This is a genomic window from Oceanisphaera sp. (assembly GCF_048268965.1).
Taxonomy (GTDB): domain Bacteria; phylum Pseudomonadota; class Gammaproteobacteria; order Enterobacterales; family Aeromonadaceae; genus Oceanimonas.
On the sequence record NZ_JBLWUK010000005.1, the window covers coordinates 1 to 115,343 of the forward strand.

Genomic DNA, 115,343 nt, shown 5'->3' on the forward strand with positions numbered 1-115,343 from the left:
GCGGCATTCATGAACTTTCGGTGGGAGACGAAACACCGCTGATCGTTAATCTTCAACCGCCGCAACAGACCATTCTTGCAGCACTCGGTGAGCGCTATCAGGCCATTTATTCCTGAATTAGGTGCGGAATGTCGGATCCAGCGAGCCGGGTTTTTCATCTTTAAACATCAACTCTGAAAATGCCCCATAGTCCACTGACAATACGCCGGTGCAGCCATGGTTTCTGGAATAATCCTGCAACCAGGACGGTGATGCCTTTACAGAAGTGCCTGCAGGGGGAAGGTAAATCCCCAGCTGATATTTGGTATCTTTACCTACCTGATAAAGCGCCGTCGGCCCTGCTGTCACGCCGGATGATGGCACATAATTCACCATCACATTTTTTTGCGCTGTGACCGGCCTGTTGTGCTTTCCCTGCGTCAGTCTCATCGCTGGCGTGTTGAGTGATACCACCATGTTCAGTTTATCCAGCAACATCAGACGAACGCTGGTTTCAAAAGCGTAGGCACACTCGCTCTCACTGCTCTTGTGGTGGCTGAAATGATGTGTCTTTTGTTCACCCTTTCGCGCTATCAAAATCCCTTTACAACTGGGGCAATGACACTGGCAACGAAGGCCACTTTCAACCTCCTCCACAGAGACAACTTTTTGATCTGCATCCCTGATGGCGAAGGGGATTAACATTTTCCCTGACATGTTTTTCTCTTATCCATAAGCCAAAAGCTCGTATCTGGACCAGTCTGGCACCAGCCAGAACGAATGGCGAACAGAAAACAACCAATTGTTTGATCTCAGGCTCATCCAGACCATAAAATGCATAGGCTATCCCCTAGATGAGTTCCAATAAACTGAGCGCTACGCTCAAATCTTGCCTACTCGTCGTATCAATACCCGGTCATTTCCAGATATCCCTGGCCGCGCGGTGCGCCGCTTGCGGCGTCGCTTACGCTGACTGCTCCTTCCCAGTAGCGCACCGAGGTGTTCATCCAGCGGTTGGCGTGGCGAGCCTCTACATCCAGCTCAAGGTTCTGCTCCGGCAACGTCAGGCGCCAGCGCACCGGCATCTGATACCCGCCGGCCTTGGCAAACGCCTGCGGCACCAGGGTGAGCGTTGAGGCATGGAGCGGCGTGACCTCGCCATTTGGGGTGATCCAGCTGCCGGAAATATAGTCGTCGTGGTTTTCGCCCCCGCCACGCAGACGAAAAGCCATCAGCCGGGCGCCACTGTCGAGGTGCAGCGAAAACCAGTCCCAACCGGTTTGGCTGGCACTCAGCAGCTGGCTGCTCCATTCCCGATCCAACCAGGCCCGACCACTGACCGCCACCTGCTCGCCGTTAAGCCACACCTCGCCACTGACGCGATAAAAGGGCTGGCTGTAATACATGGAGCCCTGGCCATCGGCCGACTTCTGGCTGAATCCGCTAATGCCATGGCGCACCAGAGGCCCTTCGGCCTGGAGTTCCAATTGATAGCCAAAAGTTCCGTTTTCGTCCTCGGCCTCTGCAGTCAAGCGCAGGTGGTCCAGCGCATCGCCCTCGGGATCTGTGGCCAGGCTTTCAAGTCGCCAGTTATCCAGCCAGGCGCGAAAGGGTTGAACCGTGACGCCGGCCTGCTGTTCGCTGCCTGGGAGTAGCACGCGGGTTCCCCGCGCGAAACGTTCGGCCACGCGATGATGCTCGCCGCGTGACAGCGCCATGTGCGCCATCCACAGTTGATCCGTAGCCCAGGGTTCGGCGCTGGAATCCGGTGCATCGGGTGCCTTGGGCTGCTGAGCCTGGCGGAACAGCGTCCACTGCATGCCCAGCGGCTCGCCACCCTCATCCTCCAGGTTGGCAGTGAGATACCACCACTCGATGCGAAAGTCCGGGTGCGGCCCGTGATCTTCGGGGAAGCTGAGAGAGGTCTCAGGGCTGGCATGGGCGTAGCCCTGGTTTGATGCGCCCAGTCCGGCAAAGCCGGATCTGCCGCCACTAGCATCCTTATCCGCACTATGGCCAGACTCAGATCCGGATTCAGAAACCGGGCCGCAGGCACCGAGCACCAGCAAACACAGCACGAATAAACCACGATTCAGCAGAGTCAGGTGCCACCATCTACTCATGAGCTTTCCTCCTCGGCCAGCAGCGTCCGGGGTGGCGTGCGCCACAGCTTGAACATGGGTAACCCCGCTGCCAGCAGTGCAACCAGCACGGCGGTGAGCAGGGTCAGGCTTATCTCGACGGGAAAAATATGCAGCGGCAGCCGCCAGCCAAAGGCGGCTACGTTGATGCCCCACACCAGGCAGGCGGTAATGGCGATGCCCAGGGGAATGGCCAGCAGACCCGTCACCAAGGCGGCACCGGTCAGCTGAGCTAACTGGATGCCCAGCAGCCGGCGCAGTGGCACGCCCATCGCCCAGAGCGCTGCCATCCGTCGACGCCGCTCCCGGGCTTGGGCCAGCAGGGTCGCCAACAGCGCCAACGCCGCCACGGCGAGGGTCAGGGTATTCAAGGCCCGAGTGATGGCAAAGGTGCGCTCGAAAATGGCGATAGCCGTGGCCTTGACCTCGTGCTGGTCTCGCAAACTATGCGGCGTCAGTTTAAAGCGCTCGATCAGCTGCTGGCGTAGCAAACCGGCATCCTCACCAGGCTGCATTACTATGCCAATCGAGGCCGCAGGCACCTCGAACAGCCGCCGCACCTGGTGCGTGGCCAGCACCGCCTCGCCCCGCGGGTTGCCGTAATCGGGGTAGATACCCACCACAGTGACAGCTTCAACCCCGCCGGGCGTGGCCAGGCTTAGTCGATCGCCCAACGTGATACCCTCCCCCCGGGCCAGCTGCTCGTTGATAAAGGCCTCACCGTGCTGGAGCGCCTGCCAGGCGGCATCTCGATCGCCAAGAGTGGCGAGCAGCGGCCAGTCCGCCATCAGCGTTTGCCCCGGCGTGATACCAAACACCGATAGCGGCAGGCCCGGACGGCGAGGGTCGCCGTTGTCTGTAGAGATCACAAGCAGTTTCGATTCGGCATCGGCGGTAATCAGCCGCTCCTTGACCGCCTCGTGCTGGGCAAGCCAGGTATTAATGTCTTCAAATTGCGCCGCCGGCGGCTTGAGGTACAGTTCCGCCATCAGCCGCTGATCGAGCCAGTCGAGGAAGGTCAGACGAAAACCACCGACCATGCTGCTGACGCCCAGGTTGGCAGCAAGTGCAATCAGCAGTGCCATCATGGCCAGCGACAACCGTGGCAGCTGCAGTTGTAAATCGGCCAGCGCCCACTGGGTGAGTGGCCAGCTGCGCGCCAGGCGTGTGAGCCCGCGGAGCGACAAGGACAGCATCAGGGCCAGCAGCGGGGCTAGCCAGAGGGCAGCGGCTAACATGATGGCCGCAACCAGCCCGAAGCCTGCGCCCAAGCCTTCGCCACTGGGCCGGGTGAACAGCCATAGCCCGAGCACTAACGCCGACAGCGCGGCTACCCCACCCAGCCGGGTTTGCACTCGCAGCTGACGCTGAAAACCGGCTCGCCACGCCTGCGCCTGACCGAGCCCCAGTAGACTGATGCGGCTTGCCCGCCACAGCACGCCGCTGCCGGCAATGAAGAGGCCACCCAGCGTCACTCCCATACCGCCCAGCCAGTAATGCCAGGGCAAGCTGAGCGTACCGCTAACCTTGGCGCCGTAAAGGCTCTGCAGAGTGGCGGCCACGTCAGGTAGCAGGGTTTTGGCCAGCCACACTCCGCTGACCAGCCCTGCCAGTCCGCCACACAGCCCGAGCAGCACAAGCTCCAGCGCCAGCAAGGCAACCAGAGTACCGCCCGACACGCCAAGGGCACGTAACGTGCGCAACAACCCCAGACGCTGCTCCAACGCCAGCCCCAGGGCCGCCTGCACGATAAAGAGTCCGACAATCAGCGCCAGCATCGCCATGGCCGTCAGGTTGAGATGAAAACTCTGGGTCAGCTCACCGGGGCTGGTCCGGGTATCGGCACGCACCAGCGTGAATCCGCCAGGAGCCGCGGACAACGCATCCGCGGCGCTGACCAGCGCGGTGATCGAGTCGCCGGCACTCAGCAGCTGTGCGGCGATGGCGATATCCATCACCAGCGTATTGGGCGGCAGTTCGGGCACATCAACCAGTGGGGGAAAAGGCGTGCCATTGTTCAGTGTTGGCTGGGGGCCCAGCTGGGAGCGAGTATCCGGCGCCAGGCGGGTCTGCCAGGGTGGCGTAAGAAAGTCCTGCAACTGACCGGGCATTCGGGTGCGGGCCAGCGTGCTGTCACTGGGCAAGGTGAGTGGGTCTATACCTATCAGGGTGAGTTTCTTGCCGCTGTCGGTAATCAGCTCACCCTCGAGCAGGGGCGAGACCAGTACGCCTGCCCCGCGCAGCCGGATAAAGTCGTCTCGGGTCAGTGGCTGGCCGTTATCACGTTCGAGGCGATCGAAGCCACTGCCCAGTAGCGCCTCGGCCCGTGCATAGTTGTCACGCGCCGAGGCGTTAATGGCCTGCACACCGCTCCATAGCGCCCCCGCCACCCAAAGCCCCACCAACAGCATGGCCAGCTGACCGGGGTGGCGCCGATAATGGGACAGCAGCGTCGCCAAGGCCACCACCATCAAACGCATGGCAAGCGGCTCTCGGCGGATTCGGCCAGCAGTTGGCCATGGCGCAGGATCAGGCGACGATCCAGTGGAGCCGCTACTTTGGGGCTGTGTGTCACCATCAATAGGCTGGTGCCGCTTTCGGTAACCAGCTCCAACAGCAGCTCGAGCACTATCTCGGCGGTGGTTTCGTCAAGATTGCCGGTGGGTTCATCGGCCAACAACAAGGCCGGGCGAGACGCCAGCGCACGCCCAATGGCTAACCGCTGCTGCTGACCGCCAGACAGCTGCTCGGGATAGTGGAGCTCGCGCCCGGCCAAGTCCAGTCGCTCCAGCAGTCGGGCCGACCAGGCTGGATTTTCACGCCCCGCCAGCCGGGCCTGTAGACGCAAGTTGTCGGCCACGTTGAGGCTGGCAACCAGATGAAACTGCTGGAACACCAGGCCGAGGGTGTTGCGTCTGATCCGAGCCCGACCGGCTTCATCCAGGCTGGCCAGCGACTGTCCGCCTATATACACCTCGCCCCGGTCAGGCAGGTCGAGCCCCGCAGCCAGATGCAACAGCGTCGACTTGCCGCTGCCCGACTCCCCCATCAGCGCCAGACTTTCGCCGGCTTCAAGGTGCAGCTCCACGCCTGACAACACGCTTAACGGCCCTTGAGGGGTCGTGTAGGCCTTGTAGACATGGCGAAACTCGAGCATGGAGAACTCCCTGTAACTTAAAGCCAGATAAGTAATGTGGCATCACTCATATCACCTGGCTTTGCTTTTATCATCACCTTCGCTTTCCCTTTTCGTCACCCTCGCTTTCCCTTGTTCGTCACCCTCGCTGTCCCTTTTCGTCACCCTCGCGAAGGCGGGGGTCCAGTGTCTTTGCAGACGGCTCACTGTCTGACCGTTCAGAGCCACAAATCCTGGATTCCCGCCTTCGCGGGAATGACGGGAATGACAAGAAACAAGCGGAAATGACACGCTAAACCGTCACCTCGCTTTTCCTTTACCGTCACCCTCGCTTTCCCTTTTCGTCACCCTCGCTGTCCCTTTTCGTCACCCTCGCTGTCCCTTTTCGTCACCCTCGCTGTCCCTTTTCGTCACCCGAGCTTTCCCTTTTCGTCACCCTCGCGAAGGCGGGGGTCCAGTGTCTTTGCAGGCGGCTCACTGTTTGACCATTCTACACCACAAACCCTGGATTCCCGTCCCCGCCTGCGCGAGGATGACGTTCCTGCCCGGTAAAGGTCAGTTAGCCGCCAAACATGGAGACATCGAGCTCAGCGCTGTCTCCCAACCAGTAGGCATATTTTGTATGGTCTTCCAAATCATTGCCGGTGACGGCATGTATCAGAACGGTGAGCCCTTCCCGGTGTGACTCAAGCCAGGGGACAAACTCATCGAAATGCTCGGCGCCAAAGGTAATTTGGCAACTCCACTTGGGGTGAGGCCCCACCGGCTTTTGATGAATTCGACCCACCTTGAGGCCGAATTTTTCACCGGCCTGCTCACACAATGAAGTCGCAAAAGACAGCGTCTCCTGCTCGAAATAAACATGCGCATGGTAATCTGTATGTGAATTAACGGGCCGTTTTGTTTCTTTCATTGAATCTTCCATTTATCAGTGTTTTATATAACAGGCGTGATAATACAGCGCAATGTTATTAAAATCATCCGGCCTGCAGGGATGAGCCTACCTCGCCGTGTGCCGTGACGGATCATTTCAGCCCACTGCTATTTTTATCTTACGGTTTACCGGTTTTTTGTCAGCCTGTCAGGCAGAATTATTCATGTTACTTTATGTTAGGTATTTTATTGTTTAGCTATTCAGCCATTAACTGACCAATATGTGCCCCTAAAAGCATATCATCAATCACACCGAAATAATTCAACCTTACTTGCCCTTTGCGATCTATCAAGATGATGGAGGGAGTGCCACGCAAGCCATATGCTTGCATTGTTAACGGTATATCACTCCCCGCTGCTGCCTGGTCAATTCCAACCGGAAAGTGAATGTTATATTCATGCAAAAATACTTGCAATGCCTCTTTCCCCATCACCGAATGGTGTTCAAATACCGTATGCAAACCCAGGACGACAACATCCGCTTCCGAAAAACTATTTCTCACCTTTATAGCTTGTGGCAAGCCATGTAATACACAGCCAGGGCATAACATTTGAAACGTATGAAGCACAACGACACGGCCTATTAATTCATTCAATTTAATTGGCCTGTCAGAATTTAACCAGGTTGAAGTGTTAAGCTCTATGGCCGGCGTGTTGATATTCTGCGTCTTCATGATGTCACCTCATTATGCCCCGGGGGTCAGCGACGTACGTTAATCCGCCGCAGCGCCTCAACCTTGTCAACCAGTGCCGAGCAGGCTTGAGCATCTGAGTCAGTGTAGCTCATGCTCTCGACCTCTGAGAGCTCACACCCTGCTCTTGCTAACCCCTCATCACTGCTCGAGCAACACGACAAAAAGCCGCTAGTACTCAAAATATATCGTCAAGATTCTCAAGCGCATCAATGACCAAGCCGGTGCCGATGTTGATCAAAAGCAAATCTGTACCCACCCGCACAAGTTTTTGCCCTTCTGGTGTACGACCAAGCTCATAGAGAAGTGCGCTGGGCAAATCGTAGTAAACAACATCACTGGGAAGTGGCCGCCCTTTACGCCACTTTTTCGCTTGGCCAGGGGGCTGACAACCGTTGTTTTTCTTGGCTAATCCCGGAGGGCAATGACCCGAGCTTAGTGTTTGTGAGTAGTAACGCCTAATTGTTCTTTGGCGTGCTTCGCTGAAGTAGCTTTGATATGACGCGCTTTCGCGATCACTCCGCGAGCTGTGCTCATGGTAATGCTCAGGCTTGTGCTTTCCGCTATTGCCTGGTGAGTCCAAATTTTTTGCGAAAGTGGGCCCTGCACAAAACGCCATCACCCCGGTAACAATAACGAGTTGTCTGAAAAAGCTATTCATTAGAACGCTCCTTGATTGATGCTGATATACCCGCCTGTGACCAGCGAGCAGGCCATTGAGTGCAGGCCGACGAGCCTGTTAACTGTAGCCGAACATGCGCCCCCCGCGAAGAAAAACAGCCTCATGACAGAAGCCGGTTCAGGCGGATTCAGCAGCAATGTCCTGCATTGTCTGCACCAGGGCAGCGGGCTCCTGAGCGCCGGAGATCAGGTACTTGCCGTTGATAATGAACGCCGGTACCGACGTAATCCCCGCCTGCTGATATCTGGCTTCTTCTTTCCGCACCAGATCAGCGTACCGATCCGATTCAAGTACGGCTCTGGCGTTGTCTGAATCCAGCCCCAGCGCTTCAACGCAGCTGAGGAGCACATGGTGATCGGTGACGTCCTCCGCCCTGCCAAAATAGGCTTCGAACAGCACTTGTTTCATGTCGGTTTGCCGGCCCTGCTCGCCGGCCCACTTGACCAGCCGGTGGGCATCGAAGGTATTGCAGGTCAGTCGTTCCTGTATTTTCTCGAAATTGAGGCCGAGACCTTGCGCGATGGTCATCATCCGGCTCTGGGTAGCACGCATCTCTTCCTCGCTTCGGCCGTACTTTTTGGCCAGCGCCGGCAATATCGGCTCACCCTTGCCGCTGTGATCCGGGTTCAGTTCAAACGAGCGCCATTGCACGGTGAACTCATACTCTGGCGCCAGCTGTTCCATGGCCTGCTTCAGCCGGGCATAGCCAATAGCGCACCAGGGGCAGGCGATGTCGGAAACAATGTCTATCTGCATCTTGTTCATAGAGGATCCTATCTGTTTTCTGAGCACTGAGTTGCCCGTAGACAATGCCAACAGGCTACTCCTGGCATCAGGAAGAATAAAGAGCTCTGCTGCGCGCCCTTAAATCAGCTCCGAATGACTACCTTAAGGCACTAGAACCAGCTCGTTGATATGACGCTTGAACAGGGCGACAAGTCGCTCAGCCCCCAGATTGAGAGGCACTCCTCTGAGCTTGAGTATGCCAAGCGCATGGGATGGAAATCGGGGCAGTGAGTCAAAGCAGCTCAGCCCGCAACCGGAGAGCGGATCTTCAAAAAAGACCCGTGGGCCAAAGCCCACCAGATCGGTTCGACGGATCAGCTCTATCATCAGCAAGGGCGAGTCGCAGCGGACAATACGCAGTGACAACCCCGCCTGAGTGTCGAGCCAGCTCACCAGTTGCTGAGCCGAACTACCTGTGGTCAGGTTTAGTACCCAGCGGGCATCCAGCATCTGGGACCAGTCGGTAGCAGCCAGTAACGGATGCCCCTCCCGCGCCACCGGTTCGGAGAAAATACGGGTCAGAGGTTCGAACGCGATTTCGTAGGGCAGCTGTTCAGGCTCGGCCACGGCAATGGCAAAGTCGAAATGCCCCTCCAGCAACCCGGGCAGGACCGTGGTCAGCATGCCCTCGACAAACCGCAGGCTGACATCCGGCAACTCACGTTCAAACTCATTCAGCACCATTGGCAGCGCGGTCGAGGCAATAGCAGTGGTCACGGCCGCCGTAACCTGGATCCCGGCGCCCCCCTGCAGCCAGCGTATCTCATCGCGCGCCTTGTCCAGGGTGGACAGTGCCAGACGCGCCCGAGTCAGCAGCCTCTTGCCCGCGGGCGTGAATTCAACCCCGCGATAACTGCGGACCAACAGCTGTGCTCCCAGATCGGTCTCCAGTTCGCGCAAGGCCTTGGTCAAGGCACTCTGACTCAGGTGTAGCGCCCTGGCCGCACCGCGAATCGAACCTTCTTCGGCTACTTTTAGCAAGGCCCTGAGCTGATGATCTTTCATATCAAGTGATTACCTCAGGTTGTCACCAGGCAACATTCGTTGCCTTTACACTCTCATTTACGGCTGACACCATTGCGCACCACAAATAAAAAAACATGTCAGCCGGTGATTATTATGACAGTGAACGCAGACATTAAGCCAGGTCTTGAACAGATGAAGGGCTGGCGACGCCAGATCCATCAGCACCCAGAACTGGGCTTTGAAGAGTTCGCAACCAGTCAACTGGTTGCGGAACGACTCCGGGAATGGGGATACGAGGTCCACACGGGCATCGCGATCACCGGCGTTGTAGGGGTATTACGCTGGGGGGATGAACCGGGCCCGCGCCTAGGGCTACGTGCAGATATGGATGCCCTCCCCATTCAGGAAGCAACCGGGCTACCATGGGCCAGCCAGGTGGCGGGCAAGATGCATGCCTGTGGCCACGATGGCCACACGGCCATTCTGCTGGGCGTCGCCGAAGTCATGGCGCGCCTGCTCCGTGAACAGGGTCTGCCCGGTAGCGGCACCTTGAACCTGATTTTCCAGCCCGCCGAAGAGCTGGGCGGTGGCGGCGGCGCTCAACGCATGCTTGAAGAAGGGCTATTCGAACGCTTTCCCTGCGATGCGCTCTATGCCCTCCATAATTTCCCCGGCATTCCCATGGGCCAGCTCTGCTTTCGCCCCGGAGCCTTCATGGCATCTTCGGATGCAGCCAAACTGACCTTTATTGGCAAGGGAGGTCATGGTGCCCTGCCCCAACTAGCCCAAGACCCCACCCTGCCAGCCGCCGCCACTGTACTGGCACTGCAGAGCATAGTGGGACGCAATGTAGACCCCAATCTCGTCTCGGTGATCAGCGTCGGCCGCATGCAGGCAGGCACGTCCGCCAACGTGATCCCCAACACCGCCGAGCTGGAGCTCACCATTCGCACCCTGGACCCCGAGGTGCGCAACACCCTGGAGCGCCGCATTCGTACCCTGGCCCGGTCACAGGCAGAGGCATTCGATTGCCGTTGCGACATCGACTACCAACGCGGCTATCCGGTGCTGATGAACGACCCGGAAGCCACCCAACTGGCGGTCGACACGGCCCGAGAGCTATTCGGTGACGACCGTGTCGAGGCGCCCACCGCGCCCCTGACCGGCAGTGAAGACTGTGCCTACTTTCTGGAGCAGGTGCCCGGATGCTACTTCCTGGTCGGCAACGGCGACAACGGCCATGAAGCCGGCGCCAAGCTGGGACCTTGCAGCCTGCACAACCCTCATTACGACTTCAACGACGACTGCATGGAGGCGGCCGCCACTTTTCTGGTGAGCCTGATATCGCGTTATTTCTCCCGGCACGCCCCGCTTGAAGAATGACGCCCTCTTTCATTACTGTTTGTAAACATATCAGGAAAACAATATGAGCCAACAACAGCCTCATTCCCGCGCCGGATCCAATGTCACCAGACGAGGATGGTTTAGCGAGTTCCCCGACCCCATGGTGCTTATCTTCATGGTACTGGCCGCTGTCTATCTGCTGACCTTCATTATTCCGGCCGGCGAGTTCGCACGAGAAGTCGTGGATGGTAGAAGCCGAGTCATTTCCGGCTCCTTCCAGCTGATTACGGAGGCCCCGCTGCACTTCTTCGAGCTGTTCCTAGCCATTCCCCAGGGCATGGTCAATGCCTCCCAGTTTCTGTTTATCGTGTTTATAGCCGGCGGCCTCTTTCATGTACTTCAGAGCACGGGCGCACTGGAAAACATGGTCGGCGTTGCCGCCAACAAGGTCGGTGCCGGCAACAGCACCAAAAGCCGTAACCTGATCATCGTGTTGGGTACCTTTATCTACGGCTTTTTCGGTGTGGCCGTAGGCGGTGAAAACAACATTGCACTGGTGCCCGTGGGCGTGCTGGTGGCCTCCGCCATCGGCTGCTCGCGGCTGGTCGGTGTGACCATGGCCGTTGGCGGCATCGGCATCGGTTTTGCCCTGTCACCGATCAGTCCTTATACCGTGGGTGTGGCTCAGAGCATTGGCGAGCTGCCGTTGTTCTCAGGCTGGGAGCTACGTACCCTGATGGTGCTGGCTTCGCTGGCCATGCTGTCGGCCTATATCTGTTTGCGGGTGGTCAAGATGGAATTCCATGACGATCAACCGGTCGAGATGAGCAAGCCACTGCATGAATACCAGCTGTCACGCCAGGATCTGATCATTCTCGGCATCTTTCTGACCGGATTGGCCACTCTGCTGACCGGCGTGTTCACCCGCGGCTGGTACATCAAGGAAATTACCGCCATCTTCCTGATAATGGCGATAGTGATCGGCTTTGCGGCGGGCATGAGTGCCAACCAGCTAGTCAAGCGGATGATGGAAGGCGCGGCCTCGGTCACCTCGGGTGCGCTGGTGATTGGCCTGGCGGCCTCGATCCCGGTCATTTTGCAGGACGCCCAGGTCATTGACACCATCGTCAAATCGCTGAGTTCCATTATGGAAGGCATGCCCGTGGCCCTGGCCGCCGTGGTGACCAGCATTATTCAGGGGGTGATCAACCTGTTCATTCCCAGTGGCTCGGCACAGGCACTGATCACCATGCCGATACTCATCCCGCTGGCAGATCTCATCGGCATGAGCCGGCAGTTGATGGTTTCCGCGTTTCAAGTCGGCGATGGCCTGACCAACCTCTTCATTCCCACCGCGGGCGGCATCCTGGCCATGCTGGCGCTGGGCCGGGTGTCCTACGCCCAGTGGTTGCCGGTCATTCTGCCCATCATGGTGCTCATCTACGCGTTCTGCTGGGTAATGATGGTGGCCGCAGCCTACTTGGGCTACTGAACCCTTATACCCACTTAAATAAATGTAATCTGCAGAAACCAATGCGAGAAAGCGGATACGCTTTCTCGCATTGGCGTATTAGCGCATTTTCAAGAAGATCATTCCCAAACTGACATTACTCGCTTTCTCGAGGCCTGCCTGGATTTAAACCCCCTTTTCCCCTTCGTTGCCAACAACGACAACCTGTCCAGCTCCACTGGTCGGCAACTGAATAGCGCCGCCGATAACGAATTCACCCGACTCGAAGTGGCCGGTTTTGTGCCGCCCCTTATCCATCTGTCTGTTACTGGGTCAGCCCCTTGATAGTTCGGATCGCACGAGAGACAAATTCTTTTATATGTAGAAAACAGCGCTCATTTATATGAGCAGTTTGTCCTGTTGCTCTAACCTTCATTGTGTCCGAATTCGGCATCTAAGCTATCCTGATTATCGGAGTCAACATTCCAGAAAACTCAATATTGAAGCGAAACAGGCATTGATGGTTCGCCAAAGGTGAGTGATATGAGTGACGAGAAAGCCAAAGAAGCCGCAGACGAGCAAGAAACGCGTGCCAAGGTCCAAAATCGCGAGTCCCGTGAACGGACACCAACGTCGATCGAAAAGTCACTGACTCGAAAAGAGCGTGATACCGTAGCCGAACACGGCCATTTATCGGCACTAACTGTGTACTCCATCATTCTGCGAGAGGGCGAGGATGAGCTGCAACGCCCGAAAATATCGCTTTGGTGGTCCGGTGTGGCAGCAGGACTCGGAATATCAACCTCGGTGCTCGCCGAGGGAATTATTCGCGCCAGCTTGGGTTCAGAACACCCCTACCTTACCTTGATTGAAAGCCTGGGCTACACGTTCGGGTTTGTGCTGGTCATTCTGTGCCGGCTGCAACTGTTTACCGAAAACACCATCACTGTGGTGCTGCCGGTTTTGGCCGAGCCAACCCGCAACCGGTTCTATTGCACCGCGCGCCTTTGGGGAGTCGTGCTGGCGGCCAATTTTTTTGGTACGTTTTTAACCGCCGCCATCGGCATCCACGGCGGCATCTTTCCCGCAGACACGCTAGCCGCTATTCTGGAGATATCGCATCACTTGGCGCAGTTGACCCCAGCCGAGACATTTTTACGCGGTATTCCATCTGGTTTTATCATTGCGGCCATGGTGTGGATGCTGCCTTCGGCGAAGGGATCCGAAGTGTTGGTCATCGTCATGTTTACCTGGCTGATCGCGGCGGGGGATTTTACCCATGTCATTGCCGGGTCAAACGAAATTTTCACGCTGGTGCTTAATGGAGACATGAATATCTTTACCGGCTTGATCTACCATATTTCCCCGGTACTCATCGGTAATATTATCGGCGGTACCGGCTTGTTCGCGATGCTGGCCTATGGCCAGGTGCATGAGGAGATGTAATGCCCGGGGAGCCGTATACCTAAAAAAACGCCCTGTGTAATACAGGGCGTCAGCTGATATTAATGACAGATCAACATTCCGAAATATTCACGGCAATCGCCAGTCCGCCTTCCGACGTTTCTTTAAACCGATCATTCATGCTTACTGCAGTTTCCCACATGGTTTGAATGACTTCGTCCAACGTGACTCTGGCATTTGCCGGATCGCTTTCAATGGCAATATTTGCTGCGGTAATGGCTTTAATCGCCCCCATTGAGTTGCGTTCAATGCAAGGGATTTGCACCAAACCACCGACCGGATCGCAAGTCAGACCCAAGTGATGCTCCATGGCTATTTCGGCTGCCATCAGGATTTGTCCTGGCGAACCCCCCATGATTTCCGTCAAGCCTGCTGCGGCCATCGCTGACGACACACCGGTTTCTGCCTGGCATCCTCCCATGGCTGCAGAAATCGTGGCGTTCTTCTTGAACAAGGTGCCAATTTCTCCTGCCACCAACAAAAACCGAATGATCTTGTCGTCGCCGGTGAACTCGGTAAATGCCTGTGAATACATCAAGACGGCAGGAATAATTCCGCTTGCGCCATTGGTGGGCGCCGTGATGATTCGCCCGAAACTGGCGTTTTCTTCATTAACTGCCAGGGCAAAGCAAGAAACCCATTTGTTGATGTTTACGAAGTTTTCCTCGGCATCAACCACCATCTGAAACCATTCATCCCGTTTTCTATAGGGCTTGTTTTCTAACAGCTTGCGGTTCATCGCTCCGGCTCTACGAACCACTCTTAATCCACCGGGTAAAATACCTTCTTGATTTACCCCTCTGTAAATACAGTCCTTTATATTTTCCCAAATATCCAAAGCCTGAGCATTGGTTTCTTCTCTCGTACGCCAGGCTTCTTCGTTCACATAAATCAAATCCGAAAAAGAAAGGCCTAACTTATCACAGTAATAAAGAACATCTTTACCATGGTGACAAGGGTACGGAGTGGTCGTTAATACTTCATCGGCTGAGGTTTCTTCTTGAGTAGCAACAAACCCACCACCAATAGAATAATAATCCTGCTCCAACTCGGTTCCATCATTAAAAACCGCTTTGAATATCATCCCGTTAGGATGAAAATCCAGATTCTTCTTCATATTTAAAATGAGGTGATGACCATATATAAATGGAAGCTCGACTTCACCACCCAGCTTTAGAGATTGACTCGACTTTATGGCGTCAATTTTTTCTGTTATTTTAGTCGTGTCAATCGTCTTGAAGTTTTCACCTGACAGCCCCAGCATACCGGCAATATCGGTTCCGTGTCCGATGCCCGTCTTGGCCAGCGAGCCAAAAAACTCAACAAATACTTCTTTAACGTCCGAGAGTTCATGGTTTTTACGAATGAGTTCCAAAAACAACTCAGCAGCATTCCAAGGCCCCATGGTATGTGAACTCGACGGGCCAATACCTACCTTTATAATCTCAAAAACACTGATTGATTTCATTTCATTACTTCCCATAAAACTTAAAGCAAAACATACATTTGTTAGGAGTTTACTCTGCACCTACACCTGAAAACATAGCTTATCTTTCCTTCGGAAAACATTAACCCACTTAATCTATGGTGGTTAGCGGGCTAGTTATTAATTATGCAAATAATGGTTATTTGTTTTACTAATGTTTTCAGCCAGCGGACGATTAGCATGGATAATAAAGGGGCTGAGTGCGTCGCTTGTCATATCTACTTTATACATCAAAAGCCTTCTGCATGCTATCGATCCTCACATAACAACAAACAAAAAACAAACAATAAATAAACAAACAGGCAGGTTGGTTAACATCGCTATCCTGTGGGTTTTCCCCTGAGCCATCTCTTCATATGAGTCGCGCTACGCCCGGGGCCCGGGGTTTGAGGGCAAAGTCGCAAAAAATCCCCCAACTCTCGCTGCTACCGTGCAAGTTAGACATATGGCCTCACCCTAGGTTCAATGCGGTCCTCGGCGGATTTTGGGGTTTAGGCTATGCAGCTAACATGGCGCGTTCTGCCATTGAAATGAGGGGACTTATAAGGGTTTTACCGCTACCTGACCTGTGCCTGTTTCCCCCGAAAGCAGACAGCCGAATGCCGCCGCCGATAACGAATTCATCCTGTTCGAGGTGGCCGATTGTCTGAACGCCAGATGAAAAAAAGCCCCGGATAAGACGGTCCGGGGCTTTTTCAGGAAAGTGGAAGTCAACGAGCAGACATTTTTAGCCCCTTTTTAACGACAACCGAAGGCGAAAGCGACCATAATTATGGTAATGAGACACACATAAGGGGACACCACTATGTTGGAAGCACACGGCTTGTCCGTTGAAATGAGTAAGCAGGAGAACCATACCCTTTGGCTCACCATCAAGATTTATGGCGATATCGCCTATGACGACTTCCGAGAGATGGAGCAACAACTTGAACAGGCGCTGGCCAGTATGGACAGCCCCAGGATCAAGGCCCTGGTAGACATGATTGACTTCAATGGCTGGGAGGCAAAAGCCCTGTGGGAAGACATTCAGTTTACCCGCAAGCATGGCGATGAATTCAGCAAGCTGGCGATAGTGGGGATCGATCTCAAGGAAAAGCTGATGGCCATGGTAGTGGACTGGTTCCTGCTCAGCAGCCAGGTGCAGTATTTCGAACACCTGCAGGATGCCAAAGCCTGGCTGGAGCAAGACGAACCCTGAGCGACCCCGTTCGTCGCGGCGTCAGGAGTTCAGGTGTGATACATGAAAAGCCGGCTACTGGCGCGGCTGGTTAGCAAGTACCTTATCAATGCGTTGCTCTATCTCCCCAAAGTTCTTTTAGTCGGGCATCTCGGCCACAGTTCCAGCGGTAAACTTTATAGCGAACAGGACTTTTTTTATAAAAATCTTGATGATAAATTTCATCGCCTTTAATTGGGTAGAAGACTGATGCATCCAAGATGGGGGTAATGACTGTTTGATTGGGAAATGCCTTTGCTACTTCTTCTTTTGTCTGTTCAGCAATTTTCCTTTCTTCTTCATTTGCCACAAAAATGGCACTTAAATAGCTGGTGCCTTTATCACAAAACTGCCCTTCCCCATCAAAGGGATCAATGTTAACCCAGTAGTAATCCAGCAACTTTTTGTAACTTACCTTATTAGGATCATAGGTGATTTCAACGGCTTCATAATGACCTTCATGGTTACCATTGTATGTGGGATCTTTTAAAATCCCGCCTGTAAATCCTGAAATAACATCGGTTACGCCATCAAGCTTTTCGAAGTCTGCCTCCATACACCAGAAACATCCTCCCGCCAAAACCGCTTTATCGGCAACGGTATTGGGAGAAAATGACAATAAGCTTGCTGCCAAGATCGTCAATGCGAGTGTCTCTTTCATGTTGCCCCTCCCACTGTTCAAGACCATAACTCACTACCTTAAACGTTAGACCATAACGCAAGGCGAGGAGTGACGAGCCAGGGTGCAGGTTCAAAGGATTAGATCTCAACCCGCAAAGACGACATGGCTCGGGCGGTGCCGCCGGCCATAAGGCGAGTGATTTTGCCATCGGCAAGGTCGAGCACGACTTTTATGACACTGGGTGACGGAGGCTGCATCAGCCAGCCCTGTTCAATGAGTATCTCCCGACGCCCTACTCCGAGATGATCGTGGAGAAAGCACGCAAGTGGGCCCGCCGCCATTCCCGTTCCCGCTTCCTCTGGTATGCCGAACCGTGGAGCAAACATACGTGCTCCCGCATCACGGCCCTGTACCTTAGTCTTTGTCGAGAATACGTAGTATCCAATCAAATCCAGCTCATCGCTGATTGATTCGACCAGGCGAAGATCTGGTCTTAGTTCTGCCACCGTTCGTTCATCAGGCAGCGGGATGAGAAGGAAAGCGTTCCCGGTATTGACCACAAACGGATCGACCCCGTTCAGTAACTGCGATGGCTTCAGGCCAAGAGAGGCAACAACCCGGCCTCCCAGTTCAGAGGTCACTGCGACCTGGGTGTACTCAGGAGCGCGCTGCTCCATGAAGACCATGTCACCGTCCACCAGGATGTCCCTGTTGCCATCAATCGTCTCTTTGGAAAGCTGGCCTTCACCGACGACGCCAAGTTGCCGCAACAGCGAAAAGGTGGCAATGGTGGCGTGCCCGCAGTGGGCAATCTGTCGTGTTGGCGTGAAGAACTCGAGCTTGATGGTGGCAGTGTCTGATGCCGAAACGAAGGCGGTCTCGGGCTGTCCGACCTGCTGGGCCACCTTCAGCTTCTGTGCCGCGGTTAGCGCATTCGCATCCACCACCACACCGGCGGGATTGCCGCCGGTGGCGCCGTCAATGAACGCATTGACAATCTGAACGTCGATATACATAAGCTCTCCAAATGGTTAAAGCACCAGCGAGGCTTGCAATACAACCGATGAATGAGTTATCTGAGAGGGTGGCCACGACTCAATCAACAAGCTTCAGTCGCTGCCGCTTGGAAATACCACGACTTCATCACCTTCCTGCCAGGGTTGGAATTTGATCATGACATGCTGGAACACCGGGGTTTCCAGCCAAGCTCTCAGCCATTGCTGTAGATGCGGATAGGGTAGATTATAAAACACCTCCCGATCTACATGGGCGAACTGGCGTACAAAAGGCATGATGCCAATATCCGCGATGCTGATCTTGTCTCCCAGCAGGTACCTGTTCTTGGCGAGTAAATTTTCTAACGCCTGCAAAAAAACCTCGCCCCGTTGCCGGTACTCTAACTGGGTGAGTTCTGGATGACGGTCGGCGTATTTATAGCGATCCAGCCAGTGTTTAAATTCGTTATCGTTGCGGTCGATCAGGGCATTGGCGCTGACTAAATCGACGCTTAACAAACCTTGCGGATCATTCTGCTGCAGCGCCCACTCCAGTATTTCCCTGCTTTCTTCGATAACGAGTCTCTTGGAGCTAGCACCTTCAACCAGCTCCAGAACAGGCACTGTACCTTTAGGACTGATTGCCAGCATCTGTGCCGGCTTGTGTTTCAGTACTATCTCCCGTAGCTCCACCTTCAGCTCGGCAAACACAATACCGAGCCGGGCACGCATAGCGTATGGGCAACGACGGAAGGAGTATAAACGAGGTAGATGCATTACCCCTCCCTACTGGTGTGCCAGCGCGTAGTCGATCGCCGCACACACAGCGGCAACCTGCGCGGCATTGCACTGTTCGGCGGTGGCACGGGGGCTGTCGGGATAGACCTCGGTGGTGGTCTTGTAGGGTGCGCTGGTGATACTGGCGCACAAGCCGAGCTGTTTAAGCGGGTATTGGATAACACCCCGAGCGACCACCGATGAGCCGATGATTTCGCCGTTGTCATCGGCCGGAGCGATATGAGTGACCTGCTCCACCGCCTCGATCACCGCCTGCTGAAATTCCGGCTGCGGGTTCTCGCTGTCGTCAACCAGATAGAAACCGTCGGGAATGCCACCCGGCTCGAACGGCTTGCCATCGCGGGCCGCCAACGCAGGGCGATACTCGGTTTCGTCGGTATCTGTGGTCTCGTGCAGGTCGATATGCAACAGTGCGCGATCGCGGATGGGTGCCACCAACCGCATGAGTGCCGCCGACTCCTCAGCCGGACTGCCATGATGGAACGAACGGTTCGGGTCGAGTGCGCTCGGGTTCCAGCGGTGGATGCGCTCATAAGCCCAAGGGCTGACACAGGGAGCGACCAGCAAGTTGACCCGGCCCGCGTAATCCGCCGCATGCTGATCGACGAACTGCAGCGCGCCGTGCACACCACTGGTTTCATAGCCGTGTACCCCGCCCGTTATCAGCACAACAGGCAGATCGTCACGCCAGTCGCGACTCCGGATCGCCATCAGCGGATAACTATTGGGGCCATAATCCAGACAGCCATACTGCTCCACGTCGAAACGCGGGCGCAGGCGCTCGATCAAACTCAACACCTCGGTCTCATAGCTGCGTTGACGAGACTGTCGTGACAACCACTCGGCGCGCTCTTTCTCGCCCCAGGGAGCGCCGGGCGTACCGATTGGATAGGGTGTAGGTGCCGTGCTCATATCGCTTTCTCCAGTGATGGTTATTGCTGACAGGCATTCTATCATCCGCACCCAAGCTCGCAATCAGGACTGATATCAGCTTATACAGAAATATGACCTATTCACGACACGCCATCGGCCGCGTCCTGGCGCGACTGGTTAGCAATCATCGTTAACTCTTCGGAGCAAATTGTTCAAAGACCTCTTGGCCTGTCATTTTCCTGGTTGTCAGGCCTGGTTTATCCTCCGCCAGCGATTCCTGTATTTGGCGGATTAAGTTGCCGGTTAACTAGCTGGCAGGCTACCGCCGATTACTACTCGTTATCCTGCCGCACCTCTCAGCCACTGGGTGATGATTTAAGCCTAGCAGCCCACCTGCAAAACAGATTAAAAAGCAACCACATTGGTGGCGACCCGCAGGCTGAGTGTGTGGAAATAACGACAGAACCACCTGTTATGCGGGATAACTTATCAAGCATATACATGCTCAAGCTGGGGATTATTAAGTACTAATGCGCCCATAACTCCCTCCTCTGCTTCACAAAATGTTACCTTCTTCAGCAGTAAAAAACTCGACGAGTAAAGGCGACCTGATGGGCAGTTATCTTTCTTTAACAACCCGACTCAGTTTGACGTTCAGCATTGCCATGCTGGCCGTATGGGGGTTGGTGAGTGTTGTATTAATGCAATCGCTGGAGCACCACTTTGCTCGACAGGACGAGACTGACCTGCAAAGCAAGATTGTCATCACCAAAAACTTTATCTCCACCCAGTTACAGCACCATGACCCGAGCTGGTCGGAACTGGAAACAGGTTTGAACAAGATGCTCTCTGGCCATGGTGGCTATTATCTGCTGATTAAAGACAGCCAGGGCCGAGTGCTGGCAAGCACCAACGCCACTAATGGTCAGCAACCGGGCATGAGTCGAGCTGCTCCCGACGAGACATCATTGCCATTACACGAGAGCTGGACCGAAGACGGTATTCGGTATCGCAGTATTACGGAGCCCGTTTTCCTGGCCCCTGCTCTGGCCAAGCCCGATGCAGCCAACCCGGTGTGGATACGTGTAGCCTTAGATACCAGCTATCATCAGCACTTTATCGATGAAATAAAAACGGGGCTTGCCTGGCTGACGGGCGGTATTGCCTTGATTTCCGTGCTGTTAGGCTGGTTTGCATCCCACTCCGGGCTAAAACCATTACGCAGCCTGGCCAGCCTCTCGTCACGCGTAACGGCGAATAAACTGGACCACCGGCTCTCGTTGGCCGATGCACCGTCGGAACTACACGCCCCCATTCAAACCTTTAATGACATGCTGGATCGTCTGGAAAACTCCTTTCAACGGCTAACGGCCTTTTCTTCGGATATTGCTCATGAGCTACGTACCCCGGTCAACAGCCTGATGATGCAAACCCAGGTCGCGCTGGCTCATCCGCGAGAAAGCGAAGACTACCGGGAAGCACTCTATGCGAATTTGGAAACCGCCGAGCGGTTGGCCAGGATGATCAGTGAAATGCTGTTTCTGGCCAAGTCGGAACAAGGACAATTAGCCATGCAGCTGGAGCCACTGATGCTGGCCGATGAACTGGATGAGTTGATAGAGTTTTTCGAGCCTTTGGCCTGTGAACAAGCGGTGCGGTTGCAACGTCAGGGCAACGCCCGTCTGCTGGCCGACAAGTCCATGCTGCAACGAGCATTCAGTAATCTGCTGACCAATGCCATTCGCTATACGCCAAAACAAGGCGAAGTGCATATTGCTATCGCTAGCAATCATACCGGCACCACGGTGGAGATAACCAATCCGGGACTGAACATTCCGCCAGAGGAATGGCCGAGGCTGTTCGACCGTTTTTACCGTGCAGACAGCGCCCGACAGCCGGTTACCGAGGGCACGGGACTGGGCCTGGCCATTACCAAGGCCATTATCACCGCCCACGACGGCACCATATCCGTGCACTCAAATGAACAGGAAACCTGTTTTAGCGTTTGGTTTCCGCATACCGACAGTCGTTAACTGAAATATAAACAGGGAGCCCAGGCTCCCTGTTTATATCGAACAGACGCATGTCAAGACAGAGATAATCCGCTTGCCCTGCGCAGTGTGCTGGTGATTACTTTATACCATTCGCACGCTGCTGCTCGCGAATATAGGCAATAATGTCACCCACTTCTTCGCGAGTCACGCCAGCGACCGGCGGCATATCGCCAAAGCGCCAGTGATGGGCGCGCACCCCGTTGGCGACGGCACGATAAAACGCTTCGTCACCATGATGAGAAGGCTCATACACCTTGTGAATAAAGGGGGGCCCTTGCCGAGTCCCTTTCAAGTCTGCGCCATGGCAGCTGGCACAATTATCCTCGTAAGCCAGCTTGCCCTGCTGTGCTTGCTCCAACTTGGCGGATACATCGCCCTGCAAAAGCTGGCTGCCAACCATGGCGAGCAGTCCCAGCCCTCCCACTGCGATGGCCCATGGCCACCAACGAGTGTTTTTAGTAGATGTTTTTTTGTTCACGTCCTTGCTTACCCTCTTTACATAACGTGCACGCTGCCTTTCATGCCTGCTTCCATATGACCGGGGATCAAACAGGCAAAGTCAACGGTTCCGGCCTGATCAAACTTCCAGATCAATCCGCCCTTTTGCCCCGCTTTCAGGCTGATCATGTTGGGCTCGGCGTGCTTCATGTCTGGCATCTGGCGCATCATTTCGGCATGTGCCTGTAGCGACTCCAGGTTGCCAATCACCAGCTCATGGGCCATTTTACCCGCGTTTTTGATGAACAAACGCACGGTTTCACCGGCGTTAACCTGAATTTTATCGGGTGAAAAACGCATGTTGTCGTCCATGGTCACCTCAATGGTGCGATTGACCTCCGCCGACTTGCCGGGCAGGCCGATACCGTGCATATCCTGCTGCATGCTCGCCATATTATGACCCTGATGGGCGCCGTGTTCACCGGCAGCCATCGCCAGGCCAGGTAACAAAGATAACATTAAAACGGACAGTATTTTTTTCATCTGTACTTTCCTATTGTGAGTTTTATCGCGCAATCATGAGTTAAAACCAAAACCTGACACCGGCTACCCAACGCGTTTCTTGCGTGGCGTCGCCTTCTTCTCGTACCAGATCGGCACTGTTACCCAGTGCCGCCGCCCATTCCCAGCCCACATAGGGTGCAAACTGGCGGCTGAATTCATAACGCAGCCGAGCACCGGCCACCAGCTCGGACAAGCCACGGCCCTGGCCGCGTTCGGCGTCATCCTTGCCGTAGGCTGTCAGTTCCGCCCTGGGTTGCAATACCAGTCGCTGGGTCAGCAAGAGTTCATATTCCCCTTCTACTGTCAGTGCGGTTTGTCCGTCGTCTCCCAAATAGGCGGTGGCATCGAGTTCGAGCCAGTAAGGCGCCAACCCCGCTACGCCCAAGGCTAACCAGGCCTGATCCGGTCCGTGACCGGTGTCGTAGCGCACCCCCAGTTCACTGTTCCAGAACGTGGTTAGCGCATGGCTCCACAGCAATTCGGTGCTGGCTTCTTGCAGCCGACCTTGCTCTATATCGCCCTCCGCCTTCAGTACGGCTCTGTTGTAGTCGTAGCCAAACCAGGAGCGGGTATCATAGGTCAGTACATGGCCGTCTCCGTTGTCGACCCGCTCCAATCGGTCGACCAGCACACCGTAAAAGGCATGTTCATCGGCCAAGCGCAGCTGTCTCGGCCCCGGCAACGCATACGGGCCTTCTTCCAGGGTAAAGCCCCCGGAATAGGCATGGGGATCCCGAGCATCGGCGGGTGCCGAGCCACCCTGCATCTGCATACTGCCGTGGTCCATGCCCTGCATTTGACTATGATCCATGTCCTGCATCTGACTGTGGTCCATGTCCTGCATCTGACCGTGGTTCATGCCCTGCTTTTTGGAAGGGGCTTCTTGTCCACTCTTGGCCGGCTCTGCACCGTATGCGGCGTGATCACTCTGAGCCCAGGCGACGCCAGCAGGCAGCATCGACAGGGCTAACAGTAGGCTGTTCAATCCTGATTTCATCGTCGTGTTACCTTGGTTAATTTGGCTCATGACACCATCACCTCGCGGAACATGCCTGCGTCCATATGGAACATAAGGTGGCAATGCCAGGCCCAGCGACCCAGGGCATCTGCGGTAACCAGAAAGCTGATCCGCTGAGCCGGCTGCACCGGTATGGTGTGGCGCCGTACCAGAAAGTCCCCATCCGGGCTTTCCAGCTCGCTCCACATGCCGTGCAAATGCATGGGGTGGGTCATCATGGTGTCGTTATGCAGAATAATGCGCACCCGCTCGCCGAAATTCAGATGCACCGGGGTGGAGCTGCCAAACTCAACGCCGTCGAACGACCAGGTATAACGCTCCATGTTTCCGGTCAGATGCAGCTCTATTTCCCGCTCCGGCGGCCGGGGGTCCATGGGTCCGCCCGGGGTGCGTAAATCGGCTAGCGTGAGTACCCGGCGACCATTATTGCGCAGCCCCACACCGGGGTCGTCCAGGTTGGTGCGTGGCGTATCTACCCGCATATCCACACTGGGGCCATATTCGCTACGGGCATGGCGCACTTCGCTGCTGGCCTTGGCCAATCCGCCGGCCATGGCGCCGTGATCCATCCCTGCCATGCTGCCGTGGTCCATGCCGCTCATGGCACCCATATCCATACCGCTATGGTCCATGCCACTCATGGCACCCATATCCATACCACCGTGATCCATACCCCCCATATCGCCCATCATGTCGGCCATTGCCAGCCACTGCGGCGGGTCCAGCTCGGGGACGGCGGCACTCAGCCCCTCTCGCGTACTCAAGGTGCCACGGGCATAACCCGTTCTGTCCATCGCCTGGGCAAACAGGGTATAGGCCTCGGCCTTTGGCTCAACCAGCACATCGTAGGTCTCGCCGGGGCCAAAGCGGAATTCATCCACCGTCACCGGCTCTACATTCAGGCCATCGGCTTGTACCACCGTCATTTTCAGCCCGGGGATACGAACATCATAAAAGCTGTTGCTGGCACCATTGATAAAGCGCAACCGAACTCGTTCGCCCTGTTTGAACAAGGCCGTCCAGTTGCCGTTGGGGGTCGTGCCGTTCATCAGGTAGGTCAACGTCTCGGACGACAGATCCGCCAGATCGGTCGGGCTCATGCGCATGTCGTTCCACATTTTCCGCTTGTTCATGGCCGCCATCAAACCATCACTGGATACATCGCGGAAAAAGTCGAATACGGTAGGCTGGTTAAAGTTATAGATATCACCCTGATTCTTGAGCTTGCCGAATACCCGCATCGGGTTTTCGTCGGTCCAGTCGGAGAGCAACACCAAGTGTTCACGATCGGCCTGAATGGTCTCGGTCTCGGCCGGATCGATAATCAGGCCACCGTACATGCCGGTCATCTCCTGCATGCCCGAATGGGAGTGATACCAGTAGGTGCCGCTCTGCTCCAGCTTGTACTTGTAGGTAAAGGTTTCGCCGGGGGCAATGCCTGGGAAGCTGATGCCCGGCACGCCGTCCATCTGGAAAGGCAAAATGATGCCGTGCCAGTGAATGGAGGTCGCCTCTTTCAGGCGGTTGGTCACGCGAATGGTCACCTCGTCCCCTTCCTGCATGCGTAGTGTAGGGCCAGGAATAGAGCCGTTAATGGTGGTGGCCATGCGGTTTTTACCGGTAAAGTTAACCGGGGTTTCATCAATCACCAAATCGAATTCGGTACCGCTCAGCACGGGAGCGTCGCCGGTCAGCGTGCCCACACTGGCAGCCTGGGCCGGTCTCAACATCGGAACCATGCCCAGTACTACCCCCCCGGCGGCTAGCCCCTGCACAAACCTACGCCGTGGCAAATTGGGGCTGTTCTTGGTTACCTTCATCGTAGCTTCTCTCCTTACTGGCATTCTGCTCATTAGGAATGTTTGTTATAAAGAGAGGATAGAAAAGGAACCCTGTCAGTAACATGACCGACACATTACAAAATTGTCATCTTGCGGTAATGTTGCTGGCAGCTGCCATGGGTCATCATCCAGCAATCAGCTTGTAACGGCCCGGTATAGAGCGCCATGATGACCATCCAAGAGCATACGAAAAGAGACAGCATGAAACTTCTGATCATTGAAGATGAACAAAAAACCGGGGATTACCTGCAAAAAGGGCTGAATGAGGCGGGGTTTGTGGTTGATCTCGCGCGCAACGGCCTGGATGGCTTTCATCTGGCAGTCAGTGAGCCTTACGATTTGATTATTCTCGATGTGATGCTGCCGGACCTTGACGGCTGGCATATTGTAGAAGCGCTGCGCAATAAAGGCCGGCAAATGCCGCTATTGTTTTTGACCGCCAGAGACAGCGTGGAAGACAGGGTACGCGGGCTGGAACTGGGGGCCGACGATTATCTGGTCAAGCCGTTTGCCTTCTCCGAACTGCTGGCCCGAGTGCGTACCCTGTTGCGCCGAGGCACGCCGCCGGCACAAAGCAATTTGCTGGAAGTGGCCGATCTCACTCTCAATCTGCCTCGCCGCCGGGCTACTCGCGCCGGTGAAGATATTCACCTTACCAACAAGGAATTTGCCCTACTGGAATTGCTGGTACGCCGCCAGGGTGAAGTATTATCGCGCTCGTTAATTGCTTCCATGGTGTGGGACATGAACTTCGACAGCGATACTAACGTCATCGACGTGGCTATTCGGCGTCTGCGCGCCAAAATAGACGATGGTTTCGAGGTCAAGCTCATTCAAACCATTCGAGGTATGGGCTATACCCTGGATGTGCCTCAGTAACGCGGTTTTAGCTCTTACACTCTGTTGTTACTCCAGCTGGCTTCTTGATCAGTGTGGCATCGGCGTTTCACGTTATATTTTGTCTTAGATAGCGTTAATGTTTCGGGCCTGCTGCCATCACTTAATTCAAACATTCTAATATTAAACAGCTTTTTATAGCTGGAAGCGTTCTCTCTAAAACAATGATATATATCACTGCGATAATTAACACTGTTGTCATGGCTATGAGCAGGATCTTTCGCCAACAGCTTTTGCATATCGACTAAAAAAGGATTGTTATTGATAAGGGATTGGTTGGCTTGCCCTGCCTTTGCGTCTCGATCAGCAGCCAACCCCGGATAAACGCTAACACCATATAGCGTAGGGATAAAAATCACCGTGCCTTGAGCAAACACCTGCTCCGCATCAGCTAGCGGATTTTTAGTAAGCAGCTGTGTGTTTTTTTGTAAATAAACAGGGTCTAACTGCTGCCGCCAATATTCGTGCTGCTTGTTTATCTTGCCGTCTTCATTAGTAACCACAGAGTAAGTTGCGGCTAACGGTGCCAAAGGTACTGACAACAGCACAGCAGACGCCGTAGATAACCCACTTAAGTCTTTATTTGATGTACAAGCGCCAATAAGAGCCAGACTGATAACGACAATAAATATTCTGCACATTTTATGGTCTCACCTACTGAGTATGTTAAGCAGACACAGTTAGTCTAGAAATAACCAGTAATACCTTCTGGATGATCCTGAATAGCTCATCAGTTGTGTATCCACCACGTTCAGTTAGCTTTTTTAACCTGCTTTTGCTTTTTATAAGTCATGAACATATGCAATATTCCCATACCACCGTGACCAATCACATAGGCGATGATCAGCCCGGTTAATGATTTATGCAGGTCCCTGGCATCGCTTGCCAGCGACGAATTCATTGACCACAACAACAGCCAGCTTGCGCCAGCCAATGCCACCAAGAATAGCGCACCTAACCCCAAGCCCTGTATGATTGCGGCGAGCCCTTTAGGGGTGGCCTCTGGTAATTCCAACCTTGCCAGGTTCTTGATATCAGATTTCAACTGAGCAATATCACCCACCAAATACGGGTAAAAATAGAGAACCCCATGCTTTGTTAATTCAATAACTATGAAGACGATGGCCAGTATCAAAAGCAACAAGCCGATGCCAATATGCATCCAGGTAGCTGTGTACTCAACTGCCTTTTGACTTATTACCCCGCCATCAATGTTCATAAAGTTACTGATGACAATCTGGATTAACACAAAAGCCAAAATCAAATAATGAAGGTAACGCACGACAGGTGTGAGCTGCTCGACAAAGTAATTGCTTATAAACTTCAACATCCTGCCCCCCTCCGCAAGCCGTAGCAGCGCCCGGTGCACATGGCTACACGCACAAAAGTATACACTCAATGTTTAAATTTAAATGAGTCTGGGGCTAAAGAGTCTGGAGGTGTTGGAGTTTGTTTTACAAATGCAGAATCGTCGGCAATACTGAAGTGAACTGTCATTTTCAAGCTGAAAAGCTGGGTAGATAAAATTAATTTGGGGAGGTAATCGGGAAAAAACTTGAAGAAATTGGAGGTGACCGCCGCCAGCCACATCCCGGCACTCGAAGATTCCTGCTCTGGCTGCTCCCTTCCGGGCCTGACCTGGTAAACAAGATTCCGATGCGAGAGGACCAACGGGGTCACCATCGAAGAAAGGCCAGTTTAGCAAAGATGCACGTGAATGCAATAAGCCATTGACTGTTTGCGGTTTTATTAAGCAACCAAGACGAAAACAAACTGATTTTCGCCCCTCTGTTCATTTCCCCTTCACACCGAGCTGCTAAAACGGACACCCCCCAGGCACCGGGTTGTACGCCAGCAGGCGATCGGCCTGGGTACCAAACAGCTGCAAACCCGGAAAGCACTGCAGCGCCTGCACCTTTTCCACTTCGCCGGTAAACACCGGCACATCGCCCTGCTCCAGTATTTCACCCGGTGCGACCGAGGCTGAGCAATCAACGCCAATGGGTGCTAATACCCAATATGCTGTCATATATAACCATTCGCTCTTTAGCAGGACTATCATTGCGCACATATGTCAAATAGACTTGATATATAGATCATCTATAACATTTGGTTATTAGCATAATCCATCATTGAGAGCGGGATCACTAATGAACTTGACGCACCTACAACGGCTAGAAGCCGAAAGTATTCACATAATGCGGGAAGTAGTGGCAGAGGCCGACAACCCTGTCATGCTTTACTCCATTGGCAAAGACAGTGCCGTTATGCTGCATTTGGCCATGAAAGCCTTTTACCCTTCCCTGCCCCCGTTCCCGCTGCTGCATGTGGACACTCGCTGGAAGTTTCGCGAGATGTACACCTTTCGCGATCAGATGGTGGAAAAGCTCGGCCTGGAGCTGATTACTCACACCAACCCGGAAGCCATTGAGAAGGACATTAACCCCTTCACTCATGGCTCTGCCATTCATACCGATATCACTAAAACCGAAGGTCTGAAGCAGGCGCTGGATCAATACGGGTTTGATGCCGCCTTTGGTGGCGCTCGTCGCGATGAAGAGAAGTCCCGTGCCAAGGAGCGTATTTTCTCGTTTCGTACCGAGCAGCATCGCTGGGATCCTAAAAACCAGCGCCCCGAATTATGGAAGCTGTATAACACCCGCAAACACAAGGGCGAATCGATTCGGGTATTTCCGTTGTCGAACTGGACCGAGCTGGATATCTGGCAGTACATCCACCTTGAAAACATTCCCATTGTGCCCTTGTACTATGCGGCAAAACGCCCGGTGGTGGAGCGCGACGGCACCCTGATCATGGTGGATGACGAGCGCATGCCGTTAAAAGATGGCGAAGTGCCGATGATGAAAAACGTGCGCTTCAGAACCCTGGGCTGTTATCCGCTCACCGGTGCGGTTGAGTCAGAAGCCACTACCCTGCCGGATATTATTCAGGAAATGCTGCTCACTAAAACCTCCGAGCGCCAGGGCCGGATGATCGATCACGACTCCGCCGCGTCCATGGAAAAAAAGAAACAAGAGGGTTATTTCTAACCTCCTTGATCGCAGGTTAGAAAAGCGCCGAACGCATAGCCTGCGTAGCTGGATAGTTTTTAAACATACATCCTGCTAACGCAGGACCGGCAGCTAAAGCGCCGGGCTACAAGGTACGGTGTTTTCTGTTACTGCCACAACCGGCGGCAGGCTCTGCGAAGCAGATATCGGGTTTTAGTTTTGTATAACTTACGGCGTACAGCTCGAAGGAAAAAACATGAATTTATCATCTCTGATTGAAACGAATATCGACGAGTATTTGAAGGCTCACGAGCAGAAGAGTTTGCTGCGGTTTATTACTTGTGGCAGCGTGGATGACGGCAAGAGTACCCTGATTGGGCGTTTGCTGTTTGAATCGAAAATGCTGTTTGAAGATCAGCTGGCCGCCATGGAGGCCGACTCCAAAAAATGGGGTACCCAGGGCGAAGACATCGACTTTGCATTGCTGGTGGATGGTCTGGCCGCCGAACGCGAGCAAGGCATTACCATAGACGTGGCTTACCGCTTCTTTTCGACCGACAAGCGCAAGTTTATTGTCGCCGACACCCCGGGTCACGAGCAATACACCCGTAACATGGTGACCGGCGCTTCTACCGCCGATGCCGCCATTTTAATGGTCGATGCCCGTAAAGGCATTCTCACCCAAACTCGCCGCCACAGTTATTTGATGTCGCTGCTGGGTATTCGCCACATTGTGGTGGCTATCAACAAGATGGATCTGGTGGACTATTCCGAGTCTCGTTTTAACGAGATTGTGGAAGAGTACGGCCAGTTCGCCGAGCAGCTGGGTCTGACCAATATCACCTACATACCGCTGTCGGCGTTCAAGGGCGACAACATCGTCGACCCCAGCCCCAAGATGCCCTGGTACTCAGCGCCCAAGTACAAGGCCACCACCCTGATGGGCTTTTTAGAAACCGTCGAAATAGACGACACCCGCATGCAGCAGGCGCCGTTTCGCTTGCCGGTGCAGTGGGTCAACCGCCCCAACCTGGATTTTCGGGGTTTCTCCGGCACCGTGACCAGCGGTGTCATCAAGCCGGGGGATCGCATTCGCGTGCAGCCCTCGGGCAAAGAAAGCGAAGTAGCCCGCATCGTGACCTACAGCGGCGACTTGGATCAGGCGGTGGCTGGTCAGTCGGTGACTCTGACGCTAAAAGACGAAATTGATATCTCGCGTGGCGATGTGATCTCCATTGCCGAGGCGCCGGCAGAAACCGCGGATCAGTTTGAAAGCACCCTGGTGTGGATGAGTGAAGATGCCCTGCTGCCCGGGCGCCCTTATCTGCTTAAAATCGGCACCCAAACCGTGACGGCCAGCGTGACCGATATTAAATATCAGGTCAACGTGAACACCCTGGAACATACGGCGGCTAAACAGCTGGAGCTGAACGGCATTGGTATTTGCAACCTGAGCCTGGATCGCGCCATTGCCTTTGATGATTACCAAACCAACAAAGACACCGGCGGCTTTGTTTTAATCGACCGCCTGAACAACACCACGGTGGCCGCCGGCATGCTGCACTTTGCGCTGCGTCGTAGCCAGAACATTCACTATCAGCATGTAGATGTGAATAAAGACGCGCGCGCGACCGCCAAGGGCCAAACGCCTGCCGTGTTGTGGTTTACCGGTTTGTCCGGTGCGGGCAAGTCAACCATCGCCAATCTGGTAGAGAAGAAGTTGCACGCCCTGGGCGGTCATACTTACCTGCTGGACGGCGATAACGTGCGCCACGGCCTGAACAAGGATCTGGGCTTTACCGATGCCGACCGGGTAGAAAACATCCGCCGTATTGGTGAAGTATCCAGGCTGATGGTGGATGCGGGCCTGATTGTGCTTACCGCCTTTATCTCACCCTTTAAAGCCGAGCGGCGCATGGCCCGCGAGCAACTGGCCGACGGCGAGTTTATCGAGGTGTTCGTCGATACCCCGCTAGAAGTTGCCGAAGAACGCGACGTGAAGGGGCTGTATAAAAAGGCACGCAGCGGCGAGTTGAAAAACTTCACCGGTATCGACTCGGCTTACGAGCGGCCCGAAGCGCCCGAAATCCACCTGGATGCGGCGCGCCTCACCGCCGATGAAGCAGCCGATGTGGTGATTGCCGAACTGCGCAAACGTGGGGTACTCAAGGGCTAACATAGGCCCCTGTCACCCAGCAAAAAAGGAGCCGCGAGGCTCCTTTTTTATTGGGTATTTTTCAACTGAAGTACCGTCAGGGTGTCGGCCACAACACTTGGCATCCCTTACCCTGTAGCCCGGCGCTTTAGCTGCCGGTTCTGCGTGAGCAGAATGGTTGTAACATCCAGCTACGCTGGCCTGCCGACTAAAGTGGCAGCTACAAAACCCACGCTTTATTGCGCGGTGGCGGCCTGCTCGACTTTATTGATCAGCTCGGCCCAGAACGACAGCACCAGTTTTTGATCCTGCTCGTTGAGCTCGCCACTTAAAATGGCCTGGTTCAGGCTGTGATTTACCCGTGTCTTAACGTCGCGTACATGGTTACGGCCGTCGATTTCGCATTGCGCCACCGACAGTGTAATGTGACCGCGCAAGTAACCACCGGCAAACAGCTGATCGTCGGTTGCGGTGGCGATATTGCTGTCAATTTCGGATAACAGCTGCTGTTCGAACTCAAAAATATTCATGATTACGCCTCATTTTCCGGGTTTGCCACCCGCACCAGAACTTCATCTTGATAGCCAGTGATCACCCGCATCAAACCGCTCAGCTGGCGGTCGAGCTCGGGGTCATTGGTGTCTACTCGTAACGGGCGACCTTGCAGCGAATTCAGCTTGGTCTTGGTCGCCAGTAACCAGATATTGTGTTGCCCCACCGCCTTAATCACCGCGGGACTGAGTTGTTGATTGCCCCGGCCAAAAATATGGCCCTGGCCGCCAATCAGGGTGATCACCAGCTTGCTGGGTTTATCCGCAATGTGCTGATACAAGCTGTTGGCATCCAGATCCGATGCTACCAGCCGCTGCTGATGCACCAAATCGACGCCCAGCAAGGTATTTTCCAGCCCCAGTTGCTCCATGACCGCCGCTACCGTGCCACCCGAGCCCATAATGTAATAACTGTCGGGATCTTCTTCCATGCGCTCTATAATGTCGTCGGCAATATCGGCCAGTACCAGCTCGTCAGACTCGACGCCCGACATCTTGACCGCCTGTACATAGCTTAAATCGGCCGGGATCAACATTTCACCGTAGCGCTTGGCATGAACACGCCCTTCGCGAAATGCCGCTTCGTCTATGTCCATCACATCGGCAGCCATCAGGCTCACCGGCTCGCCACGTACCAGCATGGCCAGTAAACGTCCGGTGCCGGCCGGCGTCACGCCATATACACCGGAGTGTATTTTTACCCCGGCCGGAATACCCAGCACACACAGGCCTTCGGGGGCGGCAGCACATACATCGCGCGCCGTGCCATCGCCACCGGCAAACAGCAACAAGTCTATGCCTTGCTCTACCAGTGCGGCCACCGCCATTCTGGTGTCGTCTGCCGTGGTACTCATGTTACTCGCCGGCTGATAACACACCTTGGCGGGCAGGTTCAGCGCCTGACACACGGTTTCACCCATGTCGCCCGCCACTGTGTAAAGACTAAAGCGATCGCTCAGTTCCATTAATTCTGCCAGCGCCAGCTGAGTGCGCTGCAACGCCCGCGGTTCAGCCCCCAGAGCGCGAGCCTGCTCGGCCATGCCATCGCTGCCTTTCAGGGCGACGGTTCCGCCAAGCCCGGCCAGCGGATTAACAATCAAACCAATCTTGAACATTAGGACCCTCGCTGATAAACATTTCTTGCCACGGAAACCACGGACGAAGAGTGACAATGGAGTAACGGCTAGGCATGAGTGGTCACGCCTCGCCCTCACCTACTTTGCATAACTTACAGATCAAAGTTGGCCGCCGTCAGCTCTGGCTGACCGTAGTGGCGTCGTAGCGCCTGCATAAAGATCTGTGCCCGAGGCGGAAAACCCTGCTCAAGGTAGCCTAGCGCCTGCTCACGAACCCGAGTTTTAAAGGCGTGGCGGTCTGGCTCGACACTGCCGTTTAAATTGTCGCAGCTGACGTTGAAGTGAAAGCCGCAACATAACGACAGCGCCCACTCTATGGCCTGGGGCTTGATTTCTACCGCTTCAAACTGGCGCTGCTGCTCACCATCCCGGCCATCCGGGCAATACCAGTAGCCATAATCCACTTGCAGGCGTCGTGCTTCACCGGCCAACAGCCAGTGGGCCACTTCGTGCAGGGCACTGGCAAAAAAGCCATGGGCAAACACAATACGGTGATGATCGATGTGGGCATCGGCCGGTAAATAAATCGGCTCGTCATCGCCCAACTCCAGGCGCGTATTGTAGCTGGCAGCAAAACATTGGTTAAACAGGGAGATGAGATCCCGATAACAAAACGACATAATAAAAACGGCCCTCAATTCAGGGCCGTCATTCTACCTTGCTACCCGGAGCAAGCAAAGGTCATACCTGCAACCGTTACACCAATTTGGGCGTATCGGTATGCACCCCGGCATTCTGGCCGCGGTTAAGCAGCAGGTGATCCAGCAGCACTATGGCCAGCATGGCTTCGGCAATAGGCACCGCTCGAATACCCACACAAGGGTCGTGGCGGCCACGGGTGACCAGCTCGGCCGCATCGCCTGTGGTATTGATGGTATTACCCGGCACCATAATGCTGGACGTGGGTTTCAGCGCTATGCTGGCCACTATGTCCTGGCCGCTGGAAATACCGCCCAAAATGCCACCGGCATGGTTGCTGGCAAAGCCGTCGGGCTGCAGCTCGTCGCGATGCTCGGAGCCTTTTTGCTCGACCACGGCAAAACCATCGCCAATTTCCACGCCTTTTACCGCGTTAATGCTCATCAGCGCATGGGCAATGTCGGCATCCAGACGGTCGAATACCGGCTCGCCCAATCCGACGGGAACCCCCTGTGCCACCACCTGGATTTTGGCACCAATGGAGTTGCCTTCTTTTTTCAGATCGCGCATATATTGATCGAGATCTTCCAGCTTGCTGGCATCGGCAAAGAAGAACGGATTGGTTTCAATCAGGCTTTTGTCAAACGCCTCGGCCTTGATGGGGCCAAGCTGGGTCAGGTGACCAAAAATAGACACCCCGTATTGGGCCAGTGCTTTTTTGGCAATGGCGCCGGCCGCCACTCGCATCGCGGTTTCGCGCGCCGACGAACGGCCGCCGCCGCGGTAGTCACGAATACCGTATTTCTGGTGATAGGTGTAATCTGCATGCCCCGGGCGAAACAGGTCTTTAATATCGGAATAATCTTTAGAACGCTGATCGGTATTTTCAATCAACAACCCAATAGAGGTACCGGTGGTCTTGCCTTCAAACACGCCACTTAAAATTTTAACCTGATCCGCTTCGCGTCTTTGGGTCGTAAAGCGCGAAGTGCCGGGCTTGCGGCGGTCGAGATCCTGCTGCAAATCGGCCTCACACAGCTCGATTCCCGGTGGTACGCCGTCCACTACGGCGCCTAGGGCGATGCCGTGGCTTTCGCCAAAGGTTGAAACACGAAAAAGAGTGCCAATACTGTTCCCTGCCATCACTGATTTCCTTTATTAAAAATTAAAACTGATCCCGAAACGGAGCCAGGTCGCGCTGGCTGATCACAAACACGCCATGGCCGCCGTGTTCAAATTCAATCCAGGTGAGCGGCAGCTCGGGGTAGGCTTCTTCCATGTGCACCTGACTGTTGCCCACTTCCACCACCAGAATGCCGTCTTCAGACAAAAAGTCGCAGGCCTGGCTCAGCAAACGGCGGGTAAAGTCGAGGCCATCGTCGCCGGATGCCAGCGCCAGCTCCGGCTCGTGCCGAAACTCTTCGGGCAGGTCGCTCATGTCCTCGGCATCCACATAGGGAGGGTTGACCACGATGAGATCGTACTTATCGCCAGCCGGCAGTGCCGAGAACAAGTCAGACTCAATAGGCGTCACCTGCTGCTCAAGACCGTGGTTCTGAATATTGATTTCGGCGACGTCGAGCGCCTCCCGTGAAATATCCAGCGCGTCGACTTCCGCACCCGGAAAGCTGTGCGCCAGTGCAATGGCAATACACGCAGAGCCGGTGCACATATCCATGATGCGGCGTGGCTCCAGCGCCAGCCAGGGCGCAAAGCGGCCGTCAATCAGCTCGGCAATGGGCGAGCGTGGGATCAGGACCCGCTCGTCCACATAAAACTCATAGCCGGCAAACCAGGCGGTATGGGTAATATAAGGCGTAGGGATACGCTGCTCGACCCGCATTTTTAACGCATCCAGCAGCAATTGGCGCTCACTGGTGAGTAATCGGGCATCTTGTATTTGTGGCGGGCACCCCTGGGGCAGGTGCAGCAAGGGCAGTACCAGCTGCACTGCTTCGTCCCAGGCGTTGTCGGTGCCGTGGCCATAAAACAGGCCAGCCTGTTGAAAGTGGCTGACGGAAAACCGTAACCAATCACCTATTGTATGCAGCTCTATGAGTGCTTCTTCGTTAAAAAGCGTGTCCAAAACCCCTCCGCCTCGTTAAGATGGCTATTTTTGAATAATCGGATATTACGGAATATACACTCATGACCCCCACCTCTTTCCCAGAAGATGATGATAAGGCGCTTTTTAAAGCAGCGGTGCAGGGTGTCCGCAAAATAAAGCAGGATACCATAAGTCCGCACCGGGCGCCGGTCAAGGTGAAAGCCCAGCGGCAAATGGTACGCAAAGACAGGGCCGAAGCGCACCCTTTTTCTGATGTTTATGAACCTTACCTGGATCAGGAAGGGCCCACTCGCTATTGCGACCCCGACACCTCGGCCTATGAATTGAAAAAACTGCGCCGTGGCGATTATGTGCCGGAGTTCTTTCTGGACTTGCACGGCCTGACTCAAGAGCAGGCCAAAGAGGAATTATCGGCGCTGTTGCTGGCCGCCAAGCGCCAGCACGTACAATGCGTGTCCATCATGCACGGTCACGGCAAGCATGTTTTAAAGAAGAAGTTGCCGATGTGGTTGGTGCAACACCCACAGGTACTGGCCTTTCATCAGGCAACCCGCTCCTGGGGCGGCGATGCAGCCCTGCTGGTGTTATTGAAGCTGGAAGTGTGAGCCTGCCAGCTCGTGAAGGGTGGAGCGTACAAACCTCGGAACTGCCAGCCTGTGGGTCGCCTGCAAAGACACTGGACCCCCCGTCCCCGCCTGCGCGGGGATGACGTTCCTTCGCGAGGGTGACGATTAGAGGCCTTCGCGTGGGTGACGTGAAGGCGCAGTGTCCACCTGAGTGACGCCTCATTATTTAGCGGCTGTTAAGCCATGGCCGTGGGCGCTTGCATCTGTGCAATGAGCCGGTTGATTTCCTGTACGGTTTCCTTGTGCCGTGGCTTGGCATTTTCGGGCATCACCAGCAGGCCTTTGGCGTAACTGAAGGCGCCTCGGCCGTGAATATAGAGTCGACCACTAAAAAAGCCCTTGACGTGCTTGGCGATTAACAAAGGCTGATATTTGTGGAATATACGCATCTCGCACCTCTGCTTGTGTTGTTGTCTGTAAGATAAAAACTAGCCCAGGGATCTCAATGCCTGAAATCGCTGCTGATAATGAGGCTGAATATTGTGCGGTCCTTCCAGCCAGTCGAATACTGCGCCGTGCCCCGTACCAATAGACACCTTGGCAATGCCGGACGTGACAAATATCGGTGCCATGGTGGCCGGACACAGACTTTCCACCAAAAAGCCGACTATCGGCATATGACTGATCACCAGCAGGTTACCTCCGGGATGCAAGTCGCCGTACGCCAGCAACAAACTGGCTGCAATGTCGGCATCCGCATCGGGGGTAAGCTCGTCACACACTTCTACCTGACTGGCAGCAATATACCGGGATAACTGCTGCCAGGTCTGACTGGTACGCAGATAAGGACTCACTAGCACACGATCAAACTTTGGCACCTGGGGTGCTAACCATTGCGCCATCAAGCAGACTTCATCTCTTCCCTGCTCGGTTAGCGGCCGTAATGCATCAGTGGATGCGGTTGCGGCTGCTTGCCCGTGGCGCATGATAAAGATATTCATCTCCACCTCACTTCAGGCGAACCCGCCTTTTTCAACGGCGGGCATCATACCCCTGCATCTGGTTGTGCTCAAGGATTTGGCTCACTCTTTAGACAGAGCTCATTATTCTGTGGGTTATGTCACTCGCTCTCTCAAGCAGGAGCCCACTTTTATTCTTTGACCTAGCTATAACACAAAGCACTCAATAAAAGTAAATACCGCACTCATATTTAGATCTTAGTGCGATTTGGCCGCCCATGGGTGAATAACTTCAGATAAAGCCTATCGCCTGCCCATGACAAGCAGATGACACAGCGCCATCGGCAAAAAGCAGGCAAAAAAAACTGGTCCGCAGACCAGTAAAACCACATAAACGCCTGATGCCCAGACACGTGATGGATGACATGACATAGCAGGTGGTGACTGCTCCCCTTCCCGTAATGCCCCGTCAGCATACGCTTGCGGCCATCTAAAACGATGATCTCGGTCAATAAAACCGTGTTCAGCGCCGACGTTTATCAAGCCATATCAAGAACAGGCAGGCGCCGGCCGACAGACCGATAAAGCCCAGCAAAAAAAGCAGCGGCATGGCGGAGTAGTCCCACACTTGCCGCAGTAGGGTTTCTAATATACTCATGGGTATCCTGTCGAGGTATGTGTTTGATCAGGCACCTTGTTCAGGCGCGTAACAAGCCATAGTTCAAGCCGCGGGCACACAGCAGCGACCAGCGTCGTTTTGCCATGAACAGGGGCAACACCGCCGGCCCGAACACACAGCCCAGCAACGCCCAGCGGCGGGGTGGCAAGGCGCTCTGCAGGGCGCCAATATAAAACAGGGCGCCAAAAACGGGAGCCGCTAACATTAAGATAAAGTACATGTAAAACCCTCCTGATTGCGCAAGATTAACACAACTTTTGTCGGCTTGTCAGAGGCGAAACGGGATCGACTGCAGCCCTGGGGCTGACACACGTCGTCCCCCATTCAACCCTTAAGCCATGCCGCGTAAGTCATGCCGGGTAACAGGGAGTCTGTCGTTATTCTCACGCCCCGCCACCTGCCCTCCTGTTTCTTGCTTTTAGCGGTCACAGGGCTGATAGTGATTCAGGAGCAACAACCTGGTTGTAACTCGGTGGCCTGATCACCACCGCTGCCAAGGAGGTCAAAATGCCTTATCGAAATATTCTGGTGGCCCTGGAGCTGACTCATCGCGAAAAGCCACTCTTAAAACGTGCGGTAGAGCTGGCAGAGTGTCACCAGGCCAGGCTGCATATCATTCATGTCACCCCCGAGCTGGGCGGTGTGTATACCGGCAGCCTCAACATGGATCTGCGCCAGCTTAAAAACAAACTGCGGCTGGAAAATGGCTACGAAATCATGCAAATGCTGAAATCGGAACGACACGATGCCAGTACTATTTCCTTGCCCGACGGCGATATTCACCAGGCAGTGCAACAGGCGGTAAAAGAACATCAGGCCGATCTGCTGATCTGCGGTCGCCAGCTTGAGCGGCCTTTTCTGGGACACTTTTTTTCCAACTCGAGCGGTTTTCTCGATATTAATGGCTGCGATCTGCTGGTGATCAAATTATCCGAACCAGGCAACAACAAAAAGCCGGCAGCGTAAAGACGCTCCCGGCTTTTTTGTCGTCACCCTGACCCTGGCTAGCCTCAGGATAAGACCGCGTTACCACGACTCTTTACAACGAGAAGCACAGAACCCACGGAAAAATGAATAAACAGGGTGCTGCCTTGGTCGCGCTCTCCCGTTTCGGCGGGGTGTACCTGGTGCTGGACCTGTTTTCGCTTATTAACGGATACAAAAGCCCTGTTGCTGCAAAAAATCCAGCATAAAGGGCCGAGCTTCTTTGGCCAGCGTCTCGCCTATCTGCCCCGTCCAGCTCATGTCCTTGTTGCCCCCGGTCCGGGTATGGTAGTAGTGACGCACCTGCTGGTCGTAGTCCTGCATCTGCTCGGCATCAAACTGCGCGGGATAGTGGTTCTCGCAAAACATCAGGCTGGCCGGCAGCCGTGGCTTGAGCTCCGGATCTTGTGCCGGGTATCCCAGACACAGCCCGAATAAAGGGATCACACCCTTGGGCAATCGTAACAGGTCGCACAGCTCGTGCGGCTGATTGCGTACCGCACCAATATAAACGCCCCCCAGCCCCAGAGACTCGGCCGCGGTTAATGCATTCTGCCCCATTAGCGCGGTGTCGATGGCGCCAATCAGCAACTGCTCGGCAAAGCCGGTTTTGGCGTCGGGTACCCATTGCAAGTGGCGATGAAAGTCGGCGCAAAACACCCAGAATTCGGCGGCACTTCCCACATAAGCCTGGTTGCCACACAGGGCCATAACCTGCTCTCTGAGTGCCGGGTCACTGATGCGAATAACGGCCGAAGCCTGCAAAAAACTCGAGCTGGGGGCCGCCTGGGCCGAGGCCATAATCGCCTGTCGCTGTTCGGGGCTCAGTGCTTGCTCGGTGAATTTACGAATGGATTTATGCTGGCGTATCACATCTATGGTGACCGATGTCGTCGTGGACATTGTTTCCTCTTGCGGTTGCTCTATGTGTATCATTACCTTAATGGAATCCCCCGTAAAATGGGAGAATATGTGCGAAAAACCCAACACATAGAGCCCGTATCACGCCATAACGGGCTCACACTGGTGCTGGCGGGCCTGATCCTCATGCCACTGGTTCTGGCCGTGGGCTACTGGCTGGGCGGCCGCGCTCAACTGGTGGTGGTGTTCCTGTTTTTAGTCGGCATGATCATCACAATATTGGGCGCGCTCAAACTGCGCGAGCCTCGCTATAGTTTTTCGCTCAGTCATGACCATCTGCATTTTCATCACAAGATAGGTGGCTGGAGCCTGCACTGGAGCAATATCATTCGTGTTGATCAGGCGCGACTGCAAAGCGGGCTCGATTTGGTGGAGCTGCCCTACATTGGCATTAAAATACGGGACTACGATGAGTTTTTGCCCCTGATGACGCCGCGTCTGGCGGTACACCTGTTGACCGAACAACGACCACTGCTAGCCATGGCATTGCGCCACGGCGCCATTAGCCGCTACGAGCTGCAAGAATGGCTGGTGGAAGACAGCCGCTACCGTTCCGCCGCCGGCCAGGATTATCAGGGGTTGACGGCCATGCTGGCCCACCGCATGACCCACCTGCGCGAACTCTATGGTTACGACTTGCTGATCCACGAGTCGTCACTGGACCGGGACGCCGCCGACTTTGTTACTCTGCTGCGCGGCTATTTGTGAGCTCTTGCTCCCACATGATAACCCGCCCCTCCGGCCAGGCCTGATCAAGCTCCGCATATTTTTGCTCCAGCAAGTGGCGCTTGATTTTCAGAGTCGGCGTCATTAAGTCGTTTTCTATGGTCCAGGCCGCTTGCATCACCAGAATGCCCCCCAGTCGCTGATGGGATTCCAAAGACTGGTTAATCTGCTCGAGTGTCGCGGCCAGCTGCTCTGCTATTTTTCCTTTATGCTGCAGATCCACCCCTTCGGCCAGCTGCACCAGTGCCATAGGGTGTGCCATGCCGCTACCAATCACACAGCATTGCTCAATCAACGCATTCTCGGCCAGCTTGCTTTCTATGGGCACCGGCTGCACGTATTTGCCTTTTGCCGTTTTAAAGGCATCTTTCAGGCGTCCGGTAATAGTGAGAAACCCTTCGCTATCCAACTGCCCCTGATCGCCGGTGTGCAGCCAGCCGTCTTGCAGTACCTGGCGAGTGGCGTCTTCCTGTTTATAGTAACCGCGCATCATGCCCGGGCAGCGGCACAGAATCTCACCCTGCTCACTGATGAGGATGTCCACATGTACCCCTCGTCTGCCCACCGTACCCACCTTGTCGGAGCGATAGGGGTAGTTAAGGGTGGAATAGGCGAGGTTTTCGGTCATGCCCCAGGCTTCCACAATGGGCATATCGAGCCGTTCATACCACCGCAGTAACGAGGGGGAGACAGGTGCCGAGCCACACCCCAGAATACGAGCATCTTTCAGGCCCAAGCCGGCACGGATCTTCTTTTTGATCAGGCCGGATACCAGGGGTATTTTCAGCAATATATCCAGCTTCGGCTGAGAGAGCTTCTCCAGAATACCGTTCCTAAAATTGGTCCATAACCGGGGCACAGAAATAAACACGGTGGGCGAGGTTTTACCCACATCCTGAATAAAGGTCTCGAGACTTTGTACAAACCCTACCTGCATCCCGCTATACAGGCTGGCACCCAACACGTACACCCGCTCGGTAATGTGCGACAGCGGCAGGTAGGACACCACCCTATCGTTTTTATTCAGTTCCGCGGTCTTTACCACTCCCCGGGCGGCGGCGGCATAAGCACCAAAGTCGATCATCACCCCCTTGGGCGCCCCCGTACTACCCGAGGTATACACTATGGTCATCAACTGCTTGGGGCTCGGCACCGGCGGCAGGGCTATCGGCTCGTGCACCAGCAGGGTTTTCCAATGATGGTGGCTGGTCATGGTGGACGGATACGGCATGGCAATGCGAATTATATTTTCCGGGATCCCGGGTTCCTGAATGGCGGGGTCATCCAGCTTGCCGGTAATAATGGCGCGGCTCTCGCTGTGTTCCAGCACATAACGCACCGTCTCGGCCCCGGCGGTGGGGTAAATGGGCACGCTGATAAAGCCGCCCATTTGCAATGCAAAGTCACAAATAAACCATTCGGCGCAGTTTTTAGACAGCAGTGCCACTTTATCTTCGGGCTCTAACCCCAGGGCATACAGGCCGCCCACCAGGCGCGCGGCCTGTTCCAGCACGTTGGACCAGGTGAAATGATGCCAGTGCCCGTCTTTAGGCTGGCGTAAGTAAACGTCTTCGGGCTGATGCTCGGCCCGCTCATACAGCATGGCCAGAGGCAGCTTATCGGCAGTGTCAGTCATGGGCATCCTTGCAACTGAGATGTTTCATATTTACTAGCATAGCCGAAAGTCCCCATTCAGATACGCTCGGATGCTGGGTGTCTTTTCTCAGTAAGGCTCACCTGCCGCCAGAAAAGGTTATGCCAGGGTGATGGCACTCACTCTGTCTCGACCGGCCCGCTTGGCCTGGTACAATTGTTCGTCGGCTGCGGCCAGCAAGGCTTCGGGGCTGGCGTCTGCGTGAGGTATCTGAGTGGCAACGCCCAGGCTGATGGAAACGAACGGCCCGGCGGCCGAGTCCTGATGCTCGATTTTCAGCGCCTTGACTGCGGCTCTCATTACCTCCGCACATTTGAGCCCTCCCTGACTGTCGGTACCGGGAAGAATACAGACAAATTCCTCCCCCCCATAACGGGCCACCAGGTCGAGCGGTCGTCTAACCGACCGATTGAGCGCCTCGGCTACCGCCGTCAGGCAGGCATCCCCCTGCTGGTGCCCGTATCTGTCGTTGAACTGTTTGAAACAATCCAGATCCAGCAGCACCAGCGACAACGGCCGGCCTTCGCGCAGGCAGGCCCGCCAGCTGATGGTCAGCTCTTCATCAAACTTTCGACGATTGGCGATCCTGGTCAAACCATCCATCATGGCGATGGAGCGCAACAGATCACTTTGCAGCTTCAATACCAGATGGGTGCGTACCCGAGCCGATACGATCACCGGGTTGATGGGCTTGGTAATAAAGTCCACCGCGCCAATGTCAAAGCCCAGGGCTTCGTCACCATCCTGATTCTGGGATGTCACAAAAATCACCGGAATATCACGGGTGTCCGGATCGGCTTTCAGCCGACGGCACACATCATGGCCACTGATCCCCGGCATCACCACGTCCAGCAGCACTATGTCTGGCTGCTGTTCTTTACACAGGGTGATGGCCTGCTCACCATCGGTGGCCATCAGTACGTCAAACTCATCCTTAAATAGCTGGTGCAGCACCCGGATGTTGACCGGTTGATCGTCCACAACAAGAATGCGTAACGGTCCCACCGGATGCGGGAAGGCATCTCGCAACTGTTCCAGAATCATAGCTCCCCCAGTAACTCACGAACCAGACTGCTCGCGACGGTAAAATTGAGGTTCTGCACCTCGGCAGACACGGTTTCCCACCGGTCACTCCATGGCTCGAGCACGGTGGCCGGTAGCTGCTCGAAGTGGTCGATGGCGTCCATATTTCCCGCTTCCAACAGCGTCAGTAGTTGTTCGAGCCGTTCCTTGGTGCCCTCGCCCGCTTCTTCCTCCGGGTCAGGCTTTGCCTCCGGGTTAGCCACCGGTTCGGTACCGGACAGCTGCATGGTAACGGCTTCCAGCAAGGCCGTCCGCTCCTGGGCCAGCTGTTTTTTCAAGGCAGACAAGCCGCTGGTATTCAGCGAAGCAAAGGCCTGTTTGCTGTTTTGTTCGCCAAGTTGTTGCTCGAGTGCCGACAGCCGAGAGGCAAAGGTCGCCGCCCCCATGGTACCCGCCACGCCTCTGAAGGTATGCAGTGTCGCCGCCGTCGCCACCCGGTTCCGTTCCCGAACATGGCGCTCCAGCTCATCAAACAGCACGGCGGCATCTTCCTCGAACCCCGTCAGCAATCGGTGATACAAGCGGGCATCTCCACCAAAACGACGGATCACGGCATCCACATTCTCATATGAGTCATCTTGCCGTGCAAGCGGCTCGTTTAGCTCCTGTGCAGCCGTGTTGCTGCTAAACGACAGCAGCACCGCCACCAGTTGCTCCAGATCCACCGGCTTGCCGATGTGCGCGTTCATGCCCGCAGCCAGACAAGCCTGCTGATCCTCAGTGGTCACGTTGGCCGTCATCGCCAGTATCGGCAGATCCCGGCACCCGTCATGGGCCCGGATAAGCCGGGTGGCTTCCAGACCGTCGATATCGGGCATTTGCATGTCCATCAGCACCATATCGAAGATATCCGGCGCCGCAACGGCCTTGCTGACCCCTTCCAGCCCTCCTGCGGCCAGCTCGACACTGGCCCCTTCCCCACGCAGCAGCTCGGCGGCAACCTCACGGTTGAGGGCATTATCCTCCACTACCAACAAATGCAATCCCGTGAGTCGAGGCCGTGAGGGAGTCGAGGTCCTCTTATGCTGCGGTGTCTCGGTCGGTGTTTCTCCTGCCAGCGAGCGCTGGACCGAACTGATCAGCTGCTGCGGTGTCACGGGTTTGATGAGGAAGTCAACAAAGGGCGGGCTCGCCTGCTGCTGGGCCTGGGCCAGTTGTTCATGACCATAGGCCGTGATCATGATAACAGTGGGCAGCTGATCCCGCCCCAGCTCCCGGATCTTCGCCGCCGCCTCCATGCCATTCATGTCCGGCATGGACCAGTCCATCAGCACCAGATCATAGTGATTTTTTTGTGCTATTTCCTGCAAGGCTTCCCGTCCACTGTTGGCGATGTTCACCTGCCAACCCTGCTGGCGAGCTACCCGGGCCAAAATGTCGGCCGATACCCTATGGTCATCCACCACCAGCACCCGCAGCGGCTGCTCGACTTCCTGGACCGGCCCCCAGGGCTGTACCACACCGTCAAGCTGCAGAGTCAGGTCAAACCAGAAGCAGCTGCCCTCTCCCGGGGTACTGCGGACGTTGAGCTCGGTGCCCATCAGGCCGAGCAGCCGCTTGCTGATCACCAATCCCAGGCCGGTGCCACCAAAGCGACGAGCCGTCGAGGCTTCGGCCTGACTGAAGGCTTCGAGTATGTAATCGATTTTGTCTTCGGGGATGCCGATACCGGTATCGGTTATTTCCATACGCAGGCGCACCGAGGAAGCATCGCGGCCCAGCTCACTGACGCGAACCACGACCTCACCGTATTCGGTAAATTTAATGGCATTTCCTGCCAGGTTGATCAGAACCTGCTGCAGGCGCAAACGATCGCCAATCAGGCTGCCGGGCAGTGAGGGATCAAAGTCGAACATCAGCTCGACCGGCTTGGTGCCCAGGTTGCCGGACAACACCACCGCCAGCTCTTGCATCAAGTCTTCCAGCTCGAATGGATGGGGTTCGAGCTGCAACTTGTCGGCTTCGATCTTGGCGTAGTCCAGCACATCGTTCAGCAGGCCGAGCAGGGAGCGTGCCGCCCTGTGTGCCTTGTTGATATAGTCGCTTTGTCGCGGTTCCAGCGTCGTTTGCTGTACCAGCTGCAACATGCCCAGCACGGCGTTCAAGGGCGTGCGAATTTCATGGCTCATATTGGCGAGAAAGCTCGACTTGGCCGCACTGGCCTCGTCAGCCTCGGCCTTGGCCTGGCGCAACACGGTTTCGAGTTCGCGTCGCTTGGTAATATCGAAGTTGATCCCCGTCACCCGAATAGCCTGCCCGCTGTCATCGCGCTCCACCTGAGCCCCTGCCTGGATATAGCGAGTACTCCCATCCGGTAACAGCAGGCGAAACTCGGGATCGCCGGTGCCGGTGCCCTTCACGACCGCTGTCATGCACGATATCACGTAGTCAGCATCGTCCGGATGCAATCGGGAATACCAGTGTTCGTAACTCAGTCCCTGATGGCGCAAGTCGGGCGAATAACCATACAGCTCGAACATCTTGTCGTTCCAGTCCAGCGCGCCGTCCGTCAGCGTCCAGCTCCAGATACCCAGTTCGGCAACGCCCGCCGCCATCAACAGCTGGTCGCGAACCGCCGCCAGCTCAGCAGTACGCTGATCGACCTGGGCTTCCAGGTTGCTGTTGAGTTCGAGGATGAGCGCCTCGGCCTCTTTCTGACTCGTAATGTCGCGTACCGTCTTGGAGATTCCTGTAATGCGGCCTCGGCTGTCATAGATAGGCGAGACCGTTACGGCGGCATGAAGCTGGCGACCGTCCTGACACTGGTAAAGGGTATCAAAATGGTCAATATGTTCACCCTTGCACACCCGAGCGAGAATGCCGGCCTCTTCCTCTTGTCGATCCTCCGGCACCACCAGATCCATCAATGACTGCCCGATTGCCACCCGGGCAGGGTAACCAAACAATTGTTCGGCCCCCCGATTCCAGCTGGTGACAACGCCATCGGTCGTCTTGCCGATAATGCCATCAGCCGAGCTCTCGACGATGGCCGCCAGCCTGGCCTGCTCGTCCAGTATCTGCTGGCGACGCTGCCGACTAAGATGAGTGGAGCCGATCAACGCCGCTGCCAATAAGCTGATCAGGCTTCCGAGCAAAAACAGTTGCAGCGGAGAATTCTGATGCAGCCCTTGCACAAACGACGGGTACACGCTGAACCGGGACTCCCAGTGCCGGCCGTATACCTCGAACTGAATGGTCTCGGTATGGGCTTTGAGAGCCGGGGCGACCTCCGGGGCATTACTGTAGAATCTTTGTTTCCCGTCGGGGTCGGTCACATCGAAAAGCTCCAGATACACGGTATCCGCATCCAGGCGCAGGGTCGATAACATGTCTTCCATCAACAGGGGCGCATAACTCCAGCCAAGCGCCTGTTGCTCGCGTTCGGCCTCGGTGGCCGGCGTTACACCGCCACGATAAATGGGCATCAGGATCAGAAAGGATTGCAACGGCTTGCCGCTGGCCTGTACCAGGGTGATAGGTCCGGTCAGCCGGACTTCTCCTGTGCGTATGGCCGCCTCTGCCGCTGCGCGGCGGGTTTTTTCCGAACCTATATCGAGGCCGATCGCCGACTCGTTGCCCTCAAGCGGTTCGATATACTGGACGATATAACGCTCGCCCTCATGAGCGGCCAGCTCTGTTATTCGAAATTCGGGCCTGTCATCGGCCTGGGCCATATCGATAAAAGACTCGGTCATAAAGCGTGGCACGCGGCGGATAAAACCGAATCCACGGGCGCCGGGAAACTCTTTTTCGAGATTCCGGGTCAGGCTGTAGCGATGAAACTGGGTACGGCTGATCCCGTGTTCACCCGCCGTCAGCACGGCACCGCGGGCACCATGCAAGCCATACTCATAGAGCTTGAGGTGACTTTTAACCGCCTGCTTGGTGTTTGTTGCGGCGTTGGCCACCGCATTCTGCACCCGATGCTGATTGTTCAGGTGTTGTTGCCAGGCCAGCAGAGCACTCACCGCCAGTCCAATCACCAGGGTGACGAGAGACCAGCGATTCCTGATAAAGTCCAGATTCTGCTGCAATGCATCGATTCCTTTCGCGTCGGCCCGCGAGCATGGGATCTGCTGTGATACCCGCACGCTCGTCGGCCTCATTGAGGGTCTCCCTACTTTAAGCAACTTAGGCTCTATATGGAAACACTTGAAAAGCAAAAGATGGCAGCACGGTATGCTTGAGATAAGAAAATTGGGGGCAGGAAACGAAAAAACCCGCTGATTGCTCAGCGGGTTTTTTCTTAAATATGGCGGTGAGGGAGGGATTCGAACCCTCGATACGTTGCCGTATACACGCTTTCCAGGCGAGCTCCTTCAGCCACTCGGACACCTCACCATATTTTTTGTGTTTTTTGATAACGGGTGTCACTTTCACCCTGATTTTTGCTAGCTTCAGGCTGTTGCCCTGTCAGCGGGGCGTATAGTAGGCAAGCCGCCGCCTGAGTGCAATCTTTTTTTGCCGCAAAACAATCGGTTGTGCAATATTACGCCATTATGATGCCATTCTCGGCTCTTTGGGGAGAGAGTGGCGACGAGGGTCGGTGATTCTGGCATAATGGCGGCCCAGTTTTTCAGGTTAATTAGGACAATAATGACGGCAACAGCAGCTTCAACTCAGCTTAACGAACGTTTTCGGGGCTATTACCCAGTGGTGATCGACGTGGAAACCGGCGGTTTTAATGCCAAAACTGATGCCCTGCTCGAAATCGCCGCCATTACGCTGAAAATGGATAACAATGGCTGGCTGGTTCCCGATCAGACATTTCATTTTAATGTTGCCCCTTTTGAAGGCGCCAATCTGGAACCTGCCGCCCTGGAGTTTACCGGTATCGACCCTTACAGTGCGCTGCGCGGTGCCGTGACCGAACGCGAAGCACTGGAGCACATCTTTAAAGGGATACGCAAGGGGCTGAAGGCCAACAAGTGTCAGCGTGCCATTATCGTGGCCCACAACGCCTCTTTTGATCATGGTTTTGTTATGGCGGCGGCAGAGCGGGCCGAGATTAAGCGCAACCCGTTTCACCCTTTCGCCACCTTTGATACCGCCAGTCTCGCCGGGCTGGCGTTGGGGCAAACCGTGTTGGCCAAGGCGTGCAAGGCCGCCGGCATGGAGTTTGATAACAAGGAAGCGCACAGCGCCCTGTACGACACCCAAAAAACCACGGAGTTATTCTGCCGCATCGTGAATCGCTGGAAGGCGCTGGGCGGTTGGCCACTGGCCGCCGTAGAAAATGACCAGGAGCCACAAGCAGCCTCAGCACAAGACAAGCCTCTCGGTAACGCCGCCGACACCCCCGCTTAATCGGGCACCAAGTGAGTAAGGGGTAAGGGGTTTACCCCCACCCTTTACGCTTCACCCTGCTCGCTTTACGCCTCACGCTTTACGCTTCACTCCTCACCGCGTTGCCAAATGCCCCGTTCTCACCCACAGTCGGGTATCCGGTGTCAGCTGTAGCTCCGGCTCACTGTTCGGGGCAAAGCGCAGCCAGCTTAACGCCGGGTAATGCCCATCGCCCTGCTGCACGCAGCCCTCCAGAACCAACAGCTCCAACCCGCCTTTGTAACAACAAGCCGGAAACGAACCGCCCTCGGGAAAGTGCAGCACACTGGTGTGCACGCCCTGGTGCTGGTGCAGGGGTAATCGGCGATAGCCCTTGCGACCGGTGATCCATAGTTCCTGATCCGGAAACACCTTGAGCCACTTGTCATCGTCTGGCGAAAACTGATTCAATTTGACGAAAATGGTACAGCCTTCCCGGGTAAAGGAGCGGTGACGGCTACCGGGTGGATTACGCACATAGGATCCGGCGGGGTAATCGCCGCTTTCATCAGAGAAGGTGCCTTCCAGCACCCAGAATTCTTCGCCCAGGGGGTGCTGGTGCTCGGGAAAATAAGAGTTGGGTTCAAAACGCACCAGACTGGTCACATGGCCGCTTTCGGCCTGCTCTCGTTCAATGGGATAGCGCCACACGCCCGACGCGGGCGAAGGCTGCCAACGGTCGGCGTTATAATCAAGGGAAAGGGATTGGGAGAAATTCATATTCAGCATCGGTTCATGTCCCGACAGACGAGGGTGACCTATATTCCCCCGCCCTCGCCCACGGGTCAAGCCTGAAAAAGCTGGAAGCTGTCAGCGAGAAGCCGGAAGAAAAACACCGAACCTGTCGACCCGGTGCTGATGATTCACTTTCCCCGTGTGCTTCCGTGTATGCCGTGGCTGAAAACCTTGAAAACCCTTCTGCTCCGCAAACCTGCAGCTAAAGCGCAGGACGACAAAGACAGCGTGTATTTTCGGCTACCCGAAGGGTTTGGCTGTCGTTACATACCGATATTCGTCGCCGTCGGGTACGAAGGTCAGGCGATGGCTGATGCAGCTGGGGGCGTCTTGTTCGTGGTGCGAGACAAACAGTAGCTGAGTGCTCCCTTCTGCAACCAGTAGATCGATCCAGCGTTTCACCCAGTGACGGTTGAAGCTGTCCAGCCCTTGCAGAGGCTCGTCGAGGATCAAGATGGGCGGATGCTTGACCATGGCACGGGCGATCAGCAACAGCCGCTGCTGGCCGTAAGACAGGTGACGAAACGGCTCGTTGGCCAGGTGCGTCATGCCCAGCAGCGCCAGCCATTGGTCGACCAGGGCGAGCTGGGTGCTGCCCGGCTGCTGATAAACGCCGATGGAATCAAAAAAGCCGGATACAATCACCGCTTTGGGGGTGGCGGTCACGCGATAGTCCTGCTGCATGCTGGTGCTCACATAACCAATGTGCTGCTTGATATCCCAGATGGTTTCGCCGCTGCCCCGACGGTGGCCAAACAGGGTAAGATCGTTACTGTACCCCTGGGGGTGGTCTCCGGTGACCAGACTCAACAGCGTCGACTTGCCGGCACCATTGGGACCGATTATCTGCCAGTGCTGCCCGGGATCCACCTGCCAGTTCAGACCGGTTAAAATGCGCTTGTCGCCATAGCTGACCTGAATATCACGCATCACGATACGCGGAGTATCGGCATCCAGCATGCGCCGTTCGGCATCGGGATCCGCCGGTGGCAAGGCTTGGGTGGTCGCCTCCATGGCAGCCAGGTGGCTCAGCTGCAGCAGCTCGGCCGAGGCGGCAATCTCGGCACGGGGGCCGGCCAGGGCAAGCTCACAGTCGGTTAAAATACCCAGCCGGTCACTGAACTCGGGCAGCTCTTCCAGGCGATTCAAAATAAGCACCAGGGTTTGGCCCGCCGCCACCAGTTCCTGCAGCAGGCTCATCAGTCCGCCGTGGGCATCCACGTCCAGCCCATCGAAGGGTTCATCCAGGATCAGCAGCTCGGGCTGTTGCAGCAAGGCACGGCACAGCAGCACCTTGCGCGTTTCTCCGGTAGACAGGTAACGAAAGCCGCGATTCAAGAGCGCGCCAATACCAAAGCGCTCGGCCAGTGCCGCCAGCTCGGTTTCACACCCCCCCTGCTCCAGCATGATTTGCCGCGCCGTATGGCCCTGATCTTCATAATCGAGCAGGTCGCTTTCGTCCTCTTCATACTCGCGGTCGGCCAGCTGTTGTAACTGCTCGAACGACACCCACTCTATGCGCGTAAAGCCATTGTCCGACTCACCCTCCAGCCGTTTCAGCTCCCCGGCCAGGGCGCGAGCCAGCGCCGTCTTGCCGCTGCCATTTGCGCCCACAAAGCTCCAGCACTGTCCGGCTTGCAGCTCGAGTTGTTTGATCCTCAGGCTGTGTTGTTCGCTAATGGCAAAATGGGCATCGCGGATGCTAATGGCGGTCATGAGAGCAAAATTCCTTTTCAATAGTAAGAGGCAAAGCCCACATCATTAACAACCCGACGCCATGATGCAAGTGAGCCACCCAATAAAAGTGCCGTCCATGTTAAATGTGAGCCAGCACGCAACCAAAGGCTCAAAAACAAGCTAACGTTGAAGGGTTACCTTTATCGAGGAGTTGAATATGCGCTATCACCCAGATTTGCTCAACGAACTGAATTTTCTGCTGAATTTCAATCTGGATACCACACAGCAAGGCGTCAAGGTACACAAGAATGCCGAGCCCGCCACCATAGCGGCGGCCAAATCCCTGTATGAAAAAGGCTTGATCACCATGGAAGATGGCGGTTACCTGACCGATCTGGGCCGGGAAGCCAGTGAGCATGCCCAGGCACTGCTTACCTTGCTGCGCACGCCAGAAACCGCTTGAGCAGACTGAGGCTGCCCGCACAACTTGCATAAAAAATTGCATAAAAAATGCCGGCATAGGCCGGCATTTTTATTTCATTCAGTTAACCTGAAACGTATTAACGCTTGAGGTCAGCTGCGTTTTCGGTCAGGTACTTGGCCACACCTTCGGTAGATGCTTCCATACCTTTTTTGCCTGCTTCCCACTGTGCAGGGCAGACTTCGCCGTGCTTTTCGTGGAACTGCAGGGCGTCAACCATGCGCAGCATTTCGTCGATGTTACGACCCAGTGGCAGATCGTTCACTACCTGGTGACGTACCTGGCCCTTGTTGTCGATCAGGAAAGAGCCACGGAAAGCCACACCGGCTTCTGGATGCTCAACGTCATAGGCCTGGCAGATTTCGTGCTTGATGTCGGCAACCAGTGGGTATTTCACCTGGCCGATGCCGCCATTTTCAACGCTGGTGTTGCGCCATGCGTTGTGGCTGAACTGAGAGTCGATGGAAACGCCGATCACTTCAACGCCGCGCTTCTGGAACTCTTCAAAGCGATCATCAAAAGCGATCAGCTCGGAAGGACATACGAAGGTGAAATCCAGCGGGTAGAAGAACAGCACAGCTGCCTTACCTTTGGTGAACTCTTTCAGGTTGAAGTTTTCAACGATTTCACCATTGCCCAGTACAGCTGCAGCGGTAAAGTCTGGGGCCTGACGGCCTACCAATACGCTCATGTCTATCTCCTTGATGATTACACTAATGGGTTTGTGACAAACCACCTCGTTCAACTAGCTAGTATATGGGCGCCCATCCCCAAACCCAAGGGGGTGACTGGTTATATATGCTCGTTTGCACAAAATGACAGCAAAGGCCGCGATATTAATTTTTGAAAAAGCTCGACATTCAGGCCTGAATTAGCAAACTAGCCCCCCTCCTCTCTTTTTAATTACAAATACACACATAAGGACAATCAATGAATCCTGTTGTTATCGCCGTCTGCCTGATGCTGGTACTTAGCCTGCTGCGCATCAACGTGGTGATCTCACTCGCCCTGAGCGCCATGGTCGGCGGCATGGTCGGCGGCTTGTCGCTCACCGAGACTGCCAATATTTTTGCCGGCGGCCTGGGAGGCGGCGCGACCATAGCCCTGAGTTATGCCATGCTGGGTGCCTTTGCCATTGCCATTTCCCGCTCCGGCATTACCGATCTGCTGGCGTTCAAGGTGATTAAAGCGCTGGGTAAAGATGCCAGCGCCGGGCGCATGGTGTGGATCAAAAGCATACTGCTGGGCACCTTGCTGCTGGTGGCCATCTCTTCACAAAACCTGATCCCCATTCACATCGCCTTTATTCCCATTTTAATTCCCCCGCTACTCCATGTGATGGCCAAGCTTAAGCTGGACCGCCGCGCCGTGGCCTGTGTGCTGACCTTCGGCCTGACCGCCACCTACATGATGCTGCCCATCGGCTTTGGCGGTATTTTCCTGAATACAGTGCTGCTGGCCAACCTGTTGGAAAACGGCGTCGCCGTCACCAAGTCCATGCTGCCGGTGGCCATGGGCATTCCCGTTGGTGGCATGTTTTTGGGCTTGTTGGTGGCTCTGTTTTTCAGCTATCGCAAATCCCGTGAATACGATGAAAGCAAAATTGTGGCCGTGGAGCCCGAGCACCTGCAAATTAACATGCCGCACCTGTTGATTGCGGTGGTCGCCATTACCTGTGCCCTGAGTCTGCAGCTGTACAGCGACTCCATTATTCTGGGTGCCATGGTGGGCTTCATGATCTTCACCTTCGGTGGCGTGATCAAGTTTAAGGAAAGCCAGGACGCCTTTACCCAGGGGGTGAAGATGATGTCGTTAATCGGCTTTATCATGATTGCCGCCGCCGGCTTTGCCGCCGTTATCAAGGCGACCGATGGCATTGGCAGCCTGGTACAGGCCGTGGAAAGCACCATGGGCGGCAACAAGCCGCTGGCGGCACTGATGATGCTGATAGTCGGCTTGCTGGTTACCATGGGCATTGGCTCGTCGTTTTCGACCATTCCCATTATTGCGCCTATTTATGCGCCCATGTGTATTGCGCTGGGCTTTTCGCCACTGGCCACTCTGGCCATTATTGGCACCGCCGGTGCCCTGGGTGATGCGGGCTCTCCGGCCTCCGACTCCACCCTGGGCCCTACCTCGGGTTTGAATGCCGACGGCCAGCATGATCATATCTGGGACTCGGTGGTCCCGACCTTTATTCACTACAACCTGCCGTTAATCGGCTTTGGCTGGCTGGCCGCCATGGTGTTGTAAAACAAAGCCTACCCCCTTCGGGGAGCCATACGCTATAAGCCGTACGCTATAAGCCAAAAAACAGCCGCCACCCGTCTTGGGTTGGCGGCTTTTTTATCAAAAAATCACAAGATCTAATTGCGAGTTTTGAACCTTAAAGGCACACTGCGGCCTTGAATCAGAGTTGTTAAAATATGGATGGTTTGGCCCCTTAGGTGGAAGCAATGCTTCTGCGCTGAAGACTCACTTGCTGATAGCCTTCAGGTGCCTTGACGACTCGCCCCCCTTTATCGTGTTGAGGAACTGAATATGACCATGGTTAGTGTCGCCGCCACCCAAATGGCCTGCAGCTGGAACAGAGACGAAAATATTGCCCGTGCCGAAAAGCTGGTGCGTGAAGCCGCCGCTAAAGGCGCACAAATCATCTTGATTCAGGAGCTGTTTGAAGCGCCCTACTTCTGTATCGACCAGAGTCCAGAGCACTTTGCGCTGGCTCAGGAAGTCGATAACAGCCCGCTGATCCGTCATTTTCAGGCGCTGGCCGAAGAGCTGGAAGTGGTGTTGCCGCTGAGCTTTTTTGAGCGCGCCGGTACCGCCTATTACAACTCTTTAGTGGTGATCGACGCCGATGGCAGCGTGCTCGACCTGTATCGCAAAACCCATATTCCCAATGGCCCCGGCTACCAGGAAAAGCAGTTCTTTACCCCGGGCGATACCGGGTTCAAGGTCTGGCAGACCCGTTATGCCAAAATTGGCGTGGCCATCTGCTGGGATCAGTGGTTTCCCGAAACTGCGCGCAGCCTGGCATTGATGGGGGCCGAGCTGATCTTCTACCCCACCGCCATCGGCTCCGAGCCCCAGGATGCCACCCTGGACAGCCAGCCACACTGGACCCGTACCCAGCAAGGCCATGCCGCGGCCAACCTGGTGCCTGTGATTGCCTCCAACCGTATTGGTACCGAGCAGAGCAAGTTCATAGAAGGGCTGGAAATTACCTTTTATGGCTCTTCTTTTATTACCGATGAATTTGGTGCCCTGGTTCAGCAAGCCGACAAGACCAGCGAAGGTGTGCTGGTGCACAGCTTCGATTTAGAGCAGGTGGCCAAACACCGTGCCAGCTGGGGGGTGTTTCGCGATCGTCGCCCCGCCATGTACTCGGCGGTGCAAACCTCCGACGGCAAATTGCAGGGAGGCCGTTAATGGAGGCACTAAAGGGCTTTTACATGCCCGCGGAATGGGCTCCCCAGCAAGCGGTATGGATGATCTGGCCCCACAGACCCGATAATTGGCGCGAGAGTGGCAAACCGGCACAGGCCACCTTTGCCGCCCTGGCCGAGGCCATTTCCGTGGCCACGCCCGTTTATATGGCGGTGCCGGAAGAAGAAATGGCCCACGCGCAACAGCTGATGCCACCAGAGGTCAAGCTGGTCGCCATAGACAGTGACGATGCCTGGGCTCGCGATACCGGCCCAACCATGGTCATCAACAATAACGGCGAACGGGCGGGCATCAGCTGGATTTTCAACGCCTGGGGCGGCCATGAAGAAGGCCTGTATTTCCCGTGGGAAAAAGACCAGGCCATGGCCGGTGCCATGCTGGCACACCTGGGGCTTCCCGTGCACCAGTCCCCCCTGGTGCTGGAAGGGGGCTCGATTCATGTGGACGGTGAAGGCACCCTGCTGACCACGGCCGAATGCCTGCTTAACCCGAACCGCAACCCGGACTACACCCAACAGGATATCGAGCAGCAGCTGTCCGAATATCTGGGCGTCACGCACTTTATCTGGCTGCCGCTGGGCGTGCATCTGGATGAAACCGACGGTCATATCGACAACATGGCCTGTTTTGCCCGCCCGGGTGAAGTCATATTGCACTGGACCGACGATAAAGACGATCCTCAGTATGCACGCTCGCAAGCCGCCTACAAGGTGCTTAGCCAGGCGCGGGATGCCAAGGGCCGTCAGTTGAAGATATGGAAACTGCCGCAACCCGGTCCCCTGTATATCACTAAACAGGAAGCCGCAGGGGTAGTAGAAGGCGCCGGCGTGCCCCGGCGTGCGGGGGATCGCATGGCGGCCTCTTACGTCAACTTCTTGATCACCAACAACCGGCTGATCTATCCGCTGCTCGACGAGCGTACCGACCAGCAAGCCCAGGAGATGCTGGAAACCATCTTCCCCGAGCTGGAAGTAGTGGGTGTGCCCACCCGGGAAGTGCTGCTCGGCGGTGGCAACATACACTGCATTACCCAGCAAATACCTGCGGCCAACCGCTGAGGCGTAAAGAGTGAAGCGTAAGGTGTGAGGTGTGAGGTGAAGCATAACGGTCTTTAGCTGCGCCTCACGCTTGATGCCGTCATGCTGAACTCATACCAAACTGAGTAAGTAACTGGTCTATTTAGCTGCTCTGGAAAGGCCGAACGAAGGGTCTACTCCACCGACACGCTGCAAGCACCTCCCTGTGGCGCTCAAGCACATGACATCCTTGTCATGTGATGGTCGGTGGAGTAGATCCCTTCATCCGCCCCCAGCTGCGGAGTTGCCTGTAGGTGCTATCTACAGACAACTCGGTGCTTGTGGAGAGGCAACAGAGATCGGCTCCCACGACCGTGAAATGACAGGGATGTCATTTCCCGAGCCCCCAGGGATGGGTTTATGGCGTGTCGTGGGAGCTGACTCTGTTTCCTCTGGTACTCAGCTTTAAAATAGATCATGTTTTTACTTAGATTGGTATCAATTCAGTATCGGCTTTACTGTCGCCAGTCCGGCAAGACAAAAAAAACACCGAGCCTTGGGCTCGGTGTTTTTTTATCGCTTGGCTGTGCTTGTTATTGCGCTCTTACCCTGCCCTTGAGGCCGGTTAATCGCTCCAGGGCGGCGAGATGCTGCTCCAGGCGAGCCTTGTCATCGGGGCCTATCCATACCCGATTCAGCTCGCCATGACGCGGAACCGAAGGGGTGGTTTGCGCACGATAACCGGCCGCCTGCAGCTTTTTCACCAGCGCGTTCACGTTATCGGCATTACGAAATGCCCCCAGCTGCACTATGTGATCGCCCTGCTGAGGAGCCACCTGCTTGATGGCCGGAGCCGGCTGTATCACAGGGGCAGCCTTGACGACGGGGGCAGGCTTGGGCTGCGGCGTCGGTTGTGGGGCCGCGGGTTGAGGAGCAGGCGCAGCTGCAGCCGGTTTGGGCGCCACGGGGGGCGCTTCTTTGGCTTCTTCAATGACCCACGCCTCGGCAGCCCCATCGCCTTGTACCGGTGCCTTGTCGGCCTGGTGGCCAACCGCGGTGTGCTCCGGTACCGATACCAGGGGGCGGGCCGGTTCAAGTTCGGGCCGCAGTGGTATGGTGACCGCCTCATCCGGGGCGAGCTGCTGCTTGCCATCCAATAAGTCAGGCAAAAAGATAACACCCAACGCCACCAGAATAACGGTGCCTACCAATCGTTGCTGAAACTGTGTCGCCAAAGCCCCCTCCCTAGTTACTGCCAGTTATGCTGCCGGTCACAACACAGGCTACTTTCTGATTGCCAATACGTCGGCAACGGTGAAAAACGAGCCGAATGCAATAATCACATCCTGCTCACCCGCGTTCGCTTCTGCCGCCGCCAGCGCCTCGGCTACCGAGTTGAAACAGTGCCCCGGCTGCCAATGAGCCAGCTCGGACGCGCTCGCCCCTCGAGGGCCACCCAGACTCGCCAGATACCAGTCGTCTATCAGGCCACGCAGCGGTGCCAGGCTCGCGGCGATGTCTTTGTCTTTCAACATGCCCACTACCGCCAAACAGCGCCCCTTGCCTTTTATTGCCGGCAAGCGGCCGGCCAGATAGGTGGCCGACTCTGCGTTATGGGCAACATCGACCCACAATTTTGGCCCCAATTGCTGCAAACGTCCGGTCAGCGACGCCTGCTGCAACCCGGTGTGAATGGCCTCGATATCGGGTAAAAACGGTGACAGCGCCAGCGTCGCCAGCGCCGTGGCCGCATTCATGACCGGTAACGCAGGCAACGGCAAGGCGTCCAGCTGCAGCCCCAGGCCACTGAACGACCAGTGGGCGGGCTGTGTCTGTCCCGGGTTGTCTTGTACCTGCCAGACGTAATCACGCCCGGTACAATACAAGGGTGTACCCAGTTGCTCGGCATGGGCCAGCAAACGCGCGGGTGGCTCAGGATCACCACACACCGCCGGCTTGTGCTCACGAAAAATACCGGCTTTTTCAAAGCCGACGCTTTCCCGATCCGAGCCCAGCCAGTCGGTATGATCCAGGGCAATGGTGGTGACCACGGTTTGATCCGATGCCACCACATTGGTGGCATCCAGGCGTCCACCCAGCCCCACTTCCAGTAACACCACCTCGGGGCTGGCCGCACGAAACAGCCATAACGCCGCCAGCGTCGTAAACTCGAAATAGGTTAACGCCACCTCGGCCCTGGCCGTTTCTACCGCGGCAAAGGCAGCACAGAAGTCGGCCGCCGCCGGGCTGTCGCCATTAATGCGCACCCGCTCGCGGTAGTCCACCAGATGGGGAGAGGAATACACCCCCACACTGCGACCCGCCGCACGCAACATGGACTCAAGCAGCGCACAGGTGGTGCCCTTGCCATTGGTGCCGCCCACTGTGATCACATAGCTGGGCAGACGCAACAGATCCAGCCGCTCTGCGACCAGGTTCATGCGTGACAGCCCAAGCTCGATGTGCGCCATGTTAAGGCCTTCCAGCACCTGCAGCCAGTCGGCCAACGAGCGCTGCGCCAGTGCGTTCTCGCTGTTCATTAGGCTTCGGCTGGCTCTTGATTCATCAGCTTGCCAATCAGTCCGGCTACGGTGTCGCGCATTTCACGACGATCGATGATCATGTCGATGGCACCGTGCTCCAGCAGAAACTCACTGCGCTGGAAACCGTCAGGCAGTTTTTCCCGTACCGTTTGCTCGATAACACGCGGGCCGGCAAAGCCGATCAGGGCCTTGGGTTCGCCAACGTTAATGTCGCCCAGCATGGCCAGACTGGCGGATACGCCACCCATGGTGGGGTCGGTCAGTACCGAGATGTAAGGCAGACCGGCTTCTGACAGTCGGTTAAGCGCCGCACTGGTTTTGGCCATCTGCATCAGCGAGAACAAGGCTTCCTGCATGCGGGCACCGCCAGAGGCAGAAAAGCATATCAGGGCTCGGTTTTCTTCAATACAGGCGTTAACGGCGGCAATAAAACGAGCGCCCACCACCGAGGCCATGGAGCCACCCATAAAGGAAAACTCAAAGGCACAGACCGCAACCGGAATGCCTTTCAGGGTACCGGTCATGGAGACAATCGCGTCTTTTTCGTTGGTGGCTTTCTGTGCCGCGTTAATGCGGTCTTTATATTTCTTGGAGTCGCGGAATTTAAGCACATCTTGTGGCTCAAGCTCAGTGCCCAGCTCGACACGGCCGTCCTGATCCAGAAACTTGTCCAACCGCAGGCGCGCACCAATGCGCATATGGTGGTCGCATTTGGGACACACTTCCAGGTTGCGATCCAGCTCGGCACGGTATAATACCTGCTCGCAGCTGGTGCACTTGCTCCAGACGCCTTCTGGAATATTGTGACGACGAACACCTATGTTCTTATTCTTGGGAAGAATTTTCTCTAACCAACTCATGGAAATCCTTAGCGTGATTGCATCGTTATTGCAGCGTTACTTGCTGCGGGTTTTGCAAAACTATTGCAACAAAAACAGACAGGCTGCCGGGCGCGCTCTCTCGAGGAGATTCCCGTTATTATGGCGAGCATTAAACCATATATCAGCCTGCGCGTTGATAAAAAATTATGGGTTTACCGCTCTCGCCAGGCGCCCAGGGTATCGGGCAGCCACAACGGGCCGGGTATGGTGGTTGGCAGGCCGAACGACTCGGGATAATCAACCGCCACCAGATACAGGCCCCCCGCCTTGGCCGTGGGCCCCGCCAGGTTGCGGTCACGGGCGGACAAGACCTCTTTCACCCAGCTGACATCCATTTCACCCAAGCCCACCTTGATCAAGGTGCCGGCGATATTGCGCACCATATGATGCACAAAGGCATTGGCTTTAATGTCCAGCACCACATAGTGCCCGTAACGCACGACATTCAGGTGCACAATATTACGGAACGGGCTTTTCGACTGGCACTGCACGGCACGAAACGAGGTAAAGTCATGCTCGCCCAGCAAGTATTGACCCGCCTCGTGCATCTTTTGTGCATCGATATCGCCCACATAGTGGCTGACGCCACTGCCATGAATGGCGGGCCGCATATTGTGGTTGAAAATAATATAGCGATAGCGACGCGCCGTGGCACTAAAACGGGCGTGAAAGTCATCGCTGGTGTTCTTCACCCAACGCACGGCTATATCGCTTGGCAGGTTGGCATTCATGCCCAGCGTCCAGGCGCCGGGCTGACGATCGGCCTGCGTATCAAAGTGCACCACCTGGCCGGTGCCATGGACGCCTGCGTCGGTGCGACCCGCACACTGTACCGTAATCGGGTGATCGGCAATTTTCGATAAGGCTTTTTCTATCTCAGCTTGCACACTGGGGACTTCTCGTTGTCGTTGCCAGCCATAATAACGGCTGCCGTCATACTCGATGCCAAGAGCAATGCGCATAAAAATTCATTCCACGGGATAAAAGGACGGCAATTATACTCGTTACCGAGATAAATTGAAGAACCGGCCTGCTGCCAAGGCCGGTAATGGGTTAACTGCGCTTGTCGAGTCGCTGCAACAACTTTTGTGCATCACGCTGCTGCGCCTCATTGCCCCGCTTTATCGCCTCGTTCAACAGTTCGCGCGCGCTATCGACATCATTTATTTCCAGGTAGGCTCGCGCCAGATCCAGCTGGGCACCAATCCCCCCTTCATCGGCATCTATGTCCACGCCATCGCCCTGGCCAATCACACCGGCATAGTCATCCAGCTCCAGGTCCAGCTCCAGCTTGCGTTCCATATCCGGATCCAGCCCTTCGCTCCGCTCGGCATCGGCCATCAGCTGATCGACAGACACATAGGCCTCTTCGGGCTTGCTGGCAGTGGTGTCGGCAGCTGCCTCTTCCGGCTCATCGAGCGGCTCAGGGTCTGCCGGCAGCTCGTTTTCACGGGCGGTGACGGCGACATCGTTGAACAGCTCGTCAATGTCATCGGTAGAGAGCGACTCGCCTCCTTCATTCAGCTGCGCTTCTTCCTGTAACCCCTCGTCCTCAGCTGCAGGCCCGGAGGCGTCTTGCACCCCGGCTTCAGCAATCGGGGCTTCGGACTGCTCTTCATTCGCTTCGTACTGCATGGCTTGCCGGCGCTGCGCTTCCTGTTCTTCCAGAAGTTGCTGTTCTTCCAGGTAACGGGCAAAGGCGTCTTCGTTGACATCCTGCTCCGGCTGTTTCTCGTCAGCTGCTCCGGCCTGGGCGCCTGCCTGGATCTGGCTGGCAAACACATCTTCAAACTCGTCGCGCTCATCGTCCGGCAGGGTGCCGGTTGGCGATAGCTCCTGACCCTGTTTCTGTTCCGGCTCGGCCTGGTTATCTGCTTTCCGCTTACGCCACCACAAGGTCAACAACGCCAGCAACAGCAGCACGGGTAGCATCAGGATCAGAGCCAGATTCAAGGGACTTTTTAACAGCTCGCCGACCCCGCCCGCCTCTTGCGTGTTGAGCTCCTGGCTCTTGTCGTCGAGTGCGTTCTGGCTACGGTCGACCTTCAGACCTTCGACCTCGGCCGTTAACTGCGCCAATCGTAGACGCAACGCCTGATTATTGTCGGCCAACATCACGAGCTGTTCATTGGTCATGGCCACTTGCTCACGCAATTCGTCCATGAGCTGCAGTTGCAAACGGTTCAGCGCCACCTCTTCTACTTGAGCCGGGCTGGGCGCAACTGCCGGCTGCGCGACCGGTTCCGGCACCGTTTTCGGCTCGCTCAACACCATGGCTGCCTGGGCCGCATCGTCCGTCTGATTGTCGGTTTCTTGACTCACTTTCGGCGGTTGGGCCACCTGGGGGGCCGACGGGGCAATAACGGGGGCGCTTTGCTGGGGAGGTGCGGCCGGCTGGGGAGCAGGCTTGGCCTGCACTACTGGCTCGGGCTTGTTCGGGGCAGGTGTTGCGGCAACACGGGGGGCACCGGGAGCTCCCTGACGGCTCAAGCGTCGAAACTCCGCTTCGGCCTCAGTTGCAGAGCGCTGCCTGATTTGAGTGTCGGTCGGCAGGCGCAGCTGGGCACCCCGTTGCAAGTGGTTGATATTGCCTCGCACAAACGCCTGGGGATTGAGGCGATACAGCGCCACCATGGTCTGGTGCACCGTCGCGGGGGCGCGGGTGTAACGCGCCGCTATCGCCCACAGGGTATCCGTGTTGCGTATTGGCCCATAACCTTCGGGGTTGGCAGTCGGCTGCGCTTGTGGCTGCGCGGGGGCGGCCGTTGTCGCCGGGGGGGCGGGTCGTGCAGGCTCGGCCGATTCGGGGCCTCTCAATTCTATGTAAAAGTCGCCCTGAGCCACGGCAGTCGCCGACCAGCCTAGCCACACGGCCAGGCCCACTCCAAGATAGGGTCTGAGTCGTTTTATCAAGTGTTTCTTATCCTTTGTCCTGACGCTGAACGGAAGCGTTCGACGGCCAATGCATGTCATGACCCAATGCCTATAAAAAACAGTGTAGAAAAAATCAGTGCCAATAGAAACTTATCTGCCGGCCATCAAAGTCATTATTTTCAACCTCAGCTATCGGCCACCGGGAGGGATACTTTAAAACCCAGTTCTTGCGCCGCCTGATTCTGGTTGATTAACTGCAAGGAACCCAGCTCTCGGCGCTGGGGGTAATGCTTGCGCAAGTCATCAAAAAAGCCCGGCTTGCCCAACGCCGCACGAAACGCCTGATCATCCTGCTCGATGTCATACACCAGTCGTACCAGACGAGCGATCAACGCCTGATCCAGGGTATCGTGCAGATGAACCGCAGCTATGGCCGGCGGCGGCAACAGCTGCTCCGGACTCATCGACGGCGCTCTGTGTTGGAGTTCGCACAGGGCGCAATACAAGGCAAAGGTGCCTCTGGCCTTGCCTTCCAGGCTATAACCGGCGATATGCGGGGTAGCCAGCAACACATGAGGCACCAGGGGGGCCAGCACCGCCGGCTCATGCTCCCAGACATCCATCACCAGCGTGAGCGGCGCCGAGCCTTGCTGGCGCTGCAACAGGGCGGCATTATCCCAGACATCGCCGCGACAGGCGTTAATCAGTACCTGTTCGCCATGCAGCGCGGCAATGGCCGGCTCATCGAGCAGGTGCCAGGTAGCATGCTGCCCTTCACGGGTAAACGGAACATGAAAGCTGACGATGTCGGCGGTCAATGCCTGTGCCAATTCGACAAAAGCTGTCGGGTCCAGCTGGGCTTTGGGCGGATCGCATAACAGCACTTTCATCCCCAGTGCCCGGGCGCGCGCCGCCACCTGAGAGCCGGTATTTCCCACCCCGACCACGGCCAGGGTTTTCTCCGCCAGCTGCCAGCCTTTGTGCTCGGCCACCTTCAACAGAGCCGCCAGCACATAGTCGCCAACGGCGACCTTGTTGCAACCCGGCGCGCTGGCAAAGGCAATGCCGCGGCGGGCCAGCAAGTCGGTGTCGATGTGGTCGCAACCAATGGTGGCCGTCCCGACAAAGCTCAGCTGCTGTGCGTTTGCCAGCAGGGCCTCGTCAACCCGGGTAATGGAGCGCACCAGCAAGACATCCACATCACGGAGCTGCTCCGGGGTCATGTCTCGACCGGGGCAGGTGACAACCTCTGCCCAGTCGGCAAACAGTTCCTGTACGTAGGGCATATTCTCATCGGCAAGCAATTTCATCAACGGCAACCTCCTGAAATAACGCGCCATTGTACTCTTTGTTCGCTCAAGCTACAGCTATCATTCCGCTCTTGTTTTGCTAGAATCGCCGCTTCATTTCCTTCAGCTTATTTTTGGCGCCTGTTTTATGACACCTCGATTATTTTTTACGGTGCTGGCTTTGCTGGTGCTGCCGGTTACGATTGCCAGCCTGGGTTATCAATGGCAATGGCACTGGTTTCCCTTGCTGGATCTCGATGAGCCACCCGCCTTGCTGGCCTACAGCATAACGGTCACGGTGGGCAAATTTGGTATCGCCATCACCTTGTGCCTGTTGAGCGTGCTGACGCTGTATCGCTGGCGTCGTCGCCCCGGCCAGTTTGTGGTGTTTTTCTTCTGTTTGATGGCGGCGCTGGGCAGTGCTTTTATCACCAAAAGCGTGGCCAAGGAATACTTTAAAGAGCCCCGTCCTTATGTGCTCTGGCTGGCAGAAAAAGGTCGACTGGCCGACAGTGACCGTTTTTATGCCCAGTTGCCCATCATACGCGAGCACTGGCTGGCCGACGGCCTACGGGATATGTCGGAGCAGCAAGTGCCCAACTGGCTAAAGCTGCATTGGCAAGACGAGGTCAGTTACTCTTTTCCCTCCGGCCACTCTATTGCCGCCATGACCATAGCCGGCTTTTATTGCCTGCTGTTACTGTATCGGCGCCGTTCGCCCTGGCTGGTAGGCGGACTGGCCGTATGGGCGGTAGCGGTCTGTTATTCGCGACTGTTGCTGGCCCTGCACTGGCCGGCTGATATTCTGGCCAGCAGCATACTGGGAGTACTGTTTGGTGCGCTGGGCGCCTGGGCGTTTATCTGGTGGGATCGGCAAGCGTTGTAAGAGACGGTGAATGGTGAGGAGTGAGGGGTAAAACACCGAATTGGAAGAGTTCGGTGTTTCTTTTCCTCCTAACGCTTTACTCCTCACCCTTCACACTGATTTACTTCCCGAAATAGCGTACAAACTGGGCGGTATCGCGCTCGGGTAACTTGCGCACTTCTACCTGAGCGGTGCCCAGATACAGGAAGCCGACGATTTGATCGGTCTCGCTCAGCCCCAGCGCCTGATGCACGTTGCGGTCGAAGGCAAACCAGCCGGTGCGCCAGATGCCGTTGAAGCCCAACGCCAGGGCTGCCATCTGCATGGCCATTAACGCACAGCCGGCAGAGATTTCCTGCTCCAGCTGCGGCACCTTGTCGTGGGGTTTAACCTTGGCCACCACGGTAATGATCATGGGCGCACGCAAGGGCGCATTACGGGCGATAGCTACACGGTCGGGGCCATCGCCTTTTGCCTCTGCCACCTCGGCCAGAATATTGCCCAGGGCATGACGCTGCTCGCCTTCAAATACGATGAACTCCCACGGCGTTAACGCCGCATGATCAGGGGCGCGCAACCCGGCCTTGAATATGGTCTCCAGCTGTTCACCTGCCGGGGCCGGCTCCACCAAACGCGGATTGGAATGGCGGTTTAATAACAGTTCCAGTGCATCCATCTATAACACCTTTATCAACAAGCAAAATCAATCAGGGTCGATACCTTAGCAGCACCCGGCGCCGAGCGCCAAAAAACGTGGTGGGAGGATGCGTTAGGCGTTAGGCGTTAGGCGTTAGGCGTTAGGCGTTACATTCACCCCTCACTCTTTACCCTTCACTCTATATTTTCAGTGCCAGCTCCATGCCTTGGCGAATGGCGCGTTTGGCATCCAGCTCGACCGCCACATCGGCCCCGCCAATCAGGTGTACCGTGCAGCCCAACTCGGTGAGCGCGGCTTGCAGGTCACGCTGGGGTTGCTGACCGGCACAGATAATGACGTTGTCGACCGGCAGGCACAGGGTTTTACCCTCGCGCACTATATGCAGCCCGTGATCATCAATGCATTGATAACTCACGCCACCCCACATGTGCACACCATGTTGGCGCAGGCTGGCTCTGTGGATCCAGCCGGTGGTTTTACCCAGTCCCTTGCCCGGCTTATCCGTCTTGCGCTGTAACAGCCACAGCTGGCGAGCCGGCACCATGGGGGTCGGCGGCATCAAGGCGCCAGGCGCGCGATAGTCTTTATCGATCCCCCACTCGGCCAGCCACTGCTCGGTGTTTTGATGGCCACTGGCCACCAGAAATTCGGCTACATCAAAACCAATCCCTCCGGCGCCGATAATGGCCACCTTGTTGCCCACAGTGGCATGGCGCGCCAGCACATCGAGATAACTCAGCACCTTGGGATGCCGAACGCCGTCTATGTTGGGGGTGCGCGGTAATATGCCACTGGCCAGTATGACCTCGTCAAATGCCTGTAGCTGTGCCGCTTCGGCCTGGATCCCCAACCGCACCTCCACGCCGGTCTGCTGCAGGCGGTGGCGAAAGTAGCGCAAGGTTTCGTGAAACTCTTCTTTACCCGGTATTTGCTTGGCGTAATTGAACTGGCCACCTATTTCAGCAGCTTTCTCAAACAGCACCACCTTGTGACCTCGCTCCGCCGCCTGGCAGGCAAAGCTCAACCCCGCCGGGCCCGATCCCACCACCGCCAGCCGCTTGGGAGTGGCCGTGGTGGTTGCCAGCAGCTCGGTCTCGTAACAGGCTCGGGGGTTAACCAGACACGTCGCCCGTTGGCGTTTGAAGACATGGTCCAGACACGCCTGATTGCAGGCAATGCAGGTGTTAATCAGCTTGGCCTGCCCCGCCGCCGCTTTGTTGACAAAGTCGGCATCGGCCAAAAAAGGCCGTGCCATGCACACCAGATCCGCCTGGCCCGAGGCCAGTATGTGCTCGGCGACCTCAGGGGTATTAATGCGGTTGGTGGCCACTACCGGAATCGACAGTGCCTGGCGAACCCGTTCGGTCACCCAGCTAAAGGCGGCTCTGGGCACGCTGGTGGCGATGGTCGGTATTCGCGCTTCGTGCCAGCCGATACCGGTGTTGATGATGTTGACGCCGGCCTGCTCCAGCGCCTGCCCCAGCGCAATCACCTCCTCCAGTGTTGAGCCCTGCTCCACCAGATCCAGCATGGATAGCCGGAAGATCAGAATAAACTCGTCACCCACGGCGGCGCGCACCGCCTGCACTATGTCCACGGCAAAACGATGGCGCCGCTCACTGCTGCCCCCCCAATCATCGGTTCTTAGATTGGTTCTGGCACACAGAAACTGGTTAATCAGGTAACCCTCTGAGCCCATGATTTCCACCCCGTCGTAGCCGGCTTGTTGTGCCAGTTTGGCGGTATGGGCAAAGTCCTTGATACAACTTTGGATCTGGCGCGAACTCATGGCCCCGGGCTTGAAGGGGGTAATGGGGGCCGCTTTAGCGGACGGCGCCTGAGAAAAAGGATGGTAGGCATAACGGCCGGCATGCAGGATTTGCAGCGCAATTTTACCGCCCTCCTGATGCACCGCCTCGGTCAGTAAACGATGGCGCGACACCTGCCAGTTAAAGCTGAGCTGGGCGGCGTTGGCCAGCAAGCGGCCGCGAAAGTTGGGGGCGATGCCGCCGGTGATGATCAGGCCCACACCACCGCGCGCGCGTTCTCGATAAAAGGCGGCCAGTTTAGCAAAACCGCCTTTTTCTTCTTCCAGCCCGGTGTGCATCGATCCCATCAGCACCCGGTTTTTCAGCCTTGTAAAGCCCAGATCCAGAGGAGACAATAAATGGGGGTAATGGCTCATTATGCTTCCGCCTATCGCTACAGGTTTGACCACTTCAGGCTACTGCATCGCCAGCACACTTTCAAACGTTTGTTTAATTGAGGGACGAGCGCCCTGTGGATTAAGTTGATTCGAAGACGCCTTCTTTTAATAAGGCAGTGCTCTTGGGTGGAAGCCAACAAGATTTATGCCTGCGCCATAATGCGAGAACAAGTGTTCGCCTACAAAAGCACGACTTGGTGCATTGTTTTAGCGTGGTATTGTGCCCTCGCTGCCTTCATAATGGATTGATTCAACAATCGTTTCGTTTAAGGCAATGTTATGTGGTCTGCGATCAAGTGGTTCTTTCGTACTCTGGGCCGGGTATTGAATGCCATTCGTCTTTTGGTATCAGGTTTGTTTTTTTTAGCCATCATAGTGTTTACGGTGCTGATTTTTAGCGGCGAAGATGAAACCGTGGTACTGCCAGAAAAAGCGGCCCTCACCCTGGCTCTGGCCGGCCCGGTGCTGGAGCAGGAAACCCCCACCAGCCCACGACGCCTGGCTGAAAAATGGTTTGCTGGCGACACCACTCCGCCCGCCATGACCCTGAACCAGATTAAAGATGCACTGGACCAGGCCCGCAACGACCATCGCATTGGTGCCCTGGTGCTGCAGCTGCAAAACATGACGGAGTCGAGCATGACCAAACTCGATGAAGTGGGCGCAGCCATTGAAGCCTTTAAAACCTCGGGCAAGCCGGTGTACGCCATTGGTGATTACTACACCCAGGGCCAGTATTATCTGGCCGCTCATGCCGATGAAATTCTGCTCAACCCGGCCGGTGCAGTCACCATTCAGGGGCTGGGAGTGTATCGACTGCATTACAAGTCGGCGTTCGAACGTTTCAATATCACCCCTCACGTATTTCGGGTAGGCACCTATAAATCCTTTGTCGAGCCCTATATCCGCGACGACATGTCGGCAGAAAGCCGGGAGGACACCCTGCGCTGGCTGGGTCAGTTGTGGCAGCATTATCAGGATAACGTGGCCAGATTAAGAAATATTCCGGCCGATCATATCAGCCCCAGCAAAGAGCAATTGCTCAGCCGTTTTGCCGCCGCCAAGGGTGATCCGGCTCGTTACGCCCTGGAGCAAGGCCTGGTGGACCGCCTGGCCAGCCGAACAGACATGCTGCAAACCGTGGCCGAGCAGGTAGGCTGGAACAGCCAGACCAACCAGTATATGAGCCTGGATATTGCCACTTATCTCAGACACACCAAAACTCAGCCCAAGTCAGCCCCGGCTGTGGGTCTGATCACCGCCAGCGGTGCCATTATGAGTGGCCCCACCGCCACGCCCAACAGCATTAATGATGAGCACTTGAGCCAGCTGATCAACGAGGCGCGCCTGGATGCGGACATTCACGCCCTGGTGCTGCGCGTGGACAGCCCCGGCGGCAGTGCCTTTGCCGCCGAACAAATCCGCAGCGCCTTGCTGCGCTTTAAAGAAAGCGGCAAGCCTCTGGTGATCTCCATGGGCAGCACGGCCGCTTCGGGCGGTTACTGGATAGCGGCCGATGCCGACAAGATTTATGCCGCTCCCACCACCCTGACCGGCTCTATCGGGGTATTCGGCCTGTTTTTAACCTTTGAAGAAGCCTTCGAGAAGCTGGGCCTGAACACCGATGGCGTCGGCACCACCGACTTTGTTGGCGCAGGCCTGACCACGGGCTTGCCCGAACACACCAAGCAGCTGATCCAGATGGGGGTTGAACACACCTATGGTCAGTTTGTCGACCTGGTTGCCAAGGGCCGCGACATGAAGCCGGCACAGGTGGAGCGTGCGGCTCAAGGCCATGTATGGACCGGAAAAGATGCCAAAGAGCTGGGACTGGTGGATGAGCTGGGATACCTGGACGATGCCCTGGCCGGTGCGGCCGAACTGGCCAACCTGGGCGAGTTCAGCGTCAAACGGGTGCAAATGCCGATGACGGCCAAAGAGAAGTTGCTGTCCCAGTTCATGAGTGATTCCAATACGCTTGCCGACTGGGTAAGCGCGGCCCTGCCTGCGGTATTGCAGCCCGCCGGCCAGCAGCTAAAACAGGAGCTGGCCACCTTGAGCCAGTTTGACGACATTCGTGGTCAGTATGTGTTGTGCGTAGCGTGTCAGGAGTTTTAATGCAGCCTAAAAAAATCTATATCGCCTACACGGGTGGCACCATAGGAATGCAAAAATCCGCCAGAGGCTATGTGCCCCTGGCGGGCTTTATGACGGAGCGACTGGCCAAAACGCCGGAGTTTCACAGTGCCGAGATGCCTGCTTATCATATTCATGAATATGAACCGCTGATCGATTCGGCAGACATGACCCCCGCCGACTGGCAACGCATTGCCGACGATATTCAGGCCAACTACCAGCATTACGACGGCTTTGTGGTCTTGCACGGCACCGACACCATGGCATTTACCGCCGCGGCGCTGTCGTTCATGTTGGAAGACCTGGACAAGCCGGTGATTATCACCGGCTCACAAATTCCCTTGGCCGAACTCAGATCCGACGGTCGTCCCAACTTATTGAATGCCCTCTATGTAGCCGCCCATTATCCTATTAACGAGGTGGGGCTGTTTTTTAATAATCGGCTCTATAGAGGCAATCGCGCCAGCAAAGAACACGCCGACGGCTTTGAAGCCTTCGACTCTCCCAATTTTCCGCCTCTGCTCAATGCGGGTATTCACATCAGCCTGGAAGCAGGCATTTTGGGCAAACCCAGTGGCAAGCCGCTGACCGTCAGCCCCATTACCCCTCAGCCTATCGGTGTGGTGACCCTGTATCCGGGCATTAGCGCTGCGGTAATTGCCAATATATTACAGCAGCCGGTCAAGGCGCTGATATTGCTGTCTTACGGGGTGGGTAATGCTCCGCAGAATCCGGCCATGCTGACCCTGCTGGCCGAGGCGTCGGCACGGGGCGTGATCATCGTTAACCTCACCCAGTGCCAGCGCGGCAGCGTCAACATGGACGGCTACGCCCCGGGCAAGGCACTGGCGGCGGCGGGCGTGATTTCCGGCTACGACATGACCACAGAGGCCGCGTTGACCAAGCTGCATTATTTGCTGAGTAAAAACCTCACACCGGCACAGGTGCGCGAGCAAATGGGGCAAAGCCTGCGCGGTGAATTAAGCCGCCCGGCATAAAACTGCCTGGCCATCTGCCGGCCCTTTGGGATCGCCATGGATAGGTGATTCAGCCTTGCCCGGCCCTTTGTTACATCAGGCACTTTCCCGGTCGGTTGATTTCTGACCGGGCGCCGGATACTGTTGCCATTATGTTTCAGGTTAATGACCAACTCGGCGGTAATATATCAACTGGCTACAAAACAAGCGCAATACAAAACCTCGACATAACCCACGCCATACACTCAAGAATAAACAAGCCAATCAAGATGTCTTGCGCGAGCAGCGTTAGTACCCGCTCAACTGAATTAAATGTGGTTAATGCTAATGCTGTCCTGTTTTTATCAGGCGTTTAACTTTATCTGCAACATTTGAGACTATATTTTTATGTGCCAGGGATAAATAAAGCGCGCAGTCAGACTGACGCCGACCAATGAAGGCTGAATACAGATGGAAAAAAGTGATACTTTCGAGTTTGCCGACGATCAGGATGAAACGTTAGCGCACAAAACAGATGCCTGCTGGACGGTACAGAGTGTGGTCGCCGCCTCCAATTCCATCAACAGCAAGCAAAATCTGTCCTGCTTTGCCAGTTCCGTACTGAGCGAAGTTGGCAAATTGATTGACACCCTAGATGCCGGCATTATCTGCTCCCTGCCCCCACACGCCGAGCCTCCCCTGCAGGTGATAGCCACCAGTGGTGACTTCGAGTATCTGCCCGATCATGCTCCACTTGCTGTCACGCACCTCGAAGGGCCGACCGCAGCCATAGAGCAAGCCATTCTGCACCGCGAGCATCAATGGCAAGACGAGTACAGCATCTGCTATTTCAATACCCAGGAAACCGGGGCTCACGCCTACCTGATGCTGCTCAAGCATCCTACCCCACTGTCAGTCGCCTCTCGTTCGTTACTGAACATGTTTTGCGAAAGCATAACCAATGGCTTCCAGAACATTGCCTTGCTGAGTCGCCTGTCGGATCTGGCCTACCGGGATCCGGTACTGGGCATACACAACCGCAACTGGCTGGTACGTGAACTGGAATTGATGACCCCCCGGGAGCTCGACCAGACCCTGCTGCTGAAAGTTGAAATTGAACAGTTCGATGAACGCATGCTGACCTTTGGCGAGCCATTCTGCAACCGGCTGCTGCAACAGGTTTATCAGGCGTTGTCATCCCAGCTGCCCGAGGCCATTGCGATTGCCAAAACCTGGGACAATACCTTTGTACTGCTGCTGCCTCGACGGCCAGACTTCTCCCACCATACCTTCAAGCAGCGGCTCATCATGGTCGGTGACTTTAGCCGGCAGCTGTTTCTGACCGCTTCGTTACTGGAACTGCATCATTTTAGTCATCGCCAGCCCGAAACCATTCTGGTACTGGCACGCGCGGCCTGCACGGCGGCACGCAAAGCCGGCAAGCAATTCATCCATGTGGATCAGCAGTTTAGCGACAGGACCTCTGCGGGCTACAATCTGCTGCAGGATCTGCGTCAGGCAATCAATGACCAGCAGCTCAGTATCGTCCTGCAGCCCAAGGTGCGCCTGGTTGATGAAGCCGTAGTGGGCCTGGAAGCCCTGGTACGCTGGCAGCACCCGGATGGCCACTTTGTGCCGCCATCCGACTTCATTCCCATCGCCGAGGCCTCGGGCGAAATCGGCTTGATCGACCGTCTGGTGTTCAAACAGGTGGTAACGGCACTGCAGGCTCTCAACACCGCAGGTTATGCCCTTCCCATTGCCTTTAACCTCTCCAGCAGCGATCTGCTCGACGGTGCCCTGATGGCAGAGTTGATTGACTTTGCCCGTTCGGACCAGCCAGGGGCTCGGCTGCTGCAGGTCGAAATCACCGAAACGCTGGTGATGAGAGACTATGCCCAGTTTCGGCAGGTACTGGACCGGCTTATCGACGCAGGCATCCAGATCAGCATCGACGATTTTGGAACCGGTTATTCTTCGCTGTCCCAAATTACCAACCTGAGGGCCCACTGCCTCAAAATTGACAAAAGTTTCGTCGACGACGTCACCACCGACATCAACGCGCGGCATATTACCGAGATGATCCTGCGACTGGGGCAGCGCTTCGGCTTTTCGATCATCGCCGAGGGCATAGAGCACCCGGAACAAAAAGCCTATCTGCTACAACAGGGCTGCGAGATGGGACAAGGCTACCTGTTCGCCCGGCCCATGCCGCTCGATAACCTGCTGGAATGGCTGTGCGAGCAGATTATTGTCAATGACAAACTCTAGGCCTGGCATAATCGCCAGTGGTTCAGCAAGTCGGCCATATTGGTGACCTTGAGCTTGTGCATGGCCGAGGCTCTGTGCACTTCTACGGTGCGTACCGCCACGCACAACTGCTCGGCAATGGCCTTGTTGGTCAAGCCCTCGGCAACCAGGTTAACCACTTCTCGCTCGCGGTTGGAAAGCTGACTGAAGAGCTGGCGTACTCTTGCCTGTTCCGTCAGCTGCCTGACCCGCACTCGCGCCTGAGCCAGGGCGCTGGCCAGCCGCCTCGCATCCACCGGTTTCTCCAGAAAATCCACCGCGCCCTGCTTCATGGCCACCACGGCCTGCGGCACATCCCCATGACCGGTGAGCAAGATCACGGCAATGGCGCATTGACGCTTCAACAACGCCTGCTGTACCGCCAGCCCATCGAGCTTGGGCATGGCCAGATCGAGCAGTAAAATGGCCGGCGTCTGTTCATCCAGCTCGGCCAGAAACTGCTCGGGATCCGACCAGCCCTGGCTGGCATGGCCCATGGCATCCAACAAAAAACGATTGGCTGCCACTACCTGTTGATCGTCATCCAGAATATAAATTTTCATTCGCTCTCCTCGGGCAAGAACAAGCTGGCGCGGGTGCCGTTGGCGGTATTTTCCAATGTCAGTCGGCCATTCAAGCGCAGTGCCAGACGATGGCTGACCAGCAGCCCTATGCCCATGCCATGATAATGAGCTGCGGGCAGGTTTTGCTGCAACGAGGCAATAATAGCGGAGTCGACCCCGCCGGCATCATCTTCTATGGTAACTTGCCAGCCGCCGTTGACGGGATGGGCCCTCACCCAGATATGGCCGCGCACCGAAGCAGACCCCGTCGTTAGTCGTCCGTGGGCATTCAACGCATTGCCCAGCAGATTATTCAAAATCTGCTCTACCGCCGGGCGCACCGTTAACAGGCTACCCTCGCTCAACTGGCTGGTTAAGGTCACGTTCAGGGCATAGGCCCGCGGCTGCATCCGCGTCACCAACTCCCGACACACGCTGGCCAGCGCCACAGGCTCGGCGCTGGGCAAAGGCTGAGTGGCCCATTGGCGAAAACGGCGAATAATGGCGGCACCCCGTTCGGTTTCGGACACGATGCGGCCAAAGGCCTCTTGTTGCTGTTCGGTCTGGCTGACCAGCTCGCCTGCCTGGGCATACGCCTGAATAGCCGACAAGGGCTGATTAAGCTCATGAGCCAGGCCGGTGGCCATTTCTCCCATCAGAATACGCTGGCGCGCCTGCGCCAGCTCCTGCTCTTTGTCCTGCATCAGGCTATGCAGCTTATCCCGCTCCTGGGTACGTCTGAGCAATAACAGCGTGACGCGGTAATGATGCAGCAACAAGGCCAGCAAGATAATCACCAGAGCGGCCAGAAAAGGCCAATAACGAATAATCATCTGACGCAGCAACTGCAATGGCAACACCGGAGCCGCCGCCGGCCCCAGCTGCCAGTCGGTTAATAGCTGCTCAACCTCATCCAGTCGAATTGGCGCCCCCCATAAGGGCCGCTGTTGGAACTCCAGGCTCAGCAAGGCACGGCTGGTGATACGCAGCAGTTTTTCGTCCGTGATGCCCACGGCGGCAAAGCTCCACCCCGGATACAAGGGGGTAGAACGCGCACAGTGCTCGTCTTCCTGCACCATAAGTGCACGAAAATTAGATAGCTCTATCAGCCCCTCCTGCTGCATGTTTTCCAGCAGGCAGGTGGGCAGCATGGCCGCGGTCAGGGCGCCATCGCGCAGCAAGTACACGAGAGCATCTACCGGATACCCCCTAAAACGCAAGTCGAGATCCGCCGGCTGCACGCCCTGGCGGCGCAATTGCTCTGCCACCAGCAAATAACCGCCAAAGGCCTGTTCGTGTACCGCCCCCACGGGCTGGCCGCGCAACTGACCGGGTTCGACAATCTGACTGTCGGCCCGCACCCACAGGGTACCGGCGACACTGGCGCGCGCCTGACCGTAATAAGGATCCAGATAAGACGCCAGCCAGTTCAGCTGCTGACTTTGGCTCAACATGAAATGCGCCGGATGGGTGACAACAAAATCCAGCTGTCCGGAACTTAACTCCTGATCCAGCTGCTGCTGGGTCAGATAACGCCCCACAAAATGATGATCGGGTATGGCATTATTCAGGCCGGCCAGGGTCGCCGCCCATTCGTCACGGGCCTGCGCTTCGCCCCTGAAGGCTAAAAAACCCACCGTATATTGCTCGGCCGCCGCCGTCAGGCTGAACAAAAGCAGCGCCAAGCCGAGTAACATCCTGTTACAGATCACGTCGGATTTCCTTCTGTGGAACGCAAAATTACCCTGCCGTGAGTATAGGTTCGAGACAAGTACCCACCGTCTTTTGTCGTCCCGTGCGTTGAAAAAATGAACGGCTTTCTCCTCTCGCCTCACTCTTTACATTTTTCGTTACCGTTCCGGTATATTCAGCCACTGCGGAGTATGGCCGGTTTGCTCGGTAAAATGTTGCAAATCGGTTTTGCTTAACAAGACGGTGGCGGTGTTGCGCAGCGGATGGCAATGAAAATGGTCACCGTCTATCAGGTCTTGATCCAGCCACAGCTCGACTTGCTGTTGCGTATCGTTCACCAATGCCAGCACAGACACATGGCCAGGCTCTACGCCTAAATAACGCAGCAGCCGCTCGTTGGACGCAAAGCCGATTCGCGACCAGCCCAGCTGCGTGGACAAGGCTTTCAGGTCTACCTGCTTGTCGGGACGGGTTAACAGCAAGGCATGACGGCGACCATAATTATCGCGCAAAAACAGGTTTTTCAGCCGGGTGCCGGGCCGCTTCAGTAACAGGCGGTCCGCATCATCACAGGTAAACAGCGGTGGATGCTCTATCAGCTCCGGGCTGATCTGCCAGCTGGCCAGTTGCGCCATAATATCTGTTGTCATCTTCTGCTATGTCCTCATCTGTACAATCAATTACCGGCCAAGGGTGGCCAATGGCAGTCGGATATGCTGTTATCTCACCCCTGTACCATTAAAGCGAGTGCTTGTTATGTCTGCCCTTTCCCGCGTTAAACTCTCTATGCTCGATCTGGTGCACATTCGTGCCGATCACACTGCCGCCGATGCTATTAACGACTCGGTGGCGGTGGCGCGTCATGTTGAGCAGCTCGGCTTCGAGCGCTTCTGGCTGGCAGAGCACCATAACCTGGACGGCATTGCCAGCTCGGCCACCGCGGTCTTGATTGGCCACATTGCCGGCCACACCCAACGCATCCGCGTGGGCTCGGGGGGCATCATGTTACCCAATCATCCGCCTCTGGTGGTAGCCGAACAGTTTGGCACCCTGGCCACCATGTATCCCGAGCGCATCGATTTAGGGCTGGGCCGCGCACCGGGGACCGATCAGGATACCATGCGTGCCCTGCGCCGCCGGCCGGAAGATGCCGAGCAGTTCCCCGAACAGGTGCAGCAACTGCAACAGCTATTGGCGCCGGCTCAACATGGCCAAAAACTGATCGCCATTCCCGGTGCCGGTACCCAGGTACCCATCTGGCTGCTGGGCTCAAGCCTGTTCAGCGCACAACTGGCCGCACAAATGGGCCTGCCTTATGCGTTTGCTTCACACTTTGCCCCGCGCATGCTGCAAGACGCAGTGGCACTGTACAAGCGCACCTTTCGCCCTTCAGCTGTGTTAAGCGAGCCTTATGTGATCGTCGGCGTGCCCGCCATCGTCGCCGATACCGAACAGCAAGCCGCCTTGCTGGCCACCACGGCCCAGCAAAAAGTGCTGTCGTTACTCCGCGGCGACACCCGCCTGTTGCAACCGCCCGTGACCGACATGGCGAGCCGCTGGTTGCCCCATGAACAAAATGGCGTAGAAAGCTTCCTGGGCGCCGCCGTGGTGGGGGCACCGGAACAGGTCGCGCAGCAGCTGGAACGCTTGCTGGCCCAAACCGGTGCCGACGAGCTGATGATAGTGTCCGATATTTATGAACAAAGTGCCCGCCATCACAGCTTAAGCCTGCTCGCGGAACTGGTTAAGGTACAGTGAAGGGTAATGGGTGAAGAGTGAAGGGTTAAAGTTGTACTCTTCACTCTTTCCGCTTCACCCCTCACGTTTTTAACGGCTGGGGTTGACCGCCAGTACGTCGGCACGGATCACCGACTGCTCGGCAATCAGCTCGGTCACCACAGCGCGGCAGGCCTTGTAATGGGGCGTCAGCTTGTGTTCGGCCAGGGCCGCTTCATCCTGATAGATTTCATATAACCAGAACAGCTCGGGGTCGGCCTGGTCCTGCAACACATCAAAGGTATGACAGCCAGGCTCGTCACGCACCGAGGCTGCGGCTAGGGTCTGTTGACCTTTCGAGATGATTTTTGCAGCAGTTTGTGGCGTCTTTATACAAGGCAGCGCTTATGCCATGTAGTCACTCTCCATAAATAAGCGGTAACGCAGTAGAAAGACGCCACAAGCGCTGCCCTGCGGGTTCGGCTAAACGCGTTTTTCTCTTTGTTGAGCGGGCTTTGCTTAGAATGACTAGGCTACAACCCGCTCGCCGCGATAAAAACGCGTTTAACTCGAACAAAATTTAACCGCGAAAGGTCAACAGACCCTAGGCAGCATGGCTGCCAGAAATTCCTCGGCTTTGCCTGGCTTGAGCTTGGTTTTGACTATAATCGAATACATTGTAAACTCCATTTGTTCATTTAAATTCAACAAATAGTACACAACTATTCAAGCCATAGACAAGGAGCTCTGCCATGGAAAGACCCGGTCGTTTAAACGGCATGCGTCATATCGCCTTCACCATGCCCAACCTGGAAGAATGCGAGCAATTTTATACCGAGATAATGGGCATGCAGCTGCTGCGCCGCGCCCACAAAGACCTGGTATACCTGACCTGTGGCAACGACAACCTGTCTTTGGGCCGGGCCGATGTGCCTGCCAGTGGCGTGCAGAGCATGGATCACTTCGGCTTTATTGTGGATAGCAAGGCCGAGCTGGATCAGTGGTTTTTGTATCTGCAAAGCAAGGGCGTCACCATGCTGGACACGCCGCACGACCACGCCGACGGCGCCCGCAGTTTTCATGTGACCGATCCGGCCGGCAACGTGATCCAGCCTATTTATCATCCGGACATTTCTGGCCAGCGCTTTACCAATCCCTAATAATGCCTTCGCCGTGGTTTTCCCGGTCACGGCTTTCCGTTATGGTAAGCACCATAGTGCTCTAGGGTTGCCTCATGAGCGAGGCCGGCCCTATCACCCCATTTTGCAATAGAGCAAGCTATGTCCTTACATACCGATGAATTAAGAAGTCGCCGCCTGGCGCAGCTGATCACGCCCCAGCAACTTAACGAACAATTCCCCGTTACCGAGGCCATGGCCGACACTGTGCTGAGTACGCGTGCCGACATAGAAGCCATTTTAACGGGCCACAGCAATAAACTGCTGGTGGTGATTGGCCCCTGCTCGGTTCACGATACCGCCGCCGCCCTCGCCTATGCCGAACGACTGGCCCCCCTGCGCGAACGCTATGCCGACCAGCTGTGCATCGTGATGCGCACCTACTTCGAAAAGCCCCGCACCATAGTGGGCTGGAAAGGACTGATCAACGACCCGCACCTGAATGGCAGCTTTGATGTGAATAGCGGCCTGCAACTGGCGCGCAAGCTGTTGTACGACATCAATGCCCTGGGGCTGCCCACCGCCACCGAATTTCTGGATATGGTGACCGGGCAATATATTGCCGACTTGATCAGCTGGGGCGCCATAGGAGCCCGCACCACCGAATCTCAGGTGCACCGGGAAATGGCCTCGGCCTTGTCGTGCCCGGTGGGCTTTAAAAATGGCACCGACGGCAACATTCAGATTGCACTGGATGCGGTACGCGCCGCCAGCCACTCCCATATTTTTTGCTCGCCTGACAAGCACGGCCGCATGACCATCTACCAAACCGATGGCAACCCTTTTGGCCATGTTATTTTACGCGGCGGTAAAACACCGAATTACGATGCCGACAGCATAGCGGTTGCCGTAGACGAGCTGCAACAGCTGGGCCGGCCGACCCGACTGGTGGTGGATCTCAGCCACGGCAACAGCCTAAAGCAATATCAGCGCCAGCTATTGGTAGCAGACGATATTTGCCGGCAGCTGTCTGCTGGCAGCCGTTATATTGCCGGCATCATGATAGAAAGCTTTATTGAAGCCGGCCGCCAGGATGTTGTAGATGACAAGGCTGCGGTCTTTGGCCAAAGCATTACCGACGCCTGCCTGGGCTGGAGTGATACCGAACAGTTGCTGAAAAAGCTGTATGACACGGTTAAGGGCGCTGAAGGGTGATGCGTAAAATGTGAGGTGTGAGGTGTTTCTGTTGCCTCTCGTTTTATTCCTGGGGCAGCATAATGCGCAGGCCGTCTTGCTCGATGACCTTGACCTTGACCTCGAACACCTCGGCGATCAGCGCCGGGCTGATGACCTCGGGGCCTCCACAGGCGACCAGCCGGCCCTGATGCAAGCACCAAATGCTATCGGCATATTGGCAGGCCATATTGATATCGTGAATAGACGCCACCACTGCCAGACCCTGCTCGGCGTAGCCGCGCAACACCCGCAGGGTGGCCAGCTGATGCTGCCAGTCCAGGCCCGCCAGGGGTTCATCCAGCAACAACAATTGTGCATCGGGGTTGATGGCCGGATCGACCTGTAACAAGGTGCTGGCAATCAGCAACCGTTGTTGCTCGCCACCGGACAGGGTATTTAACTGGCGTTGATACAGTTTTTCCAACCCTAACGGAACGGACAGTCGGGCAATTGACTCACATACTGCCTCACTGACGCCCCCCAGTGGCTCGGCACCCAATGCCAGTAACTCGTAACCACGCAGCCCATGGGGCAAGCTGGCCTGTTGCGCCAGCATGGCCCTGTGTCGCGCCAACTCATGCAGGCTAAAGCCGGACAAGGCTTTACCGGCCAGGCGCACCTCGCCCTTGCCTTCACTGTCGCTCAAGCCCGCGGCACCGGTTAACAGGCTCGACTTGCCACTGCCATTGGGGCCGATTAACAGCGTTAAGGCACCTGCGGCAAACTCGCCGTTAATGGGGCCCACTCGCCCGGCCTGTACAAACCCGTTAAGCGCCAGCATGACGACGCACCAACAACCAGATAAACACCGGCGCCCCCAGGGTCGCCGTAACGGCCCCAATCGGCATCTCGCCCACCGTTAACAGGGTACGCGCCGCCACATCGGCCAGCGTCAGCACCCCGGCACCCGCCAGCACGGAGGCGGGCAATAAAAAGCGTTGCTTGCCCCCCACCAGCAGCCGTAACAAGTGCGGCACCACCAGGCCTACAAAGCCAATGGGGCCGGCCATGGCCACACTAAAGGCGGTGAGCAAACACACCGCCAGCACCAGCCGCGGTTGCAGTTTTTTCACATTCAGCCCCAATAACCGGGCCTGGCTTTCGCCCAGTGCCAATATGTCCAACTGACGGCCCTGGCGGACCAGCCACACCAGCGTGGCCAGCGCCGGTAACCACCAGGCAAACGACAGTGGCTGGCCATGGCCCAGGCTGCCCATCATCCAGAATAAAAAGCTGCGCAACGAGGCATCATCGGCCAGATACAACAACCAGGTGAGTATCGCATTGGCCAAAATACTCACCGCCACCCCAAACAACAACAAGGCGCCCGGCCCCAGTCGCCTTCGCGCCAGTGCCAATAACAGCAGGGTCACCAGCAGGGCGCCCACAAAGGCGGCCAGCGACAGGCTCCAATAGGGCAGCGTGATCCCCAACGACACCGACAATGACAGCGTGAGTACCGCCGCCAGACTGGCACCGCTGGAAATACCAATCAACCCCGGCTCGGCCAGGGGGTTATGCAGCAGCACCTGCAAAACGGCACCACACAAGGCCAGGCTGGCCCCCACCAATACCGCCAGCAGGGTGCGCGGCAGTCGCAGTTGCCAGAATACCTGCTGCTCCAGCGCCGACACCGGCCGCCACAGCGCCTCTATGCCCACCCCAACGGCGCCTGATTGCAGGCTCAACAACATACTGGCCAGCAGTGCAATGCCCAGCCCCGCCAGCCAGTATTGATATTTACGTTGTTGTCGTTGGAATAGTCCTTCCAGCATGCTCTTTTTATTACCCTTGAGTTGCCAAGCCCAGCCAGCTGAACCAGCCCGGATATTGCTGCCACAACAGGTGCACCGACATCACCATGGAGACAGTGACCAGCATGGGTTTGATAATGCGCGTGCCCTTGCTGACCACCATTTTTGACCCCAGCCGCGCCCCCACAAACTGCCCCAGGGCCATCGACAGACCGACCACCCACACCACCTGTCCGCCCAGCATAAAAAACAACAACGACGCAAAGTTGGAGGTAAAGTTCAGCAGCTTGGTATGCGCCGTGGCCCTGGCCATGTTAAAGCCAGCCAGCGCAATAAAGCCCAGTGCAAAAAACGAACCCGTACCCGGGCCAAAAAAGCCGTCATAAAACCCTACCCCGGTGCCCACCAGCAAGGCAAAGGGAATAATACCCAGCCGGCGCTGACGATCTTCGTCACCCACCCGGGGCGAAAACAGAAAATACAAGGCAAAGGCGGCCAGTAAGAATGGCAGTATTTTTTGCAGCAGCGAGGCATCGATGCGCTGCACCAGCAGGGTGCCCAGCATACTGCCGATAAAGGTGCAAACCACGGCCCATTTCATGGTCCGCCAGTCGATTAAACCGCGACGCAAATAATAAAAGGTGGCAGAAAAGGAACCAAAGCAGCTTTGCAGCTTGTTGGTGGCCAGCGCCATGGTGGGTGACATGCCCGTGGCCAGCAGCGCGGGCACCGTAATCAGGCCGCCTCCGCCTGCAATGGCATCGATAAACCCGGCCAACAGTGCCGCCACCGCCAGCAGCACCAGAGTAAGCAGTTCCAGCTCCATGAAAGTTTCGCCCTTGCATAAATGCGCATAGCCTAGCAGGATGACATGTTCAGCAACAGCAAAACTCAACACTCACAGTGTGTTAGCGTGTAAATAACCTGGTACGGGGTTAAAAGCACCACACCCCGTGTGGGTGACCGGCAGCAACCCGGCAGAAAAGTGAACCAAGCAGGGTTTAATCGTTCTTATTAATACCCATGCCGACGCCCAAGACCGTTTAGCCTGGCGGTGAGCTATGTTAACGTAGCGTTTCATTAGCAAGGAGAAATGTAATGCCAGATTCAGTGCTGAGCCTGTTACCCAACGATTTTCCCGAGGCCAACGACGACGCCTTTCTCAACCGGGGCGTACGCCACCTGGTGTTGGCCGGCGGGTGTTTCTGGTGTACCGAGGCCGTGTATCGCCAGCTTGATGGCGTGCTTGATGTGGTGTCCGGTTACGCCGGCGGCAGCGCAGACACCGCCAATTACGATGCCGTCTGCACTGGCACCACCGATCATGCCGAAGCCATTCGCATAGAATATGACAGTCAGCTGATCGGCCCCGGCACCTTGTTGAAAGTGTTTTTTGGCATTGCACACGATCCCACCCAGCTTAACCGCCAGGGCCACGACCAGGGCCGCCAATATCGTTCGGCCGTGTTTTATCAAGACCAGACCGAACAGCAGCTGGTGAGCGACTATATTGCCCTGCTGGAACAAAATGCCGCGTTCAAGGCGCCCATTGTCACCAGCCTGGAGCCGCTGACCGAGTTTTATCCGGCAGAAAATTATCATCAGAATTATGCTGCCATCAACCCCAACCAACCTTACATTGCCGCCGTTGCCCAGCCCAAAGTGGCCAAGGTGCAGCATTTCTTTAAACATCGGTTAAAAAAGGATCTGTAACGTTATGGCTCTCATCCCCAGCGCTTATGATTTAAGCCCGCCCAGCAAAGAGCAGCTAGAGCAACTCGCCGCCACCCTGAGCGCAGACGAACGGCGTATTCTGCTGAACCATGGCACCGAAGCGCCCTTTTGTGGTGGCCTGCTCGAGAATAAACAAGAAGGCAGCTACATCTGCAAATTGTGTGCACTGCCGCTGTTTTCATCCGCCTGCAAATTTGAGTCGGGCACCGGCTGGCCCAGCTTCTATGCGCCCTATCATCCGGATCACATTATCGAACTCTCGGATGTGAGCCACAGCATGCGCCGCGTAGAAATTCGCTGCAAGCGCTGCGACAGCCACATGGGGCATGTGTTTCCCGATGGCCCGGCACCCACCGGCCTGCGCTATTGCCTGAATTCTGCCGCACTCGATTTTTGTGCCAACGGCGAGCCCAAGCCCGACCCCCTGCGCCGCGGCGAACGCGAGTGCCTGTAACCCGAGTCCTTCGGACAGCGGTAAGTTTTAAGCTGTAAGCGGTCAGCCACGGACAACCGCCTTTGTAGCCGCTGCTTCAGCTGCGAAATTCTGCGCAGCAGGATGGTTGCCCGTTGGCCCAGCTGGCCAGTATCCGGAGGAGCCTGATTTACGCCTGCGGCGTAATGCGAGAACAAGTGTTCGCCTACGTAATACCAAACAGGTAGCCGCAGCGTCGAACGGCTAAACGGCACGGATTGCCTACTGGTAATACAACCAGATACGCCGTACGTTAAAGGCAAACATCGTCTTTTGTAGCCGCCCGTCTCTTTGGCAAAGAGGACTTCGGCGGTCCTGCGAAGCAGGATGGCTTGCCGTTGATTCAACTGGGCGGCATCCGGAGGGCCCTGATTTACACCTGCGGCGTAATGCGAGAACACCTGTTCGCCTACAGCAGGGGCCTCCTTACTCCTTACTCCTCACCATTCACGCCTTACCATCAATGACTCAATTTGCCTCGAACCGGCGCACGAAGTCGGCGATTACCATGTCGTAGAGCTTGTCTTTAAGAAACACATCCTCTACGCCGTGGTCGATATTGGGATTATCGTTGACTTCTATGACCGCCACCCGGCCTTTACCTTCTTTAATGTCGACCCCGTACAAACCATCGCCAATGGGTTTTACCGCCTTGAGGGCGGCACTGATCACCGCCTTGGGCGCCTCATAGGTTGGCAGTGTTACAAAACTGCCGGAATCCGCCTCTTTGCCACCGTCGTTGTGGCGATATATCTGCCAGTGCCCTTTCACCATGAAGTATTTGCAGGCAAAAATAGGTTCGTGATTCAGCACGCCAATCCGCCAGTCAAACTCGGTAAAAAAGTACTCTTGCGCCAGAACCAGCGCCGAGGCATTCCGCAGGGTCGCCAGGGTCTCGACCAGGGCGGCGCGATCGGCGGCCTTGTATATGCCGCGAGAAAAGGCGCCATCGGGAATTTTCAGCACCAATGGGTAGCCCAGCTCTTGTTCCAGCCAGGCCACCGCCGTTTTTTCTTTCGGGTTGACCATCAGGGTTTTGGGCGTCGGCACACCATGCTTGGCAAAGCTTTCGGCCAGAAACACCTTGTTGGCACAGCGCAAGATAGAGGTGGGCGAGTCCATGACCACCAGACCTTCGTGCTCGGCTTTTTGTGCAAACCGAAAAGTATGATGATCGATGGCGGTGGTTTCGCGAATGAAGAGCCCGTCATACTCCGCCAGCCGTTGATAATCCTTGCGGGTGATCAGCTCTACATTGACACCGGCGCGCTCCCCGGCTTTGACAAAACGGCTTAATGCCTTGGCATCCGACGGCGGCAGCGCTTCTTCCGGGTTGACCAGCATCGCCAAGTCGTAACGATAGCGCTTAACCGACTTGGGCTTGCGCCAGATAATGCGCGAGTAGGCTTCCAGCGCCTCGGCGAAGCGGTCTTCTTCTTCACCTGCCAGCTCTCGCGGCGACAGGGTAGCCAGGCCGGTCAGCTCCCAGCGAGTGCGCTTCTTGAAGGTCAGCTCCAGCACCGGGCACGGCAGGCGCTCGAACAACTCGCGACACAGGGCTTCAAGCTCGGGCACCGGGCTGCGGCCAAAGTAACTTTTCAGCTTGATTTGCTTGAGTTGCTCATCGCTTGCCAGCGTGGCCACCGCCTCACTCACCCCGTTAAAGCCAAAGGCAAACATCCCCTTGTTACGCAGGTTGTTCAGGGTGGCTACCGAGGGGATCACGTGCTGTCCCCGCGCCTCGGCCAGCAAGGAGCAGTAATAGCCATTCGACAGATATTTATTGTTTTTGCACAGGTTAATCACCCGGGTCCGGGAGGCATTTTTAGCCGGTGCCTGCTTAAGGTAGGTTTGAAAATCGACCAGATTGTCACTCGGAAAATACGGTGCCCACGCACTCAGTTCATCAACCACTAAAATAAGTTGAGCCATTAACCTAACCCATTCAAATTGCCACAGTGAGATAGGATCACTCTATACATAAATAGCCGGCTGCACAGTGAAATTTTCTCGCGGCCAATAGCAATTTATCGTATCTTGAATTACTTGCCACACGTCCTTGGTGCCCTATGTCTGCCCCTGTTGTTCGCGCCGCCGAAAAATCCGATCTCAACCCCTTAGTGGCCCTTGAAGAACACTGCTTTAGCGGCGACAGGATCAGCCGGCGCAGCTTTCAACGCTTTATTGAGCACCCCCAGGACAAACTGCTGCTCGCCGAACAAGATCAACAGTTGCTTGGCTATATTCTGGTGTTGTTTCGCCGTAATACCCGCCTGGCACGCACTTATTCTATCGCCGTATCACCCGAAGCCCGCGGGCTGGGCCTGGGCAGCGCCTTGATGACCGCGGCCGAGCAGGCGGCACAAGCGCAAGGCGCCGTGTTTATGCGCCTGGAAGTTCGCGCCGATAATATTTGGGCACAAAATCTCTATCAGCGTTTGGGATACCGCCAGTTTGGGGTCTACCACAATTATTATGAAGACCAGCAACTCGCCCTGCGCTACCAAAAGCGGATACATCATTATCATCCCCATAGCGGCAGCATAACGGTGCCCTATTATCGCCAGACCACCGACTTTACCTGTGGCCCTGCCTCCCTGATGATGGCCATCAGTGCCCTGTCTCCCGACTATCAACCGGAAATAGACGAAGAACTGCAGCTGTGGCGCGAAGCCACCACCATTTTTATGACCAGCGGTCACGGTGGCTGTGGCCCTCATGGATTGGCGTTGGCCGCCCACAGACGCGGCTTCAAGGTGGCGCTCACCCTTAACCAAATGGGGCCCTTGTTTGTGGGTAGCGTACGCACCACCGATAAAAAGCAGATTCTGGAGCGGGTGCACCAGCAGTTTTTAGCGCAAATGGCCGAGGCGGGCATAGCCGCCGAATACGGTCACTTTACCCTGGAGCAGATAGAGCAGGGTTTGCACCAGGGCGGCCTGCCCCTGGTGCTGATCAGCACCTACCATCTGGATGGTCGCAAGGCTCCGCACTGGGTGTTGGTGTGCGCCATTGATAAGGAGTTTGTGTATATTCACGACCCGGATATTGATGAAGCCAGCGGCGAAAGCGCGGTGGATAAACAGTATCTACCGCTAGAACGTAGCCGTTTCGATCGCCTGGCCCGTTATGGTCAGCAGGGACTGCGTACTCTGGTGTGGGTGTTTAACGCCGGCTGATGGCGGTTTAATGCAAAGATGTGGGCCGGCAGTCAGCTTCTGTCGGTCATCTTTGGTCGCACCCTGGCTCACCAAAACAACAAATCGCATGAATATCAGCCTGTTACACTGAAATAGAGCCATCAGGCTGTTTGGCTCTCGCCCCGAGCTACCTTTCTTTCCCGCCACCGCTTTGTATAGTCAATATAAGTTAAGCAGCCTGAGAGAGACTGTATTATGTTGAAAAAACGAATTATCAGCTTTGGCTTACTGCCACTGATGCTGGCGACCACACCAGTCTTTGCCGGTGAAGATTTAAACACCATCTTGGGCGGCGGTGCCGGTGGTGCGGCGGGTGCCCTTATTGGTCGACAAATGGGCGGCGAAACCGGCGCCCTGGTGGGGGCAGCCCTGGGCGGTGCCGCCGGTGGTGCGGCAACGGCCAACAGAGGCAACAAGAACGAGGCCGCTCTGGGCGGTGCCGTTGGTGCAATAGGTGGTGCCGCCCTGGGCAAAGAAGTGGGCGGTAATACCGGCCAGCTGATTGGTGCCGGTGTGGGGGGTGGCGCCGGCTCGGCCCTGGGTGCCAGAACCGGTGATACCCATCATCGCAGCCATGACAGTCGCCATATCCGTCATGATGATCGCGGTTATTATCGCGATCACGACCACCATTATTACCGTGATCACGACCGCGGCTATAATGGTTACTACGACAACAAATACGACCGCAAGCGCAGAAAAGAAGAGCGCAAGTATTACCAAAAGATGCGCAAAAACGAAATCAAGCATTATGAAAAAATGCGCAAGTATGAACACAAAAGACGCAAGCACGCCCATAAGCAGTGGGAAAAACGCCATAATGGCAGATGGGACGATTAAGCCTTCGTCATTAATGAATATCTTGAGTCAGGGACGACTCTCCCCTTCTGCCCTACCCCTCTTCAGCCCGTTATAATCCCTTGAATAAGTGTGTCATTTCCACGATAAAGACAAACCAATTCCAGTAGACGAGAAGCCAATCTCTAAAGCTGTACTACCTGCACTGGACCCCCGCCTTCGCGAGGGTGACGGCAACAATATGAATCCCATCTGTGCGAAGATGACGGCACAAGCACAGGTCGCCCTGCCAGTTCTTACCATTCCCACGTGCCCTCTATTGTCATTCTCACCTCCCCCTTGTCATTCCCGTGCAGGAACGTCAACCTCGCGAAGGAACGTCATCCTCGCGAAGGCGGGGACGGGGACGGGAATCCAGAAAATAAAACCGCTTTGTTGTTTAATCGGTTTAGTATGAGCCTCACCCTACTGCAGTGGCCGTGCCTATGGTCAGTTTCTGTCGGTCACGATTGGTCGCCAACCTTGGCGAAACCAAAATAAAACACATTACAATCAACAATTTAAAGCAAAGCGCCAGCAAAAACACAGTGTGCAGAGATGCGCCATATCGCTGTCTTTATCGCTAAAGCTTTGTATAGTCGGCTCAAGTTAAACAGACTGAGAGAACACCTGTCTTATGTTGAAAACACATCTGTTGAAAAAACAAATCATCGCCCTTGGCGTACTGCCAGTGATGCTGGCAGCCACGCCGGCCTTGGCCAGTGAAACCCTGAGTACCCTGCTGGGCGGCGGTGCCGGTGGTGCAGCCGGTGCCCTGCTGGGCAACCAGATGGGTGGTGATACCGGCGCCCTGGTGGGGGCTGCCCTGGGCGGTGCCGCCGGTGGTGCGGCAACGGCCAACAGAGGCAACAAGAACGAAGCCGCCCTGGGCGGTGCCGTTGGTGCTCTGGGTGGCGCCGCCCTGGGCAAGAACCTGGGGGGTAATACCGGCCAGCTGATTGGTGCCGGCATTGGCGGCGGTGCCGGCTCGGCCCTGGGTGCCAAGTCTGGCGATGGCCATCGTGAGGCACGAGAAGTGCATCACTATCACCATCACGGCAAAAAGCACAAGCATAAGCACAAACACAGACGCAAGCATGATTGGGGTGATTAAGTTATCCGCATAAAGCCAGCATAGCGCCCACCTTTTGGTGGGCGCTATGCTATGCGCGGTTCGCTATTGCGCCCGAGGCCGATACTTTATCTTGAGAAAGATCAACGCCCCGCCCATTAACGTGCCCAGTGGAAAAGACGGCAGCTGCACCGCAACCAGCATCCAGAATGGCCACTGCCTGCGCATCCCCTCGCTCGACAAATAGCCATACCAGGCGCGTTGGCACAGCCACAACCACGACAAAACCATTAACGGTAACAACAGCCATAGCCAAGGGCCCTGCACTGCCTGTTGGCCAGGCTCTGCATTGAATGTTAGCCAGGCCAGCAGCAGCAAGATGACACTCATTGCCACCGCCTCTAGAATAATAATCATCTTTACCAGCTTGTCGGCCACTTCCTTTTTCACTGTCACCTTCCTGTCATCTTGTTGTTATTAAAACGCCATTATTCACCGCTACTCTTGGGTCACCGCTTAACTTGGTGTTGACCGTCAGTGAGTAAGGATAATAAAAATGAGCCAGTTTGAACTAAAGGACGAGCAAAATCACCCCCGCACTCAGGTGCCAGAATTTACCCAGATGGTTGAACAAAGCCTGAGCCGCCGTCGTTTTTTAGGCGGCGCTGCCGCTCTGGGTGCCGTGGCCTTTTTCAGCGCCTCGCCACTTTCCCGTGCCGTGGCCGCCGCAACCGGCAGCAGCCCCTTGCTGGGTTTTAGTGCCGTGCCCACCAGCACCGCCGATACCTTTGTGGTGCCACCCGGTTACCAGGCAGAGCGCTTGATCTCCTGGGGCGACCCTTTATTTTCCAACGTGGCGGAATTTATCAATGGCGGCGGCAATACCGCCACCGATCAGCTGGGTCAGTTTGGCGATAACAACGACGGCATGAGTTTTTTCCCGCTGGACGACCATACCGCCATTCTCGCCATCAATAACGAATACTGTAACTACGAGCTGATGTTCCCCCACCAGGGCAAACAAATGACCGCCGAGGACGTGAAAAAAGCCCAGGCGTCACAAGGCGTATCGGTGCTCACCCTGAAGAAAGGCGCCCAGGGCTGGCGTCTTGAAAAAGACGGACCCTATAACCGTCGTATTCATGCCAATACCCCCATGGCCATCAGCGGCCCAGCCAAAGGCCATGCCCTGCTGCAAACTCAGGCCGACCCCAAAGGCGAGCGGGTGCTGGGCACCTTTAATAACTGTGCCAACGGCATGACCCCCTGGGGCACTTATCTGACCTGCGAAGAAAACGTACACGGCTACTTTGGTAGCACAGAGCACGTGGATATCAGCCCCGCCAAAGCCCGTTACGGTATTGGCGCCACCGATGCCGGTTGGCAGTGGCACCGTTTTGACGAGCGCTTCGATCTGGCCAAACACCCTAACGAGTGCAACCGCTTTGGCTGGGTGGTGGAAATTGACCCGCATGATCCCGCATCTACCCCGATAAAACGCACCGCTCTGGGTCGTTTCAAGCACGAAAATGCCGAACTGGTGGTGGATAAAAGCGGCCATGTGGTGGTGTATCTGGGTGACGACGAACGGGGCGAGCATATTTATCGTTTTGTTAGCCATAACAAATATGATCCCGATAATGCGGCCGCCAACCGGAACTTGCTCGATGAAGGCACCCTGTATGTGGCGCGCTTTAACAGCGCCAACGACGGCGAGCTGTCGGGCACCGGAGAATGGCTGCCCCTGATCTTTGGCGAGCAGGGCCTGACGCCCGAAAACGGCTTTACCAGCCAGGCCGAGGTGCTCATTCATGCTCGACTGGCCGCAACTCAGGTAGGAGCCACCACCATGGACAGACCCGAGTGGGTGGCGGCCCACCCCACCGAGCCCATGGTATTCTGCACCCTGACCAACAACAAGAATCGTGGCGTGGCCGAGAATCAAGCCGTTAACGGCCCCAACCCCAGAGCCGAAAATCACTATGGACAGATTATTCGCTGGCAACCGAGCGCCGGCTCCCATACCGATGCTACCTTTGAGTGGGATTTGTTCTTGCTGGCCGGCAACCCCACCGTCCATAAAGACAATCTGTACGCGGGATCCGACAACATCAACGCCGACAACATGTTCAACAGCCCGGACGGCATTGGCTTCGACAAGGCCGGGCGATTGTGGATACAGACCGACGGCAAATACTCGAACCAGGGCGACTTTGCCGGCCAGGGCAATAACCAGATGCTGTGTGCCGACCCGGCCACCGGCGAGGTACGGCGCTTTTTAACCGGCCCCATCGCCTGCGAGATCACCGGTCTGGCCTTTACCCCGGATAATAGAACCCTGTTTGTGGGGGTGCAGCACCCGGGAGAAGACCTGGCAGGCTCCAATTTCCCTATGGGTGGCGACAACACGCCCCGCTCCAGCGTCATGATGATCACCCGTAAAGACGGCGGCATCATAGGCACCTGATGATAAAGGTGAGGGGTGAGGCGTAAAGGGTAAAGGGTAAAGGGTGAAGGGTGAAGGGTGAAGGGTGAAGGGTGAAGAGATAATAGCGCTCGGCGCCCAGCTAAACGGCAAACATCGAGATCCTGATGTTCATCAGGATGACGGCCAACCAAGCCGCCAGCTTGAAGCCGGCATGCCCTTCACTCCTCGCTCTTCACTCTTCACATATTGGTAGCTGGCCCTGACTTTGCTTCACGAAAGGCGGCCAGCTTGTCATCGATAATACTGCGAGTGGCTTCGGCATTATCTTTAATGCTGCCATCAAACACCTTTAAGCCATCCAGTACCTTGATGGCTTCGCCATAGCCTTCATCAATCGCCTGGGTAATGGTGGCTAAAAACTGCTCTAGCTGCTCATCTTCCGCCAGGCTGGGGTATTGCTTTTGAAAGGTCTCAAAAAAGCCCAGTGCGCCTTCCACAATGCGCCCCGCGGTATTTTCTGGTGACCAGTAATCCTCCGCCTGCCCGGCAACTTTATCCGGAGTAATGGCGTGTGCTTCGCCCAGCTCGGCGTTAAGCTTTTCCATGATCTCGCTATAGAGAATATTCATGGCTTTATCATCGCCCTGCTTGCCGCCACCAAACATCGCCTGCACCAGACTGTAATTAGAGCGGGCTTTTAACTCGGAGCGGGAAGCCGACAGCTCGGTCTGCTGCGTCTGTGGTTCGTTTTTGTCATTGGTCTCTGCTTGCTGCGCGTCAGCCCGAGCCGCTTGCTGCACCCGACTCAGACTGGTAGTAATGGGAGGTACGGCCATCATCCAACTCCTTTTATTGAACACTATGCCTGCAGCTAACCAGCTGCACCTGTCAGGTTATCGGCAGCACACACCCATCCCTTAACCTGAGTACCCCATTGCTGTTAACCTAGTAGCAATAAACTGCTGTTTAACCAAAGCAAAACCAAGCAATAAGGACGCATTATGCAATTCAGACCATTGGGCCACACCGATATCAAGGTCAGTTTAATTGGCCTGGGCACCATGACCTGGGGCGAACAGAATACCGAAGCCGACGCTCACGCCCAGCTCGACATGGCCGTCGATCATGGCATCAACCTGATTGACACCGCCGAGATGTACCCCATTCCGCCTCGCGAGGCTACCCAGGGCGACACCGAGAGCATCATCGGCCGCTGGCTACAGGCCCGGGGCAAGCGAGAGCAGCTGGTTATTGCCACCAAGGCCGTGGGGCCATCACGCAACCCGGTACGTCCGTCGTATTTTCGCAACGGCGAGGCCAAGCTCGATCGAACCAACCTGATTCAGGCAGTCGACGACAGCCTGCGCCGGTTGCAAACCGATTACATCGACCTGTATCAACTGCACTGGCCCGACCGCAGCGCCAACTACTTTGGCCAACTGGGGCTGGAGCAGCTGGAGCAAGAAGACACTGTGCCCATTGAAGAAACCCTGCGCGCACTGCAAGAGCTGGTTGCCAGTGGCAAGATCCGCCACATAGGCGTATCTAACGAAACGCCCTGGGGCCTGCATCAGTATTTAAAGCTGGCCGAACAGGCCAACTTGCCACGCATTGTCAGCATTCAAAACCCCTACAACCTGCTGAACCGCAGCTTTGAGGTGGGGTTATCGGAATTCAGCCTGCGCGAGCAGGTCGGCCTGCTGGCTTATTCGCCGCTGGCGTTTGGTACGCTGACCGGCAAGTATCTGGATGGCGCCCGCCCTGCCGGTGCTCGGTTAAGCCTGTACAGCCGCTTTCAGCGCTACTTGAACCCGCGCGCCCAGCAAGCCAGCGCCGCCTACGTCGCCCTGGCTCAAGAGCACGGATTTACCCCGGCACAACTGGCACAAACCTTTGTTAACACCCGCTCCTTTGTGACCAGCAACCTGATTGGCGCCACGACCCTGGAGCAGCTAAAGGAAAACATCGACAGCGTAAACATGACCTTGAGCCCGGAACTGCGCGCAGCCATAGAAGAACTGCACCAGGCCATGCCTAACCCGGCGGTGTAAATGGAATAAGAACGACGGAACTCAGCACGGCACCTATGTGCAGAAGCATTACCTAGATCGTTAAATCGTCACCCTCGCAAAGGAACGTCATTCTCGCGTAGGCGGGGACGGGAGGTCATATCGTTGCCGTCACCCTCGCGAAGGCGGGGGTCCAGTGTCTATGCTGGCGACACGCAGGCTGACCGTTCAGTGCCATATACTCTGGATTCCCGTCCCCGCCTGCGCGGGAATGACGTTCCTGCGCGAGAATGACGTTCCTGCGCGGGAATGACAGCAGATCCACACCTGTTATGCGGCATTACTTAACCATCACAACTCCAACACCACAGGCAGCCACATGCAATTCGACTTCACCTATAGCACCCAACCGACTCGCACCTTGTTCGGCGCAGGAAAAATACAACGGGTAGGCCCAGAGCTCCGGGCGCTGGGTAAACACCGGGCGCTGATTATTTGCACACCGAGTTACCAAGCCATGGCTGATACACTCAAGGAAACGCTAGGTGACTTAGGAGCAGGCGTATTTGCACAGGCGACGGTGCATACTCCGATTGAGGTAACTGAAGGCGCCTTGACGGTACTCGCTAACAGCAAGGCCGACGGCATCATTGCCCTGGGGGGTGGCTCAGCCATTGGGCTGAGCAAAGCGCTGGCTTATCGCACCGGGCTGTTACAACTAATACTTCCCACCACCTACTCTGGCTCTGAAGCCACGCAGATACTGGGGCAAACCGAGCACGGCATTAAAACAACGGTACAGGATCCCGCTATTTTACCCGAGGTGGTGATATACGATCCCGAGCTTACTCTCGATCTACCAGTGGATTTGAGTATCACCAGTGCGATGAACGCCATGGCACATGCGCTGGAAGCCATGTATGCACAAAACGCTCACCCTCTCACGGCACTCATGGCCACCGAAGCCATTCGTCAGCTACGCGAGGCGCTGCCCATTCTCCATCACACGCCGCAAGACCTTGCGGCTCGCAGCCAGGCACTGTACGGCGCCTGGTTGGCTGGCACACTGCTCGGCAACCTGGGGATGTCGTTGCATCACAAACTTTGCCACGTCTTGGGCGGGTTATTCAATCTGCCCCATGCCGCCACTCATACTATTTTGTTACCCCATACTATTGGTTACAACCAACAGTATGCCAGCACCCAACTTCGGCCTGCCTGCACCCTCTTTGGAGAACACCTGGGCACGGGCCTTTATGATTATGCCGCATCACTCAAGGCACCATTGGCACTCAAAGTATTCGGCCTTACTCAGTCCGATCTCGAACACGCCGCCACGCAGGCAGTCGCCAAGCCTTACTGGAACCCAGGCCCGATTAATAGAGATGTTATCCTGCAGATATTACAGAACGCGTGGGAGGGAGTTCGACCAGCAGGCCATGAATAAACCGTGCTTAGCCCACTTCTGCAGCTACCGGGTCATCGAATGACCAGGCAGCTGCAGTGCCTTGTTAATGCAGAGCAGCCAGTTTCACATTCTCCATGCCCAGAGCCTGAGCCACGTCATACATGGCCTGGTTAAGGATCTTGTGGGTCACCTTGTCGGCCTCGTAGCTTGCATTGGCATTAATGTCTGCCATGACTTGATTATGCAGTTTGTTAGAGAGCGCCTTATCAAACAGGTAACCGCTCCAGAAAGTACCATCCGGCGTGGTGCCCGCCTCTACCAGGGTTTTCGCCAGCTCAACACCCGACAAATCGGCTGGCTCAGGCAGGCTGATCCCCGCTGCAGCGGCACGTTCAAGACCAAATCCGATTGCCGCGTCCATACCACCCAGGAAGGTATTGACTTCATCTTCACCATATTGCCTGGTCAGCTTGGCCACCTCGGCGCTGACGGTATCTTCACCCAGCATGGCAACCAGGGCGCTGGCAAAGCTGAAATCATCGGCACCACCCCCCGCTTTAACCAGTGCGGCGGTCACGGCCAGTGCCGGATCGCCTGTGTATACCGCCCCGCCAAACATGTTGATTGCAGACTGCTCCTGTTGAACATCCATCGAGTGTTCGGCGGCCACGGCCCATAGAGAGCCGGCAGAAAATACCGCCAGCGTGGCCGCAAACAGCAGGGTGTTGGTTTTCATGGCTTTCATCGTTGTGGCTTTCATTATCCTTCTCCTTTCGACTGTGACAACATGGCAGAGCAATGGTCAGGGTCGGTTGAACCCGGATCAACTCGGCTTGACCAGCCCCCAGCGAATGAGTTCGGTCATGACATGTGCGGTAACGGCATCGCAGCGTTTACCGGCAAATTCAAAGGTATCCGACGCCTGGTGCTCGATCTGCCGCATCAGGTCCCTGCGCAGCATTTCTCGGGCCCGCAACAGACGCGTTTTGACCACGGCTTCGTTAAGATCCAGACAATAGGCACTGTCGGTGACTGACATGCCTTCTACCGCGCGCAGCATGAATACACTGCGGTACATTTCTGGTAAACGTTGAATGGCAGCTTCCAGAAGATGTTTCATTTCTTGCTGGCTAACCGCCATTTCTGGAGTATGTTTGTCGGCCATGGGGGTCACCGTCTGGCTTGCTTCGGATTGGGCGCCATGCAGAAAAGTGACCTTCTCGTCCAGCGACACCTCCGGGTGTTGTCGGCGCTTGAAGCTGATCGCCTGGTTAACCACGATTCGCGTCAGCCAGGTTTTAAGTGATGCGCGCCCCTGGTAAGACTCCATATGCTTGAACGCGCTTAAATACGCCTCTTGCACCGCCTCTTGCGCCCGGTGTTCATCGTCCAGCACTCCTCTTGCGGCACGAAACAACGCCCGGTTGTGACGGCGCACTATGAGCTCAAACGCCGCCCCATCTCCCTGGCGGGCTCGCTCCAGCAAGCCAGCATCCGTCAAATCGAACAATGGTATTACTGCTTCGCTCCTTGAATCGGTCATCGCAGACTCCCTTATCAATGTTTTTGGTTCTTACCCTATTGGACGCATCAAACAAGAATAGGTGACATTTATTGCTAACCAGCTGCGGTGAGAGCTTGCTATGGTGCTTAACGTTAAGCACCTTTGCCTTCTAAACCCCTTGTGGCGGTGAACTGACGTATTAACAGGCGAGCGGCTCTGTCTTCTTTCTAAGCCGCCTGGGTGGCGGTGAACGCAGCAGCAGAGGCCAAAGCCAAAGCAGCAGATTTCTAAGCCGCCTGGGTGGCGGTGAACTACAGTTAATCGACTCATTTTAGATCCTCCAATTTCTAAGCCGCCTGGGTGGCGGTGAACTAACGGCCATGGTTTTATTACTCCCGACAATTTTTCTAAGCCGCCTGGGTGGCGGTGAACAGCTCGTCCTTTTCTGCTTCGCCCTCCGCGCGTTTCTAAGCCGCCTGGGTGGCGGTGAACAGCCTCAACATCACCGACAATCGCGGGTTTGATTTCTAAGCCGCCTGGGTGGCGGTGAACGGGCATTGCCATTATGACCACCCCCGTGGGCTTTTCTAAGCCGCCTGGGTGGCGGTGAACATCAGCTTTATTCCGAGTACAAAGACAATGGCTTTCTAAGCCGCCTGGGTGGCGGTGAACGCTTGCTTGGCGTCATACTCCGCTTGCTTGGCTTTCTAAGCCGCCTGGGTGGCGGTGAACGTGCGAGCCGCAAACCCCAACACCAAGGGCCCTTTCTAAGCCGCCTGGGTGGCGGTGAACGCTCTGTGACATTTGTCGTGCAGCAACATCGATTTCTAAGCCGCCTGGGTGGCGGTGAACTGCACAAGGCGATTGGCATCGCCATGGAAAGTTTTCTAAGCCGCCTGGGTGGCGGTGAACAGCAGATAGCCGGTAGTCACCTTCAAGGGAGATTTCTAAGCCGCCTGGGTGGCGGTGAACGAGCCACCTGTCTCCCACCATTCCTTTATCTCTTTCTAAGCCGCCTGGGTGGCGGTGAACTTCAGCGCAATCACACCGGTGTCCGGGTTAATTTTCTAAGCCGCCTGGGTGGCGGTGAACATTCAGAATGTCGGGCACCGAGCGCAGGTTGCCTTTCTAAGCCGCCTGGGTGGCGGTGAACGGCGCCGGTGGCCAGCTCCGCATCCAGTATCATTTCTAAGCCGCCTGGGTGGCGGTGAACCACAGCTGCTGGTAGGGGTCATCAGCCCACAGTTTCTAAGCCGCCTGGGTGGCGGTGAACAGTCGCTCTGCGTGTAGTGGGCCCAACTGTGTTTTCTAAGCCGCCTGGGTGGCGGTGAACGAGCCTAATGATGGTCTGGGTGTGCCTGGCACTTTCTAAGCCGCCTGGGTGGCGGTGAACGTTCCAGCTCGGCCTGCATAGGGTTCGGCGTGTTTCTAAGCCGCCTGGGTGGCGGTGAACTTTATCGCCATCAAGAAAGCGGGCGCCAGCTGTTTCTAAGCCGCCTGGGTGGCGGTGAACTGACTTCGAAGTGCGCCCGGCCTTTGCCGCTCTTTCTAAGCCGCCTGGGTGGCGGTGAACACGCTGGTGCGCGGCTGCTTACCGCCAATCACTTTCTAAGCCGCCTGGGTGGCGGTGAACAAGAAGCCAAGCGGCTGGCGCTGAAAGTGACCTTTCTAAGCCGCCTGGGTGGCGGTGAACTCGTAGCACCAGGACAGCAGCGCCTCATAGATTTTCTAAGCCGCCTGGGTGGCGGTGAACGAGGTGCGCGCCCAGCTGGCTATCTTTGCGCATTTCTAAGCCGCCTGGGTGGCGGTGAACGTGGCGGTCGGGGATATCCGGTACTTAGGCCCTTTCTAAGCCGCCTGGGTGGCGGTGAACTTCAGCCTGTATGCCAATCCGTGGCGCGTGCTTTTCTAAGCCGCCTGGGTGGCGGTGAACGCATCGGCCTTATCTTCCTGCTCGTAGCACCATTTCTAAGCCGCCTGGGTGGCGGTGAACGGCGTGCTGGCATCCAGATACGCGGCGTGCTTTTTCTAAGCCGCCTGGGTGGCGGTGAACAACCCAGTAGGGAGCCATCGGGCTTTCTGCTGTTTCTAAGCCGCCTGGGTGGCGGTGAACTCTTTGGCTGCGTTATCGTCGCCAGTCTTGGCTTTCTAAGCCGCCTGGGTGGCGGTGAACATTTAAACAGTAAAGCCGCCGAAGCTAAGCATTTTCTAAGCCGCCTGGGTGGCGGTGAACATGACACTTACAGCGATTATAAAGCCGCTGGCTTTCTAAGCCGCCTGGGTGGCGGTGAACGCAAAATAAATGAGCGATAACCGCACATTTAATTTCTAAGCCGCCTGGGTGGCGGTGAACTTCCAGCACCGACTGCACGAAGATCGGTACATTTTCTAAGCCGCCTGGGTGGCGGTGAACACTGTGGAAGGAAATCGGGGTGGCGGTGGAGCTTTCTAAGCCGCCTGGGTGGCGGTGAACTGGGCGCGGGTGGAACGCAGGGCGCTGGCGATTTTCTAAGCCGCCTGGGTGGCGGTGAACGCCTCGGGGTCGTACTCAATCACAGCGCCGTCTTTCTAAGCCGCCTGGGTGGCGGTGAACCAGGCGCTGGCCAGCGAAGTTGCCGGCAAGATTTTCTAAGCCGCCTGGGTGGCGGTGAACACTCCGAGGCGACGCGGCTTTTGCCGAGCAGGTTTCTAAGCCGCCTGGGTGGCGGTGAACCGGTCAGTAGATGGGGAGAGATAATCCCACTGTTTCTAAGCCGCCTGGGTGGCGGTGAACCAATTTACCAGCGCCGGCCTGACTGCCTGCGTTTTCTAAGCCGCCTGGGTGGCGGTGAACGGCCAGCACATCAACACCGCTCGCCTGCTCAATTTCTAAGCCGCCTGGGTGGCGGTGAACCGACCATGCGCATCTCATCGGCCTTGCGTAGTTTTCTAAGCCGCCTGGGTGGCGGTGAACGCGATCAATCAGGTCGGACAGCTCCGCGAACATTTCTAAGCCGCCTGGGTGGCGGTGAACTGACCGGCAACTGGTGCGCATCATCCCGGCATTTTCTAAGCCGCCTGGGTGGCGGTGAACCGCGCACATCACCGATAACGATTACACGGGACTTTCTAAGCCGCCTGGGTGGCGGTGAACGATTGGTTGTGCCATTTTTTTTCCCTTGCATTTTTCTAAGCCGCCTGGGTGGCGGTGAACAGTTGCAAGAGGTGTTTGATGATGTGACGCGCTTTCTAAGCCGCCTGGGTGGCGGTGAACGCGAAGCCCTGACTTCGGTCAGCCTGCCATGTTTTCTAAGCCGCCTGGGTGGCGGTGAACCCACAGCAGCACTTTGATATCGCTCTCCAGTCTTTCTAAGCCGCCTGGGTGGCGGTGAACTGGCCACCATTAACCGCGACATGATGGCAACCTTTCTAAGCCGCCTGGGTGGCGGTGAACGCGATCAATCAGGTCGGACAGCTCCGCGAACATTTCTAAGCCGCCTGGGTGGCGGTGAACGGCCGCTGTGTATAGTGCTGATTGCGCCGACATTTCTAAGCCGCCTGGGTGGCGGTGAACGATATAAGCCATTGTTCATAACCACATTGTCTTTTCTAAGCCGCCTGGGTGGCGGTGAACACATGGTAAGCGTTAATGGCTTCGGGAGTTTTTTTCTAAGCCGCCTGGGTGGCGGTGAACTGCTGCACTGCGCTCTCTTGGTATTGCCACATTTTCTAAGCCGCCTGGGTGGCGGTGAACTATACAGCTTGCCATGCCTCGCGGCGTGAGAATTTCTAAGCCGCCTGGGTGGCGGTGAACGCGCCCCTGCTCGCTGGCATTAGCAACATCAATTTCTAAGCCGCCTGGGTGGCGGTGAACCGCTGTTAACCATCATCCCCACGCCCTGCTCATTTCTAAGCCGCCTGGGTGGCGGTGAACGTTATCGGCCACTTGCAGAATGAGCGCGGAATTTTCTAAGCCGCCTGGGTGGCGGTGAACGCGTTAACCTGGCCCAGAGCTTCCTCGAATCCTTTCTAAGCCGCCTGGGTGGCGGTGAACGTGGACGACTGGCAAGAGGCATGGCCCGAGCATTTCTAAGCCGCCTGGGTGGCGGTGAACGGTGCCATGAGCAAGAGGGGCGGGCGGAGGTGTTTCTAAGCCGCCTGGGTGGCGGTGAACTACTTGCTCATGATTCATTTCCTTTTGTGATTTTTCTAAGCCGCCTGGGTGGCGGTGAACGCTGGGCTACCTGCAAGGCCGCGAACGTACCGTTTCTAAGCCGCCTGGGTGGCGGTGAACTTTCGCGCAAGCACAGGGGTGATCTCCCAATATTTCTAAGCCGCCTGGGTGGCGGTGAACCCGTCCCGCTGGTGCGAGCACATGGCGAACCATTTCTAAGCCGCCTGGGTGGCGGTGAACGCTTTGAGTTGGATAAAGACGTCATCCAGAAATTTCTAAGCCGCCTGGGTGGCGGTGAACAAGCCCACATGCCCACCCCCGGTGCGCGTGAATTTCTAAGCCGCCTGGGTGGCGGTGAACCGATATATTGCCAGCCATTGGTTGCGTTATTATTTCTAAGCCGCCTGGGTGGCGGTGAACGTTCAGCGGAACCACTCATCTTCCGCGACGTGTTTCTAAGCCGCCTGGGTGGCGGTGAACCAGGCTGTTCTTGACTCCGCGCACACCGGCATTTTCTAAGCCGCCTGGGTGGCGGTGAACAAACGCACTTTCAGGCTTTGGCTTGCAAGCGGTTTCTAAGCCGCCTGGGTGGCGGTGAACTCGATGGCGGAGCTGAACCCGCCCACCCGGTTTTTCTAAGCCGCCTGGGTGGCGGTGAACGTAGAACCTGCCGTGGTCACCGTGCACTTGAATTTCTAAGCCGCCTGGGTGGCGGTGAACTTTGCGGTTACGCACGCCGCCAATCCCGCGCTTTTCTAAGCCGCCTGGGTGGCGGTGAACGAGCGCGCACGAGTGGGCCGCTATCGCGCTGTTTTCTAAGCCGCCTGGGTGGCGGTGAACATCTCTATCTTTTCTTTTTTCCCGGGCAGCGATTTCTAAGCCGCCTGGGTGGCGGTGAACGAAACCAACTGGCGGCCCTTCTTTACCCGACGTTTCTAAGCCGCCTGGGTGGCGGTGAACGATTCCAGGCGGCCGGACCTTTACCGGTGTCTTTTCTAAGCCGCCTGGGTGGCGGTGAACGTTAAAGCTACCCAGACTGTCGAGCATGTGCATTTCTAAGCCGCCTGGGTGGCGGTGAACAACGCCGGTTACACATCGGGCATCGATGGGCTTTTCTAAGCCGCCTGGGTGGCGGTGAACAGCAGAAAACTAACACAAAAAATAGTTACAGCAAAGGCTTAGATAAGAATATGAAGAAATACCCTTATTTTCACCCCTACTGTAACCATCTGTTTTTACTGCATGTTTTTAAAGAGCCAATTTTTAGGTCAAAAGTGCGGTATTGAAGCTGTATTACCACCCCGCTCAGTACTTAAGCCGTAGCAGTTAAAAAGCCCTTCGTTAGCGTCTTGCAGTTCTATCCGTTCAATAAAAAGCGGAAACTTGGCAGAGCTCGTGGGAGTTCGCGTTTTAGTTTCTTGGCTTTCCATCCAGATAAAAGGCAGCTTGGACTCGGCACTAGGTTTGCTTTTTTCCAGCTGCTGCAAGCAGACCTCAAGGCTTTGCCCGGATTTTTCTGCCCAGCGTCGCGCTTTATCCATCATGTCTTTTTCGATACGGGCCTGGCCTTTTACCCGTCGGCGAACAAACGCGATATGGGTTGCAGACTCCGGCACCGGCTGAACCGACTTAAGGTGGGTGTAATCCTCAAACCGGCCGAGAAATCCAGTCAAATTTAGTTTTTCCAGCTGTGCTTTGTCTTTAGCTAGCACCCGTAGTTTATTGCCCAGTGGGAAGCCCTTGCTGCCGTAGCCGGGAAAGCTGACGGCGATCGCACTGTGCTGTTCATCCACTTTTTGCTCTACCAGTGCGATATGCACCTGCTGGTAAATTTTCTGCCAGAGAAAACCCAAGGCAATATCTGCATCCGGCAGTAAAGTAATATCCTGGTAGTAATTCATTGCCTACCCCTATTTTTCGCTCTCGCCAAAGACCCCACCACGCACCAGAACTGCCATCACGTAGTGTTCGTCCTCTACTCGTGGCAATTCCTCGCCCCGAGCCCACTTGTCGAAGTGGCTGTAGAAGTCTTGTTTCTCTTTGGGGGTGCGAAAAGCGGTACCCAGATTGGTAACAGCGCCGTAGGGCTCAATCGCGATGGGGCCTGCCGATTGTTCTGCATCATCAAAGGCGGGGTACCAGGTATCGATTGAGCGCAGGGCGTTGCCTATTTTTTGTGAGTGCATGGCGGCGTGGCCTTGCACCTGATACAGCACCTTGCTTTTTTTACTTTTACCTTTATCCAGCACTAACTCTTCGGACGGATAAACCTCCTGAGCCTTACCCAGTTGGGCAAAGGTGCTGATCTCCAGCATCAAACAGCTGTCGCCACCAGAAAGTGCCTGGGCGATGTTGTCGGTCAGTGCCTGGATCTGCTGGTCACCATAATCGAAATGACGAGTACTGTACTGGGTCGCGTCAAACGTCCAGCTCTGCTCTTGGCCTTTGTTTAACACCTTAACCTGTACTTCAAGCTGCTCAACACCCACTCGGTTACGCCACAAGAAGCGAGCATTGGCGATATTAATCGCATAACGACGCGCCAGCTCTTTAAAGCCCTCTTTTTCGATGTAGGCTTTGGCGGCCTGCTGATAGCTGACTTTAAAAGCAGCATTGTTACAGGCCGATGGGGTTTCAACACCGCCCAGCACTTTCAGGGTGAAATAGTGTTTCAGGGTATCCTGTTCGGTACCCAAAGCGCAGACATCCACGGTTTGCAGGTTGGGCTTTTCAACCTCGGCATCCAATTTGGCGGGATCATTTTTTACCGCTGCTTTTAAGCGATTGGAAATAGTGCCGCGTACTGATTTTTCCTGTAGTACCAGCGGGGTAAAGTTACCTTTATTATCCCAAGTGGTGCCGTAAAAAAAACCATCCGAAGGTACCAGTTTCTTCTCAAATGCCAATACAGATGCTGTATCATTTTTAGCCATGTTACTTCTCCATTCATTCTTCAAGTTAACTTAGTGAAAACCGTCGTTATTAGATGCGGGGGCTGCAGACGATGCCTGCTGACACAGATAAAGATTGCTGCCGAGATCGGTATGGTAGTGCCACAACACCTCATCCAAATGTCTAATCCGGTGCGCCATTTTGAACTCCCCCAGGGTGACCACACTTTCGGCAAAGCGGTGTGGGGTATCGGGGTCACGCTGATTTTTAGCTTCTCCCAGCTCACTGATTCCTTGAAAACCAGTAGCGATAGGTACAATCCAACCCAGTTTTTCACCCCCGTTACCTGCTTTACGCTGACTGTGCCAAGTTACATTGCCAGCATCGTCCTGCTTGCTGCTGTGATGTACGGTGAGATATTCAAGCAATGCATCCAGTGCATCGGCCCCCTCTTCCATCGCTTGTTGCATGAGTTCGCGACGTTCAATCAGGGCAAAGCCCGGCATCAGCTTCAGTAACAGGCGACGAACGGCTTTATCATCTCTGTCGTCCACGGCGGTAATCTGCGGCTCGTCAAAACCGAGTAGATCACCACCAGCCACTTTCATGCGATGCAACAGCCTATGTAACTGCTGGATAAACTCAGGTTGTTCAAGCCGGTCGAGATCGTTCTCTTCTGCTTGATATTCGACCAGTAGGCTCACATCGAGGTGACAACGCGCTTCTTCGATAAAAGCGGACCGTTTACCGTCTTTATCTAAGGGATTAGCAGTGCCAATAATGGAGTGCACAAAATCACCGGGCCCTTGATAGGTTTGCAAATCACACCTGTGACTGAATAAACCGGTGGCCACCAATTCCAGCGTAGGGTAGCCTGCCGCTTTTAGTTTTCGCTCTAGTGCGTGCACAAAACCCAGCCAGGCAGTCATGGCGGGAAAGCCAATGGTGTAGGGGCTGGAAAGCGCATTAGCGTTATGAATATTGAGATGCGGCAGCACCAGCAGGCGGCGAGTACTCATAGCAGAGCCTCCTTGTTCTGTTCGATGATGCGGGAAAACACCTGCAATTCGGTATCGCCCAACTGAATCGCTGATTTACCCGCTACCTTTTGATAGCTCTGAATAAAGTGACGAGTAGCATCTTCAACCAAGGTAGTTAACCAGGGGGCCTCGGTTGTTCGTTCGGTTTCATGTTCAGGGAACAGCCAGTACTTTTGATAAGCCGTTAGATGCTCCGGCCGAGCATGGGGCTGCTCTGCAAAGGCATTACGCACTTGCCACATTTTCAGGATCATTTGATCGAGATACTCCTGAATTCGATAATCGCGCGCGTTGCGGATGTGTATGTTGTTGTAGTCAGCATTTAGCAGCAGATGAAAGGCCTGAAATGTCTGCTGCAGCTGCTTCGGGTACAACACATCGCCAAAGAAATTACGCGTGGGTAGGCGGACTTTTCTGGGGGACAGTTCGGGGGGCATGGATAACAACAGGTGGGCTTTGCCCGCATTCTGGTTATTCAGTACGCTGATGTTTTGTGGTTTAGTGCCGCCATAACCGATAGTGGTCAGGTTATAGATTTCCTGATAACCCGTCTCAGAGAACTGGTTGTTTTTTCTCAGTTCACGAGCAGACTTGGTATCTTCGGAAAACCGCAGATGATCCAGTCGCTTGCGTAACTCAAACAGGTGCCCTGAGTGACTCAATACAGAAAGTAGATGATAGCCTTTGGCTTCCTCCGCTACCGGAAAATAAACCTGTTTTATCTTAGTACTGGTTACCGCCTCATCTGCTATAACACCTCGCTTGATAGCTAGTAACTGCTGTTTCAGCTCTGAGCTGTACTCACCGTTAAGTGACAAAAGCTTCTTTGCTAAAGCTGTTTCTTGCTCAATATGATCGATAAGGCTATCGCCATCAGCCATTGTGAGCCGGAGAAATTCCTCCACATCCAACTCTGCTGCATTACCAACAGAATCAATTTGCCCAGAAATGATATTTCCTGTTCTCACAAAACCATCGCTTCGACGAGTTCCCTGAAAAATAACCGGTGTCACATAGGTGCCATTAGTTCGATTTTTCTTACCAACACCTGTGCTCGGATGGCTAAATTTACTCGGGTGAGTTGTCAGCGCTCTACTGTCTATTCTTTTTGCTGCATTAGGCAGCCAGTTTTTAAGAGCAAAAATTTCTTCGCATTCACGCTCTTTTTCCCGAACCTCACCTTCTTCCATAGAAGCTTTGAGGTTCTTCTTTAACCAGGCTGCTTTGCGTTCGGCAAAGAAGGCCTCTATCGTCGCATCAAGCATTTTCTATTCCTATGTCACTTAACGATGGAAATATGAGCCGCTTCCTGTGGAGCAGCTTGCTTATCAAATTTTCACTAACCCCAACTGATCGTTGTACCGATAGCGGTTACCGTCCTTGTGATGCTGCAAACTGATTTCTCCTAATCGCTGCGATGTTCGCTCTACATCTTCGTTTCTTAACTCGCTCTGTTCTGCGATTAACACTGTGTAGTCTCGCGCTAACCACAGGCGATCGGCTCTTTGTGTACTTAACGGCTGATGCTCGATGCCGAGTAGTCGCTCGACATTGACCCAGCCACTTTTTCGGTCGTAGAGCTGAAATACCGCTTCTTTTTTGTCATTGATTACCCGATAAAGATTGAGTCCGGGGGCACTGTTGCGAAAACGGTTGAACTGCTGTGGTAGTGCCGTCATCCACCAGTAATCATCGGTATAGCCCCAAAGATTTTTCGGGCTATGGGCAGGTTCTCGGCCTTGTGACTCTCCTGTCAGGTAATGGCAACCCAGCGTACGACTGATAACAAAATGTTCCAGTGCAGTCAGTTGTTTAGAGGGTGCAGCATCATCTTTCATGACCCGTGGAACCGAATCCACGCCACGCTGTAAAGTCTTGCCATCCAGCACATCATTCAGGCTCTTGGATGGATTAAGCTGCCAGTCCCCCTGTTCATATCCCGGCCGGCTAAAGACATCTTTTTTCTCACCCCGATAGCCTTTCAGGTTGAACTGTAACAGCCCCATATTGGGTGTTTCGTTATCAGATACCCCTCGGTGGCGACGTACCCGGCCTGCCAATTGGATAATGGAGCGGAAAGAGGAAGGCTCCACTACCGCCCAGTCGAAATCGTGATCCCGCCCTACTTCTTCTACCGGGGTAGCCACCAGCACAAAAATCAAGTGCTTACTGTCACCGCTATCCAGATGCTGGCGGATCACCGGGTTATAAAAAGCCCCCTCAGGGTCATTGACCGGGATCTTGCGCTTTAATACCTGATCCAGATGTTGTTCCTGGGCGTGACGCAATAGCAGTACCTGCTGGCTGTGGTAGGCCATCACGCGCACTGTCACGTCATCTGGCCATGAGGCATCCAGCAAATATTCGGTTAATGCCACGCACGGTGAAATATTGGCGCAACGCACCACACCAAATGAAACGTGACGGCCGGTTTTATTGTCCTGATCGTGATGCTGGTAATGCTTGGCAAGCACCGCTTGCTGAATAGCAGAAAAATAGCTCGCTTCATGGGTGTCACCGGCTGAGGGAGCGGATAAAGGCACTATTTCCGCACGACGCTTAACCGGCTCGGCACGCAGTTTGGTTACCCGTTTTTCGACAAAACTGTGGTGAGCGGCTTGATAGTTGGCAGTTGCTGCTTCACCTTGATTCACGGTAACCAGCTGGGTTTTAAATTCATCAGTCCAGCCACAGGCAACCTGACTGTTCTGGTGGCGACTAGCGGCAAACAGCGCCCAGCCTTTTTGATAAGCGGAAAAATAACCGAGCGCCAGATCCGGCGGAATCGTCGCTGAAGAGATCATGACTTTACGCCCCAGCATGCCCGTCAGATAGATCAGCCGGCCAATGGCGACCAGATCTTCCCCGGTAAAGTCGTCAATCTCGTCGATCACCAAGTCCGATGACATCAAACGCAGGCTGGGCAGTATATAGCGACCGCCTCGGGTGGTTTCGGTGGCGGCTATGATATGGTCAATGGTGCAGGCCAGCACGGGGGCATAAAGCAAGGCGCGCTCTTTTCGACCGGTGAGTACTGTAGTTAACTCCTCTTCCGGCAGCAGATTTTTCCAGTGTTCATCATCGGCATAGCCGACCACGTCCTCTTGCTCACCCAGCAAGGATTCACAAGACTCAGAGCCAAAATCTTCATCTTCAGACGGCTGAGCTTCTTTCTCCAGTGGTTCAGCAGAACCCTGATGCAGTTCTAAAATCGCTTTTGAGCCGATCAACACCGCCAGCTCATCGTCTGCCAAACCAATACGATCACGATATTCATCGCCGGTTTGCAGGGTAAGAGTTCGCAGCCCTAGAGCCAGAATAAAGCGCAGACTTTGCTGATCATCCGACAGAGCTTGCATGATTTTAGCGTTGGCCAGGGTTTTTCCTCGCCCAGTACTGGCCATATTGACGATAAAGTACCCGCTGATCTTGTCGTCATGTTCCTGCCGGTATTTGTTAATGGCCGTCACCGCCTTATCCTGCCAGCCAAACTGTTTTTTGATTTCAGGGGTTAGATAACGGGATGGTTTGAGCTGCTGAACATCCTCCGCCTTTGGCGTGTCACGTTCAAAGCGCGGTAACATCCGGCAGGTATTAACGGCGACGTTAGCCACATTGACAAGATGCTCATCCAGCCGCTGTTTAAATTGACCTTTTTCTGGGCCATCACGGTGGGTGTTGGCAAACAGATTGACAGTGGTCGGCCAGTTTTTAGCCTGAGGTTGTGACGAATAGTAGTGATCGCCAACCATCAGGCAAAGCCGTGCATGATGGGCAATGGTACGCCAACTGCCATCCTTTACCGCATCAGCAAACAACGGCAAATGCGCTTGCAGTTGTCGAGCCCGATGACTGAGTGCCTGCAACCAGTGGGAAGAAGCTGACAGCAAGCCTTGTGGAAAGAGAAAGCAATCTGATAGGCGTTGCTGAAATTCCATTTCATCAAAACGGTTTTCATAACCCCATTGCTGACTGAGCCGCTTTAGCAATCGCTGCGGAGTATCATTGGTTAGGTCACCAAATTTATTCTTATTGTCGGGCTTGGGCAGACGATGATGAGACAGCACCAGCCATAACAACACAGCAGCAGCATCAGGCATTTCATTAAAAGGTGTATGCTCTTCCGACAACACAGGGATGGTCGCTTTTAACTGTTGCTCATCAATCGACTGCTTCAGTAGAGGCTCCAGCCAGCTATGATCTTGATCTGGCGCCTTGCCGGATTTAATCAACGCCATCAGCAACAAACTGGAGATCCATTCATGACGCAATGGATCGCCTTTAAAGCTGTTTTTTGATTGCGGGCTGAGCTTCTCCTGAAACAACTGAGTGGCCTTGCCCCAATCGTGTAACAACGCCGCCAGCCCAGTAAAGGCTTTAATCAACGGCAGGTATTTCCAGTTATGCTCATCACCGTTACCCAGCAGGTCTTGCTCGGTACTGTTCACGGGCACCACACCTTCAACATTAAATTTCTTTTTATTACCCACAATCCACAGTAGCTGACTACGTGCCCGCGAACGTATCCAGTGGCAGCTAACAGCTGTACTTTTACTGGCTGTTTGGCGCAGCATCTTGTTAACGGTATGCAAGCCGTCTTCGGTGATCAGGGTTTGCCAGGTGTTATCGCCAATGCGGTTGGCAAAGGCATCCAGCACGCGACGGGTTCTGGGTAGAGCTTTCTTTTCGCACTGGGAAACAAAGATCACCATCATAGCTTCTGCTCCTCAGCCGTTTCCGGTGCTCTACCTTGCAGGGCGATGCTTTTAACGGTATCAAATATGAAATCCAGGGCTTTATGATCAGTAAAGGCTTGTAATACCTGTTGGCGAAATTCCTGCTCGGTGGCCTTTTCTTTGGCACAAACAAACGCCCAGGGCAGCACCAATGCATCTTTAATCAGATCCGCCACATCAAACACCAAGGCGCCGCGACGGGTTTTACCGTGCATAACGGCAAAGCCGTGGGGGATCCCTAATACCCACAAACAGCAAGCTGCCAAGCCGTAAGCCAAGTAATTACCGTGATTGAGAAAATCATTGGCTTTATCTACCGACTGATGCTGGCGGGTAAAGCCACTCTGTCCGGTAGCCTGAGCGGCGTATTTATAGAGAGTTTTGGTTAGCTGAGCTTCCGTCAGCAGCAAGTCTGCGGATTTGGTTGCAGCAGCGGTGCGGGTATAAAAGGTATCCAGCGCTTTCTGGATCTCGCTGTCATTGAAGTTAAAGCCTTCCAACTTAAGGTCTCGGTCTTTCTGCCAGACCTGTCGCAAAAAGTCGATGCGAGCCTGCTGAAATTGCTGTGCAGCTTCTAGGCGTTTGCTGTCATCAAACCAGAAACTCAGCCATCCCTGCAGATATTCGGTTGGCCGATATTCACTTTGCGGAGTTAGCCACTCGACCTCACTTCCCATATAGAGTGGTGTGCCACCGCCGCCACAAAAGCCCACCAACACACCGGCCTGAGCCAGCATCCGCATGGCCGCTTGGGTAATTGATGTGCCATTACCCAACAACAGCACAGTGGTGTTGGCGATAGGTATGTTGTAGTAAAGGTTTTCTTTTTCTGCATCTGTCAGATAAAGCACTCGTCCATCTTTTTGCATCACCCGGCAGTATTCCAGATAAAACAGGTTGGCACGTTTTGAGTGCAAAATAGCTTTCAAGTCTGACGGTGATAAATCATCCATTTGGCATACCCTCATTGTGATGCATAACCCCACTCTCTCCTTTTCACTCACTCCCGCCAACACTGGTTATATAAACATGTAGCCTGAGGCGACATGTTGTTGTGGGTCAAGTAAACAACCAGGGCTTTATTTCGTCTTGATTGACTAGAATTAATTGTTGGGCGGCGGGGTTGCCGTCTAGCATTTTGATATTGACCTGCATTTCTTGTAATAAATAATGCGCGAGTGCGGCTCGGGTGCTGAGCTGTAATTCACCGTTTTGCATACTGTAGTCGTGAATAAGAGCGGCTTGCTGCGCCTCGCTTAAGCGGGGATCCGGCTGTAAACGCAAGGTAATATGCGTTTGCCACGCGGTATCAACTGGTAATGCGCCAAGGCTCTTGCCCTCTGGGCTGGGTTCGCCGTGTAACCTGCTCAGCACAAAGTCACGATAGTCCTGGGCTTTTTCACACCAGGCGCGCAGGTGCCAGCGACGGCCAGTGTTCACGAAGCGAATCGGCACAATAATGCGCCCGCTGTTATCAGGATTACTTACGGCACCATAGTCGACTTCTAACCGCTCTTCCTGGCGCATGGCATGAACGAGCGGACGCATGATATGGGGGCTAACGTTGCGGCTGGGTGGAACAAGAATGGCATGCGCCAGCTGATACTTGTTGTCTGCTGGCGGCAGATGAGCGCTTTGCCCGCTGATCCAGTCAAGATATTCGGCCACATCACCGGAAATGAAGGCAGGGGTAAATTGCTTGGTCGGCAAATATCCTTTGGCAGTGGCACAATAAAATAAATTATTGGCGTGCATCTGCAAATATTGATTTATATCCTTGCTGGCTTGTTGACGCCCAAGCTGAAAAAAGTGCTGCAGATGGCTACAAATTACGCGGCCTTCCCAGTTGGCAATGAGCTCGATTAGCCAATATCGGCGTTCAGGACGAGTTTTTATCATGTTCTCGTGTCGCGTTAAGGTTGACCTATTGCTTCCATTTAAAACAACAAACTCTTTTTATTCAAATTTATTTGTTTTTTAACCATAAAAGCAAACAGTGATTACCGGGTAATATCCTGCAATATTCGGGTTTTATTGTTTTTTATTCTGCCGCTCGACTTCTTTTAAATCCGTTATTTTTGAGCTCCGTTGCAATAACTCTGCAGACCAGGAAATGAATCTCTACGGAAAGTGAGGAGTGAGGAGTGAGGTGGATTACTTTTGAAGTTAAAAAAAAGCCCCAGCATGCTGGGGCTAACAACCAAACTACAGAGTGATTGCTCTGTACAAGTGCAATAGGCGGCTTAGCGCAGTTCGCGCAGGCTTTGAATGCGCTTTTCCAGTGGTGGGTGGCTCATGAACAATTCGCTCTTGCCTCTGCCGTTAATACCAAAGGCGGCCAACGAGCCTTCCAGTTCGGCTTGTGGGCCCTGGCCCAGTCGCTGCAGGGCGGATATCATTTTCTCTTTGCCGACCAGACGGGCCGCGCCTTCGTCGGCACGGTATTCGCGCAAGCGGCTAAACCACATCACGATAATGGAAGCGAGAATGCCAAACACCAGCTCCAGCACCATGACGGTGGCGAAGTAGGCAATGCCGCCCATGCCGCCGCCTTCTTCCTCTTCGTCGTTGCTAAGCACGCTGCTGATCAGGTTGGCCACCATACGGGCGAAGAACATGACAAAGGTGTTCACCACCCCTTGCAGCAAGGTCATGGTGACCATGTCACCGTTGGCAATGTGGCTTACTTCGTGAGCCAATACGGCTTCGGCTTCGTCGCGGCTCATGCTGTACATCAGGCCGCTGGATACTGCCACCAGCGAGCTGTTACGGCTGGCACCGGTGGCAAAGGCGTTCATCTCGGGTGAGTCGTAAATGCCCACTTCCGGCATGCCGATACCCGCCTGTTGTGCCTGACGAGTCACTGTGGATAGCAACCAGTGCTCCATTTCGTTACGGGGCTGTTCGATAACCTGTACGTTATAGGCGCGTTTGGCCATCCATTTGGAAATAAGCAGCGAGATAAAGGCGCCACCAAAACCAAACACGGCACAGAACACCAACAAGCCGCCTACGCTGCTACGGTTGATGCCCAACACCGAAAACACAATGTTCAACACCACGCCCAGTACCAGTACCACGGCCAGGTTGGTAGCGATAAACAACAGAATGCGTTTCATAGTCTTCCTTAATCAAAATGTCTGCAGACATAATATGTCTGCTTGAACGAAATTCAAGAGGTTGATTATGAATTATTTTATGAGCGGCGCAATATCAATAAAGTTATGCACGCTGTCACTGGCCTCGTCCCCCAACCAGGGGATCTCGCCTAAAAACGGCGCCTTGATGCGCTGTTTCAGGGCGTCGGCATTGGCCTGATAGTGGCTCATGTCGGGATCCACCTGATTCAGCACCCAACCAGCCACCACCAGACCGTCGTGACGGATGGCATCGAGGGTAAGCAAGGCATGGTTGATGCAGCCCAGTCGCGCCCCCACCACCAGGATCACCGGCAGGTGCTCTTTTTTTACCCAGTCGGATAAATATTGCTGCTCGTTAATAGGCAGGCGCCAGCCCCCCGCGCCTTCAACAAAAATCCAGTCGGCGGCGGTTTCCTTGAGTCGGGCCAGCCCCTCGCCAATGTGCGCCATGTTGATGGGTTCGTTAGCCTGTGCCGCCGCTATGTGGGGGGCAATGGCGGGGGCAAAGGCATAGGGGTTGTGCATGGCATAGGGCAAGACAATGGAAGAATTGGCTTGCAGGGTTAAGGCATCGCTGTTTTTCAATTCGCCGTCGATCAGCTCACAGCCCGATGCCACCGGCTTGTAGCCCAGGACTTTTCGTCCCGCTTCACTCGCGGCCTGCATGAGAGCCCGGGTGACCAGGGTTTTGCCTACTTCGGTGTCGGTGCCGGTAACAAAAAAGGTGTTAGCCATAAATCACTCCATATGCCAGCCGATAAGTCGCCACACAGTGGCCTTGGTTATTTACAGGATAGGTTAAATTAAGTTGCTGCCAGGTCTGTTTGCCCATCAGGCCGGTGCGGCGCGCGTGATTAACGCGATTGGCGCCTATGCCTTTCAAATCAAGCAAGAGCGCCTTTAAGTTGGCATACTCAAGCTGCTCGGTGGCGGGCCGGCATTGCCAGCGCCGTCCGGTCGCGTCAAGGTGTTGCTCCAGCTTACTGTAGCCAATAAAAGGATTGATGGGACTGGCTTGCCCCTGCTGCTGCCAGCACTCGGCCAGTTCAAACAGGCTGCCATCGACCAGGGTGGCAAACACCAGCACACCGCCGGGCTTCAGCCGCTTGCTCCAGTTGGCCAGCCAGGCCGCCGGGTTGGCACTCCATTGCAGACACAGGTTGGCAAAAATCCAGTCCAGGCTCTGTTCGGCCAGGGGTTGGGTATCCATGTCGGCACAAATGGGCAGGATATCGGCTTTATGCTGTGCCTGTTGCAGCATGGCGGGCGACAAGTCCAGCGCCAGCAGCTGCTCGGCCTTTTGTTTGAGTGCCGGCACAAACCAGCCGCTGCCACAGCCTAAATCCAGCCCCACTGCCACCTGCTCGGGCAGGTACTCCAGCAAGGCGTTGCCACTGCGCCGCTGCAGTTCATTATGCTGCTCGTAGCTGTGTGCGGCGCGGCCAAAGGCACTGGCCACTTTTTGCTTGTCTATCGGTATAGCGCTGGTTGGTGATAGATTCAGGGGCATAAGTAATATCGCCTAACTCGTATTAATGCTTAAAGACTTTCTCGCCACGGAATCCACGGACCCCACGGAAAAATCAAGATTAAGATCAAAAACTCAAGATGTTGGGCAACGCCTCAACAAGTCACCATTACCTGATCCCTGTTCCCTTGTATTATTGCTCTTCGTCCGTGGTTTCCGTGGATTCCGTGGCAAAAAATATGTTTAAAATCATCCTGCTAACGCAGGACCGGCAGCTAAAGCGCCGGGCTACAAAAAACTGCGCGGTGCCTGTCTTTAACTTACCGCTTACGGCTGTGTTTAATGGCCTTTTCCAGGGCCGTCAGCAAGGCGGTGATATCGGCGGCAGTGTGGGCGGCACTTAAGGTAATGCGCAGCCGGGCCGAGCCTTTGGGCACGGTCGGGGGTCGAATTGCCCCCACCCAGCAGCCCTGTTCGCGCAGTTGGGCGGCCAGTTGCAGCGTGGCTTGCTCGTCACCCACTAAAAGGGGCTGAATGGCGGTATTTGAAGGCAACAGGCTAAACGGCAGTTGCGCTGTGCCATGGCGAAACTGGGCAATGCGCTGCTGTAATTGTTCACGCTGGTCATCCGCTTGCTGCACCAGACGCACGGCGGCCAGAATGGCGGCGGCCTGGGGCGGGGGCAAATGGGTGCTGTAAACATAGCTGCGGGCATGATTGTGCAAATAATCAATTAACGCCCGACTGCCGCCAATAAAGGCACCACTCACGCCCAGTGCCTTGCCAAAGGTGCCCATGGTGATCTGTACCTTGTGCGACGCTATGCCTTGCTCGCTCAAGGTGCCACAGCCCTGGGTGCCCAACACCCCCAGGCCATGGGCATCGTCGATCATCAGCCAGTTGCCGCTTTGCCCGGCAAGCCGGGTTAAGCCATGCCAGTCACCCTGGTCGCCGTCCATGCTGAACACACCTTCCGAGACTATTAGCCCGCTGTGCGGCTTGAGCTTGCCAGCCAACACGGCCATGTCGTTATGGGCAAAGCGCTGCATGCGTGCCGGGCTTAACAGGCCGGCTTCCTGCAACGAGGCATGATTGAGCCTGTCTTGCCACAGGCTGTGCTCTTTGCCGAGCAAGGCTTTAATCACCGCCTGATTGGCAGAAAAGCCCGAGCTGAACAACATGACCGCTTCCAGCCCCAGCCAATCGGTCAGTTCGGCTTCCAGCTGCCGGTGAACCGCCTGGTGCCCCACCACCAGCGGCGACGCCACCGCACCCACTCCGAATTCACGGGCGGCCGCATCACTGGCGGTGATCAGCTCGGGCGCCTGGCTCAAGCCTAAATAGTCGTTACCGGCAAAGTTGAGATAGGTCTTGCCGTGGCTGAAAAGCTGCCGGCCACTCACCCGGTCTATGACCGGCAAGCTGCGCTTAAGGCCCGCTGCATCACGTTCGGCCAGGCTCAAATTAAAGGGCATATTTTTACCTTAATAATAACGAACCAGACCTAAACCTATTTTTGCCACGGAATACACGGAAGAACACGGAAAAATCAAGATAAGCTCGGAAAAGTATTTTATTTGCAAGCTCTTAACTACAACGGCATCAGGCGCCAGGCCTTGCTTTTACCAATAAGTTCTCGGTACTTTTCGCTCTTAGAACAGGTTAATTTTTCTGTGGGTTCCGTGGATTCCGTGGCAAGAGGTTTTTAATGTTTAAGCTTCGTAATAAAGCGGTTTGGGCTCATTCTGGGCGGCGATTTGTTCGTGCAGCTTTATTTCGGCCATTTCATCGGGCTTTTGGCTCACGCCGCTGGGGCGTATCCCCAGGCGCTTGAACAGTTGCATGTCGCTGTTTTCATCCGGGTTGGGGGTAGTGAGCAGCTTGCAGCCATAAAAGATGGAGTTGGCACCGGCCATAAAACACATGGCTTGCATTTGATCGTTCATTTTTTCGCGCCCCGCGGATAACCGCACATGACTCTTGGGCATCAGAATGCGGGCCACGGCTATGGTGCGAATAAAGTCGAAATCGTCCAGGTCTTCCTGATTTTCCATCGGCGTGCCTTTTACCTTCACCAGCATATTGATGGGCACGCTTTCCGGCTGCCGTGGCAGGTTGGCCAGTGCCTGCAACAGGCCGGCTCTGTCTTCCGGGCTTTCACCCAGGCCCACAATACCGCCGGAGCACACTTTCATGCCGGAATTACGCACGTTCTCCAGGGTATTCAGACGATCGGCATAGGTACGGGTGGTAATGATGTCGCCGTAATATTCGGGGCTGGTG

At 55.5% G+C, this 115,343-nt stretch carries 99 protein-coding genes, 1 tRNA gene, 1 other RNA gene, 1 pseudogene and 1 CRISPR repeat array (1 of these 103 running past the window's edge); of the genes and pseudogenes, 31 read left to right on the plus strand and 71 right to left on the minus strand.

The features are described from left to right. Positions 1–117: 117 nt before the first annotated feature. The 9 genes from ACN0VL_RS04075 to ACN0VL_RS04115 form a co-directional block, all read right to left on the minus strand. Entirely contained in the window at positions 118–696 is a 579-nt protein-coding gene (locus ACN0VL_RS04075; RefSeq protein ID WP_417614850.1) for a competence protein CoiA family protein, read from the minus strand. Between the two features lie 188 nt (positions 697–884). Next, a complete protein-coding gene (locus tag ACN0VL_RS04080; RefSeq protein WP_417614851.1) occupies positions 885–2,102 on the minus strand; it encodes a lipocalin-like domain-containing protein in 1,218 nt (405 codons plus the stop codon). Beyond that, the gene (locus ACN0VL_RS04085) at positions 2,099–4,600 is read right to left on the minus strand and encodes an FtsX-like permease family protein (protein WP_417614852.1); all 2,502 of its coding nucleotides are present in this window, start codon (positions 4,598–4,600) and stop codon (positions 2,099–2,101) included. The genes ACN0VL_RS04080 and ACN0VL_RS04085 overlap by 4 nt, the downstream gene beginning before the upstream one ends. Then, positions 4,591–5,277: an ABC transporter ATP-binding protein gene (locus ACN0VL_RS04090; RefSeq protein ID WP_417614853.1), complete on the minus strand. Its 687-nt coding sequence runs from the start codon at positions 5,275–5,277 to the stop codon at positions 4,591–4,593. The genes ACN0VL_RS04085 and ACN0VL_RS04090 overlap by 10 nt, the downstream gene beginning before the upstream one ends. A 538-nt stretch (positions 5,278–5,815) precedes the next feature. Beyond that, positions 5,816–6,181: a DOPA 4,5-dioxygenase family protein gene (locus ACN0VL_RS04095; RefSeq protein ID WP_417614854.1), complete on the minus strand. Its 366-nt coding sequence runs from the start codon at positions 6,179–6,181 to the stop codon at positions 5,816–5,818. Positions 6,182–6,386: 205 nt separating this feature from the next. Continuing rightward, the gene (locus ACN0VL_RS04100; protein WP_417614855.1) at positions 6,387–6,863 is read right to left on the minus strand and encodes a peroxiredoxin family protein; all 477 of its coding nucleotides are present in this window, start codon (positions 6,861–6,863) and stop codon (positions 6,387–6,389) included. Between the two features lie 196 nt (positions 6,864–7,059). Beyond that, positions 7,060–7,542, minus strand: coding sequence for a hypothetical protein (locus ACN0VL_RS04105; protein ID WP_417614856.1), 483 nt, complete (start codon positions 7,540–7,542; stop codon positions 7,060–7,062). A gap of 138 nt (positions 7,543–7,680) precedes the next feature. After that, positions 7,681–8,328 carry a DsbA family oxidoreductase gene (locus tag ACN0VL_RS04110; RefSeq protein WP_417614857.1) on the minus strand — a complete coding sequence of 216 codons (648 nt, stop codon included), beginning with the start codon at positions 8,326–8,328 and terminating at the stop codon, positions 7,681–7,683. A 123-nt stretch (positions 8,329–8,451) separates the two neighbouring features. Continuing rightward, positions 8,452–9,354 carry a LysR substrate-binding domain-containing protein gene (locus ACN0VL_RS04115; RefSeq protein WP_417614858.1) on the minus strand — a complete coding sequence of 301 codons (903 nt, stop codon included), beginning with the start codon at positions 9,352–9,354 and terminating at the stop codon, positions 8,452–8,454. Positions 9,355–9,468: 114 nt separating this feature from the next. Here ACN0VL_RS04115 and ACN0VL_RS04120 point away from each other — a divergent pair, with 114 nt between their 5' ends. The 3 genes from ACN0VL_RS04120 (at position 9,469) to ACN0VL_RS04130 (ending at position 13,555) form a co-directional block, all read left to right on the plus strand. Next, positions 9,469–10,698, plus strand: coding sequence for a M20 aminoacylase family protein (locus tag ACN0VL_RS04120; RefSeq protein ID WP_417614859.1), 1,230 nt, complete (start codon positions 9,469–9,471; stop codon positions 10,696–10,698). 43 nt (positions 10,699–10,741) lie between these two features. Then, entirely contained in the window at positions 10,742–12,151 is a 1,410-nt protein-coding gene (locus ACN0VL_RS04125; protein WP_417614860.1) for a YfcC family protein, read from the plus strand. A 501-nt stretch (positions 12,152–12,652) separates the two neighbouring features. Beyond that, entirely contained in the window at positions 12,653–13,555 is a 903-nt protein-coding gene (locus ACN0VL_RS04130) for a formate/nitrite transporter family protein (RefSeq protein ID WP_417614861.1), read from the plus strand. Positions 13,556–13,625: 70 nt separating this feature from the next. Here the strand turns inward: ACN0VL_RS04130 and ACN0VL_RS04135 are convergent, their stop codons facing one another. Further along, positions 13,626–15,041, minus strand: a complete 1,416-nt coding sequence (locus ACN0VL_RS04135) for an L-serine ammonia-lyase (protein ID WP_417614862.1) — start codon at positions 15,039–15,041, stop codon at positions 13,626–13,628. 823 nt (positions 15,042–15,864) lie between these two features. On the opposite strand from ACN0VL_RS04135, the gene ACN0VL_RS04140 reads away from it, so the two are divergent. Next, complete coding sequence (locus ACN0VL_RS04140) at positions 15,865–16,257, plus strand: STAS/SEC14 domain-containing protein (RefSeq protein WP_417614863.1); 393 nt, start codon at positions 15,865–15,867, stop codon at positions 16,255–16,257. A gap of 85 nt (positions 16,258–16,342) precedes the next feature. On the opposite strand, the gene msrA (ACN0VL_RS04145) is transcribed toward ACN0VL_RS04140, so the two are convergent. The 4 genes from msrA (ACN0VL_RS04145) to ACN0VL_RS04160 form a co-directional block, all read right to left on the minus strand. Beyond that, a complete protein-coding gene (gene msrA, locus ACN0VL_RS04145) occupies positions 16,343–16,936 on the minus strand; it encodes a peptide-methionine (S)-S-oxide reductase MsrA (RefSeq protein WP_417614864.1) in 594 nt (197 codons plus the stop codon). 98 nt (positions 16,937–17,034) lie between these two features. Beyond that, a complete protein-coding gene (locus ACN0VL_RS04150; RefSeq protein ID WP_417614865.1) occupies positions 17,035–17,913 on the minus strand; it encodes a PhzF family phenazine biosynthesis protein in 879 nt (292 codons plus the stop codon). Between the two features lie 93 nt (positions 17,914–18,006). Further along, a complete protein-coding gene (locus tag ACN0VL_RS04155; RefSeq protein ID WP_417614866.1) occupies positions 18,007–18,669 on the minus strand; it encodes a glutathione S-transferase in 663 nt (220 codons plus the stop codon). A gap of 9 nt (positions 18,670–18,678) precedes the next feature. Beyond that, a complete protein-coding gene (locus ACN0VL_RS04160) occupies positions 18,679–19,602 on the minus strand; it encodes a M14 family metallocarboxypeptidase (RefSeq protein ID WP_417614867.1) in 924 nt (307 codons plus the stop codon). 572 nt (positions 19,603–20,174) lie between these two features. On the opposite strand from ACN0VL_RS04160, the gene ACN0VL_RS04165 reads away from it, so the two are divergent. Further along, on the plus strand, positions 20,175–21,596 hold the full coding sequence (locus tag ACN0VL_RS04165; protein WP_417614868.1) for a heavy metal sensor histidine kinase: 1,422 nt from the start codon (positions 20,175–20,177) through the stop codon (positions 21,594–21,596). Positions 21,597–21,693: 97 nt separating this feature from the next. On the opposite strand, the gene ACN0VL_RS04170 is transcribed toward ACN0VL_RS04165, so the two are convergent. Genes ACN0VL_RS04170 through ACN0VL_RS04185 form a run of 4 tightly spaced genes read right to left on the minus strand, consistent with a single transcriptional unit; the run spans position 21,694 to position 25,457 of the window. Next, positions 21,694–22,095, minus strand: a complete 402-nt coding sequence (locus tag ACN0VL_RS04170) for a c-type cytochrome (protein ID WP_417614869.1) — start codon at positions 22,093–22,095, stop codon at positions 21,694–21,696. A gap of 17 nt (positions 22,096–22,112) precedes the next feature. Beyond that, entirely contained in the window at positions 22,113–22,598 is a 486-nt protein-coding gene (locus ACN0VL_RS04175; protein WP_417614870.1) for a cupredoxin domain-containing protein, read from the minus strand. A 40-nt stretch (positions 22,599–22,638) separates the two neighbouring features. After that, entirely contained in the window at positions 22,639–23,616 is a 978-nt protein-coding gene (locus tag ACN0VL_RS04180; protein WP_417614871.1) for a copper resistance protein B, read from the minus strand. Between the two features lie 26 nt (positions 23,617–23,642). Beyond that, entirely contained in the window at positions 23,643–25,457 is a 1,815-nt protein-coding gene (locus ACN0VL_RS04185) for a copper resistance system multicopper oxidase (protein WP_417614872.1), read from the minus strand. Positions 25,458–25,679: 222 nt separating this feature from the next. Between ACN0VL_RS04185 and ACN0VL_RS04190 the strand changes: the two genes are divergently transcribed. After that, complete coding sequence (locus tag ACN0VL_RS04190; protein ID WP_417614873.1) at positions 25,680–26,357, plus strand: heavy metal response regulator transcription factor; 678 nt, start codon at positions 25,680–25,682, stop codon at positions 26,355–26,357. A 14-nt stretch (positions 26,358–26,371) separates the two neighbouring features. Here the strand turns inward: ACN0VL_RS04190 and ACN0VL_RS04195 are convergent, their stop codons facing one another. The 4 genes from ACN0VL_RS04195 to ACN0VL_RS04210 all read right to left on the minus strand — a co-directional run bounded on the left by ACN0VL_RS04195 (position 26,372) and on the right by ACN0VL_RS04210 (position 28,404). Then, positions 26,372–27,016, minus strand: coding sequence for a hypothetical protein (locus tag ACN0VL_RS04195; RefSeq protein WP_417614874.1), 645 nt, complete (start codon positions 27,014–27,016; stop codon positions 26,372–26,374). A gap of 110 nt (positions 27,017–27,126) precedes the next feature. Continuing rightward, positions 27,127–27,705 carry a cytochrome b/b6 domain-containing protein gene (locus ACN0VL_RS04200; RefSeq protein ID WP_417614875.1) on the minus strand — a complete coding sequence of 193 codons (579 nt, stop codon included), beginning with the start codon at positions 27,703–27,705 and terminating at the stop codon, positions 27,127–27,129. A 245-nt stretch (positions 27,706–27,950) separates the two neighbouring features. Further along, an RNA gene (ffs, locus tag ACN0VL_RS04205) (signal recognition particle sRNA small type) lies at positions 27,951–28,048 on the minus strand. 143 nt (positions 28,049–28,191) lie between these two features. Further along, positions 28,192–28,404 (minus strand): hypothetical protein, encoded by a 213-nt coding sequence (locus ACN0VL_RS04210; RefSeq protein WP_417614876.1) that lies wholly within the window; start codon positions 28,402–28,404, stop codon positions 28,192–28,194. A gap of 121 nt (positions 28,405–28,525) precedes the next feature. On the opposite strand from ACN0VL_RS04210, the gene cysD reads away from it, so the two are divergent. Together cysD and cysN are read left to right on the plus strand one after the other, a co-directional pair. After that, positions 28,526–29,425, plus strand: coding sequence for a sulfate adenylyltransferase subunit CysD (cysD, locus tag ACN0VL_RS04215; protein ID WP_417614877.1), 900 nt, complete (start codon positions 28,526–28,528; stop codon positions 29,423–29,425). Positions 29,426–29,642: 217 nt separating this feature from the next. Further along, positions 29,643–31,562: a sulfate adenylyltransferase subunit CysN gene (gene cysN / locus ACN0VL_RS04220; protein WP_417614878.1), complete on the plus strand. Its 1,920-nt coding sequence runs from the start codon at positions 29,643–29,645 to the stop codon at positions 31,560–31,562. Positions 31,563–31,777: 215 nt separating this feature from the next. Here cysN and ACN0VL_RS04225 read toward each other — a convergent pair whose 3' ends face one another. The 5 genes from ACN0VL_RS04225 to prmB all read right to left on the minus strand — a co-directional run bounded on the left by ACN0VL_RS04225 (position 31,778) and on the right by prmB (position 35,953). After that, positions 31,778–32,071, minus strand: coding sequence for a YfcL family protein (locus tag ACN0VL_RS04225; protein WP_417614879.1), 294 nt, complete (start codon positions 32,069–32,071; stop codon positions 31,778–31,780). Between the two features lie 2 nt (positions 32,072–32,073). Beyond that, a complete protein-coding gene (locus tag ACN0VL_RS04230; RefSeq protein WP_417614880.1) occupies positions 32,074–33,207 on the minus strand; it encodes an ATP-NAD kinase family protein in 1,134 nt (377 codons plus the stop codon). Between the two features lie 113 nt (positions 33,208–33,320). After that, the gene (locus tag ACN0VL_RS04235; protein WP_417614881.1) at positions 33,321–33,848 is read right to left on the minus strand and encodes an elongation factor P hydroxylase; all 528 of its coding nucleotides are present in this window, start codon (positions 33,846–33,848) and stop codon (positions 33,321–33,323) included. A gap of 76 nt (positions 33,849–33,924) precedes the next feature. Beyond that, positions 33,925–35,010, minus strand: coding sequence for a chorismate synthase (gene aroC, locus ACN0VL_RS04240; protein ID WP_417614882.1), 1,086 nt, complete (start codon positions 35,008–35,010; stop codon positions 33,925–33,927). 22 nt (positions 35,011–35,032) lie between these two features. Continuing rightward, a complete protein-coding gene (gene prmB, locus ACN0VL_RS04245) occupies positions 35,033–35,953 on the minus strand; it encodes a 50S ribosomal protein L3 N(5)-glutamine methyltransferase (RefSeq protein ID WP_417614883.1) in 921 nt (306 codons plus the stop codon). 62 nt (positions 35,954–36,015) lie between these two features. Between prmB and smrB the strand changes: the two genes are divergently transcribed. Continuing rightward, complete coding sequence (gene smrB / locus ACN0VL_RS04250) at positions 36,016–36,540, plus strand: endonuclease SmrB (RefSeq protein WP_417614884.1); 525 nt, start codon at positions 36,016–36,018, stop codon at positions 36,538–36,540. A 197-nt stretch (positions 36,541–36,737) separates the two neighbouring features. Here the strand turns inward: smrB and ACN0VL_RS04255 are convergent, their stop codons facing one another. From ACN0VL_RS04255 to ACN0VL_RS04270, 4 genes are all read right to left on the minus strand, one after another. Beyond that, positions 36,738–36,950 carry a DUF1107 domain-containing protein gene (locus ACN0VL_RS04255; protein ID WP_417614885.1) on the minus strand — a complete coding sequence of 71 codons (213 nt, stop codon included), beginning with the start codon at positions 36,948–36,950 and terminating at the stop codon, positions 36,738–36,740. Positions 36,951–36,989: 39 nt separating this feature from the next. Continuing rightward, complete coding sequence (gene sixA, locus ACN0VL_RS04260; protein ID WP_417614886.1) at positions 36,990–37,502, minus strand: phosphohistidine phosphatase SixA; 513 nt, start codon at positions 37,500–37,502, stop codon at positions 36,990–36,992. 481 nt (positions 37,503–37,983) lie between these two features. Then, positions 37,984–38,118, minus strand: a complete 135-nt coding sequence (locus ACN0VL_RS04265) for a TIGR02808 family protein (RefSeq protein ID WP_417614887.1) — start codon at positions 38,116–38,118, stop codon at positions 37,984–37,986. A gap of 40 nt (positions 38,119–38,158) precedes the next feature. Further along, positions 38,159–38,359, minus strand: a complete 201-nt coding sequence (locus tag ACN0VL_RS04270) for a hypothetical protein (protein WP_417614888.1) — start codon at positions 38,357–38,359, stop codon at positions 38,159–38,161. 287 nt (positions 38,360–38,646) lie between these two features. Between ACN0VL_RS04270 and ACN0VL_RS04275 the strand changes: the two genes are divergently transcribed. Beyond that, the gene (locus ACN0VL_RS04275; RefSeq protein ID WP_417614889.1) at positions 38,647–39,105 is read left to right on the plus strand and encodes a universal stress protein; all 459 of its coding nucleotides are present in this window, start codon (positions 38,647–38,649) and stop codon (positions 39,103–39,105) included. A 183-nt stretch (positions 39,106–39,288) separates the two neighbouring features. Here the strand turns inward: ACN0VL_RS04275 and nfsA are convergent, their stop codons facing one another. Then, positions 39,289–40,026, minus strand: coding sequence for an oxygen-insensitive NADPH nitroreductase (nfsA, locus tag ACN0VL_RS04280; protein WP_417614890.1), 738 nt, complete (start codon positions 40,024–40,026; stop codon positions 39,289–39,291). A 69-nt stretch (positions 40,027–40,095) separates the two neighbouring features. Between nfsA and ACN0VL_RS04285 the strand changes: the two genes are divergently transcribed. Further along, positions 40,096–40,752 carry a DUF2982 domain-containing protein gene (locus tag ACN0VL_RS04285; protein ID WP_417614891.1) on the plus strand — a complete coding sequence of 219 codons (657 nt, stop codon included), beginning with the start codon at positions 40,096–40,098 and terminating at the stop codon, positions 40,750–40,752. On the opposite strand, the gene ACN0VL_RS04290 is transcribed toward ACN0VL_RS04285, so the two are convergent. From ACN0VL_RS04290 to ACN0VL_RS04305, 4 genes are all read right to left on the minus strand, one after another. Continuing rightward, entirely contained in the window at positions 40,727–42,406 is a 1,680-nt protein-coding gene (locus ACN0VL_RS04290) for an AMP-binding protein (RefSeq protein WP_417614892.1), read from the minus strand. The two genes, ACN0VL_RS04285 and ACN0VL_RS04290, sit on opposite strands and share 26 nt — an antisense overlap. Before the next feature lie 117 nt (positions 42,407–42,523). Beyond that, the gene (locus ACN0VL_RS04295; RefSeq protein ID WP_417614893.1) at positions 42,524–43,468 is read right to left on the minus strand and encodes a diguanylate cyclase domain-containing protein; all 945 of its coding nucleotides are present in this window, start codon (positions 43,466–43,468) and stop codon (positions 42,524–42,526) included. Further along, complete coding sequence (locus ACN0VL_RS04300) at positions 43,465–47,613, minus strand: CHASE domain-containing protein (protein WP_417614894.1); 4,149 nt, start codon at positions 47,611–47,613, stop codon at positions 43,465–43,467. Before ACN0VL_RS04300 ends, ACN0VL_RS04295 begins: the two co-directional genes overlap by 4 nt. Positions 47,614–47,760: 147 nt before the next feature. After that, positions 47,761–47,848 (minus strand) — tRNA-Ser (locus tag ACN0VL_RS04305). Positions 47,849–48,103: 255 nt separating this feature from the next. On the opposite strand from ACN0VL_RS04305, the gene rnt reads away from it, so the two are divergent. Then, positions 48,104–48,814, plus strand: coding sequence for a ribonuclease T (rnt, locus tag ACN0VL_RS04310; protein ID WP_417614895.1), 711 nt, complete (start codon positions 48,104–48,106; stop codon positions 48,812–48,814). Positions 48,815–48,907: 93 nt separating this feature from the next. On the opposite strand, the gene ACN0VL_RS04315 is transcribed toward rnt, so the two are convergent. Together ACN0VL_RS04315 and modF are read right to left on the minus strand one after the other, a co-directional pair. Beyond that, positions 48,908–49,561 (minus strand): cupin domain-containing protein, encoded by a 654-nt coding sequence (locus tag ACN0VL_RS04315; protein ID WP_417614896.1) that lies wholly within the window; start codon positions 49,559–49,561, stop codon positions 48,908–48,910. A gap of 246 nt (positions 49,562–49,807) precedes the next feature. Then, positions 49,808–51,283: a molybdate ABC transporter ATP-binding protein ModF gene (modF, locus tag ACN0VL_RS04320; protein ID WP_417614897.1), complete on the minus strand. Its 1,476-nt coding sequence runs from the start codon at positions 51,281–51,283 to the stop codon at positions 49,808–49,810. Positions 51,284–51,461: 178 nt separating this feature from the next. Between modF and ACN0VL_RS04325 the strand changes: the two genes are divergently transcribed. Then, positions 51,462–51,707 carry a TIGR02647 family protein gene (locus tag ACN0VL_RS04325; protein WP_417614898.1) on the plus strand — a complete coding sequence of 82 codons (246 nt, stop codon included), beginning with the start codon at positions 51,462–51,464 and terminating at the stop codon, positions 51,705–51,707. 97 nt (positions 51,708–51,804) lie between these two features. Here the strand turns inward: ACN0VL_RS04325 and ACN0VL_RS04330 are convergent, their stop codons facing one another. Next, complete coding sequence (locus ACN0VL_RS04330; protein WP_417614899.1) at positions 51,805–52,416, minus strand: peroxiredoxin; 612 nt, start codon at positions 52,414–52,416, stop codon at positions 51,805–51,807. A gap of 239 nt (positions 52,417–52,655) precedes the next feature. On the opposite strand from ACN0VL_RS04330, the gene ACN0VL_RS04335 reads away from it, so the two are divergent. The 3 genes from ACN0VL_RS04335 to aguA all read left to right on the plus strand — a co-directional run bounded on the left by ACN0VL_RS04335 (position 52,656) and on the right by aguA (position 56,233). Next, positions 52,656–53,978, plus strand: a complete 1,323-nt coding sequence (locus tag ACN0VL_RS04335) for a Na+/H+ antiporter family protein (protein WP_417614900.1) — start codon at positions 52,656–52,658, stop codon at positions 53,976–53,978. A 288-nt stretch (positions 53,979–54,266) separates the two neighbouring features. Beyond that, positions 54,267–55,157: an N-carbamoylputrescine amidase gene (aguB, locus tag ACN0VL_RS04340; RefSeq protein WP_417614901.1), complete on the plus strand. Its 891-nt coding sequence runs from the start codon at positions 54,267–54,269 to the stop codon at positions 55,155–55,157. Further along, positions 55,157–56,233 (plus strand): agmatine deiminase, encoded by a 1,077-nt coding sequence (aguA, locus tag ACN0VL_RS04345; RefSeq protein ID WP_417614902.1) that lies wholly within the window; start codon positions 55,157–55,159, stop codon positions 56,231–56,233. The genes aguB and aguA overlap by 1 nt, the downstream gene beginning before the upstream one ends. Positions 56,234–56,784: 551 nt before the next feature. Here aguA and dedD read toward each other — a convergent pair. From dedD to ACN0VL_RS04375, 6 genes are all read right to left on the minus strand, one after another. After that, the gene (gene dedD, locus ACN0VL_RS04350; RefSeq protein ID WP_417614903.1) at positions 56,785–57,426 is read right to left on the minus strand and encodes a cell division protein DedD; all 642 of its coding nucleotides are present in this window, start codon (positions 57,424–57,426) and stop codon (positions 56,785–56,787) included. A 48-nt stretch (positions 57,427–57,474) separates the two neighbouring features. Further along, positions 57,475–58,731 carry a bifunctional tetrahydrofolate synthase/dihydrofolate synthase gene (folC, locus tag ACN0VL_RS04355; RefSeq protein ID WP_417614904.1) on the minus strand — a complete coding sequence of 419 codons (1,257 nt, stop codon included), beginning with the start codon at positions 58,729–58,731 and terminating at the stop codon, positions 57,475–57,477. After that, the gene (gene accD, locus ACN0VL_RS04360; RefSeq protein ID WP_417614905.1) at positions 58,731–59,594 is read right to left on the minus strand and encodes an acetyl-CoA carboxylase, carboxyltransferase subunit beta; all 864 of its coding nucleotides are present in this window, start codon (positions 59,592–59,594) and stop codon (positions 58,731–58,733) included. The genes folC and accD overlap by 1 nt, the downstream gene beginning before the upstream one ends. Positions 59,595–59,767: 173 nt before the next feature. Continuing rightward, positions 59,768–60,577 carry a tRNA pseudouridine(38-40) synthase TruA gene (truA, locus tag ACN0VL_RS04365; protein WP_417614906.1) on the minus strand — a complete coding sequence of 270 codons (810 nt, stop codon included), beginning with the start codon at positions 60,575–60,577 and terminating at the stop codon, positions 59,768–59,770. A 91-nt stretch (positions 60,578–60,668) separates the two neighbouring features. Beyond that, complete coding sequence (locus ACN0VL_RS04370; RefSeq protein ID WP_417614907.1) at positions 60,669–62,528, minus strand: FimV/HubP family polar landmark protein; 1,860 nt, start codon at positions 62,526–62,528, stop codon at positions 60,669–60,671. A gap of 146 nt (positions 62,529–62,674) precedes the next feature. Beyond that, a complete protein-coding gene (locus ACN0VL_RS04375) occupies positions 62,675–63,799 on the minus strand; it encodes a 4-phosphoerythronate dehydrogenase (RefSeq protein WP_417614908.1) in 1,125 nt (374 codons plus the stop codon). A 127-nt stretch (positions 63,800–63,926) separates the two neighbouring features. Between ACN0VL_RS04375 and ACN0VL_RS04380 the strand changes: the two genes are divergently transcribed. Further along, positions 63,927–64,664, plus strand: coding sequence for a phosphatase PAP2 family protein (locus tag ACN0VL_RS04380; protein ID WP_417614909.1), 738 nt, complete (start codon positions 63,927–63,929; stop codon positions 64,662–64,664). Between the two features lie 100 nt (positions 64,665–64,764). Here the strand turns inward: ACN0VL_RS04380 and ACN0VL_RS04385 are convergent, their stop codons facing one another. Together ACN0VL_RS04385 and ACN0VL_RS04390 are read right to left on the minus strand one after the other, a co-directional pair. Continuing rightward, positions 64,765–65,319, minus strand: a complete 555-nt coding sequence (locus ACN0VL_RS04385) for an NAD(P)H nitroreductase (protein WP_417614910.1) — start codon at positions 65,317–65,319, stop codon at positions 64,765–64,767. A 160-nt stretch (positions 65,320–65,479) separates the two neighbouring features. Continuing rightward, positions 65,480–67,486, minus strand: a complete 2,007-nt coding sequence (locus tag ACN0VL_RS04390; protein ID WP_417614911.1) for an FAD-dependent oxidoreductase — start codon at positions 67,484–67,486, stop codon at positions 65,480–65,482. Positions 67,487–67,786: 300 nt separating this feature from the next. Here ACN0VL_RS04390 and sppA point away from each other — a divergent pair, with 300 nt between their 5' ends. The 3 genes from sppA (at position 67,787) to ACN0VL_RS04405 (ending at position 72,870) form a co-directional block, all read left to right on the plus strand. Further along, a complete protein-coding gene (gene sppA / locus ACN0VL_RS04395; protein ID WP_417614912.1) occupies positions 67,787–69,625 on the plus strand; it encodes a signal peptide peptidase SppA in 1,839 nt (612 codons plus the stop codon). Further along, positions 69,625–70,641, plus strand: a complete 1,017-nt coding sequence (ansA, locus tag ACN0VL_RS04400) for an asparaginase (RefSeq protein WP_417614913.1) — start codon at positions 69,625–69,627, stop codon at positions 70,639–70,641. The genes sppA and ansA overlap by 1 nt, the downstream gene beginning before the upstream one ends. A 429-nt stretch (positions 70,642–71,070) precedes the next feature. Continuing rightward, positions 71,071–72,870, plus strand: coding sequence for an EAL domain-containing protein (locus ACN0VL_RS04405; protein WP_417614914.1), 1,800 nt, complete (start codon positions 71,071–71,073; stop codon positions 72,868–72,870). Here ACN0VL_RS04405 and ACN0VL_RS04410 read toward each other — a convergent pair. From ACN0VL_RS04410 to ACN0VL_RS04420, 3 genes are all read right to left on the minus strand, one after another. Then, complete coding sequence (locus ACN0VL_RS04410) at positions 72,867–73,451, minus strand: response regulator transcription factor (protein ID WP_417614915.1); 585 nt, start codon at positions 73,449–73,451, stop codon at positions 72,867–72,869. The genes ACN0VL_RS04405 and ACN0VL_RS04410 overlap by 4 nt on opposite strands. Continuing rightward, the gene (locus ACN0VL_RS04415; RefSeq protein WP_417614916.1) at positions 73,448–75,163 is read right to left on the minus strand and encodes a PhnD/SsuA/transferrin family substrate-binding protein; all 1,716 of its coding nucleotides are present in this window, start codon (positions 75,161–75,163) and stop codon (positions 73,448–73,450) included. Before ACN0VL_RS04415 ends, ACN0VL_RS04410 begins: the two co-directional genes overlap by 4 nt. Before the next feature lie 138 nt (positions 75,164–75,301). Further along, positions 75,302–75,793: a prolyl-tRNA synthetase associated domain-containing protein gene (locus ACN0VL_RS04420; protein WP_417614917.1), complete on the minus strand. Its 492-nt coding sequence runs from the start codon at positions 75,791–75,793 to the stop codon at positions 75,302–75,304. A gap of 106 nt (positions 75,794–75,899) precedes the next feature. Here ACN0VL_RS04420 and ACN0VL_RS04425 point away from each other — a divergent pair, with 106 nt between their 5' ends. Next, positions 75,900–76,901, plus strand: a complete 1,002-nt coding sequence (locus ACN0VL_RS04425; protein WP_417614918.1) for an LLM class flavin-dependent oxidoreductase — start codon at positions 75,900–75,902, stop codon at positions 76,899–76,901. A gap of 69 nt (positions 76,902–76,970) precedes the next feature. Here ACN0VL_RS04425 and ACN0VL_RS04430 read toward each other — a convergent pair whose 3' ends face one another. After that, the gene (locus tag ACN0VL_RS04430; protein WP_417615009.1) at positions 76,971–77,261 is read right to left on the minus strand and encodes a putative quinol monooxygenase; all 291 of its coding nucleotides are present in this window, start codon (positions 77,259–77,261) and stop codon (positions 76,971–76,973) included. A 350-nt stretch (positions 77,262–77,611) separates the two neighbouring features. Here ACN0VL_RS04430 and ACN0VL_RS04435 point away from each other — a divergent pair, with 350 nt between their 5' ends. Beyond that, positions 77,612–78,019: a VOC family protein gene (locus ACN0VL_RS04435; RefSeq protein WP_417614919.1), complete on the plus strand. Its 408-nt coding sequence runs from the start codon at positions 77,612–77,614 to the stop codon at positions 78,017–78,019. A 120-nt stretch (positions 78,020–78,139) separates the two neighbouring features. Next, the gene (locus ACN0VL_RS04440) at positions 78,140–79,192 is read left to right on the plus strand and encodes a 3-deoxy-7-phosphoheptulonate synthase (RefSeq protein WP_417614920.1); all 1,053 of its coding nucleotides are present in this window, start codon (positions 78,140–78,142) and stop codon (positions 79,190–79,192) included. A 43-nt stretch (positions 79,193–79,235) separates the two neighbouring features. Here the strand turns inward: ACN0VL_RS04440 and ACN0VL_RS04445 are convergent, their stop codons facing one another. Genes ACN0VL_RS04445 through ACN0VL_RS04455 form a run of 3 tightly spaced genes read right to left on the minus strand, consistent with a single transcriptional unit; the run spans position 79,236 to position 81,793 of the window. Then, a complete protein-coding gene (locus tag ACN0VL_RS04445) occupies positions 79,236–79,994 on the minus strand; it encodes an ATP-binding cassette domain-containing protein (RefSeq protein WP_417614921.1) in 759 nt (252 codons plus the stop codon). Further along, entirely contained in the window at positions 79,981–80,988 is a 1,008-nt protein-coding gene (btuC, locus tag ACN0VL_RS04450; RefSeq protein ID WP_417614922.1) for a vitamin B12 ABC transporter permease BtuC, read from the minus strand. Before btuC ends, ACN0VL_RS04445 begins: the two co-directional genes overlap by 14 nt. Before the next feature lie 10 nt (positions 80,989–80,998). Continuing rightward, positions 80,999–81,793 (minus strand): TSUP family transporter, encoded by a 795-nt coding sequence (locus ACN0VL_RS04455; protein ID WP_417614923.1) that lies wholly within the window; start codon positions 81,791–81,793, stop codon positions 80,999–81,001. Between the two features lie 272 nt (positions 81,794–82,065). Here ACN0VL_RS04455 and msrA (ACN0VL_RS04460) point away from each other — a divergent pair, with 272 nt between their 5' ends. Both msrA (ACN0VL_RS04460) and msrB read left to right on the plus strand, forming a co-directional pair. Beyond that, positions 82,066–82,680: a peptide-methionine (S)-S-oxide reductase MsrA gene (gene msrA / locus ACN0VL_RS04460; RefSeq protein ID WP_417614924.1), complete on the plus strand. Its 615-nt coding sequence runs from the start codon at positions 82,066–82,068 to the stop codon at positions 82,678–82,680. Between the two features lie 4 nt (positions 82,681–82,684). Then, positions 82,685–83,155 (plus strand): peptide-methionine (R)-S-oxide reductase MsrB, encoded by a 471-nt coding sequence (gene msrB / locus ACN0VL_RS04465; protein ID WP_417614925.1) that lies wholly within the window; start codon positions 82,685–82,687, stop codon positions 83,153–83,155. 486 nt (positions 83,156–83,641) lie between these two features. Here msrB and ACN0VL_RS04470 read toward each other — a convergent pair whose 3' ends face one another. Continuing rightward, positions 83,642–85,105 (minus strand): RimK family protein, encoded by a 1,464-nt coding sequence (locus ACN0VL_RS04470; RefSeq protein ID WP_417614926.1) that lies wholly within the window; start codon positions 85,103–85,105, stop codon positions 83,642–83,644. Between the two features lie 137 nt (positions 85,106–85,242). Here ACN0VL_RS04470 and ACN0VL_RS04475 point away from each other — a divergent pair, with 137 nt between their 5' ends. The 3 genes and pseudogenes from ACN0VL_RS04475 to ACN0VL_RS04485 all read left to right on the plus strand — a co-directional run bounded on the left by ACN0VL_RS04475 (position 85,243) and on the right by ACN0VL_RS04485 (position 88,324). After that, positions 85,243–86,352, plus strand: a complete 1,110-nt coding sequence (locus ACN0VL_RS04475; RefSeq protein ID WP_417614927.1) for a peptidase C39 family protein — start codon at positions 85,243–85,245, stop codon at positions 86,350–86,352. 216 nt (positions 86,353–86,568) lie between these two features. Continuing rightward, positions 86,569–87,024, plus strand: a pseudogene (locus ACN0VL_RS04480) (hypothetical protein); the annotation flags it as partial. A gap of 823 nt (positions 87,025–87,847) precedes the next feature. Continuing rightward, positions 87,848–88,324: a hypothetical protein gene (locus tag ACN0VL_RS04485; RefSeq protein ID WP_417614928.1), complete on the plus strand. Its 477-nt coding sequence runs from the start codon at positions 87,848–87,850 to the stop codon at positions 88,322–88,324. A 63-nt stretch (positions 88,325–88,387) separates the two neighbouring features. Here ACN0VL_RS04485 and ACN0VL_RS04490 read toward each other — a convergent pair whose 3' ends face one another. Then, positions 88,388–88,732, minus strand: coding sequence for a hypothetical protein (locus ACN0VL_RS04490; protein WP_417614929.1), 345 nt, complete (start codon positions 88,730–88,732; stop codon positions 88,388–88,390). A gap of 106 nt (positions 88,733–88,838) precedes the next feature. Here ACN0VL_RS04490 and ACN0VL_RS04495 point away from each other — a divergent pair, with 106 nt between their 5' ends. Beyond that, positions 88,839–90,749 carry a PhoX family protein gene (locus ACN0VL_RS04495; RefSeq protein ID WP_417614930.1) on the plus strand — a complete coding sequence of 637 codons (1,911 nt, stop codon included), beginning with the start codon at positions 88,839–88,841 and terminating at the stop codon, positions 90,747–90,749. Between the two features lie 200 nt (positions 90,750–90,949). On the opposite strand, the gene ACN0VL_RS04500 is transcribed toward ACN0VL_RS04495, so the two are convergent. After that, the gene (locus ACN0VL_RS04500; RefSeq protein ID WP_417614931.1) at positions 90,950–91,549 is read right to left on the minus strand and encodes a DUF5610 domain-containing protein; all 600 of its coding nucleotides are present in this window, start codon (positions 91,547–91,549) and stop codon (positions 90,950–90,952) included. Between the two features lie 162 nt (positions 91,550–91,711). Between ACN0VL_RS04500 and ACN0VL_RS04505 the strand changes: the two genes are divergently transcribed. Together ACN0VL_RS04505 and ACN0VL_RS04510 are read left to right on the plus strand one after the other, a co-directional pair. After that, positions 91,712–92,761 (plus strand): NADP(H)-dependent aldo-keto reductase, encoded by a 1,050-nt coding sequence (locus ACN0VL_RS04505; RefSeq protein WP_417614932.1) that lies wholly within the window; start codon positions 91,712–91,714, stop codon positions 92,759–92,761. Between the two features lie 337 nt (positions 92,762–93,098). Next, positions 93,099–94,166, plus strand: coding sequence for a maleylacetate reductase (locus ACN0VL_RS04510; protein ID WP_417614933.1), 1,068 nt, complete (start codon positions 93,099–93,101; stop codon positions 94,164–94,166). Between the two features lie 64 nt (positions 94,167–94,230). Here the strand turns inward: ACN0VL_RS04510 and ACN0VL_RS04515 are convergent, their stop codons facing one another. The 14 genes from ACN0VL_RS04515 to bioB all read right to left on the minus strand — a co-directional run. Next, positions 94,231–94,887: a hypothetical protein gene (locus ACN0VL_RS04515; RefSeq protein ID WP_417614934.1), complete on the minus strand. Its 657-nt coding sequence runs from the start codon at positions 94,885–94,887 to the stop codon at positions 94,231–94,233. A gap of 63 nt (positions 94,888–94,950) precedes the next feature. Further along, positions 94,951–95,670: an RNA polymerase sigma factor gene (locus ACN0VL_RS04520; protein WP_417614935.1), complete on the minus strand. Its 720-nt coding sequence runs from the start codon at positions 95,668–95,670 to the stop codon at positions 94,951–94,953. A 185-nt stretch (positions 95,671–95,855) separates the two neighbouring features. Continuing rightward, positions 95,856–100,924: a CRISPR direct-repeat array (repeat unit 28 nt; unit sequence TTTCTAAGCCGCCTGGGTGGCGGTGAAC). Between the two features lie 128 nt (positions 100,925–101,052). After that, positions 101,053–101,685: a type I-F CRISPR-associated endoribonuclease Cas6/Csy4 gene (gene cas6f / locus ACN0VL_RS04525; RefSeq protein ID WP_417614936.1), complete on the minus strand. Its 633-nt coding sequence runs from the start codon at positions 101,683–101,685 to the stop codon at positions 101,053–101,055. Between the two features lie 9 nt (positions 101,686–101,694). After that, the gene (csy3, locus tag ACN0VL_RS04530; protein ID WP_417614937.1) at positions 101,695–102,717 is read right to left on the minus strand and encodes a type I-F CRISPR-associated protein Csy3; all 1,023 of its coding nucleotides are present in this window, start codon (positions 102,715–102,717) and stop codon (positions 101,695–101,697) included. A 30-nt stretch (positions 102,718–102,747) separates the two neighbouring features. Next, entirely contained in the window at positions 102,748–103,695 is a 948-nt protein-coding gene (gene csy2 / locus ACN0VL_RS04535; RefSeq protein ID WP_417614938.1) for a type I-F CRISPR-associated protein Csy2, read from the minus strand. Beyond that, the gene (locus ACN0VL_RS04540; protein WP_417614939.1) at positions 103,692–104,981 is read right to left on the minus strand and encodes a type I-F CRISPR-associated protein Csy1; all 1,290 of its coding nucleotides are present in this window, start codon (positions 104,979–104,981) and stop codon (positions 103,692–103,694) included. The genes csy2 and ACN0VL_RS04540 overlap by 4 nt, the downstream gene beginning before the upstream one ends. Before the next feature lie 63 nt (positions 104,982–105,044). Continuing rightward, entirely contained in the window at positions 105,045–108,431 is a 3,387-nt protein-coding gene (gene cas3f / locus ACN0VL_RS04545) for a type I-F CRISPR-associated helicase Cas3f (RefSeq protein ID WP_417614940.1), read from the minus strand. Further along, entirely contained in the window at positions 108,428–109,405 is a 978-nt protein-coding gene (gene cas1f / locus ACN0VL_RS04550; RefSeq protein ID WP_417614941.1) for a type I-F CRISPR-associated endonuclease Cas1f, read from the minus strand. The genes cas3f and cas1f overlap by 4 nt, the downstream gene beginning before the upstream one ends. A gap of 106 nt (positions 109,406–109,511) precedes the next feature. Further along, complete coding sequence (locus ACN0VL_RS04555; RefSeq protein WP_417614942.1) at positions 109,512–110,351, minus strand: transcriptional regulator; 840 nt, start codon at positions 110,349–110,351, stop codon at positions 109,512–109,514. Between the two features lie 344 nt (positions 110,352–110,695). Next, a complete protein-coding gene (gene htpX, locus ACN0VL_RS04560) occupies positions 110,696–111,571 on the minus strand; it encodes a protease HtpX (RefSeq protein WP_417614943.1) in 876 nt (291 codons plus the stop codon). Between the two features lie 72 nt (positions 111,572–111,643). After that, entirely contained in the window at positions 111,644–112,327 is a 684-nt protein-coding gene (gene bioD / locus ACN0VL_RS04565) for a dethiobiotin synthase (RefSeq protein WP_417614944.1), read from the minus strand. Next, positions 112,320–113,102 carry a malonyl-ACP O-methyltransferase BioC gene (gene bioC, locus ACN0VL_RS04570; RefSeq protein ID WP_417614945.1) on the minus strand — a complete coding sequence of 261 codons (783 nt, stop codon included), beginning with the start codon at positions 113,100–113,102 and terminating at the stop codon, positions 112,320–112,322. Before bioC ends, bioD begins: the two co-directional genes overlap by 8 nt. 278 nt (positions 113,103–113,380) lie before the next feature. Then, the gene (gene bioF / locus ACN0VL_RS04575; protein ID WP_417614946.1) at positions 113,381–114,535 is read right to left on the minus strand and encodes an 8-amino-7-oxononanoate synthase; all 1,155 of its coding nucleotides are present in this window, start codon (positions 114,533–114,535) and stop codon (positions 113,381–113,383) included. Positions 114,536–114,772: 237 nt separating this feature from the next. Beyond that, positions 114,773–115,343 carry the 3' portion of a biotin synthase BioB gene (bioB, locus tag ACN0VL_RS04580; RefSeq protein ID WP_417614947.1) on the minus strand. Its footprint extends 461 nt past the window's final position, so the window shows 571 of its 1,032 coding nt (coding positions 462–1,032); its start codon lies beyond the right edge, outside the window — the gene reads right to left on this strand; the stop codon is at positions 114,773–114,775.

Coding starts and splice junctions, on each gene's coding strand:
- ACN0VL_RS04515 (WP_417614934.1), bottom strand. CDS start 94,887: ATGAAAGCCACAACGATGAAAGCCATGAAAACCAACACCCTGCTGTTT.
- ACN0VL_RS04275 (WP_417614889.1), top strand. CDS start 38,647: ATGCCTTATCGAAATATTCTGGTGGCCCTGGAGCTGACTCATCGCGAA.
- ACN0VL_RS04210 (WP_417614876.1), bottom strand. CDS start 28,404: ATGACAGCATATTGGGTATTAGCACCCATTGGCGTTGATTGCTCAGCC.
- aguB (WP_417614901.1), top strand. CDS start 54,267: ATGACCATGGTTAGTGTCGCCGCCACCCAAATGGCCTGCAGCTGGAAC.
- ACN0VL_RS04105 (WP_417614856.1), bottom strand. CDS start 7,542: ATGAATAGCTTTTTCAGACAACTCGTTATTGTTACCGGGGTGATGGCG.
- ACN0VL_RS04120 (WP_417614859.1), top strand. CDS start 9,469: ATGACAGTGAACGCAGACATTAAGCCAGGTCTTGAACAGATGAAGGGC.
- ACN0VL_RS04385 (WP_417614910.1), bottom strand. CDS start 65,319: ATGGATGCACTGGAACTGTTATTAAACCGCCATTCCAATCCGCGTTTG.
- ACN0VL_RS04155 (WP_417614866.1), bottom strand. CDS start 18,669: ATGCATCTACCTCGTTTATACTCCTTCCGTCGTTGCCCATACGCTATG.
- ACN0VL_RS04090 (WP_417614853.1), bottom strand. CDS start 5,277: ATGCTCGAGTTTCGCCATGTCTACAAGGCCTACACGACCCCTCAAGGG.
- ACN0VL_RS04085 (WP_417614852.1), bottom strand. CDS start 4,600: ATGCGTTTGATGGTGGTGGCCTTGGCGACGCTGCTGTCCCATTATCGG.
- bioF (WP_417614946.1), bottom strand. CDS start 114,535: ATGCCCTTTAATTTGAGCCTGGCCGAACGTGATGCAGCGGGCCTTAAG.
- sppA (WP_417614912.1), top strand. CDS start 67,787: ATGTGGTCTGCGATCAAGTGGTTCTTTCGTACTCTGGGCCGGGTATTG.
- ACN0VL_RS04180 (WP_417614871.1), bottom strand. CDS start 23,616: ATGAAATCAGGATTGAACAGCCTACTGTTAGCCCTGTCGATGCTGCCT.
- ACN0VL_RS04235 (WP_417614881.1), bottom strand. CDS start 33,848: ATGTCGTTTTGTTATCGGGATCTCATCTCCCTGTTTAACCAATGTTTT.
- smrB (WP_417614884.1), top strand. CDS start 36,016: ATGACCCCCACCTCTTTCCCAGAAGATGATGATAAGGCGCTTTTTAAA.
- aroC (WP_417614882.1), bottom strand. CDS start 35,010: ATGGCAGGGAACAGTATTGGCACTCTTTTTCGTGTTTCAACCTTTGGC.
- ACN0VL_RS04440 (WP_417614920.1), top strand. CDS start 78,140: ATGTCCTTACATACCGATGAATTAAGAAGTCGCCGCCTGGCGCAGCTG.
- ACN0VL_RS04300 (WP_417614894.1), bottom strand. CDS start 47,613: ATGAGGCCGACGAGCGTGCGGGTATCACAGCAGATCCCATGCTCGCGG.
- folC (WP_417614904.1), bottom strand. CDS start 58,731: ATGAACAGCGAGAACGCACTGGCGCAGCGCTCGTTGGCCGACTGGCTG.
- ACN0VL_RS04410 (WP_417614915.1), bottom strand. CDS start 73,451: ATGAAAATTTATATTCTGGATGACGATCAACAGGTAGTGGCAGCCAAT.
- accD (WP_417614905.1), bottom strand. CDS start 59,594: ATGAGTTGGTTAGAGAAAATTCTTCCCAAGAATAAGAACATAGGTGTT.
- ACN0VL_RS04445 (WP_417614921.1), bottom strand. CDS start 79,994: ATGCTGGCGCTTAACGGGTTTGTACAGGCCGGGCGAGTGGGCCCCATT.
- ACN0VL_RS04115 (WP_417614858.1), bottom strand. CDS start 9,354: ATGAAAGATCATCAGCTCAGGGCCTTGCTAAAAGTAGCCGAAGAAGGT.
- ACN0VL_RS04470 (WP_417614926.1), bottom strand. CDS start 85,105: ATGGCTCAACTTATTTTAGTGGTTGATGAACTGAGTGCGTGGGCACCG.
- ACN0VL_RS04315 (WP_417614896.1), bottom strand. CDS start 49,561: ATGCTGAATATGAATTTCTCCCAATCCCTTTCCCTTGATTATAACGCC.
- ACN0VL_RS04375 (WP_417614908.1), bottom strand. CDS start 63,799: ATGAAATTGCTTGCCGATGAGAATATGCCCTACGTACAGGAACTGTTT.
- ACN0VL_RS04225 (WP_417614879.1), bottom strand. CDS start 32,071: ATGAATATTTTTGAGTTCGAACAGCAGCTGTTATCCGAAATTGACAGC.
- msrA (WP_417614864.1), bottom strand. CDS start 16,936: ATGAAAGAGACACTCGCATTGACGATCTTGGCAGCAAGCTTATTGTCA.
- ACN0VL_RS04295 (WP_417614893.1), bottom strand. CDS start 43,468: ATGATTCTGGAACAGTTGCGAGATGCCTTCCCGCATCCGGTGGGACCG.
- ACN0VL_RS04080 (WP_417614851.1), bottom strand. CDS start 2,102: ATGAGTAGATGGTGGCACCTGACTCTGCTGAATCGTGGTTTATTCGTG.
- ACN0VL_RS04200 (WP_417614875.1), bottom strand. CDS start 27,705: ATGTTGAAGTTTATAAGCAATTACTTTGTCGAGCAGCTCACACCTGTC.
- aguA (WP_417614902.1), top strand. CDS start 55,157: ATGGAGGCACTAAAGGGCTTTTACATGCCCGCGGAATGGGCTCCCCAG.
- ACN0VL_RS04230 (WP_417614880.1), bottom strand. CDS start 33,207: ATGTTCAAGATTGGTTTGATTGTTAATCCGCTGGCCGGGCTTGGCGGA.
- ACN0VL_RS04125 (WP_417614860.1), top strand. CDS start 10,742: ATGAGCCAACAACAGCCTCATTCCCGCGCCGGATCCAATGTCACCAGA.
- ACN0VL_RS04335 (WP_417614900.1), top strand. CDS start 52,656: ATGAATCCTGTTGTTATCGCCGTCTGCCTGATGCTGGTACTTAGCCTG.
- ACN0VL_RS04435 (WP_417614919.1), top strand. CDS start 77,612: ATGGAAAGACCCGGTCGTTTAAACGGCATGCGTCATATCGCCTTCACC.
- ACN0VL_RS04150 (WP_417614865.1), bottom strand. CDS start 17,913: ATGTATATCGACGTTCAGATTGTCAATGCGTTCATTGACGGCGCCACC.
- csy2 (WP_417614938.1), bottom strand. CDS start 103,695: ATGAGTACTCGCCGCCTGCTGGTGCTGCCGCATCTCAATATTCATAAC.
- ACN0VL_RS04540 (WP_417614939.1), bottom strand. CDS start 104,981: ATGCTTGATGCGACGATAGAGGCCTTCTTTGCCGAACGCAAAGCAGCC.
- ACN0VL_RS04380 (WP_417614909.1), top strand. CDS start 63,927: ATGACACCTCGATTATTTTTTACGGTGCTGGCTTTGCTGGTGCTGCCG.
- btuC (WP_417614922.1), bottom strand. CDS start 80,988: ATGCTGGAAGGACTATTCCAACGACAACAACGTAAATATCAATACTGG.
- htpX (WP_417614943.1), bottom strand. CDS start 111,571: ATGAAACGCATTCTGTTGTTTATCGCTACCAACCTGGCCGTGGTACTG.
- ACN0VL_RS04100 (WP_417614855.1), bottom strand. CDS start 6,863: ATGAAGACGCAGAATATCAACACGCCGGCCATAGAGCTTAACACTTCA.
- ACN0VL_RS04290 (WP_417614892.1), bottom strand. CDS start 42,406: ATGACTGACACTGCCGATAAGCTGCCTCTGGCCATGCTGTATGAGCGG.
- ACN0VL_RS04485 (WP_417614928.1), top strand. CDS start 87,848: ATGTTGAAAACACATCTGTTGAAAAAACAAATCATCGCCCTTGGCGTA.
- ACN0VL_RS04265 (WP_417614887.1), bottom strand. CDS start 38,118: ATGAGTATATTAGAAACCCTACTGCGGCAAGTGTGGGACTACTCCGCC.
- cysN (WP_417614878.1), top strand. CDS start 29,643: ATGAATTTATCATCTCTGATTGAAACGAATATCGACGAGTATTTGAAG.
- ACN0VL_RS04160 (WP_417614867.1), bottom strand. CDS start 19,602: ATGAGCACGGCACCTACACCCTATCCAATCGGTACGCCCGGCGCTCCC.
- ACN0VL_RS04420 (WP_417614917.1), bottom strand. CDS start 75,793: ATGACAACAGATATTATGGCGCAACTGGCCAGCTGGCAGATCAGCCCG.
- ACN0VL_RS04095 (WP_417614854.1), bottom strand. CDS start 6,181: ATGGAAGATTCAATGAAAGAAACAAAACGGCCCGTTAATTCACATACA.
- ACN0VL_RS04390 (WP_417614911.1), bottom strand. CDS start 67,486: ATGAGCCATTACCCCCATTTATTGTCTCCTCTGGATCTGGGCTTTACA.
- csy3 (WP_417614937.1), bottom strand. CDS start 102,717: ATGGCTAAAAATGATACAGCATCTGTATTGGCATTTGAGAAGAAACTG.
- ACN0VL_RS04165 (WP_417614868.1), top strand. CDS start 20,175: ATGGGCAGTTATCTTTCTTTAACAACCCGACTCAGTTTGACGTTCAGC.
- cas6f (WP_417614936.1), bottom strand. CDS start 101,685: ATGAATTACTACCAGGATATTACTTTACTGCCGGATGCAGATATTGCC.
- ACN0VL_RS04495 (WP_417614930.1), top strand. CDS start 88,839: ATGAGCCAGTTTGAACTAAAGGACGAGCAAAATCACCCCCGCACTCAG.
- bioC (WP_417614945.1), bottom strand. CDS start 113,102: ATGCCCCTGAATCTATCACCAACCAGCGCTATACCGATAGACAAGCAA.
- ACN0VL_RS04175 (WP_417614870.1), bottom strand. CDS start 22,598: ATGAAAAAAATACTGTCCGTTTTAATGTTATCTTTGTTACCTGGCCTG.
- ACN0VL_RS04425 (WP_417614918.1), top strand. CDS start 75,900: ATGTCTGCCCTTTCCCGCGTTAAACTCTCTATGCTCGATCTGGTGCAC.
- ACN0VL_RS04325 (WP_417614898.1), top strand. CDS start 51,462: ATGCGCTATCACCCAGATTTGCTCAACGAACTGAATTTTCTGCTGAAT.
- ACN0VL_RS04330 (WP_417614899.1), bottom strand. CDS start 52,416: ATGAGCGTATTGGTAGGCCGTCAGGCCCCAGACTTTACCGCTGCAGCT.
- ACN0VL_RS04135 (WP_417614862.1), bottom strand. CDS start 15,041: ATGAAATCAATCAGTGTTTTTGAGATTATAAAGGTAGGTATTGGCCCG.
- msrB (WP_417614925.1), top strand. CDS start 82,685: ATGGCTCTCATCCCCAGCGCTTATGATTTAAGCCCGCCCAGCAAAGAG.
- ACN0VL_RS04270 (WP_417614888.1), bottom strand. CDS start 38,359: ATGTACTTTATCTTAATGTTAGCGGCTCCCGTTTTTGGCGCCCTGTTT.
- cas3f (WP_417614940.1), bottom strand. CDS start 108,431: ATGATGGTGATCTTTGTTTCCCAGTGCGAAAAGAAAGCTCTACCCAGA.
- ACN0VL_RS04505 (WP_417614932.1), top strand. CDS start 91,712: ATGCAATTCAGACCATTGGGCCACACCGATATCAAGGTCAGTTTAATT.
- ACN0VL_RS04195 (WP_417614874.1), bottom strand. CDS start 27,016: ATGTGCAGAATATTTATTGTCGTTATCAGTCTGGCTCTTATTGGCGCT.
- ACN0VL_RS04455 (WP_417614923.1), bottom strand. CDS start 81,793: ATGGAGCTGGAACTGCTTACTCTGGTGCTGCTGGCGGTGGCGGCACTG.
- ACN0VL_RS04130 (WP_417614861.1), top strand. CDS start 12,653: ATGAGTGACGAGAAAGCCAAAGAAGCCGCAGACGAGCAAGAAACGCGT.
- ACN0VL_RS04555 (WP_417614942.1), bottom strand. CDS start 110,351: ATGATAAAAACTCGTCCTGAACGCCGATATTGGCTAATCGAGCTCATT.
- ACN0VL_RS04140 (WP_417614863.1), top strand. CDS start 15,865: ATGTTGGAAGCACACGGCTTGTCCGTTGAAATGAGTAAGCAGGAGAAC.
- ACN0VL_RS04185 (WP_417614872.1), bottom strand. CDS start 25,457: ATGAAGGTAACCAAGAACAGCCCCAATTTGCCACGGCGTAGGTTTGTG.
- ACN0VL_RS04255 (WP_417614885.1), bottom strand. CDS start 36,950: ATGCGTATATTCCACAAATATCAGCCTTTGTTAATCGCCAAGCACGTC.
- rnt (WP_417614895.1), top strand. CDS start 48,104: ATGACGGCAACAGCAGCTTCAACTCAGCTTAACGAACGTTTTCGGGGC.
- truA (WP_417614906.1), bottom strand. CDS start 60,577: ATGCGCATTGCTCTTGGCATCGAGTATGACGGCAGCCGTTATTATGGC.
- nfsA (WP_417614890.1), bottom strand. CDS start 40,026: ATGTCCACGACGACATCGGTCACCATAGATGTGATACGCCAGCATAAA.
- msrA (WP_417614924.1), top strand. CDS start 82,066: ATGCCAGATTCAGTGCTGAGCCTGTTACCCAACGATTTTCCCGAGGCC.
- ACN0VL_RS04075 (WP_417614850.1), bottom strand. CDS start 696: ATGTCAGGGAAAATGTTAATCCCCTTCGCCATCAGGGATGCAGATCAA.
- bioD (WP_417614944.1), bottom strand. CDS start 112,327: ATGGCTAACACCTTTTTTGTTACCGGCACCGACACCGAAGTAGGCAAA.
- ACN0VL_RS04500 (WP_417614931.1), bottom strand. CDS start 91,549: ATGATGGCCGTACCTCCCATTACTACCAGTCTGAGTCGGGTGCAGCAA.
- ACN0VL_RS04405 (WP_417614914.1), top strand. CDS start 71,071: ATGGAAAAAAGTGATACTTTCGAGTTTGCCGACGATCAGGATGAAACG.
- ACN0VL_RS04510 (WP_417614933.1), top strand. CDS start 93,099: ATGCAATTCGACTTCACCTATAGCACCCAACCGACTCGCACCTTGTTC.
- ACN0VL_RS04110 (WP_417614857.1), bottom strand. CDS start 8,328: ATGAACAAGATGCAGATAGACATTGTTTCCGACATCGCCTGCCCCTGG.
- cas1f (WP_417614941.1), bottom strand. CDS start 109,405: ATGGATGATTTATCACCGTCAGACTTGAAAGCTATTTTGCACTCAAAA.
- sixA (WP_417614886.1), bottom strand. CDS start 37,502: ATGAATATCTTTATCATGCGCCACGGGCAAGCAGCCGCAACCGCATCC.
- ACN0VL_RS04475 (WP_417614927.1), top strand. CDS start 85,243: ATGTCTGCCCCTGTTGTTCGCGCCGCCGAAAAATCCGATCTCAACCCC.
- ACN0VL_RS04190 (WP_417614873.1), top strand. CDS start 25,680: ATGAAACTTCTGATCATTGAAGATGAACAAAAAACCGGGGATTACCTG.
- ansA (WP_417614913.1), top strand. CDS start 69,625: ATGCAGCCTAAAAAAATCTATATCGCCTACACGGGTGGCACCATAGGA.
- modF (WP_417614897.1), bottom strand. CDS start 51,283: ATGACCGCCATTAGCATCCGCGATGCCCATTTTGCCATTAGCGAACAA.
- cysD (WP_417614877.1), top strand. CDS start 28,526: ATGAACTTGACGCACCTACAACGGCTAGAAGCCGAAAGTATTCACATA.
- ACN0VL_RS04520 (WP_417614935.1), bottom strand. CDS start 95,670: ATGACCGATTCAAGGAGCGAAGCAGTAATACCATTGTTCGATTTGACG.